The sequence below is a fragment of the Halococcus qingdaonensis genome, assembly GCF_024508235.1.
GTDB classification, from domain to species: Archaea; Halobacteriota; Halobacteria; order Halobacteriales; family Halococcaceae; genus Halococcus; species Halococcus qingdaonensis.
The window spans coordinates 1,395,476-1,507,895 of sequence record NZ_CP101943.1 but is presented as its reverse complement, the minus strand read 5'-3'; the positions used below and the strand labels follow the sequence as shown (position 1 = coordinate 1,507,895).

The 112,420-nt window shown below is 65.5% G+C and carries 114 protein-coding genes and 2 tRNA genes (2 of these 116 cut by a window edge); 63 read left to right on the top strand and 53 right to left on the bottom strand.

Going from position 1 to position 112,420, the window contains the following annotated elements; genetic code table 11:
- A protein-coding gene (ftsZ, locus tag NO363_RS07785) for a cell division protein FtsZ (RefSeq protein ID WP_256684163.1) crosses the window boundary here: on the top strand, positions 1-82 show its final stretch. The gene continues 1,046 nt to the left of window position 1, outside the view; only the last 82 of its 1,128 coding nucleotides appear in the window; its start codon lies beyond the left edge, outside the window; the stop codon is at positions 80-82.
- Between the two features lie 81 nt (positions 83-163).
- Here ftsZ and NO363_RS07780 read toward each other — a convergent pair whose 3' ends face one another.
- Complete coding sequence (locus NO363_RS07780) at positions 164-1,468, bottom strand: NosD domain-containing protein (RefSeq protein WP_256684161.1); 1,305 nt, start codon at positions 1,466-1,468, stop codon at positions 164-166.
- 136 nt (positions 1,469-1,604) lie between these two features.
- On the opposite strand from NO363_RS07780, the gene NO363_RS07775 reads away from it, so the two are divergent.
- Positions 1,605-1,778 (top strand): protein translocase SEC61 complex subunit gamma, encoded by a 174-nt coding sequence (locus NO363_RS07775; protein WP_256684159.1) that lies wholly within the window; start codon positions 1,605-1,607, stop codon positions 1,776-1,778.
- A gap of 1 nt (position 1,779) precedes the next feature.
- Complete coding sequence (locus NO363_RS07770; RefSeq protein WP_007741601.1) at positions 1,780-2,217, top strand: transcription elongation factor Spt5; 438 nt, start codon at positions 1,780-1,782, stop codon at positions 2,215-2,217.
- Between the two features lie 76 nt (positions 2,218-2,293).
- On the opposite strand, the gene NO363_RS07765 is transcribed toward NO363_RS07770, so the two are convergent.
- The gene (locus NO363_RS07765; protein WP_256684157.1) at positions 2,294-2,683 is read right to left on the bottom strand and encodes a PIN domain-containing protein; all 390 of its coding nucleotides are present in this window, start codon (positions 2,681-2,683) and stop codon (positions 2,294-2,296) included.
- Positions 2,664-2,900: an antitoxin VapB family protein gene (locus NO363_RS07760; protein ID WP_256684156.1), complete on the bottom strand. Its 237-nt coding sequence runs from the start codon at positions 2,898-2,900 to the stop codon at positions 2,664-2,666. Before NO363_RS07760 ends, NO363_RS07765 begins: the two co-directional genes overlap by 20 nt.
- 88 nt (positions 2,901-2,988) lie before the next feature.
- Between NO363_RS07760 and NO363_RS07755 the strand changes: the two genes are divergently transcribed.
- Positions 2,989-3,753 (top strand): PHP-associated domain-containing protein, encoded by a 765-nt coding sequence (locus NO363_RS07755; protein WP_256684155.1) that lies wholly within the window; start codon positions 2,989-2,991, stop codon positions 3,751-3,753.
- Here NO363_RS07755 and NO363_RS07750 read toward each other — a convergent pair.
- The 3 genes from NO363_RS07750 to NO363_RS07740 form a co-directional block, all read right to left on the bottom strand.
- Positions 3,747-4,757: a PGF-CTERM sorting domain-containing protein gene (locus NO363_RS07750; RefSeq protein WP_256684154.1), complete on the bottom strand. Its 1,011-nt coding sequence runs from the start codon at positions 4,755-4,757 to the stop codon at positions 3,747-3,749. The two genes, NO363_RS07755 and NO363_RS07750, sit on opposite strands and share 7 nt — an antisense overlap.
- Positions 4,758-4,823: 66 nt before the next feature.
- Positions 4,824-5,312 carry a metal-dependent hydrolase gene (locus NO363_RS07745; RefSeq protein ID WP_256684153.1) on the bottom strand — a complete coding sequence of 163 codons (489 nt, stop codon included), beginning with the start codon at positions 5,310-5,312 and terminating at the stop codon, positions 4,824-4,826.
- 27 nt (positions 5,313-5,339) lie between these two features.
- The gene (locus tag NO363_RS07740; protein ID WP_256684152.1) at positions 5,340-5,858 is read right to left on the bottom strand and encodes a CinA family protein; all 519 of its coding nucleotides are present in this window, start codon (positions 5,856-5,858) and stop codon (positions 5,340-5,342) included.
- 83 nt (positions 5,859-5,941) lie between these two features.
- Between NO363_RS07740 and NO363_RS07735 the strand changes: the two genes are divergently transcribed.
- Together NO363_RS07735 and NO363_RS07730 are read left to right on the top strand one after the other, a co-directional pair.
- Positions 5,942-7,042 (top strand): pyridoxal phosphate-dependent aminotransferase, encoded by a 1,101-nt coding sequence (locus NO363_RS07735; RefSeq protein ID WP_256684150.1) that lies wholly within the window; start codon positions 5,942-5,944, stop codon positions 7,040-7,042.
- 85 nt (positions 7,043-7,127) lie between these two features.
- Complete coding sequence (locus NO363_RS07730) at positions 7,128-7,721, top strand: DUF998 domain-containing protein (RefSeq protein ID WP_256684148.1); 594 nt, start codon at positions 7,128-7,130, stop codon at positions 7,719-7,721.
- A gap of 1 nt (position 7,722) precedes the next feature.
- On the opposite strand, the gene NO363_RS07725 is transcribed toward NO363_RS07730, so the two are convergent.
- Entirely contained in the window at positions 7,723-8,226 is a 504-nt protein-coding gene (locus NO363_RS07725) for a gamma carbonic anhydrase family protein (protein ID WP_256684146.1), read from the bottom strand.
- 79 nt (positions 8,227-8,305) lie between these two features.
- Here NO363_RS07725 and NO363_RS07720 point away from each other — a divergent pair, with 79 nt between their 5' ends.
- On the top strand, positions 8,306-9,274 hold the full coding sequence (locus tag NO363_RS07720; protein ID WP_256684144.1) for a fumarylacetoacetate hydrolase family protein: 969 nt from the start codon (positions 8,306-8,308) through the stop codon (positions 9,272-9,274).
- A 46-nt stretch (positions 9,275-9,320) separates the two neighbouring features.
- On the opposite strand, the gene NO363_RS07715 is transcribed toward NO363_RS07720, so the two are convergent.
- Positions 9,321-10,508, bottom strand: coding sequence for an acyl-CoA dehydrogenase family protein (locus tag NO363_RS07715; protein WP_256684142.1), 1,188 nt, complete (start codon positions 10,506-10,508; stop codon positions 9,321-9,323).
- Positions 10,509-10,656: 148 nt separating this feature from the next.
- On the opposite strand from NO363_RS07715, the gene NO363_RS07710 reads away from it, so the two are divergent.
- The 4 genes from NO363_RS07710 to NO363_RS07695 all read left to right on the top strand — a co-directional run bounded on the left by NO363_RS07710 (position 10,657) and on the right by NO363_RS07695 (position 13,496).
- Positions 10,657-11,823 carry an ISH3 family transposase gene (locus tag NO363_RS07710; protein WP_256684140.1) on the top strand — a complete coding sequence of 389 codons (1,167 nt, stop codon included), beginning with the start codon at positions 10,657-10,659 and terminating at the stop codon, positions 11,821-11,823.
- Between the two features lie 185 nt (positions 11,824-12,008).
- Positions 12,009-12,545 (top strand): GrpB family protein, encoded by a 537-nt coding sequence (locus tag NO363_RS07705; protein WP_256684138.1) that lies wholly within the window; start codon positions 12,009-12,011, stop codon positions 12,543-12,545.
- Between the two features lie 177 nt (positions 12,546-12,722).
- Positions 12,723-12,962: a DUF8593 domain-containing protein gene (locus NO363_RS07700; protein WP_256684136.1), complete on the top strand. Its 240-nt coding sequence runs from the start codon at positions 12,723-12,725 to the stop codon at positions 12,960-12,962.
- A 126-nt stretch (positions 12,963-13,088) separates the two neighbouring features.
- Positions 13,089-13,496 (top strand): hypothetical protein, encoded by a 408-nt coding sequence (locus tag NO363_RS07695; protein WP_256684135.1) that lies wholly within the window; start codon positions 13,089-13,091, stop codon positions 13,494-13,496.
- An 11-nt stretch (positions 13,497-13,507) separates the two neighbouring features.
- Here NO363_RS07695 and NO363_RS07690 read toward each other — a convergent pair whose 3' ends face one another.
- Together NO363_RS07690 and NO363_RS07685 are read right to left on the bottom strand one after the other, a co-directional pair.
- Positions 13,508-15,154: a class I adenylate-forming enzyme family protein gene (locus NO363_RS07690; RefSeq protein ID WP_256684133.1), complete on the bottom strand. Its 1,647-nt coding sequence runs from the start codon at positions 15,152-15,154 to the stop codon at positions 13,508-13,510.
- Positions 15,155-15,208: 54 nt separating this feature from the next.
- Positions 15,209-16,174 carry an MBL fold metallo-hydrolase gene (locus tag NO363_RS07685; RefSeq protein ID WP_256684131.1) on the bottom strand — a complete coding sequence of 322 codons (966 nt, stop codon included), beginning with the start codon at positions 16,172-16,174 and terminating at the stop codon, positions 15,209-15,211.
- A 108-nt stretch (positions 16,175-16,282) separates the two neighbouring features.
- On the opposite strand from NO363_RS07685, the gene NO363_RS07680 reads away from it, so the two are divergent.
- Entirely contained in the window at positions 16,283-17,983 is a 1,701-nt protein-coding gene (locus NO363_RS07680; protein ID WP_256684129.1) for an acyl-CoA carboxylase subunit beta, read from the top strand.
- Here NO363_RS07680 and NO363_RS07675 read toward each other — a convergent pair.
- From NO363_RS07675 to NO363_RS07655, 5 genes are all read right to left on the bottom strand, one after another.
- On the bottom strand, positions 17,980-18,393 hold the full coding sequence (locus tag NO363_RS07675) for a GIY-YIG nuclease family protein (RefSeq protein WP_256684128.1): 414 nt from the start codon (positions 18,391-18,393) through the stop codon (positions 17,980-17,982). The genes NO363_RS07680 and NO363_RS07675 overlap by 4 nt on opposite strands.
- A gap of 69 nt (positions 18,394-18,462) precedes the next feature.
- The gene (locus tag NO363_RS07670; RefSeq protein WP_256684126.1) at positions 18,463-19,269 is read right to left on the bottom strand and encodes an SDR family oxidoreductase; all 807 of its coding nucleotides are present in this window, start codon (positions 19,267-19,269) and stop codon (positions 18,463-18,465) included.
- Positions 19,269-20,150, bottom strand: coding sequence for a beta-keto acid cleavage family enzyme (locus NO363_RS07665; RefSeq protein ID WP_256684125.1), 882 nt, complete (start codon positions 20,148-20,150; stop codon positions 19,269-19,271). The genes NO363_RS07670 and NO363_RS07665 overlap by 1 nt, the downstream gene beginning before the upstream one ends.
- A gap of 11 nt (positions 20,151-20,161) precedes the next feature.
- Positions 20,162-20,968 carry an enoyl-CoA hydratase/isomerase family protein gene (locus NO363_RS07660; protein WP_256684124.1) on the bottom strand — a complete coding sequence of 269 codons (807 nt, stop codon included), beginning with the start codon at positions 20,966-20,968 and terminating at the stop codon, positions 20,162-20,164.
- A 119-nt stretch (positions 20,969-21,087) separates the two neighbouring features.
- The gene (locus NO363_RS07655) at positions 21,088-21,489 is read right to left on the bottom strand and encodes a CBS domain-containing protein (RefSeq protein WP_256684123.1); all 402 of its coding nucleotides are present in this window, start codon (positions 21,487-21,489) and stop codon (positions 21,088-21,090) included.
- Between the two features lie 125 nt (positions 21,490-21,614).
- Here NO363_RS07655 and NO363_RS07650 point away from each other — a divergent pair, with 125 nt between their 5' ends.
- Positions 21,615-21,989, top strand: a complete 375-nt coding sequence (locus NO363_RS07650; protein WP_256684122.1) for a VOC family protein — start codon at positions 21,615-21,617, stop codon at positions 21,987-21,989.
- 54 nt (positions 21,990-22,043) lie between these two features.
- Complete coding sequence (locus NO363_RS07645) at positions 22,044-23,870, top strand: DEAD/DEAH box helicase (RefSeq protein WP_256684121.1); 1,827 nt, start codon at positions 22,044-22,046, stop codon at positions 23,868-23,870.
- 29 nt (positions 23,871-23,899) lie between these two features.
- On the opposite strand, the gene NO363_RS07640 is transcribed toward NO363_RS07645, so the two are convergent.
- Together NO363_RS07640 and NO363_RS07635 are read right to left on the bottom strand one after the other, a co-directional pair.
- The gene (locus tag NO363_RS07640; protein ID WP_256684120.1) at positions 23,900-24,079 is read right to left on the bottom strand and encodes a hypothetical protein; all 180 of its coding nucleotides are present in this window, start codon (positions 24,077-24,079) and stop codon (positions 23,900-23,902) included.
- Complete coding sequence (locus NO363_RS07635) at positions 24,079-25,185, bottom strand: aminotransferase class V-fold PLP-dependent enzyme (protein WP_256684118.1); 1,107 nt, start codon at positions 25,183-25,185, stop codon at positions 24,079-24,081. The genes NO363_RS07640 and NO363_RS07635 overlap by 1 nt, the downstream gene beginning before the upstream one ends.
- An 87-nt stretch (positions 25,186-25,272) precedes the next feature.
- Between NO363_RS07635 and NO363_RS07630 the strand changes: the two genes are divergently transcribed.
- The 3 genes from NO363_RS07630 to polX are packed head-to-tail and all read left to right on the top strand — an operon-like array spanning position 25,273 to position 28,255.
- Positions 25,273-26,040, top strand: a complete 768-nt coding sequence (locus NO363_RS07630; RefSeq protein ID WP_256684117.1) for a creatininase family protein — start codon at positions 25,273-25,275, stop codon at positions 26,038-26,040.
- A 47-nt stretch (positions 26,041-26,087) separates the two neighbouring features.
- Complete coding sequence (locus tag NO363_RS07625; protein ID WP_256684115.1) at positions 26,088-26,519, top strand: DUF5788 family protein; 432 nt, start codon at positions 26,088-26,090, stop codon at positions 26,517-26,519.
- Positions 26,516-28,255, top strand: a complete 1,740-nt coding sequence (gene polX, locus NO363_RS07620; protein ID WP_256684113.1) for a DNA polymerase/3'-5' exonuclease PolX — start codon at positions 26,516-26,518, stop codon at positions 28,253-28,255. The genes NO363_RS07625 and polX overlap by 4 nt, the downstream gene beginning before the upstream one ends.
- Here the strand turns inward: polX and NO363_RS07615 are convergent, their stop codons facing one another.
- From NO363_RS07615 to NO363_RS07595, 5 genes are all read right to left on the bottom strand, one after another.
- Positions 28,256-28,660: a rhodanese-like domain-containing protein gene (locus tag NO363_RS07615; RefSeq protein WP_256684111.1), complete on the bottom strand. Its 405-nt coding sequence runs from the start codon at positions 28,658-28,660 to the stop codon at positions 28,256-28,258.
- Between the two features lie 40 nt (positions 28,661-28,700).
- Positions 28,701-29,243: an NUDIX hydrolase gene (locus tag NO363_RS07610; RefSeq protein WP_256684109.1), complete on the bottom strand. Its 543-nt coding sequence runs from the start codon at positions 29,241-29,243 to the stop codon at positions 28,701-28,703.
- Between the two features lie 65 nt (positions 29,244-29,308).
- The gene (locus tag NO363_RS07605) at positions 29,309-31,054 is read right to left on the bottom strand and encodes a Rieske (2Fe-2S) protein (RefSeq protein WP_256684107.1); all 1,746 of its coding nucleotides are present in this window, start codon (positions 31,052-31,054) and stop codon (positions 29,309-29,311) included.
- 362 nt (positions 31,055-31,416) lie between these two features.
- A complete protein-coding gene (locus NO363_RS07600; RefSeq protein WP_256684106.1) occupies positions 31,417-31,812 on the bottom strand; it encodes an OsmC family protein in 396 nt (131 codons plus the stop codon).
- 66 nt (positions 31,813-31,878) lie between these two features.
- Positions 31,879-32,589: a metal-dependent hydrolase gene (locus tag NO363_RS07595; RefSeq protein WP_256684105.1), complete on the bottom strand. Its 711-nt coding sequence runs from the start codon at positions 32,587-32,589 to the stop codon at positions 31,879-31,881.
- Positions 32,590-32,699: 110 nt separating this feature from the next.
- Between NO363_RS07595 and NO363_RS07590 the strand changes: the two genes are divergently transcribed.
- Positions 32,700-33,467, top strand: a complete 768-nt coding sequence (locus NO363_RS07590; protein WP_256684103.1) for a fumarylacetoacetate hydrolase family protein — start codon at positions 32,700-32,702, stop codon at positions 33,465-33,467.
- Here the strand turns inward: NO363_RS07590 and NO363_RS07585 are convergent.
- A complete protein-coding gene (locus NO363_RS07585; protein ID WP_256684101.1) occupies positions 33,454-33,921 on the bottom strand; it encodes a DUF7979 domain-containing protein in 468 nt (155 codons plus the stop codon). The two genes, NO363_RS07590 and NO363_RS07585, sit on opposite strands and share 14 nt — an antisense overlap.
- A 176-nt stretch (positions 33,922-34,097) precedes the next feature.
- Here NO363_RS07585 and hisC point away from each other — a divergent pair, with 176 nt between their 5' ends.
- From hisC to NO363_RS07555, 6 genes are all read left to right on the top strand, one after another.
- Positions 34,098-35,186: a histidinol-phosphate transaminase gene (gene hisC / locus NO363_RS07580; protein WP_256684100.1), complete on the top strand. Its 1,089-nt coding sequence runs from the start codon at positions 34,098-34,100 to the stop codon at positions 35,184-35,186.
- Between the two features lie 2 nt (positions 35,187-35,188).
- Positions 35,189-35,704, top strand: coding sequence for an adenylate kinase family protein (locus NO363_RS07575; RefSeq protein ID WP_256687939.1), 516 nt, complete (start codon positions 35,189-35,191; stop codon positions 35,702-35,704).
- Positions 35,705-35,714: 10 nt separating this feature from the next.
- The gene (locus NO363_RS07570; protein ID WP_256684099.1) at positions 35,715-36,332 is read left to right on the top strand and encodes a CDP-alcohol phosphatidyltransferase family protein; all 618 of its coding nucleotides are present in this window, start codon (positions 35,715-35,717) and stop codon (positions 36,330-36,332) included.
- Positions 36,333-36,375: 43 nt separating this feature from the next.
- Positions 36,376-36,897: a multiprotein bridging factor aMBF1 gene (locus NO363_RS07565; protein ID WP_256684098.1), complete on the top strand. Its 522-nt coding sequence runs from the start codon at positions 36,376-36,378 to the stop codon at positions 36,895-36,897.
- Between the two features lie 51 nt (positions 36,898-36,948).
- Positions 36,949-37,596 carry a triose-phosphate isomerase gene (tpiA, locus tag NO363_RS07560; RefSeq protein WP_256684097.1) on the top strand — a complete coding sequence of 216 codons (648 nt, stop codon included), beginning with the start codon at positions 36,949-36,951 and terminating at the stop codon, positions 37,594-37,596.
- An 85-nt stretch (positions 37,597-37,681) separates the two neighbouring features.
- Positions 37,682-39,352 (top strand): acetate--CoA ligase, encoded by a 1,671-nt coding sequence (locus NO363_RS07555; protein ID WP_256684096.1) that lies wholly within the window; start codon positions 37,682-37,684, stop codon positions 39,350-39,352.
- Positions 39,353-39,358: 6 nt separating this feature from the next.
- On the opposite strand, the gene NO363_RS07550 is transcribed toward NO363_RS07555, so the two are convergent.
- The 6 genes from NO363_RS07550 to NO363_RS07525 all read right to left on the bottom strand — a co-directional run bounded on the left by NO363_RS07550 (position 39,359) and on the right by NO363_RS07525 (position 43,661).
- Positions 39,359-39,982 carry a uracil-DNA glycosylase family protein gene (locus NO363_RS07550; protein WP_256684095.1) on the bottom strand — a complete coding sequence of 208 codons (624 nt, stop codon included), beginning with the start codon at positions 39,980-39,982 and terminating at the stop codon, positions 39,359-39,361.
- A gap of 65 nt (positions 39,983-40,047) precedes the next feature.
- Positions 40,048-40,605, bottom strand: a complete 558-nt coding sequence (locus NO363_RS07545; RefSeq protein ID WP_256684093.1) for a DUF420 domain-containing protein — start codon at positions 40,603-40,605, stop codon at positions 40,048-40,050.
- Positions 40,606-40,641: 36 nt separating this feature from the next.
- Positions 40,642-41,937 carry a DNA polymerase IV gene (gene dinB, locus NO363_RS07540; RefSeq protein ID WP_256684091.1) on the bottom strand — a complete coding sequence of 432 codons (1,296 nt, stop codon included), beginning with the start codon at positions 41,935-41,937 and terminating at the stop codon, positions 40,642-40,644.
- A gap of 413 nt (positions 41,938-42,350) precedes the next feature.
- A tRNA-Trp gene (locus NO363_RS07535) sits at positions 42,351-42,527 on the bottom strand.
- A 43-nt stretch (positions 42,528-42,570) separates the two neighbouring features.
- Positions 42,571-42,798, bottom strand: a complete 228-nt coding sequence (locus NO363_RS07530) for a DUF5795 family protein (protein ID WP_004053171.1) — start codon at positions 42,796-42,798, stop codon at positions 42,571-42,573.
- Positions 42,799-42,830: 32 nt separating this feature from the next.
- Entirely contained in the window at positions 42,831-43,661 is an 831-nt protein-coding gene (locus tag NO363_RS07525; protein ID WP_256684087.1) for a DUF5794 domain-containing protein, read from the bottom strand.
- 309 nt (positions 43,662-43,970) lie between these two features.
- On the opposite strand from NO363_RS07525, the gene guaB reads away from it, so the two are divergent.
- Positions 43,971-45,455, top strand: coding sequence for an IMP dehydrogenase (guaB, locus tag NO363_RS07520; protein ID WP_256684085.1), 1,485 nt, complete (start codon positions 43,971-43,973; stop codon positions 45,453-45,455).
- A 428-nt stretch (positions 45,456-45,883) separates the two neighbouring features.
- Here guaB and NO363_RS07515 read toward each other — a convergent pair whose 3' ends face one another.
- Complete coding sequence (locus tag NO363_RS07515; protein ID WP_256684083.1) at positions 45,884-46,582, bottom strand: DDE-type integrase/transposase/recombinase; 699 nt, start codon at positions 46,580-46,582, stop codon at positions 45,884-45,886.
- Between the two features lie 187 nt (positions 46,583-46,769).
- On the opposite strand from NO363_RS07515, the gene NO363_RS07510 reads away from it, so the two are divergent.
- Together NO363_RS07510 and trmB are read left to right on the top strand one after the other, a co-directional pair.
- Positions 46,770-47,432 (top strand): class I SAM-dependent methyltransferase, encoded by a 663-nt coding sequence (locus NO363_RS07510; RefSeq protein WP_256684081.1) that lies wholly within the window; start codon positions 46,770-46,772, stop codon positions 47,430-47,432.
- Positions 47,433-47,566: 134 nt separating this feature from the next.
- Positions 47,567-48,604: an HTH-type sugar sensing transcriptional regulator TrmB gene (gene trmB / locus NO363_RS07505; protein ID WP_256684079.1), complete on the top strand. Its 1,038-nt coding sequence runs from the start codon at positions 47,567-47,569 to the stop codon at positions 48,602-48,604.
- Positions 48,605-48,647: 43 nt separating this feature from the next.
- Here the strand turns inward: trmB and NO363_RS07500 are convergent, their stop codons facing one another.
- The 6 genes from NO363_RS07500 to NO363_RS07475 form a co-directional block, all read right to left on the bottom strand.
- Positions 48,648-50,078: an aldehyde dehydrogenase family protein gene (locus tag NO363_RS07500; RefSeq protein WP_256684077.1), complete on the bottom strand. Its 1,431-nt coding sequence runs from the start codon at positions 50,076-50,078 to the stop codon at positions 48,648-48,650.
- Positions 50,079-50,266: 188 nt separating this feature from the next.
- Positions 50,267-52,558, bottom strand: coding sequence for a hypothetical protein (locus NO363_RS07495; protein ID WP_256684076.1), 2,292 nt, complete (start codon positions 52,556-52,558; stop codon positions 50,267-50,269).
- A 634-nt stretch (positions 52,559-53,192) separates the two neighbouring features.
- A complete protein-coding gene (locus tag NO363_RS07490; protein ID WP_256684075.1) occupies positions 53,193-53,522 on the bottom strand; it encodes a helix-turn-helix domain-containing protein in 330 nt (109 codons plus the stop codon).
- 200 nt (positions 53,523-53,722) lie between these two features.
- The gene (locus NO363_RS07485; RefSeq protein WP_256684074.1) at positions 53,723-54,208 is read right to left on the bottom strand and encodes an Lrp/AsnC family transcriptional regulator; all 486 of its coding nucleotides are present in this window, start codon (positions 54,206-54,208) and stop codon (positions 53,723-53,725) included.
- A gap of 45 nt (positions 54,209-54,253) precedes the next feature.
- A complete protein-coding gene (locus tag NO363_RS07480; RefSeq protein WP_256684072.1) occupies positions 54,254-56,428 on the bottom strand; it encodes an amino acid permease in 2,175 nt (724 codons plus the stop codon).
- Complete coding sequence (locus tag NO363_RS07475) at positions 56,428-56,961, bottom strand: NAD-binding protein (protein WP_256684070.1); 534 nt, start codon at positions 56,959-56,961, stop codon at positions 56,428-56,430. The genes NO363_RS07480 and NO363_RS07475 overlap by 1 nt, the downstream gene beginning before the upstream one ends.
- A gap of 309 nt (positions 56,962-57,270) precedes the next feature.
- On the opposite strand from NO363_RS07475, the gene NO363_RS07470 reads away from it, so the two are divergent.
- From NO363_RS07470 to NO363_RS07435, 8 genes are all read left to right on the top strand, one after another.
- Positions 57,271-57,426: a hypothetical protein gene (locus NO363_RS07470; RefSeq protein WP_256684068.1), complete on the top strand. Its 156-nt coding sequence runs from the start codon at positions 57,271-57,273 to the stop codon at positions 57,424-57,426.
- 109 nt (positions 57,427-57,535) lie between these two features.
- The gene (locus NO363_RS07465; protein WP_256684066.1) at positions 57,536-58,231 is read left to right on the top strand and encodes a metal-dependent transcriptional regulator; all 696 of its coding nucleotides are present in this window, start codon (positions 57,536-57,538) and stop codon (positions 58,229-58,231) included.
- 667 nt (positions 58,232-58,898) lie between these two features.
- Complete coding sequence (locus tag NO363_RS07460; RefSeq protein WP_256684064.1) at positions 58,899-60,158, top strand: putative manganese transporter; 1,260 nt, start codon at positions 58,899-58,901, stop codon at positions 60,156-60,158.
- Positions 60,159-60,209: 51 nt separating this feature from the next.
- Positions 60,210-60,608 (top strand): universal stress protein, encoded by a 399-nt coding sequence (locus tag NO363_RS07455; RefSeq protein WP_256684062.1) that lies wholly within the window; start codon positions 60,210-60,212, stop codon positions 60,606-60,608.
- Positions 60,609-60,809: 201 nt separating this feature from the next.
- Positions 60,810-63,401, top strand: coding sequence for a heavy metal translocating P-type ATPase (locus NO363_RS07450; RefSeq protein ID WP_256684060.1), 2,592 nt, complete (start codon positions 60,810-60,812; stop codon positions 63,399-63,401).
- Between the two features lie 133 nt (positions 63,402-63,534).
- Complete coding sequence (locus NO363_RS07445; protein WP_256684058.1) at positions 63,535-64,962, top strand: APC family permease; 1,428 nt, start codon at positions 63,535-63,537, stop codon at positions 64,960-64,962.
- 40 nt (positions 64,963-65,002) lie between these two features.
- A complete protein-coding gene (gene kynU / locus NO363_RS07440; protein WP_256684056.1) occupies positions 65,003-66,271 on the top strand; it encodes a kynureninase in 1,269 nt (422 codons plus the stop codon).
- Between the two features lie 50 nt (positions 66,272-66,321).
- Complete coding sequence (locus tag NO363_RS07435; RefSeq protein WP_256684054.1) at positions 66,322-67,179, top strand: alpha/beta hydrolase; 858 nt, start codon at positions 66,322-66,324, stop codon at positions 67,177-67,179.
- A gap of 93 nt (positions 67,180-67,272) precedes the next feature.
- Here NO363_RS07435 and NO363_RS07430 read toward each other — a convergent pair.
- Positions 67,273-67,346: transfer RNA gene (locus NO363_RS07430), tRNA-Lys, on the bottom strand.
- 208 nt (positions 67,347-67,554) lie between these two features.
- Positions 67,555-69,780, bottom strand: a complete 2,226-nt coding sequence (locus NO363_RS07425) for a CDC48 family AAA ATPase (RefSeq protein WP_256684052.1) — start codon at positions 69,778-69,780, stop codon at positions 67,555-67,557.
- A gap of 117 nt (positions 69,781-69,897) precedes the next feature.
- Here NO363_RS07425 and larC point away from each other — a divergent pair, with 117 nt between their 5' ends.
- Positions 69,898-71,235: a nickel pincer cofactor biosynthesis protein LarC gene (larC, locus tag NO363_RS07420; RefSeq protein WP_256684050.1), complete on the top strand. Its 1,338-nt coding sequence runs from the start codon at positions 69,898-69,900 to the stop codon at positions 71,233-71,235.
- A gap of 47 nt (positions 71,236-71,282) precedes the next feature.
- A complete protein-coding gene (locus tag NO363_RS07415) occupies positions 71,283-71,495 on the top strand; it encodes a hypothetical protein (protein WP_256684048.1) in 213 nt (70 codons plus the stop codon).
- 53 nt (positions 71,496-71,548) lie between these two features.
- On the opposite strand, the gene NO363_RS07410 is transcribed toward NO363_RS07415, so the two are convergent.
- Positions 71,549-72,289: a hypothetical protein gene (locus NO363_RS07410; RefSeq protein WP_256684046.1), complete on the bottom strand. Its 741-nt coding sequence runs from the start codon at positions 72,287-72,289 to the stop codon at positions 71,549-71,551.
- Positions 72,290-72,372: 83 nt separating this feature from the next.
- Here NO363_RS07410 and radB point away from each other — a divergent pair, with 83 nt between their 5' ends.
- Positions 72,373-73,068 (top strand): DNA repair and recombination protein RadB, encoded by a 696-nt coding sequence (gene radB, locus NO363_RS07405; RefSeq protein ID WP_256684043.1) that lies wholly within the window; start codon positions 72,373-72,375, stop codon positions 73,066-73,068.
- Here radB and coxB read toward each other — a convergent pair.
- A complete protein-coding gene (gene coxB / locus NO363_RS07400) occupies positions 73,065-73,910 on the bottom strand; it encodes a cytochrome c oxidase subunit II (protein WP_256684041.1) in 846 nt (281 codons plus the stop codon). The genes radB and coxB overlap by 4 nt on opposite strands.
- Positions 73,911-74,022: 112 nt before the next feature.
- Between coxB and NO363_RS07395 the strand changes: the two genes are divergently transcribed.
- The 4 genes from NO363_RS07395 to NO363_RS07380 are packed head-to-tail and all read left to right on the top strand — an operon-like array spanning position 74,023 to position 77,452.
- On the top strand, positions 74,023-75,438 hold the full coding sequence (locus NO363_RS07395; protein ID WP_256684039.1) for a heme o synthase: 1,416 nt from the start codon (positions 74,023-74,025) through the stop codon (positions 75,436-75,438).
- 41 nt (positions 75,439-75,479) lie between these two features.
- Positions 75,480-75,710 (top strand): SelT/SelW/SelH family protein, encoded by a 231-nt coding sequence (locus NO363_RS07390; protein ID WP_256684037.1) that lies wholly within the window; start codon positions 75,480-75,482, stop codon positions 75,708-75,710.
- A gap of 48 nt (positions 75,711-75,758) precedes the next feature.
- A complete protein-coding gene (locus NO363_RS07385; protein ID WP_256684035.1) occupies positions 75,759-76,709 on the top strand; it encodes an ABC transporter ATP-binding protein in 951 nt (316 codons plus the stop codon).
- On the top strand, positions 76,706-77,452 hold the full coding sequence (locus NO363_RS07380) for an ABC transporter permease (protein ID WP_256684032.1): 747 nt from the start codon (positions 76,706-76,708) through the stop codon (positions 77,450-77,452). Before NO363_RS07385 ends, NO363_RS07380 begins: the two co-directional genes overlap by 4 nt.
- Positions 77,453-77,548: 96 nt before the next feature.
- Here the strand turns inward: NO363_RS07380 and NO363_RS07375 are convergent, their stop codons facing one another.
- Positions 77,549-78,157 (bottom strand): DUF420 domain-containing protein, encoded by a 609-nt coding sequence (locus NO363_RS07375; RefSeq protein ID WP_256684030.1) that lies wholly within the window; start codon positions 78,155-78,157, stop codon positions 77,549-77,551.
- Positions 78,158-78,244: 87 nt separating this feature from the next.
- Here NO363_RS07375 and NO363_RS07370 point away from each other — a divergent pair, with 87 nt between their 5' ends.
- The 4 genes from NO363_RS07370 (at position 78,245) to NO363_RS07355 (ending at position 80,542) form a co-directional block, all read left to right on the top strand.
- Entirely contained in the window at positions 78,245-78,700 is a 456-nt protein-coding gene (locus NO363_RS07370; RefSeq protein ID WP_256684028.1) for a hypothetical protein, read from the top strand.
- Positions 78,701-78,758: 58 nt separating this feature from the next.
- Positions 78,759-79,178 carry a cobalamin B12-binding domain-containing protein gene (locus tag NO363_RS07365; RefSeq protein ID WP_007741507.1) on the top strand — a complete coding sequence of 140 codons (420 nt, stop codon included), beginning with the start codon at positions 78,759-78,761 and terminating at the stop codon, positions 79,176-79,178.
- Positions 79,175-80,224, top strand: a complete 1,050-nt coding sequence (gene meaB, locus NO363_RS07360) for a methylmalonyl Co-A mutase-associated GTPase MeaB (protein ID WP_256684025.1) — start codon at positions 79,175-79,177, stop codon at positions 80,222-80,224. Before NO363_RS07365 ends, meaB begins: the two co-directional genes overlap by 4 nt.
- Positions 80,225-80,311: 87 nt before the next feature.
- The gene (locus NO363_RS07355) at positions 80,312-80,542 is read left to right on the top strand and encodes a hypothetical protein (RefSeq protein WP_256684024.1); all 231 of its coding nucleotides are present in this window, start codon (positions 80,312-80,314) and stop codon (positions 80,540-80,542) included.
- 4 nt (positions 80,543-80,546) lie between these two features.
- Here NO363_RS07355 and NO363_RS07350 read toward each other — a convergent pair whose 3' ends face one another.
- The 3 genes from NO363_RS07350 to NO363_RS07340 are packed head-to-tail and all read right to left on the bottom strand — an operon-like array spanning position 80,547 to position 85,598.
- On the bottom strand, positions 80,547-83,543 hold the full coding sequence (locus NO363_RS07350; protein WP_256684023.1) for an FAD-binding and (Fe-S)-binding domain-containing protein: 2,997 nt from the start codon (positions 83,541-83,543) through the stop codon (positions 80,547-80,549).
- Positions 83,544-83,598: 55 nt separating this feature from the next.
- Positions 83,599-84,561, bottom strand: coding sequence for an AEC family transporter (locus NO363_RS07345; RefSeq protein WP_256684022.1), 963 nt, complete (start codon positions 84,559-84,561; stop codon positions 83,599-83,601).
- Between the two features lie 53 nt (positions 84,562-84,614).
- Positions 84,615-85,598 (bottom strand): NADPH:quinone reductase, encoded by a 984-nt coding sequence (locus NO363_RS07340; RefSeq protein ID WP_256684021.1) that lies wholly within the window; start codon positions 85,596-85,598, stop codon positions 84,615-84,617.
- A 74-nt stretch (positions 85,599-85,672) separates the two neighbouring features.
- On the opposite strand from NO363_RS07340, the gene NO363_RS07335 reads away from it, so the two are divergent.
- The 5 genes from NO363_RS07335 (at position 85,673) to NO363_RS07315 (ending at position 90,389) form a co-directional block, all read left to right on the top strand.
- Positions 85,673-86,332: a glycerophosphodiester phosphodiesterase gene (locus tag NO363_RS07335; protein ID WP_256684019.1), complete on the top strand. Its 660-nt coding sequence runs from the start codon at positions 85,673-85,675 to the stop codon at positions 86,330-86,332.
- A gap of 140 nt (positions 86,333-86,472) precedes the next feature.
- Positions 86,473-87,615, top strand: coding sequence for an ADP-forming succinate--CoA ligase subunit beta (gene sucC, locus NO363_RS07330; protein WP_256684017.1), 1,143 nt, complete (start codon positions 86,473-86,475; stop codon positions 87,613-87,615).
- Positions 87,612-88,481, top strand: coding sequence for a succinate--CoA ligase subunit alpha (sucD, locus tag NO363_RS07325; RefSeq protein WP_256684015.1), 870 nt, complete (start codon positions 87,612-87,614; stop codon positions 88,479-88,481). Before sucC ends, sucD begins: the two co-directional genes overlap by 4 nt.
- Positions 88,482-88,885: 404 nt before the next feature.
- Positions 88,886-89,728, top strand: a complete 843-nt coding sequence (locus NO363_RS07320) for a ZIP family metal transporter (RefSeq protein WP_256684013.1) — start codon at positions 88,886-88,888, stop codon at positions 89,726-89,728.
- Between the two features lie 76 nt (positions 89,729-89,804).
- On the top strand, positions 89,805-90,389 hold the full coding sequence (locus tag NO363_RS07315; protein ID WP_256684012.1) for a DNA-3-methyladenine glycosylase family protein: 585 nt from the start codon (positions 89,805-89,807) through the stop codon (positions 90,387-90,389).
- 123 nt (positions 90,390-90,512) lie between these two features.
- Here the strand turns inward: NO363_RS07315 and NO363_RS07310 are convergent, their stop codons facing one another.
- The gene (locus NO363_RS07310; RefSeq protein ID WP_256684011.1) at positions 90,513-91,517 is read right to left on the bottom strand and encodes a cation diffusion facilitator family transporter; all 1,005 of its coding nucleotides are present in this window, start codon (positions 91,515-91,517) and stop codon (positions 90,513-90,515) included.
- A gap of 210 nt (positions 91,518-91,727) precedes the next feature.
- On the opposite strand from NO363_RS07310, the gene sdhC reads away from it, so the two are divergent.
- The 4 genes from sdhC to NO363_RS07290 all read left to right on the top strand — a co-directional run bounded on the left by sdhC (position 91,728) and on the right by NO363_RS07290 (position 95,423).
- On the top strand, positions 91,728-92,120 hold the full coding sequence (sdhC, locus tag NO363_RS07305; protein WP_004053050.1) for a succinate dehydrogenase, cytochrome b556 subunit: 393 nt from the start codon (positions 91,728-91,730) through the stop codon (positions 92,118-92,120).
- Entirely contained in the window at positions 92,121-92,486 is a 366-nt protein-coding gene (locus NO363_RS07300) for a succinate dehydrogenase hydrophobic membrane anchor subunit (RefSeq protein ID WP_007741491.1), read from the top strand.
- A 4-nt stretch (positions 92,487-92,490) separates the two neighbouring features.
- A complete protein-coding gene (locus tag NO363_RS07295) occupies positions 92,491-93,345 on the top strand; it encodes a succinate dehydrogenase/fumarate reductase iron-sulfur subunit (RefSeq protein WP_256684009.1) in 855 nt (284 codons plus the stop codon).
- A gap of 212 nt (positions 93,346-93,557) precedes the next feature.
- Positions 93,558-95,423, top strand: coding sequence for an FAD-binding protein (locus tag NO363_RS07290; protein ID WP_256684008.1), 1,866 nt, complete (start codon positions 93,558-93,560; stop codon positions 95,421-95,423).
- 540 nt (positions 95,424-95,963) lie between these two features.
- On the opposite strand, the gene phoU is transcribed toward NO363_RS07290, so the two are convergent.
- The gene (gene phoU, locus NO363_RS07285) at positions 95,964-96,632 is read right to left on the bottom strand and encodes a phosphate signaling complex protein PhoU (protein WP_256684007.1); all 669 of its coding nucleotides are present in this window, start codon (positions 96,630-96,632) and stop codon (positions 95,964-95,966) included.
- Between the two features lie 231 nt (positions 96,633-96,863).
- Here phoU and NO363_RS07280 point away from each other — a divergent pair, with 231 nt between their 5' ends.
- From NO363_RS07280 to ggt, 5 genes are all read left to right on the top strand, one after another.
- A complete protein-coding gene (locus NO363_RS07280; RefSeq protein ID WP_256684005.1) occupies positions 96,864-97,859 on the top strand; it encodes a phosphate uptake regulator PhoU in 996 nt (331 codons plus the stop codon).
- A 176-nt stretch (positions 97,860-98,035) separates the two neighbouring features.
- Positions 98,036-98,629 carry an AsnC family transcriptional regulator gene (locus NO363_RS07275; RefSeq protein WP_256684003.1) on the top strand — a complete coding sequence of 198 codons (594 nt, stop codon included), beginning with the start codon at positions 98,036-98,038 and terminating at the stop codon, positions 98,627-98,629.
- Between the two features lie 99 nt (positions 98,630-98,728).
- The gene (locus tag NO363_RS07270) at positions 98,729-101,368 is read left to right on the top strand and encodes a heavy metal translocating P-type ATPase (RefSeq protein ID WP_256684002.1); all 2,640 of its coding nucleotides are present in this window, start codon (positions 98,729-98,731) and stop codon (positions 101,366-101,368) included.
- A 206-nt stretch (positions 101,369-101,574) separates the two neighbouring features.
- The gene (locus tag NO363_RS07265; protein ID WP_256684001.1) at positions 101,575-103,428 is read left to right on the top strand and encodes an ABC transporter substrate-binding protein; all 1,854 of its coding nucleotides are present in this window, start codon (positions 101,575-101,577) and stop codon (positions 103,426-103,428) included.
- A gap of 34 nt (positions 103,429-103,462) precedes the next feature.
- Complete coding sequence (gene ggt / locus NO363_RS07260; RefSeq protein ID WP_256687938.1) at positions 103,463-105,142, top strand: gamma-glutamyltransferase; 1,680 nt, start codon at positions 103,463-103,465, stop codon at positions 105,140-105,142.
- A 21-nt stretch (positions 105,143-105,163) separates the two neighbouring features.
- On the opposite strand, the gene NO363_RS07255 is transcribed toward ggt, so the two are convergent.
- From NO363_RS07255 to NO363_RS07240, 4 genes are all read right to left on the bottom strand, one after another.
- Positions 105,164-106,423 carry an OFA family MFS transporter gene (locus NO363_RS07255; RefSeq protein WP_256683999.1) on the bottom strand — a complete coding sequence of 420 codons (1,260 nt, stop codon included), beginning with the start codon at positions 106,421-106,423 and terminating at the stop codon, positions 105,164-105,166.
- A 133-nt stretch (positions 106,424-106,556) separates the two neighbouring features.
- Positions 106,557-106,907 (bottom strand): nuclear transport factor 2 family protein, encoded by a 351-nt coding sequence (locus NO363_RS07250; protein ID WP_256683997.1) that lies wholly within the window; start codon positions 106,905-106,907, stop codon positions 106,557-106,559.
- Between the two features lie 60 nt (positions 106,908-106,967).
- Positions 106,968-108,158 carry an MFS transporter gene (locus tag NO363_RS07245; RefSeq protein WP_256683996.1) on the bottom strand — a complete coding sequence of 397 codons (1,191 nt, stop codon included), beginning with the start codon at positions 108,156-108,158 and terminating at the stop codon, positions 106,968-106,970.
- 66 nt (positions 108,159-108,224) lie between these two features.
- Positions 108,225-109,202 (bottom strand): aldo/keto reductase, encoded by a 978-nt coding sequence (locus NO363_RS07240; protein ID WP_256683994.1) that lies wholly within the window; start codon positions 109,200-109,202, stop codon positions 108,225-108,227.
- 102 nt (positions 109,203-109,304) lie between these two features.
- Here NO363_RS07240 and NO363_RS07235 point away from each other — a divergent pair, with 102 nt between their 5' ends.
- The gene (locus tag NO363_RS07235; protein ID WP_256683993.1) at positions 109,305-109,748 is read left to right on the top strand and encodes an SRPBCC family protein; all 444 of its coding nucleotides are present in this window, start codon (positions 109,305-109,307) and stop codon (positions 109,746-109,748) included.
- On the opposite strand, the gene NO363_RS07230 is transcribed toward NO363_RS07235, so the two are convergent.
- Positions 109,738-109,971 (bottom strand): transcriptional regulator, encoded by a 234-nt coding sequence (locus NO363_RS07230; RefSeq protein ID WP_244698323.1) that lies wholly within the window; start codon positions 109,969-109,971, stop codon positions 109,738-109,740. The two genes, NO363_RS07235 and NO363_RS07230, sit on opposite strands and share 11 nt — an antisense overlap.
- Before the next feature lie 111 nt (positions 109,972-110,082).
- Between NO363_RS07230 and NO363_RS07225 the strand changes: the two genes are divergently transcribed.
- Positions 110,083-110,562 carry an SRPBCC family protein gene (locus tag NO363_RS07225; RefSeq protein ID WP_256683991.1) on the top strand — a complete coding sequence of 160 codons (480 nt, stop codon included), beginning with the start codon at positions 110,083-110,085 and terminating at the stop codon, positions 110,560-110,562.
- A 123-nt stretch (positions 110,563-110,685) separates the two neighbouring features.
- Here NO363_RS07225 and NO363_RS07220 read toward each other — a convergent pair whose 3' ends face one another.
- Positions 110,686-111,381, bottom strand: a complete 696-nt coding sequence (locus tag NO363_RS07220; protein WP_256683989.1) for a DUF6338 family protein — start codon at positions 111,379-111,381, stop codon at positions 110,686-110,688.
- Between the two features lie 17 nt (positions 111,382-111,398).
- Positions 111,399-111,638, bottom strand: a complete 240-nt coding sequence (locus NO363_RS07215) for a hypothetical protein (protein ID WP_256683987.1) — start codon at positions 111,636-111,638, stop codon at positions 111,399-111,401.
- Positions 111,639-111,929: 291 nt separating this feature from the next.
- On the opposite strand from NO363_RS07215, the gene proS reads away from it, so the two are divergent.
- Positions 111,930-112,420, top strand: partial view of a proline--tRNA ligase gene (proS, locus tag NO363_RS07210; protein ID WP_256683986.1) — the start only. The gene runs 967 nt beyond the window's last position; the window shows 491 of its 1,458 coding nt (coding positions 1-491); it begins with the start codon at positions 111,930-111,932; the stop codon falls past the right edge of the window.

The window sequence follows — 112,420 nt, the reverse complement described above, 5'->3', positions numbered from 1 at the left end:
CTCGCCGCAGATCTACGGCCGCTCGGATCTCGCCAGCGAATCCGGCGGGCAGGTCGACTCCGAGATCGACTACGTCGAATAACTCGGTTCCGCACCGACCGAACCGGCTCTCGTTTCCTTTTCTCCGCGAAACACATCTCACACCACTGTCGATAGCGACCGGTCAGCGACGCCGCCCGAACCGAACGGCGAGCAAACCGGCCACACACAGCGCAAGCAGTCCACCAACGGGACCGAATCCCGGACCGGTGGTCGATGAGGTCGTCGTTCCGTTCGCGCTCGTCTCGCTGGCGTTCGCCACGGCCGTCGTAGCCGCGGCGATGGATGTCGCCTCGGGATCCGTCGTCGATGCCGTCCCTGGCGTTGCGGTTGCGGCGGTCGTTGTGGTCGACGTGGCCGTTGCAGTCGCGGTGGCTGCCGTCGTCGTGGTCGGCGTTGCCGTCGCCGTGGCGGTCTGCGGTGCGGCTGCTGTAGCGTTCGACGTTCCGTTCTCCGAGCGACCGAAGACTCCGATCGTCGCGGGATGGGGAACGCCGTCGGCCGAGACGGTGTTCGCCTCGGTGTTCACCGTCGAGCCGTCGAGCTTCGACCAGGAGTCGCCGTTGGGACTGCTCCAGAGTGCCAGCGAGGACTCGTCCACACCACTTGCGTCGTCGTAATGCAGCGAGAGTGAGAGGTTCGATCCCTCACCGTAATCGGTGGTTCTGACGGCTGTCCCGACGGCGGTTCGGCCGGACGGAGCGCTGTCGGGCTCGCCCTGTGCGTGTACGCCGACGTTCGTCCCCGAGAGATCGGCCGTCACCGCACCCATGTCGAGGTTTTTCACCGTGGTCTGTGAATCGGTTCCTGGATCGAAGCGATCGGAGTAAAAATCCCAAAGCGAGTTCCCCGTCGCCGTGTCGTTCACGAAGCGATTGCCGATGCTCGCGCGCTCGATGTGGAGGCCGTACTTGTTGTCGTTCGCGGTGTTGTCGGCGATCGTGTTGTCGCTCGCTTTTCGAAGTTCGATCCCGAGGGCGTTCTCCCGAACGGTGTTTTCCGTCACGGTGGTGTCGTCGGTCGAGAGCAGCGTGATCCCCTCGGTCGCGCCGATCGCGGTGCTGTCCGCGATCGTTCCGCTGTCGACGTTCCGAAAGAGGATGCCGCGGGTGAACCCCTCCGTGTGCATTCCCCGAACCGTGACGTCCGAGAGTCGTTCGGGGCCCGTGACCACGACGCCGACGCCGGAACTGCCGCCGTCGACCCCGTGACCGTTCCCGTCGAGGGTGACGTGACTCGCCGTGATCCGGAGGCAGTCGTCCGACTCCGTCGAGAGATTCGACGTGAGCGTGTACGATCCCGACGAGTCGATCGTCGTACACGAGTCGATGCCGGTGGTCGATTGCGCGCCGGCGATTCCGACCGACGCCGTGGCACTCCCGAGCGCCACGACGACGAGAATTGCGACTATCGCTCGTCTGTTCGACACGAAATCCCTCCGTCGTCCTGTGATGCGTTCATGGTCATCGATCGGGTTTCAACGGGTCCGTTATCTATCCCTCGCTCTCGTCACGCGGGGCGGCCGGTGTCACAAGATAGAAATTCGTCCGGGGAATACCGGCCGTATGGACATCAAATACGACCTTTCGAGCTACACGCGCGTGTTGAAGCTCGCCAGCACGCCATCGTGGGAGGAGTTCTCGCGCATCGCGCTGATCGCGGGTGCGGGCATCATCCTCATCGGCATCGTCGGCTTCCTGATCTTCACGGTGATGAGCTTCCTCCCGGGGGGTGTCTGAGATGGGGATGTACGCCGTCAAGACGACTGCGAGCCAGGAACGCACCGTCGCCGACATGATCATGGAGCGCGAGGCGGATGACATCCACGCCGCGCTCGCGCCCGATTCGCTGACGAGCTACGTGATGGTCGAGGCCGACGATCACGCGATCCTCGAACGCGTGCTCGACGAGATCCCCCACGCCCGCAACCTCGTCCCTGGCGAGTCCTCGATCGCCGAGGTCGAACACTTCCTCTCGCCGAAACCCGACGTCGAGGGGATCGCCGAGAGCGACATCGTCGAGCTCGTCGCCGGCCCGTTCAAGGGCGAGAAGGCGCAGGTCCAGCGCATCGACGAGGGCAAGGACCAGGTGACGGTCGAACTGTACGAGGCGACGGTCCCGATCCCCGTCACCGTTCGTGGCGACCAGATCCGCGTGCTGGACAGCGAGGAACGCTGAAACGGTTCTTCACGCAGTCAGCGCAGCTTCGCTGTACCGAATAGAGCGAGAAACGGTAGTTCGTCGGACGGTCGAATCAGCGAAACGTTTTCACCGAGAGATCATCGACCGTCGTGAAATCCGAATCGGCGGTCACGAGCGTCGCACCGGCCTGCCGTGTGGTGGCGGCGATGAGTACGTCAGCAGTGCCGAGCGATCGGCTCGTTTCGCGGAGTTCACGACGGATTCGGGCTGCCTCGCGAGCCACGGCATCGGTGAACGGGAGCGGTTCGAGCCAGTCGACCAGGCTGGCGATGCGCTCGACGGGAACGGTCCCATTGCCGGTCGGTCCGCAGTAGATCTCGAACAGCGCGATCGTCGGTGCGTAAAACGACTCGTCGTCGTGAGCGTCGAGGAAGTCCGCCGCCGGGCCGCCGCCGGCTTCGGTCAGGTAGTCGATGAGGAAGCTACTGTCCGTACAGAGCATCCTCTCTCCGGTCGAAGTCCTCGTTCAGTTCCTCGTGGACCGCGTCGACCACCTCGCGGAACCCCTCGACGTCGGCGAGTGCTCCATGGCCTTTCCAGACGTCGCGCTCGCCGTCCGTCAGTCGGAGTACCGTCTCCGTGAAGCTCTCGTCGTCGTGTTTGTGGGCCTTCAGCGACTCGTAGGCCTCTTCGGTGATGGTGAGCGTCTTCGTCGCCATACGTCTACACGTACGTGTACGTGTAGTTAACTCCATCGGCGAGGATCGAATCGGAAACCGCTATACGTCGGCGACCGATCTCGAATCAGTGACGCCGAACGAGTCGTTTCGCGTCGATCCGCACGTCAAGGTCCTCGACGAGCGGGTCGTCCGCCGAGCCAAACGGTACGGTCTCGACGCGCTGGTCTACGCGCCGCATTTCACCCAGCTGGCCGACGTCCGCGCGAAAGCACGCGAACACAGCGACGACGAGCTCCTGGTGATCCCGGGTCGCGAACTGTTCACGGGGTCGTGGCGCAACCGCCGGCACGTCCTCGCGTTCGGACTCGACGAGCCGATCCCCGATTTCCTCACGCTCGCGGGCACGATGGCCGAACTCCGCCGCCAGAACGCGGTCGTGCTGGTTCCTCATCCCGAATTCCTGAACGTGAGTCTCGATCGCGAAACCATCGACCGGTATCGCGAGCTCGTCGACGCCGTCGAGATCTACAACCCGAAACACTGGGCCCACCACAACCGCCGCGCGCGCTCGATCGCCGCCTCGCTCTCGCTCCCGACGTTCGGTTCCTCGTACGCCCACCGCGAGCGGACGGTCGGCGAGGTCTGGACCGCGTTCGAGCGGGCGATCGGCGGGGTGGACGACTTGTTGACGGCGTTTCGCGAGGGAATCGCCCGGCGCGTCGAACACCGATCGGGCGCGATCCATCGTCTGCGGAGCGCCGCTGAGTTCGCCCACCTGGGCTACGAAAACAGCGTGACGAAGTTCGATCGGCTTGTCCTCTCCGGCACCGAGCCAACCCACCCCGAACAGGACTACTACGAAGGGCGATTCGACGACGTGCGAGTCTACTGATCCCGGCGCAGGAGGACGAACGCGCTCGCGAGAACCGCGACGAGCGCGAGTCCGATCCCGAAGCCCGGTCCGTTGGAACTGCTCGTCGTGTTGGCGGCTGCCTCGGTCGCCGTGGCGGTCGGAGTCGGTGTCGGCGTCGGCGTCTGGACGTCGCCGACCGGGGCGAGCACGCTCGCGTTGTCGACGTTCTCCACCTCGGCGACGACGCGGTCCTGCTCGATGTTGACGAAGTTCACGCCGTCGGGCTGGCTCCAGTTGCCCTCGAAGCGCCACATCCGGAGGCTGTTCTCGGTCACGTTCGCGCGCGTCACGTTCGCCTCGTCGTAGCCGATGCCGAGCCGGAGCGAGCTGTTGTCGCCCGTGGCGACCGCGCCGAGGCGCTGGCCGACCGTCGAGCGGTTGTCGAGCCCGCCCGGCGGCGAGCCGACGCCCGTGAGCGCGACGTCGCTAGCGGTGAACGAGGCGTTGTCCGTCGAGCCCGTCGCGAAGCCAGTGCCGGTGACGGTCGTGTTGCCGACGGTGTAGAGGCTCCAGCGGCCGTTGTCGGTCGCGGTGACGTTCTCGACGCGTGCGTCGTTCGCGGCGCGCAGGCGGATGCCGTGGCGGTCGTTGCCGTTCGCGGTGACGTCCTCGATGCTGCCGTTCGCGACATCGAGATACTGGACGCCGGTCGTCCAGCCGGTCGTCGAGACGTTTCTGACGGTGACGTTCGAGAGGCTCGTCAGCGAGTTGTTCACCTTCACACCGACGCTATCGTTGGCGTTCGCGCCCCCGATCGTGTGGCCGCCACCGTCGAAGGTGACGTCGCTCGACAGGATCTGGATGCACGTCGACTGGGAGCTGTTCGCGATGTCGGCGGTGAGCACATACTCGCCGTCGTCGGCGATCGTCCGACACGAGTCGATCGGCGTCGGCGCGCTCTGTGCGCTCGCGGTGCCGGCGACGCCCGCCGCGAGCAGCGCGAAAACGACCACACAGACGCCGACGGTTCTGCCTGCAGTCATCGTTTCCTGTGATTCGCTCGCCGGTGATACCTGTTCTGCTCTCGGCTCAGGCGAACCTCATCACATTCAGGCGAGCCCGCTCGCGCGCAGGCCGCTCGCGACGAGTCGGCGTGGGAGATCGTACGCGAGCGCGGCAGCGACGGCGAGCTCGAACGCCGTGATGAGCACCATCAGCCCGCCGGCGTAGCGACTCCGTGCAGAAACGCCGACGGGAACGTCGAACTCGGCGCGATCGAGCGGGTAGAGCAGTGCGAGCCCGCGTTTCGACCCGAACAGATCGAGCACGTAGTGGGTGGCAACGCCGATCCAGACGAACTGGAGGTTGCCGAAGTAGAACGGATAGACGAAGAAGAGCAGCAGGACGGGGAGGTTGTGCAGCGTCTTGCGGTGGGTGCCGAAGGCGGTGTCGACGTCGGGGATGAGCGCGCCGAGGGTGACGGGCACGCCGATGGCGACGGCCGCCCGGACCGTCGCAGCGTCGAGCGACGGGTGGGCGAGACAGGCGAGCCCGACGCTCAGGACGATCGCGTTGAGCACGTGGCCGCGCTTGTTCATTCTCGATTCTTCCGACGCGGGTGTCCCCTAAGTCGCTTCCTGCTCGCGATCGTCGAGCGCCTTGAGCACCGCGGTGAGCGCACGTCGAGCGATCTTCTCTTTGACCTCCGTGCGCGTGCCGTCGAAGACGTGGTGTTCGACCCTGCTCGTCGACTCGCCGGTGCCCCACTCGCCGGCGTGGGCGACACCGATGTAGACCGTGCCGACCGGTTTCTCGTCGGTGCCGCCGTCGGGGCCCGCGATGCCGGTCGTGGCGAGCCCCCAGGTCGCGTCGGCAGTATCGCGCGCGCCACGGGCCATCTCGCGGGCGACCGGTTCGCTCACCGCGCCGTGGGCGTCGAGGCTCTCGCGACTGACGGCCAGCAGCGCGCGTTTGGCTCGCGAGGAGTAGGTGACGAGCGACCGATCGAAGTAATCGCTCGATCCAGGAACGTCGGTCAACAGCGAGCCCACGAGCCCGCCGGTACAGGATTCGGCGACCGCGATCGTCGCGTCGCTCTCCCGGAGCGCGTCGCCGAGCCGTCGTTCGATCGCGTCGGCGGTCATGGGTGAGCGCTTGCCCGCCGCGGGCAAAAACCCACCCCTCCCGGAGCGGAAAGACCGAATAGGCGGCGACCGTCAGGCGATCCATGGAGTATCAGACGCCGCAGTTCTTCCGGCTGATGCAGTACGCGGCGGCCGCCGAGCGGGACGTCGTCGAACTGGTCAGCGGCGGGCCCGACTGGAACGCACCCTCGGCGATCGGCGAGGGGCTCCACGAATTCGCCGATCTGGACGGCAACGACTATCAGTACCCGCCGAGCGCGGGGCTCGCGGAGCTCCGCGAGGAGATCGCCGCCCGACGCGGCGTCGCCATCGAGAACGTCGTCGTCACCAACGGGGCCGGCGAGGCGAACTCGCTCGCGCTGGCGGCGGCGCTCGACCGCGACGCGGGCACGGAGGTGCTGCTCACCGATCCGGTCTACCCCTACTACCCCGGCAAAACACAGCTGTTCGGCGGCGTTCCCCGCTACGTCCCGGTCGACGCCGACGGCTCGCTCGATCCCGCTGCCGTCCGCGAGCGCGCGAGCGACGAGACGGCCGCCATCGTCGTCAACACGCCGAACAACCCGACGGGCGCGGTCTACGGCGAGGAAACGATGGCCGAACTGGTCGAAATCGCCGCGGCGCACGACGCGATTCTCGTGAGCGACGAGGTGTACGACCACTTCGATTATACGGGGAAGTTCGCGAGCGCGCTCGCGGTCGATTCGTCACACCGGATCGTGACGAACGCCTTCTCGAAGTCGATGGCTATCACGGGCTTTCGTGTCGGCTACGGTGTCTTTCCGGACGAACTGGTTGATGGGGTGCGCAGTCGCCACATGCTCGTCAACGTCGCCGGGAGCCGACCCGCCCAGTACGCCGTTCTCCGCGCGCTCCGTGGAACTGGCCCCGAGTATTACGAGCGCAATCGCGAGCGCCTCGTGCGCCGCATCGACAGCTTCACCGCCGCGCTCGACGACGCCGGGGCGGAGTACACCACCCCCGACGGCGGGTTCTACGTGATGGCGCGCTTTCCGGGGTTTCCTGGAACGATGACGAACGCCGAGCGGCTCATCGACGAGGCCGGCGTCGCCGCCATGCCCGGCGAAACCTTCGGCGAGGCGCGCGCCGATTGGTTCCGGTTCGCGCTCGTCTCACCCGAGATCGAGACGGCGGGTCGCCGACTCGTCGACTTCTTCGGCTGACGGATCGACGCTGCGGATCGTCGAGTGTCGTGTGTCGAGCGCGACGGTAGGCTGAAGGGACGACCGGCCGCGGTTCTGAACGATAATGACGAATTCGCCCGACCCGACACCGTCCACACGAGCGAACAGGCTCGCCGCGGCGTTCGGCGTGTTCTCGATCGTCGTCGCGCTCGGGGCGATCACCGTCGCCATCTTGCTCTCGACGCGATTCACGTTTTCGACGAGCGCGCTGTCCGATCTCGGACGTGCGAGTTGGGCCTCGACGGCCGTGTTCAATTACGGACTACTCTTTTCGGGCGTGCTCGCGCTCCCGTTCGCCGTCGTCCTCGCTAAGAACGCCCGCACGCTGCTCCACGCTGCCGGCAGCCTCGCCTTCGCGCTGGCGGCGGTCTCCCTCTCATTGATCGGCGTCTTCGCGCTGCCGGCTCCCGAGCACGGGCTCGTGGCGGTCGGCTTCTTCCTCGCGTTCACCGTCGCGTTCGTTTTCGACGGCGTTGGCGACGTGCGTACTGGCACACGGGCTCGCGGTCTCGCGACGCTCGCGCTGGCGCTCGTCCACGTTCTCGGCTGGGCGGTGTGGTTCGGGGCAGGCACGCCGGGCGGGCTGGCGCTGCCGGAGCTCGTCGGCTCGGCCTGTCTCTCGGTCTGGGTGCTCGCCACGGCGGCGCGGCTGTGGTAAGTCAGTCGACGCGCTCGGACGAGCGGTCGTGGCGTTTCGCCAGCTCGACGTAGTGTTTGCCGGCATGGATCCACGGTGAATCTTCGACCTCTTTACGGATTTCGGCGGGCGTCCCGGCGACGAGCGTGTTCGGCGGGACGTCCATCCCTTCGGTGACGACGCTGCCCGCCGCGACGAGACTCTCCTCGCCGATGTGTGCGTCGCCGAGCACGGTCGCGCTCATCCCCACCATCGCGCGCTCGCCGACCGTGGCTGCGTGGACGATGGCCGTGTGGCCGACGGTCGCGCCGGGGCCGATCTCGCAGCCCTCGTGGCAGACCGCGTTGTCCTGGACGTTCGCGCCCTCGCGGAGGACGATCGCGCCCGAATCGCCACGGAGGGTGACGTTCGGCCAGACGCTCGCCTCGGCCTCGATCGTGACGTCGCCGATGACGACCGCCGATTCGTCGACGCGCGCCGACTCGTGGATGGTGGGTTCGGTGCCCTCGAACGAACGGATGACCATGCGATCCGCTGTCGCCGCGGGCGCATAAACCCACGCGGCCTGGGGGAACGTATAGGTGCGTGGGCACGAGCGTTCACGCATGCAACTCGCCACGTTCGCGGTCGACACGCAGCTCGGACCGAAACGACGTGTGGGGATCAACACCGAATCGGGACTCGTCGACGCGACGACTGGCTACGCCTGCGTGCTCGACGAGCGAGGCGAACCGACGCCCGTGGAACTCGCCGAATCCATCGCGCCACCCGAGATGATCGCCTTTCTCGAACGTGGCGAGCGTGCGATCGAGGCCGCCCGAGACGTCGTTTCGTTCGTGGAGCGCGACGGCCGCGAACGCGGCCCGAACGATGCATGCATCGTCTTCGATTCCGACGACGTGCAACTCCTGAGCCCACTTCCGCGCCCGAACTCGCTGCGCGACTGCATGGCCTTCGAGGAGCACGTCGCGAACACGATGGGCGAGGACGTTCCTGAAGTCTGGTACGAACAACCGATCTACTACAAAGGCAATCCCGATTCGATCCGCGGTACCGGCGAGACGGTCGTCTGGCCCGATTCCTCGGAGCTGATGGATTTCGAACTCGAACTCGCAGCGGTCATCGGCCGCGAGGGCCGCGACATTCCGGTCGAAGCGGCCGATTCGTACATCGCGGGCTATACCATCTTCAACGACTTCAGCGCGCGCGACGTGCAGGGTCGCGAGATGGAGGGAAACCTCGGGCCGGCGAAGGGCAAGGACTTCGCCAACGCGCTCGGGCCGTATCTCGTGACGGCCGACTCCTTCGACGTCGAAAGTGCGACGATGACGGCCGAAATCGACGGCGAGACGTGGTCATCTGGCACACCCGGCGCGATGGAACACACCTTCGCGGAGATCGTCGCCCACGTCTCGCGCGACGAACCCCTCCATCCCGGCGACGTCATCGGTAGCGGCACGGTCGGCGAGGGCTGTGGCCTCGAAATCGGGCGCTTCCTGGACGACGGCGACCGCATCGCGCTGTCAGTCGAGGGTATCGGGACGCTCGAAAACCGTGTGGTCACGTCGGAGTAAAACCCGGCACTGGTCGATCGCCTCTTCCCCCGAAATCTCATCGTGCTCAGTACGACCGAGGTAGGCCGAGATGGTGCTCAGCGATGAAGTTCTTCGCCATCTCGTTCGAGACGGGCGCGGTCTGGGTGAGCCGGGAGTTCTGCCAGAGGTCGTAGACCTCGTACTCGGGCGTGAACCCGTTGCCGCCGTGGGTCTGGATCGCCTGTGAGGCTGCCTCGGTGGCGAACTCGCTCGTCAGCAGTTTGGCCGCGTTGGCCTCCATGCCGCAGTCCTCGCCGTCGTCCCACTTGGCGGCGGCATCGTAGGTGAGCTGCTGGGCGGCGGTGAGTTTGGCGTAGTGCTCGGCCAGCGGGTGCTGGATGGCCTGATGGCTCCCGATCGGCTGGCCGAACACATCACGGTCGTTGGCGTACTCGACCGCGAGATCGATCGCGCGCAGTCCGCCTCCGAGAGCGCTCGCCGCGCCGCCGATGCGCTCGGTGTTAAGGGTATCGAACAGGAGGTAGAGCCCACCGTCCTCGGCCCCGAGGATACGGTCCTCGTGGACGCGCAGTCCGTCGATGTCGACCTGGTACTGGGTCTCGAACCACGGCACCGTGGTCTCCACGGGCGTCAGCGAGATCCCGTCCTGATCGGCCGGTTCCGGGACGAGGAACATCGTGACCCCGTGGGTGGGGTTCGAGGGATCGAGTTCGGACGTGCGCGCGACGAGTAGCATCTCGTCGGCGTTCTCGACGCCGCTGATGAACGTCTTCTGGCCCGAGAGCACGAACTCGTCGCCCGCGTGCCCGCCGGCACGATCAACGCGTTCGGCCTCGGTGTCGATGTTGAGCGTGTTCGTGCCTGCACGCGGTTCGGTCAGTCCCATGCAGAAGCGCATGTCGCCGTCCGCGATCTTCGGGAGATACTCCTCCTTCTGGGCCTCGGTACCGTGGCGTTCGATGCCGACGCCGCCGAACACGGGTGTGAGGACGAAAATAATCCCGCCCTGTCCGCCGCCGCGCGAGAGCTCCTCGATGACGATCGCCATTTCGAGCATCCCCATCCCTTCCCCACCGTACTCCTCGGGGATGGCGACGCCGAGCCAGCCGTTGTCCGCGAGGTCCTGCCAGTATTCCTCGGGAAACTGTTTCTCGTTGACGCACTCGCGCCAGTATTCGGCGTCGTACTCGGCGGCGATCTCCCGCGTCGCCTCCCGGATCATCTCGTGTACGTCGGTCTCGAAGGCAGCCATGGACATTGTGAGCGTCCACCACTCATAGTGGTTGTGCCGCTCATCGAAGGACGGCTCGGACGAGCGGCTTATTTCCGTTCTCGCGCTCTGGAACACATGATCAGTACCTCGCAAAGCCGGTTAGTGGCGACGTCTGCTTGCTGGAGATGTGACCACAAAACAGCAAGCAGACGACGAAATCCACGAGGACCAGCTCCTTAATTTCCTCGTCAACACTCTCACTGGCACGTTCTCCCTCACCCTCGGCGAGAACGCTGAAATCGACCCTGACGACATCTTCGAAGTCCTCGTCGGCGCGTGCGCCGACGGGACCTCCATCTCTTCGCTCTGCAAGCATAGCGAAGACGCTCCCTCTGGCACTAACGTCCTCCATCACCTCCGTACGAAGTTCAATCTCGACGGCGTCGCTTCCGTCGGTAATCTCCTGCTCCAACGCGACGTGCTCGAACTTCTTCCCGAGCAGGTGGAGGTCGTCGCTGACCTCCACCTGCGGCCCTACTACGGTGATGAAGACGAAACCGAGGGCCTCTATCACTCCGAAGCCAAACGTGGCACGACCGCGTTCCACGCCTACGCTACTCTCTACGCGCGCGTACGAAACAAACGCTACACGCTGGCGGTGCGCCGTCTCGAAGACGGCGACACCGCCAGCAGTGTCCTCGCGGAGTTCCTCGGTCTTCTCGAAGGCCTTGACCTCGAGGTCAAGGCTGTCTATCTCGATTCAGAGTTCTACGACGGCAAGTGTCTCACGCTGCTGCACGCGCACAACTACGCCTACGTCGTTCCGATCATCAAGTGGGGAGCGGCGATCAAGACGGAGCTTCGTCAGGGGTGGAGTCGGACCATCACTCACGACCTCGAAACGGGATTCGACGGTCACGAGTGGACCGTCGAATTTCCTGTCTACATCGACTGTACGTACCAGAACGGGCGATACGACGAGCACGGCGTGGCGCGTCACGGCTACGCCGTGGACGCGCCGTTCATCGAGACGCCCTCACAGGCGCGGACCTACTACAGCCGTCGGTTCGGCATCGAATCGAGCTACCGCCTCGCGGAGAAGACAACGATTTCGACGACAACGACTGATCCGACGCAACGGCTGCTGTTCGTCGTGATCAGTCTGCTCTTCCAGAACGCCTGGCGGTATTTGCACTGGGAGTACGTGGCGACGCCCCGCCGTGGCGGGCGTCGCCTATGGGAATGGTCGTTCGAGGAGTTCATCCGCATGGTGACGCGGGCAGCGTGGACGGCCCTCGACGTGCGTCGGGCCGTCCCCGCGAATAAGCCACCTGACGAGCGCTTCGAGCGCTGATCCACCGATCAGGACCGCCCGCTTGTCGAGTGGCAACGCTGTCGCGTCGGCGGCGTTCCGCCGCCGACTGCGACAGGCTCGATGCTCTCCATGCCGAATCGTCTTTCCCAGCAGTTGCTCGGCACCGATTTTCCATCGAACTCACATCTCAGAAGCAGTCAGCCGACGAGCTTTGCGAGGTACTGATGATTGGTCTGGAGCGCGGCAACGTCACGCTCGTTTCCCACCAACCGAAGTGGAAACGAGAGTACGAAACTAAAGTCGACCGACTCGAATCCAGCACCGGCGATCGACTCCACGGCTACGAACACGTCGGTAGCACCGCCATCGAGGGGATTGCCGCGAAACCCGTCATCGACCTGCTAGCTGTGCTCGACGATCTCTCCGCTGCCCGCGAGTCGCTCGTTCCGCTCCTCGAAGAGCACGGCTATGAGCATCGACCGGGCGATGTTCAAGGACGACTGTTCTTGGCGAAGGGGCCGCGCTCGAACCGCACGCATTACCTCTCGCTCACCGAGCGGGACAGCGATTTCTATGCCGAAACACTCGCGTTCCGAGACTCCCTCTGCGAGAATGCCGACATTGCGGCGGAGTACGAATCGCTGAAGCGGGAATTGGCGGAAAAACATCCGGACGACCGGGAGACGTACACCGAACGAAAAAATCCGTTCGTCGAGCGTGTCCTCGAAGACGCGATGAACGACCGAGGCGGAGCGGATTGAATCTCGATTAGCAGTGTGCTGCGGCCAGTTCTGGCGGTTTCACCGATCGGATGGACGACTGGCGTTCTTCGATCTCGTCATGCCATGCGAGCACCGACGAGCGATCGATAAATCGGTGTAATGCTTGCAAGTACCTGGCATGCGCACTTGCCGCTGGCTCTCAAGATGTCAAACGCGATGCCGAAGAACATCACAGCGGAGGACGAGGGGAAACCGGTCGTCGACGCCCGGGACGACCAGATCGGCGTCGTCGCCGAGGTCGAGGGCGACACGGCCTGGATCGAGTTCGATCCGGGCCTCACCGACGAGGTCAAAAGCCGCCTCGGTTTCGGCGATGCATCGGGCCAGGACACCGACCCGATAGACGAAGAGCAGATCGACGCCGTCGGCGACGACAAGGTGATCTTGAAGAACTGAGCGCCACTACGTTTCCACGCCGTTTCGAGCGGGCGGGCAGCGCACCATTTCCCGTCCGGCCCCAATCGGAATTTTGAGTGCGCACGAGCGAGTAGCGGCCAGTATGGCAGAGGGGAAAGAACCGACATGACTGAGGCTGACGCCGTTTTGAACGCCGAGACGCGGCGCGCACTCCGCAACTGGGGCCAGCGGCTCTTCGCGGTCGGCGCAGGCGTACTGACAGCTCTCGTGCTGCTCGTCCCGATCGCCGTGACGGCGGTGCGGCCGGCTGGCGTACTCTTCCATCTCGCCGTCACACTCGTCTTCAGCCTCGTTTTGCCGATCATCGCGGCGTATGTCGCCGTGAGGGCCTACGGACTCACCCACGACGAGGTGATCCGTGTCGGCAAGCGGCTGCTCGGCACGGCCGTCGCGGACATCTCGACGCTCAGCGATCACTCGGACGTACGCCGGTCGGAAACCGACCAGCAAGGCGACGACACGAGCGATCCGACGACACTCGTTACGAACTCCGACGACGAGGGCCAACGGTAGTTCGCCCGCGCTCAGAACTCCTCATCGGTCGATCGGAGGGGCTCGTTGAGTCGCTCCGTGGCGTCGGCTTCGAGCTTGTACCGCTGGACCTTGCGCGTCGCGCTCCGTGGGAGTTCGTCGACGAAGAACACCCGCCGAGGATGGGCGTAGCTCGCGACGTGATCGAGCGTGAACTCCCGAAGGGCGTCCTCGCCGAGCTCGGTTCCGTCTTCGGCGACGACGAACGCGACCGGGGCCTCGCCCTTCACCTCGTGAGGAGCGGCGACGACCGCGGCTTCAGCGATGTCGGGATGGTCGTAGAGTGCTTCTTCCACCTCGGCGGGATAGACGTTCTCGCCGCCGACGATCAGCATGTCGTCGGCACGATCGACCATCCAGAAGTAGCCATCGGCGTCGACGCGCGCGATATCGTCGGTGTAGAACCAGCCATCGTCGTCGAACACCTGCTCGGTTTTCTCCGGGCGTTCGTAGTAGCCCTCGAACACCTGCGGGCCGCGGACGGCGATCTCGCCGGTGACGCGCTCGTCGTCCTCGAAGTCGATCTCGGGATCGACGAACGGAGTGAGGTCGTCGGGGCCGACGAGCGTCTCGCGGGTCGCCGGATCGGCGATCTTGCACTCGATGTTCGGCACCGGCGGGCCGATGCAACCCGCGGCCTTGCGCACCCCGCGCGAGGGCTCGGTCGTGCCCGCGGGCGACGTCTCGGTCATCCCCCAACCCTCGGTCATCGGGACGTCCCAGGCCTCCTCGATCTCCCGGCGGGTCGCGTCCGCGAGCGGTGCGGCCGCGCAGGTGACGCTGTCGAGCGACGAGAGGTCGTACTCGTCGGGTTGCTGTCGGTACTCGCGATGCATCATCGTGTACATCGCCGGGACGCCCGCGAAGTGGGTGATGACGTGCTCACCGATGGCGTCGAGCATCGGCTGGGCCTCGGGCTGGGGCTGGAGCACCATCTTTGCGCCCGTGTAGAGAAACGTGCCCATGACCGCGTTCAGCGCGTAGATGTGGAACAGGGGGAGGACGAGCAACACCGAATCCTCGGCGTCGACGTTGAGACCGCCCGTATCGTACGATTCGATCGTCGAGAGGAGATTTTGGTGTGTCAGCAGCACACCCTTCGGCTTGCCGGTCGTCCCGGAGGTGTAGGGCTGGCAGGCCACGTCGTCGAACGATCGTTCCGGCCCCGCGAACTCGTCGCCCGCCGCATCGAGTTCGTGCGAGAGGTTGACGACGCCGTCCTCGGCAACACCGGGCAGAAACGTCGTTTCCAGTCCGGCGGCCGCCGCGAGGCCCGTCGCCTCCTCGGCGAGCAACGGCGAGGCGATCATCGCGTCGACGTTCGCATCGTCGAGGACGAACGCGAGCGTCTCGGGATCCATCCGTAGGTTGAGCGGGATCGGCACCGCGCCCGCACGGATCGTCCCGAAGTAGGCGCTCGGGAACTGGAGCGTGTTCGGGACGAACAGTCCGACGCGTTCGTCCGGTTCGACGCCGTGATCGGTGAGGACGTTGGCCACTCGGTTCGCCTCGTCGTCGAGTTCGTTGTAGGACTGTTCCTCGCCGAAGGCGACGAATGCCGTCTTCTCACCGTAGCGATGGGCCGCCATCGCCGGGAGGTCGCCCATCCGTCGAAGGGGGCCGCCGTCGTGATACTCCATGGTATGGTACGACACGTCTCGCGTGGCGTATTAAGTGTTCGTGCGTGAGCGACGTCAGCGGCTGTAGTAGCGAACGCCGTCGACGACCTCTGCTTCGATTCTCCCCCTTGCAGCGAGATGGGCGAGCACCGCGACCGTCTCGGGGAGGAGATTGGTGGGATCGTCGTCGTCCGTTCGTCGGGTGACGACGTCGGCAGCCGTCCGTGGCTCGTCGAGCGATTCGACCGTGTTGTCGAGCAGTCGATCGAGGCTCCGGCGGTCGCGCTCGATAGTGTGCTCGAAATCGGTGTGAACGGGGCCGTGACCGGGGTAGACGCGATCCGGATCGAGCGCCGCGAGGCGGTCGAGCGCGCCGTAAAACGCCGCGATAGCCTCGTCGACGCCACGATCGAGCCCCGTGTGGAGGGTGACGGGACGGAACGACTCGATGGCCATGTCGCCGGCGAGGAGCGCGCGCTCGCCGTCGAGTTCGACCGTGAAACAGCAGTGATCTGCCTGATGGCCGGGCGTGTGGAGCACGTCGACCGGGATGCCGCCGATGTCGTACGAGTTGCCGTCCTCGACCCAGACGTCGACCGCGGCCGGCGGGAGGAGATCACGATTGCGTTCGAGCGATTCGACGGCCATCCCGACCGCCCGTTCGTGGTCGTCACCCGTCAGACCGGCGCGCGTCGCGGTCTCCTCGACGACGGCGTCGAGATCGTCGCTGTCGCGCGCGAACCGCTCGCGGACCCCGACGGGCGCGTAGACGGTGGGGTCGGCCGCCGCGATCACGGCGTTGGTCTGGCCGATGTGGTCGATGTGGGGATGGGTGAGGACGAGCTGGTCGATCTCCGCGAGCTCGTAATCGACGGCCGCGAGCGCCTCGCGGAGCTGGCGTTCGCTGTCGTCGCCCGGCATGCCGGCATCGACGAGCGTCGGCCGCTCGCAGTCGACGAGATAGCTCGCGACGTGGCCGGGTGGCCAGTCGACATCGAACTCGATGCGGTGGACGGCCGTCGCCCGCTCGCGTTGGGCCATTGTCCCCGAGAGTCCCGTGGCGCGAATAAACGTGACGCCCAACTGTGCGGTACGGCAACCGCGGATACGGCGCAGTAGTTTGAAACCATGTGGGTGCGAGACATATGCATGGAGATCGACGTCGGCGAGGAAATCGACGGTGAAACCGCCCGCGCGCTCGCCACCGCGGTCTCGGAGCATCTCGGACGATCGGTCGAACTCGTCGCGGACGGCGAACGAGTCGCCGACGCCGGCGAGGGCGACTGGAACGAGGCCGGCACGGTGATGACCGACCGCGAACAGCGCCTCCGCGACGATATCGAGGGTGTCCTCACGGGCGGGCCGGAACGCGGCCACGGGAAGATCGCGGATCTCGGCAAACTGTTCGTTCGCGATCGCCTGGAGATGGTCTTCGATCGGATCGAGTACGAGGACGGTACGTTCGCGCGCCACAGCGACGATGACGACCTCGCGGCCGACGGACTGCTGACCGGGATTGGACTGATCGACGGCCGACGGGTGGCCTTTACCGCGAACGATTACACCGTAAAGGCCGGCTCGCTCGGACAGGACGGGGTCGAGAAGGTCATCCGCATCGAGGAGCGCGCGATGGAGCTCGACATCCCGATGCTCAGGCTGATCGACTCGACCGGCGCGCGCCTAGACGCCACCGAGCGCGACCCGGGCGACACCCACATGGGTCGCTATCACGGCGGGCGGATGTTCTACAACCAGTGTCGGCTCTCGGGACAGGTGCCCCAGATCGGCGTGCTCTACGGCCCCGACATTGCCGGCTCGGCGTACACACCGGTCTTCTGTGATTTCCTGATCATGGTCGAGGGGATCTCGGGGATGGCGATCGCCTCGCCGCGCATCGTCGCGGCGATGACCGGCGAGGAGGTCGACATGCAGTCGCTCGGCGGACCCGAGGTGCACGCGACCCGCAGCGGAAGCGCTGATCTCGTCGTTCCCGACGAGCAGGCCGCCGCCGAGACGGCCCGCGACCTCCTCTCGTATCTCCCGCAGAACTACACCGAGAAACCGCCCGAGAGCACGCCCGTTCCGCCGCTGAAGAACCCGAAGGGTCTCGACGGCGTGATTCCGGAAGCGCCGAACGAGGCCTACGACGTTCACGACTCCATCGATCGGCTCGTCGACAGGGAGTCGTTCTTCGAGCTCAAACCCCGGTTCGCGCCCGAACTCGTGACGGGGCTGGCGCGCATCGACGGCCGACCAGTCGGGATCGTGGCGAACCAGCCGAACCGCATCAGCGGGGCGATCTTCCCGGATTCGGCCGACAAGGGCGCGGGTTTCGTCTGGACCTGCGACGCCTTCAACATACCTCTCATTTATCTCTGCGACACGCCGGGGTTCATGATCGGCTCGCAGGTCGAGCGCGAAGGCGTACTCCGGAAGGGCCGGAAGTTCATCTACGCGACGGCGAACGCACAAGTACCCAAATTCTGCGTCATCACCAGGAAGGCCTACGGCGCGGGGATCTACGCGATGTGCGGACCGGCCTTCGGGGCCGACGCGACGCTCGCGCTCCCGTCCGCCGAGATCTCCGTGATGGGACCCGATGCGGCTGTCCACGCCCTCTTCGGCGAGCAGATCGCCGAGCTTGACGGGGAGGCGCGCGAGCAGTTCGTCGAGAGCGCGAAGGAGGAGTTCGAGAATTACGTCGACATCGAGGCCCAGGCCTCGAACATGGAGGTCGACGAACTGCTCCCCGCCGGCGATCTGCGCGACCAGTTGAGAGCCCGCCTCGCCACGTTCGCCACCAAGCGCCGCGACGAACGTCCGCGCCACCACGGCACCGTCCTGTTCTAAGGTGCGAACGCCCGGTGTGCGCCCTGTATCGCCCGCCACAGTCGCTCGCGGTCGGGGTCGAAGGCGAGGTGGGACTCACAGTCACAGTCCGAGGCACCGAACCCCGCCACCGGCTGGCCGGGAAGCACGTCGGCGACCGCGCATTCGACGTCCGCGTCGGCCGTCCGCGCGACCGTTGCAATGGTCGTTTTTGTGTGACCGAGCAGGTAGTCGATATGCCAATGACGGGTGTCGTTCTCGCCGTCGTCGACCGTACGGTGGCGTTCGATACGCGCGAACCCGCCCGTGCCGAACGCGCTGCCAGTGTAGGCGTACCAGCCAGGATTGAAGACGTGTTCGCCGAGCGCGCCGACGGTGATGGTCGTGCGCTCGGGCATCACGACGAGCAAGGTGTACGTTCCGCCGGGCATGATCGGTCGATGGCCGCCGATCGCCTAACGGTCACGGAACTCGCTCGTCGATCGCGGTTTCTGGATCGCTCAGAACGGCGTCGGCGCGAGCAGCTGGCCGCCGTCGACGGTGAAGTAGCCGCCGGTGACGTAGGCGGCCGCGGGACTGGCGAGGAAGAGTACAGGAGGAACGCAGTCGGCGGGCGTGCCGAACCGGTCGGCGGGCACGTCGTCCAGGAACGCGTCGGGCAGTTCGCCGCCGGCGGCCTCGGTCACGCCTTCGGTTTCGACGATCCCCGGCGCGACCGTGTTCGCCCGGATGCCGTGCTCGCTCCACTCGCTTGCCACGGTTTGCATCAGGTTGTGGACGCCGGCCTTGCCCGCGCCGGAGTGGGCGTGATACGGCGCACCCCTGACGGAGTTGGTCGCACCCATCGAGACGATCGCCCCGCCACCCTCGTCTATCATGTGCTCGCCCACGGCGAACGTGCAGTAGGCCGTCCCGTCCAGGATCGTGCCGACGACCGCGCGCCAGCCGCCCGGCGTGAGCGATTCGCTCGGTCCGAGGAAGTTCGCGCCCGCGTTGTTCACGAGAACATCGATGCCGCCGAACTCCTTGACCACCGTGTCGACCATCGTCTCGACCGCGTCGTACTCGCGGACGTCGACGGTGGTCGCGCACGCCTCGACCCCTCGCTCTTCGATCTCGTCGGCGACGGGTTCGAGGTGGTCCAGCTCGCGGCTGGCGATGGCCACGTCCGCACCGCAGTCGGCGAGCGCAAGCGCGATCGCCCGGCCGATGCCCGTCCCGCCGCCGGTCACGAGTGCGACCTCGGCCGCGAGAAGATCGTCGGCGAAGAGTTCCTCGACGGGCGGCGTTGGGCCGAGCCCCGCCATCAGTCCAACCCCATGATGGCACGTGCCTCGTCGGGCGTCGCCGGCTCGCGGCCCACCGAATCGGCGAGCGTGGCCGCGTGCGCGACGAGTTCGGCGTTGGTCGCCATCTCGCCGTCCGGCAGGTAGAAGTTGTCCTCCAGCCCGACGCGGACGTTGCCACCCATCGAGAGCGCCGCGGCGACGAGCGGCCACTGATCCCGACTGATGCCAATCACCTGCCAGTTCGCGCTCGCAGGGAGCTGGCGTACCTGATGAGCCAGGTTCTCGACGGTCGCCGGGATCCCGCCCAGGACACCCATGATGAGGCTGAACTGGAGCGGATGAGTGAGTTCGTCCTGCTCCAGAAGCGGTCGCGTGTTCCCGATATGGCCGGTGTCGAAACACTCCAACTCCGGGCGCACGCCCGCTTCCTCCATCGCGGTGACGAACCGACGGATCTCGTCGAAAGGGTTCTCGAACACCATGTCGAAGACGAATTCATCCCGACTGTCGGAGTATTTCGCGTAGTTCATCGACCCCATGTTGAGCGCGGCGATCTCCGGCCCGACCTCCTCAACGTACTCGATGCGCTCCTCCGGCGGCGCGTCGAGCGCACCTGTCGAGAAGTTGACGACGATGTCGGTGCGCTCGCGGATCTCGTCGTGGATCTCCCGATAGATGTCGGTGTCGAACGTCGGGCTTCCGTTCTCGGTGCGGGCGTGGATATGGGCGATCGCCGCCCCCGCCTCGCGCGCCGCGGCGGCGTCCTCAGCGATCTCCGCTGGCGTGTAGGGGATCTCTTCACACTGATCGCGGGTGGTGAGCGCGCCCGTGAGCGCTGCCGAGATGATCGTTCTATCGGGATCGTTGCCTTTGACGGATTCTTGCTCTCGTATCGTCATGGTTCCTCCATCTATCGGTCGCTCCAGTCGGGTTCCTCGTCCATCAGGAAGGCGTTGATCCCCTCCTCGGTGTCCTCGCTCATGGCGATCAGCGCGATGATCTCGCGCATGTAGGACAGGGCCTCGTCGAAGCCCATGTCGCGCTGTGTGTAGTAGGCCCGCTTGCCCATCTCGATCAGCACCGGCGAGGAGGCTGCGAGATCGTCCACCAGTTCGTCGAGTTCGCTCTCGAACTCGCTCTCCGAAACGATGTCGGTCGTCAGCCCCATCTCGTGGGCGCTCGCGGCGTCGATATGCTCGCCGGTGAACAGCAGTTTCAGCCCGCGCTTTTCCGTGACGGTGCGCATAATCGGGACGAGCGCCTGGGCGGGGAACAGGCCGATATCGACCTCCGGCGTGCCGAATGTGGCGTCCTCGCTCGCGAGCAGCATGTCACACGCCGCGGCGAGCCCCATCCCGCCCGCGAGACAGTAGCCCTCGACGGCTGCCACGGTCAGCGCGCGCGTCTCGACGAGCCGCCCCATCAGTCGCGATAGCCCCGTGAACCCCTCACGATAGGTCTGTGGCCCTTCGCCGAAGTTCGCGGCCATGCTCTTCAGATCGCCGCCCGAGCAGAAGGTTCCGCCCGCACCGCGGATGACGACTACCCGTGCCGGTCCCTCGTCGGCGATCGCGAGCACGTCGAGCAGCCCCTCGATCACCGCCTCGTTCAGCGCGTTGCGCTCGTCGGGCCGGTCGATCGTCGCCTGGATCACCAGACCATCGTCGCTCTCGTGTACGTCGAGCGTGTCGTTTCCCGCCGCCGTTCGCTCGGTCATCCCTTTTCACTCCGGTCACCACGTCGACTGTCGGTGCTCATCTCGCAATCCACCTGTCTGTGAACCACTCACACTGGTGGCTGTTAACTGTACGCCCTCGGATGAGTGGTGGGTCCGGCTCAGGCCGGGCTCGGCGTCTGGACATGCGAGAGGTACGCCGCGAGATCGCTGGAGGTGATCATCCCGATGAGGCCGTCCTCGTCGCTGACGACCGGCATGTGGTGGAAACCGTGCTCGGTCATCGCGTCCGCGACGTCGCGGATGGGGTCCTGAGCGCTCGTCGTGACGACGTCGGCGGTCATGTAGTCCGAGACCGGTGTCTCGGCTTTCGGACGGCTCTTGGCGACGATATCGACGAAATCCGTTCGCGTGAGGATGCCCCGCAGCTCGCCGTCCTCGACGACCACGACCGAGCCGACGCCGTTGTCGAGCATCAACTCCGCCGCGTCGGCGACGAGCGTCTCGGGAGCCACGGTGTGCAGATCGGTCGACATCAACCGCCCGACGAAGAGATCGTCCATAACGGTCGATCGTGTGGGTACGTGATAAACGTTCACACTGTGGTGAAATCCGCCGGGTGGCGGGAGGGATCGGGGGCGAAGCGAGCGACCAGCCGATTTATTCGCGGCGGGGCGCACGGAGTGCCATGGAGCTACTTCACCCCTGTCTCAACGTCGCAGACATGGATCGTGCGGTCGCGTTCTACACCGAGGAGCTCGATTTCACGGAGTCGTGGTCGTTCGAGACGCCCGACGGCGAGACCGAGAACCGCTATCTGGCCGCCGAGAACGGCGTCGAACTCCAGCTGTCGAAAACCGAAGGAGTGGACGAGCTCGAAGCGGGCACCGCCTGGGACCACCTCGCCGTGAGCGTCGAGAGCGTCGATCGGGTCTTCGAGGAGATCGACCACCACGGGGTCGTCAAGGAACCGACCGACGTACAGGCCGCCGGCACGCGGATCGCGTTCGTCCGCGATCCCGACGGCCACGTGATCGAGTTCGTCGAACCGCTCGACGACTGACTGAGGATCGGCGAGGCGGAAGTCGTTTGTCCACAGCGGCGCTGCTATCGAGTAGTGACGGACACGAACGCGAGCGAGCAGCCCGAGGACGGGACCGCCATCACCGCCGCCACGTTCCGCGCGGCGCTCGAAGAACTCGAAGAGCCCGTGGCGACCGCGAGCGCGGTGGCGCGCGTCCTCGACTGCAGCCAGACCGACGCGAGCGACGCGCTCGATCGGCTGGCCGAAGCTGGGCAACTCGACCGCCAGGACGTGGGCGACGACCCCGTCGTCTGGTATCCTCGCGAGTTCGCCGATTTCGTCGATCCCGAGCACGTCGTCGTCTTCCCCGAACGCCGCGAGCTCGTCGTCGAACGGCCCGAACAGTTCACCCGCGCGCAGCTCACGCAGTTCGCCCATCTCGTCGACTCGGCCGACGAGGCCTACATCTACGAGATCCGCGAGGAGGACGTCTGGTGGGCTCCCTACGACCACATCGACGGGCTCGTCGGGACGATGCGCGACGTGCTGGGCGAACCCGCACCGGAACTCGAAGAGTGGGTCGAGCGCCAGTGGACGCGCGCCCGGAAGTTCGCGCTGACGACCCACCAGGACGGCTACACGGTCCTCGAAGCCGAGAGCCCCGAACTGATGGGCAACGTCGCGCGCCAGAAACTCGACGCGGACCAGCTCCACGGGCCGATCTCCGACACCGAGAGCTGGGTCGTCGAGGGCAAGGAAGGTTCGATCAAGCGCACGCTCTACGACGCCGGCTATCCGGTCCAGGACCAGCGCGAACTCGAAGGCGGCGCGGAGCTCGACATCGACCTCGGCGTCGATCTGCGCGAGTATCAGGAGGACTGGCTCGACCGCTTCCTCGACACCGGTGCGGGCGTGCTTGTCGGCCCGCCGGGCAGCGGGAAGACGATCGCCGCCATCGGCGCGATGGCCGAGATCGGCGGCGAGACGCTGATCCTCGCGCCGGGTCGCGAGCTCGCCGGCCAGTGGCACGAACAGCTGCTCACCCACACCTCCCTCGATCCCGAGCAGATCGGCGAGTACCACGGCGGCGAGAAGGAGATCCGACCGGTGACGATCGCCACCTACCGCACCGCGGGGATGGACCGCCACCGCAAGCTGTTCGACGAACGACGGTGGGGACTCATCGTCTACGACGAGGTCCACCACGTGCCAGCGGCCATCTACCGCCGCAGCGCCGATCTCCAGGCTAAACATCGCCTCGGGCTGTCGGCGACCCCGATCAGGGAAGACGACAAGGAGGGCGAGATCTTCACGCTCATCGGCCCGCCGATCGGGACGGACTGGGCGAAACTGTTCGAGGCGGGCTTCGTCGCCGAGCCCGAGGTCGAACTCCGCTACGTCCCGTGGCGCTCGGAGGAGGATCGCACCGAGTACGCGAGCGTCGAGGGGTACGAGCGCCGGCAGGTCGCCGGTACGAACCCGGCGAAACTCGACGCGATACGCTCGCTGCTCGCCGATCACGCGGACGCGAAGACGCTGATCTTCGTCGAGTGGCTCGACCAGGGCCGGGAGTATTCGGATGCACTCGATATCCCCTTCATCAGCGGCGAGACGCACTATCCCGAGCGCGAGCGGCTGTTCGACGAGTTCCGGCGCGGCGAGCGAAGCAGACTGCTCGTCTCGCGGGTCGGCGACGAGGGTATCGATCTGCCGAACGCGGAGGTCGCCATCGTCGCCTCCGGGCTCGGCGGCTCGCGCCGGCAGGGCTCACAGCGTGCCGGCCGGACGATGCGCCCGTCGGGTAACTCGCAAATGTACGTGCTCGCCACCCGCGGCACTCGCGAGGAGGAGTTCGCCAGAAACCAGCTCCGCCATCTCGCCGGCAAAGGTGTCCGTCTGACCGAGACCGAGACGGACTGATTCCGGAGAAAAGTCGTGGCGTGGAGGGCTCAGAACGGGAGATAGCCGAGATACATCCCGCCGAAGAACAGTCCGAACACCACGACGAGCAGCAGCAAGATCCCCATCAGATACTGGTAGGCCCCGTCGACCGTCGTCAGCTGCGGAACGTTCATGCCTGTGTCGTTGCGGTCGAACCCTTTAGTGCTACCGTCCTCCGTCGACGACATCAGAGCACCTCGCAGAGCGCGTCGATGTCTTCGTCGGTGTTGTAGACGTGGACCGAGACGCGGACGGCCGCCGGCGACGGGATCGACCGGATCGTGACGTCCGCGTCGGCGAGGCGTGAAACGGTGGCCGCGGGATCGTCGGCGGCGATCGTCACCAGCCCGGATTCGTACTCGCGTGGGCTCAGTAGTCGATCGTCGTCGATCCCCTCCTTGAGTCGGTCGGTGAGTCGCTCGATGCGACCTTCGACCGTCTCGATCCCGATCGAGTCGATGGCGTCCATCGCCGCCTGGAGCCCGGCATACGGTGCTGGCGAGGTCGTGCCGATTTCGAGGCGTTTCGCGCCCGCCGAGAACTCGTAGCCGTCACCCTCGGGATCGGTCACGCTCCGGTAGCCGACCCGTTCGGGCACGAGCGCGTCTGTCGCCTCGTCAGCGACGTAGAGGAAGCCGGCACCCCACGGCCCGCAGAGCCACTTGTGGCCGGCACCGACGACGAAATCCGCGCCCCACTCGCCGACGTCGACATCGACCTGTCCCGGCGACTGGACGGCATCGACGAGCACGCGCGCGCCGGCATCGTGGGCGATCCCTGTGAGTTCGGCGACGGGCAAGCGAGTGCCGTAGTTCCAGGTGATCGAGCTCAGACAGAGCAGGTCTGCGTCCGAGAGCAGTTCCGTGGCCTGCTCGCGGTCGATGCGGCCTGCCTCCGTTTCGAGTACCCTGACCTCGATCCCCTGCGTGTCGCGGAGACGTTGCCACGGCAGCACGCCGGCCGAATGTTCGCAGTCGGTGCGCACCACCACGTCGCCCTCCTGCCAGGGGAGCGCCGTCGCGACGCGACTGATCCCATCGGCGGTGCTCTGGGTCAGCGCGATCTCGTCGGTGTCGGCTCCGAGGAATTCGGCGACGCGCGCACGGGTCTCCTCGAACGTCTCGAACAGCGCGGGATACGCGCCCTCGGCCGCGGGAGCGACGTGCTGCTGGCGTTCGATCTCGTCGGTCGCAGCGTCGACGACGCTCGTCGGTGCGGGGCTCGCCGCGCCCGTGTTCAGATAGGTGACCTCGTCGAGGACGGGGATCTCCTCGCGGAGGTCGAGCGGATCCATGTGTCGAAAAACACGGGCCCCATAGAAGGATGTTCCCGTTCGTTCCCGATTGAACACTGTTATCCCCTGGCCCGGCGGATTTTTCGTATGTACCTCGCGGATCGGACGTGGCCGGAACTCGACGATATCGACGAGCGATCGCTCGCGGTCGTGCCTGTGGGCTCGACCGAACAGCACGGCCCGCACCTCCCGCTCGCGACCGATCATCTCATCGCCGAATCGCTCGCTCACGAGGCGACCAGCCGGGCCGACGTGCTCTGCACGCCGACGGTGAACGTCGGCGTCAGCCCCCACCACCGCCAGTTCAACGGCACGATGTGGGTCGACCCGCCGGCGTTCAGGGACTACATGGAGAGCCTCGCGCGCAACCTCACCTATCACGGCATCGACCGGATCGTCTTCGTCAACGCGCACGGCGGCAACGTCAGCCACCTCAGAGAGGTCGGTCGCCGCCTGCGCGATGCGGGCGACGCCTACGCCATCGAGTGGATGTGGAACGATTCGATCCCCGAGCTCGTCGACGAACTGTTCGCGACGAACGGTCCCCACGGTGGTCCGAAGGAGACGGCCATGATCCAGCACATCGCGCCCGATCTCGTCCGCGAGGAGGAGTTCGAGACCGCCCGCGACGACGGGCTCGTCGACTTCGACGAAGGAGGCATGACGGTCCACGGCGCGCGGACGTTCTACGACTCGATCGATAACACCGACAGCGGCGTCCTCGGCGACCAGACCGACGCCACCGCGGAAAAGGGCGAGCAGCTGTTCGAGGCCGCTGCCGACCAGCTCGTCCAGCTGCTCGACTGGCTCGCCGACCAGCCCCGCGACGCGCTGATGGCGAAGCCACACGTCTGACATCGTCCCTCCGCAGGGTCGAAGTGGACTCGGCTCCGAGCGATGGCATGAAACCGTATGAGCGAAAACAGCTCCTCGCGCGCATCGATCGCGAGGGGGCGACCGTCGGAGCCGACATCCCCGAGGAGATCACGGTCCAGGGAGAGCGCCTCGCACTCGCCGAGTTCGTCTTCGAGACGCGCTCGCGGGAATCGGTGCCCGCCGGCGAGCGCGAAACCGTCGAGCAGGCCAAGCGAAATCTCCGGCGCGAGCGCATCGAACGCCGACAGCGAATCGAGGAGGACGATATCAGTCGCGAACGCGGCGAGGAGCTCGTCGAGAGCATCATCGGGATCGAGCGCGCGCTGCACGCGCTGTCCGATCTCGGGACGAGCGACGTCGAGCGCGAGGCGACGGCGAGCGAGACCGCCGACCGCAAACGCTGGATGAACTTCCTGAAGCAGGCACTCGGCCAGGACAGTTCGAGGGCGCGGCGATGAACGACAACGACGCCGTCGCCGACCGCTTCGAGGAGTTCGCCGATCGCCTCGAAGCCACAGGAGTGGAGTACAAACCCCAGTCCTATCGCCGGGCGGCCGAGAACGTCCGTGCCCATCCCGAGTCGGTCGAGTCGCTGGTCACCGACGGAACGGATGCTGTCGAGGGGATCGAGGGCGTCGGCGACGCGCTCGCCGCGAAGATCGTCGAGTACGTCGAGACGGACGAGATCGAGGAGCTGGAAGAGCTGCGCGACGAACTCCCCGTGGAGATGGCGGCGCTCACGCGCGTCGAGGGCGTCGGTCCGAAGACCGTCGGCACGCTCTACGAGGAGCTCGGCGTCGAGGACCTGGACGATCTCGAAGCGGTCGCGCGCGAGGAGCGCATCAGGGAGATCGACGGGTTCGGCGCGAAGACCGAGGAGAACATCCTGTCGGGGATCGACTTCGCCCGACAGGCCGGCGAGCGCTCGCTGCTCGGCGACGCGCGCCCGCTCGGCGAGGAACTGCTGCACTACGTGAGTGAGTCGGCGGCGGTCGCCGACTGCGAACTCGCGGGCTCGCTGCGGCGCTGGCGCGAAACCATCGGCGACGTCGATCTGCTCGTGGCGAGCGACGAACCCGAGTCCGTCGTCGAGCGGTTCACCGACTGGGACGATCGCGACGAGATCATCGAGGCCGGATCGAGCAAGGCGAGCATCCGCTCGGAGGGCATGCGCGTCGATCTCCGGGTCGTCGTCCCCGCGGAGTTCGGCAGCGCGCTCCAGTATTTCACCGGGAGTCGCGACCACAACATCGGTTTCCGCAATCGCGCCATCGAGCAGGATCTGAAGGTCAACGAGTACGGCGTTTTCGACATCGCCGATGTCGACGACATCGAAGCGGACCAGCGGGTCGGCGAGCACGTCGCGGGCGAGACGGAGGAGGAGATGTACGACGCCGTGGGGCTGCCCTGGATCCCGCCCGAGCTCCGCGAGGACGGCGGCGAACTCGCCGCCGCGGCCGACGGCGACCTGCCCGATCTCCTCGCCGAGGACGACGTTCGCGGCGATCTCCACGTGCACTCGGAGTGGTCGGACGGCGACAACACGATCGCGGAGATGGTCACGGCCGCGGCGGAGTTCGGCCACGAGTACCTCGCCATCACCGATCACGCGAGCGGACCGGGGATCGTCGCCGACATGGGCCTCGACGACGCGGCTCTCGAATCCCAACGCGAAGCGATCGAGTCGGCCGCGGAGAACGTCGATATCGAAGTGCTCGCAGGCGTCGAGGCGAACATCGAGGCCGACGGCGAGGTCTCTGTCGGGGAGAGTGTCCTGGAAGCGCTCGACGTGGTGATCGCCTCGCCACACAGCGGGCTCGACGGCGACGGCACCGAGCGCATCGTCGGCGCTATCGAGCAGCCCCACGTCGACATCATCGGCCATCCGACGGGGCGCTATCTCAACCGGCGAACGGGTCTGGAGCTCGATTTCGAGCGGATCGCCGAGGCGGCCGCGGAGTATGGGGTCGCGCTCGAAGTGAACGCGAACCCGCAACGGCTCGATCTCTCGGGTGGTGCGGTGCGGACGGCGATCGAGGCCGGCGCGACGATCGTCATCGACACCGACGCCCACCAGCCGGCGAGCTACGATCTGCTCCGATACGGCGTCCACACCGCCCGACGCGGCTGGGCCGAGACGGGCGACGTGCTCAACGCGCGCGATTACGACGGACTCCGGAAGTTCTTGGACTGATCAGAACGGTGCGTCGGTCTCGCTGCCGGATGGGACCGCACCGTCGGCGGCGTTGTCGTCGCTCGTACGATCGGCGGCAGCGCCGTGCTCGGCGGCATCGAGCGGGCCGTCCCACGCTTCGAGCCCGCCGTCGAGGCTCTCGACCCGGGCGTCGTCGACGGGTTCGGCCGAGCGCAGGAGCTGGAGGGCCTGGAGGCTGGCCTTGCCGTGCGGGCAGACCGTCACGATGTGCTCGGCGTCGGCGAACTGCTCGACGCGCTGGGGCAGTTCGCCGAACGGGACGTTCTCGCTGTCGGGGATGTGGCCGCGCTCGAAGGCGGCCGGCGACCGGATATCGACGACGCGCACCGGCTCCTCCTCGTCGAGCAGGCCGGCGAGTTCCTCGGGCGTGATTTCGTCGCTCACGGGAGCCCTACCGGTTTCGCGTGAATAAAACCGCCGTTCGTCAGAGCAGGCCCTCCTCGCGTGCGAGCAGCAGTCCCTCGATCGTGGCGTCGTTGGCCGGTTCTTCGCGCGCGGTGGTGAGCGCCTCGTTGATAGGTATCGTGGTTACGGTCAGGAACTCGTTGTCGTCGAGGTCGCGGTCAGCAGGCGAAAGTCCCTCGGCGAAGACGATGGCGCGGCGGTGGCGGAGCACGCCGGTGGCGACCCAGAAATTCTCAAGGAGCGAGACGCCCGCCGCCTCGAAACCCGTCTCCTCGCGGAGTTCGCGCGCACCCGCTGTGGTGGCCGATTCGCCGTCCTCGACGATGCCCGCCGGGAGTTCGAGACACTGCTCGCCGATCGCCGGTCGGTACTGATCGACGAACACCACGCTATCGCCGTCGCGGGCGACCACCACGACCGCCGCCGGCAGCTCCGCCCAGTAGTATTTCTTCTCGCTGCCGTCGGGCTGTTCGACGCGGTCGTAGCCACCGGTGTACCAGCCGGTCTCGTACTCGACTTCCGATTCGAGAACCGGCCAGTCGTGATCGGCCTGTTCGGTCATAGCTCTGCTGCGGGCGGCGCGCGCTAAACGGTGGCGTTCGACGGTGGGCTCGCCGGGGAGCGAAGCTACTCCACCTCGTGGAGGCGCTCGCCGCGGTGCAGCCGCGTCGCGATCGAGAAGGTCTGCTCGTTCGAGCGCCGCGTCGGAAAGTGGGCGGCCATGTAGCGCGCCGCCGCCATCAGTGCCGTCCGCTGCTCGCTCTTCTCGCCGACGTACTCGAAGCGCTCGATGGCCGCTGTCAGACTCTGTAACGTGTGGAAGTCGGCGTCCTCGCGGAGCAGCCCGCGGCCGAGCGTGCGTTTGAGATCGTCAGGATCGCCGTCGGCATCGAAGTGCTCGCTCACGAGCGTCGCCGTGCGATTCGTGTTGCCCTGTTCGTCGAACGCAGCGAGCAGGTCCTCGCGGACGTCCGTGGGTGCGCGGTCGGTCTCGCCGGGGTCGGGCACCGGTGCGCGTGGCGAGTTGAGGAACCGATCGAGATAGACGCTCATCGCGCCGTCGAAACACGCCCGATAGAGTTCGGTCGCGTCGGTCTTTTCGCTCGCGCGGTGGACCGCGTTGGCGTAGGTGAACGTGTGATGGACGGTGTTCCAGTCGGTGAACTCGTTGTTCGTGGCGAACCAGAGCACTCGGCGCGTGGCTGCGCGCGCGACCGCGTCCGCGAGCTGGGACGTCGTCGCACCCGCCCTGATGGCGTCGGTCAGCGCGTCGATGATCGCTTCGGCGTCGTCGGCGAGCAGCGTCTCGACGAATCCCTCGGGTCGCTCCCATTCCTTTCCTTCGCCGGCAGCCACGAGATCGGGCAGGAGATCGTTTGCATCGGCGCAGAGACCGGCGATATCGACGGGTTGACGCCACGAGGAGAGTTCCTCGCTTCGGGTGGCGTCGGTGATCTGGGCGACCGTCGAGGCGAGCGCGGCGTCGGCGTGCTCCTCCCAGCCGAGGTGCTGAGACGTCTCGAAAGCCGTGTTGATGAAATCGAGTGCGTGCCCGGCGTTCATGTAGCGGTGGTCGGTCGCGGCCGAAAAGACGATCTCCGCGACGTCGTCGGGCGGGAGCGAGTCGATGGCCGTGAGCAGACAGCGCTCCGCGCCGTCGGCATCGCGGACCTCGCAGGTGTCCCGGAACCAGGATTTGAGTCGTTCCTTCGAGAGATTCTGATTATCGAAGGCGTACTGCTGGAATCTGGGTGGTTCGCCGGCCGAGTTGTCGGCGACCTCGCGGACGCCCGTGAACATCGCGCGGCGCTTGTCCCGGCCGCCGACGTGATCGTAGAGGTTCGCCATGCAGCCGAGGGTGGTGAGGCCGCGCCCCCAGCCCATTTCCCGATATCGGGTCCCGAAGTTGACGGCGGTTTCGAGCGGTGTGTAGAACCCCTCGCCTTCCTCGTCGAGTCCGATAATCGATTTGGCCATCACGAGCGAGATGTCTTCTTCCAGTCCGTCGGCAAGCCGATTACGGAATCGTGTCGCCGGCGGGACGTCGGGTTCCGGATTGGGGTCGAGATACACCTTGCCGTCGTCGATTTCGGTCGGAAAGGTCTGGACGTCGTCGGCGAAGAGATCGAAGGTGTCGCCTGCTTCCAGTTCGAACCGCGCGTGGTGCCAGTGGCAGGTCAGGATGCCGTCCTCGACCGTGCCGCGAGTGAGTGGAAAGCCCATGTGTGGGCAGCGGTTGTCGACGGCGTAGACCTCGCCCTCGTGGTGGAAGAGTGCGATTGGCCGGCCGTCGCTGCTGACGACTTTTCGGCCCTCGTCTTCGAGATCCGACAGCGATGCGACCTGCACGTAGCCCGTGTCTTCGACCGCCATATCTGCGGGTTGGTGACACGCCCACAAAACGGTTCCCTGAAACGATGTTTTGTAATCCGATCGACTGTTTCGTGAGGATGTTCGACGAATCGTGACTGGATGTGTGGCGGCGCGGCCGCCGCGATGCGGTGGCGGTACGGCTGCTGTGCGGTCCCTGGTGGATGAAGGGCGAACGACCGCAGGGAGTGAGGGCTTCTGCGGTGCTGTGCGGTTACGGTGCGGTGGTGATGCGTCCGCGCGAACGTAGTGAGCGCGGTTCACCGCGAGCGCCGAAGGCGCGAGCGGGAGTTTTTGGTCCAGATTTTTGCGAGGGGTTGAGCGCGCCGCAGGCGCGCGATATCTCGAAGTAAAAAGGTGGGTGCTTAGAACGCGTCGCTTGTGACGGAGATGTCGGCGTGGAGCTCCTCGCGCAGCGCCGAGTGGACGTGACAGATCTCCTCGCCGCGCTCGGCGATCTCGTCTTCCTCGCCGTCGAGGTCGGCCTCGACGCTGATGTCGAAGCTGATCGATTCGAGGTCGTCGTCATCGTCGAGGTCGGCCGCAGCGTCGATCTCTACTGTGCCGAGGTCGTCGTGGTCGCGCTGCTGGGCACCGACGCGGAACGCCGGGATGTAACAGGAGGCGTAGTCGGCGACGAGCGTCTCGTTCGGGTCGGGACCCTCCTCGCCGGTGGCGTCGATCGTGAGCTCGAAATCGCCGAGCTGGCTGGTCGTGGCGAATCCTTCGTCGGACGTGCTCGTGACGGTGATATCTGCCATTGCATCGGCCATGCGAGCGCCGGACTCGTAAGTATCCCGGTCGTGCGGAGTGTTCTCGAACGACGATCAGTCGAGCGTGAACGAACCGTCGTCGTCCAAGACGTGGACCTCGCTGTCGGGGGCGTGCTCACCCACTGCGTCGACGAACTCCTCGGGATCGGCTTCGAGCGGCGGCATGGTGTCGTAGTGCATCGGGAAGACGTGCGGGGCCTCCAGCCAGTCGGCGGCGATGGCGGCCTGCCAGATGCCCATCGTGAAGTGGTCGCCGATCGGGAGCGCCACGGCGTCGGGCTGGAGATAGGGCGCGATGACGTCCTTCATCTCGCTCATGAGTCCGGTGTCGCCGGCGTGATAGAACGAGGTGCCCGTGCCGTCGGGGCCCGGCTGTTCGTCGCTGACGAGATAGCCGGCGGGGTTGCCGAGTTCGTACTCGTAGCCCATGTCGATGCCGCTCGTGTGGTCGGCGCGGTGCATCGTCACGTGGGCGTCGCCACACTCCACTGTGCCGCCGATGTTCATGCCGATCGTGTCGTCGGCACCCATCTCTTCTTCGACGTAGGCGGCGACCTCGACGGGGGCGACCACGGTCGCGTCGGTGAACTCGCCGGCGTGGGCGATGTGGTCCGCGTGACCGTGGGTGAGCAGGACGTAATCGGGCTGGTCGATCTCCGCCGGCTCCATCGAGGTATGCGGATTGTCGAAGAAGGGATCGATGAGCAGGCTCGTGTCGCCGACGGTGACGTACCAGGTCGAGTGGCCGTGCCAGGTGAGTTCCATTGCGCCCACCAGTAGTCGCGTCACGCACTTAATACTGTAGGCGAGCAGACAGCGCGCAGCATGCTGCCCGCTGTGTATGAGTTTATGGGGGCGGGCGACGAGGGGCCGACATGAACCGCGTCAGGTTTCGCGATCCGAACGGCGACGTCCGTACCGGCAGCTGGGACGCGGCCGAGAACCGCATCACCGCCAGCGCCGGCCCCGGCGGTCGTCTCTCCGTCTCGGACGACAGTTACACGCCCGCGGAGGTGGACGTGCTCGCCCCGACCGATCCCTCGAAGATCGTCTGCGTCGGGCTGAACTACCGGGGTCACGCCAAAGAACAGGACAAGGAGATCCCCGATCGGCCGCTACTCTTCCTCAAGGGCCCGAACACCGTGGCGAGCCACAACCAAACTGTCGAGCTGCTGCCCGACAAGGAACGCATCGACTACGAGGCGGAACTCGGCGTCGTCATCGATACGCAGTGTCGCAACGTCGCCGAAGCCGACGCGATGGATGTGGTTCGAGGGTTCACCTGCGTCGACGACATCTCGAACCGCGACGACCAGCGCACCGAGCAGAACTGGGTGCGCGGGAAGGCCTTCGACGACGCCGCGCCGATGGGACCGCTGCTCGCGAGCCCCGACGAGGTACCGGACGACGCGACGATCGAACTCCGGGTCAACGGCGAGCGCAGACAGCACTCCTCGCGCGAGGAATTCATCTTCTCGATCCCCGAGCTCGTCGCGGAGATCACGGCCTACATGACGCTCGAACCGGGCGACGTGATCTCGACGGGGACGCCGGCGGGCGTCGGCCCGCTCGCGGACGGCGATCGGGTCGCCGTCGAGATCGAGGGGATCGGCACGCTCTCGCACTCGGTCACGATCCCATGAGCGACTCGAACCAGCGCCGGAGCGTCGGGCTGACGTAGGCGATACCGCCCAGTGCGACCAGTGCCATCCCGAGCGGGAAGACGAGCGGATCGATCGAGACACACTCGTTCAGCGAGCCGATGGCCGCGTAGTAGCGATCACCTTGATAGCTGACGACCGTGCCCTCGCGCAGCGCGTCCGTCCGGATCGGCCCGTCGATCTCGCCGTCGTCCGCGGGACCGTTGACTGCCTCGTCGAGCGCGGCACGTTCAGGGTCCGAGAGATCACTCGCGGCGAGCGTGGGGCCGCTGGCCGGCGCGCTCGGCGAACTGACTTCGAGGAGCGGGTTGCCACACAGCCCCAGGTCCTCCTGGAACAGCGCGTAGCCGCCGACGACGGCCGCACCGATGCCGATGGCTAACAGCACCGCACCGAGAAAGCGCACCGTGAAGGCGATTGTATCCGTGCGATCCATTCGATACGGACTCCTCGCCCGGGTGGATTATGTGCTTTCGGATGCCAGCAATCGAACAGTTACGAACCGAGTCGGTCGAGACGCGGATAGTCGACGTGTGGCGGGGATCGAACCACGATCGTGTCGCTGCCGCGCTGGGTGAGTACGCTTAAACCCCGTCATCCATTCGTCCAACCATGCAGCCACGGGACCTCTCCGACCACGCCGTCTACGCGGCGGGCCGGGGGAGCGAGGAGGTCGCCCGCGAGCTGGGGCTCGATCCCGCCGAGCTGGTGACACTCTCCTCGAACGAGAACCCACACGGGCCGAGTCCGGCGGCGGCCGCCGCCATCCGCGACGGTGCCGCGACGGTCCACAGCTATCCGAAAAGCGCTCACACTGATCTTACCGAGCGCATCGCCGAGCGCTGGGCGGTCGACTCCGAGCAGGTCTGGCTCGCCAACGGTGGCGACGGCGCGCTCGACTATCTCTCTCGCGCGCTACTCGATCCGGGGGACTCGGTCCTCGTCTCCCGACCCGGGTTCGCCTACTACGCGATGAGCGCGCGCTATCACCACGGTCGCGTGAAGGCGTACGAACTGGCACAGTCCGAGAGATTCGAACAGACGCCCGAAACCGTGCTCGACGCTTACGACGGCGAGCGCATCGTCTATCTGACGAGCCCGCACAACCCGTCTGGGACGACTGCGAGTCTCGACACGATCGAGGCGATCGCCGAGAAGACCGACGACGAAACCCTCACCGTCGTCGACGAGGCCTACGGCGAGTTCGCAGACGTCCCGAGCGCGCTCGCGCTCGTCGAGGGTCAGGACGGGTGGGACGCTCGCGACGACGTCGCCGTGCTCCGGACGTTCTCGAAGGTGTACGGGCTGGCGGGCGTACGTCTCGGCTACGCCCTGATTCCGGAGGAATGGGCTGAGGCGTACGAGCGCGTGAACACCCCGTTCGCGGCCAGTGCGATCGCCTGCCGGGCCGGACTCGCCGCGCTCGACGATCACGAACACGTCGAGGAGACCGTCGAGAGCGTCCGCTGGGCACGTGAGTTCATGCACGACGAACTCGACGCCGTAACCTACCCGAGCGCGGGTAACTTCGTCCTCGTCGAGGTGGGTGACGCCACGGCGGTCGCGGAGGCAGCGAAACGACAGGGTGTCATCGTCCGAGACTGTTCGAGCTTCGGACTTCCCGACTGTATCCGGATCTCCTGCGGCACCGAGGCCGAAACGCGACGCGCGGTGGAAACGATCAACGAGGTGCTCGCGTGAGCATGCGGATCGCCGTCACTGGGACGCCCGGCACGGGCAAGACGACCGCGACCGAGCGCCTCGATCGCGAGGTAGTGCATCTGAACGATCGTATCCGCGCGGAGGGGCTCGATTCGGGCACCGACGAGCGCCGCGGCAGTCTCGTCGCCGATATGGACGCGGTCGCTGCTGCTCTCGATGACCGAGAGAGTCGTGAGATCGAACTCGTCGAGTCACATCTCGCCCACCGACTGCCGGCCGACCGGGTGGTCGTACTGCGCTGTCATCCCGACGAACTCGGCGAGCGCCTCGCTGCCCGCGACGAGTCAGAGGAAACGATCGCGGAGAACCGGGAGAGCGAGGCGCTCGACGTGATCCTCTCCGAAGCCGTCGAGGAGCACGGGATCGAGAACGTCTACGAGATCGACGCGACCGAGCGCGATCCCGCGGCGGTCGCGAGCGAGATCGAGCGCGTCGTCGCCGGCGAGCGCGAGCCGAGCGCCGGAACGGTGTCGTTTCTCGACACGGTGTCGCTATGAGTGACCGTCGATGACGCTCGACCAGTACCGCTCGCTCGCCGACCGACTGCTGGAACCGTTCGTCGGTCTGGCCGCTCGTGCGGGGCTGACGCCGAACGGGGTGAGCGCGCTCGCGTTCGTCCTCGCGGGCGCGGCGGGTGTGGCATACGCCCTCGCGGGCGGCGAGCCGCTGTGGTATCTCGTCGGTGCGGTGCTCGTGGGACTGAACGGCGCGCTCGATCTGCTCGACGGCGCGCTCGCCCGCCGGCTCGACACCGCCTCGCCGGCCGGCGATCTGCTCGATCACGTGCTCGATCGGTACGCCGACATCGTGCTGGTCGTGGGGCTCGCGATCGGTATCGAGCGAATGCTGTTGGGGATCGTCGCCGTGACCGGCGTGCTCATGACCTCCTATCTCGGCACGCAGGCGCAGGCGGTCGGTCTCGATCGGGTGTACGGAGGGTTGCTCGGTCGTGCGGATCGGCTCGCGCTGATCGGGATCGTGACGGCGATCGCGGCGTTCGTCGCTCCCTCGCTCTTCGACGTGGGACTGGTCGGCTGGCTGCTGGTCGTGCTGGCCGTCGTCGGCCATCTGACCGCACTCCAGCGCCTCTCGCACGCCTGGAGCGCGCTCTCGCCGAGGCGATGAGCACGGCGGACGTTTTATACGCGCGGGTGGCCTTCCCCTCGACATGGTTCAGTGTGAGATGTGCGGTGCGGAGACGTCTTCTCCGACGACGGTCGAGATCGAAGGTGCTGAACTCGACGTCTGCGACGACTGTGCGGACTTCGGCACCGAGGTCAAGCAGCAGTCGACCGGGAGTGCCTCGACGAAATACTCGACCGACTCCTCGGGCGGGTCGAGCGACTCATCGAGCGCCGGCGGGGCGAGCGGTTCGAGCAACACGCGTCGCCACGACATGTTCGACGACATGGAGGAGGTCGTCCAGGACTACGACGAGCGCATCCGGGACGCGCGCGAGGCGGCGGGACTGAGCCAGAAGGAACTGGCCCAGGAGCTCAACGAGAAGGCGAGCCTCATCCGCAAGCTCGAACGCGCCGCGAGCCTGCCGAGCGACAGCGTCCAGAGCAAGCTCGAACGCAAGCTCGACATCACGCTTACCGAGGGCGGCGTCTCGGACACCGAGTGGGAGGGTGGTGCCTCGACGGGCGAGTACACCCTCGGCGACGTCGTGCAGCGAAAGGACTCCTGAAACCGACACCGACCTCGCAACCTATTTGTCCGTCGCGGTGTCCCTCCAACCATGTTCGTTCTGGTCAATCTGAAGGCCTACGCGGCCGACGCGGTCGGAGTCGCCGCGGCGGCGCGCGAGGTCAGCGAGGAATCGGGCGTCCGGATCGCCGTCGCGCCCCAAGCCGCACGGCTCGCGGCGGTCGCCGACACGGGGGTCGAGACGTGGGCACAGCACGTCTCGCCCGTCGAGCACGGCAGTCACACGGGGAGCACGCTCGCCGAAGCGGCGGCGATGGCGGGTGCGGACGGTACCCTGATCAACCACTCCGAGCGCCGGTTCCGCCTCGCCGACATCGACGGGGCGCTCGACGCCGCCGAACGGGCGGAGCTTGAAACGATCGTCTGTGCGAACAACCCCGCGCAGGTGGGTGCGGCGGCGGCGCTCGGGCCGGACGCGGTGGCCGTCGAACCACCCGAACTCATCGGCGGCGACGTCTCGGTGAGTCAGGCCGATCCCGACATCGTCGAGGACGCGGTCGCGGCCGCCGAGGCGGTCGACGACTCGGTCGACGTGCTCTGCGGGGCGGGCATCTCGTCGGGTGAAGACCTCGACGCGGCGGGCGAACTGGGTGCTACAGGAGTGTTGCTCGCGAGCGGTGTGGCGAAAGCCGATGATCCGCGTGCGGCGCTCGCCGATCTGGTCGAGCCGCTCTCGTAACACCAGCGTCCATCGTTTCGCGCCCGCGTAGAGCTGTCAGTTCTGTATGAACATCATTGATGATGGGCGTGGCAGTAATCGGGGTATGGCAACGCACAACTTGCCGGAGTACGAGGCCGCCCGCGAGGAGTTCTCCTGGGACGATATCTACGCCGAGGCCGACTGGGACGCGCCCGAGACGTTCAACATCGGCCACGAGGTCTGTGATCGCCACGCCGACGGCTCCGGACGTGTCGCACTGGAGTATGTCGGCACCGCCGGCGAGCGCGAGACGCTGACGTTCGACGATCTCGCCGACCGATCGAGCCGGTTCGCGAACGTGCTCGAATCAGAGGGCATCGAGCGGGGCGACAGGGTGTTCACCTATCTCCCGCGGATCCCGGCCCACTACGTCTCCCTCGTCGGGACGCTGAAGCGCGGGGCGGTCTTCGGCGGCATCAACGAGCGGTTCGGTCCTGAGGGCATCGCCTATCGACTGGGCGACTGCGATGCCCGCGCGGTCGTGACGACCTCCGAGAACCGCGAGACGGTCGAACGCGCGCTCGAGGACGTTGCGAGCGTGGAGACGGTCATCACGGTCGATCGGGGTGATGGTGTCGCCGACGATGACGTGGATTTCGCCGCGGCGACGGCCGACGCGAGCGCAGAGTACGAGGCGGTCGAGACGGGCGGCGAGGACAACGCCCTGCTCTACTACACCAGCGGGACGACCGGGCTGGCGAAGGGCGTCCTACACAAACACCGCTGGGTCGCGGGCGTCGCGGCCACCCAGCGCTACGCGGTCGATCTGCAGGACGACGATCTCTACTGGTCGACGGCCGATCTCGGCTGGCTTACGGGACCGATCAACGCGCTCGGCGCGTGGTTCTGGGGAACGAGCCAGCTCGCCTACGAGGGTGAGTTCGACCCCGACGAGTGGGCCGACGTTCTCGACGAGTTCCCCGTCTCAGTTCTCTTCTCGGTGCCGACGGCCTACCGCATGCTCCGGACGAACGAAACCGTTCTCACCGACGTCGATCTCGATTTGCGCCACGCGCTCTCGATCGGCGAACCGCTCTCGGGCGGCGTCGTCGAGTGGGGTGAGGAGGCACTGGGTGTGACGATCCTCGACACCTACGGCCAGACCGAGACCGGGAACATGGTGATCAACAACTACCCGACGATGGAACTCCGGCCGGGGAGCATGGGCAAACCCCTGCCCGGCATCGAATCGGCGATCGTCGATCCTGCGACCGGCGAGATGCTCGACCCCGGCGAGACGGGTGAGATCGCCCATCGCGGTGATTTCCCCTCGTTCTTCGCCGAGTTCTGGGAGAATCCGGAAAATACTGCCGACAGTTTCGTCGACGGGCCCGACGGCGAGTGGTATCTCTCGGGTGATCTCGCCCATCTCGACGAGGACGGCTACTTCTGGTTCGAGGGGCGCGCCGACGACGTGATCCTCTCGTCGGGCTACCGGATCGGCCCCTTCGAGGTCGAGAGCTCCCTGGGCGAGCATCCGACGGTCGCCGAGGCCGCCGTCGTCCCGAAGCCCGACAGAGAACGAGGAAACATCGTCAAGGCCTACGTCGTGCTCACCGACGAGGGAAGCGATTCCGAGGAACTCGCTGACGAGCTACAAACCCACGTCCGCGAGGAGCTCTCGGCCCACGAGTACCCACGGGAAGTCGAGTTCGTCGACGAGCTGCCGAAGACGGTCACCGGGAAGATCCGGCGGACGGAGCTGCGCGACAGGACGGCCGATCCGACCGAATGAGCCCGATCAGCGGACGATATACGGCTCGTCGCCGGGCATGAACCGCCCGAGTTCGGCCTCGCGGCGGTAGTCGGTGGCCAGCAGCGTTTCGAGTGACTCGCGCAGCCGGTCGGCGTGGTCGTCGGTCCAGTCCCGTGGATCGACGATCGGGACGACGAGCCAGCCGCTGCCGCGGAGTTCGGTGGCGTGGAGGTCCTCCATCGCCAGCGGCTGCGGCGGGGTCCGGGCGGTGTAGGTCTGCAGGATCTGCTCGGTCGCGCGCTCGCCGACGGGAAGCAGGACGTGCGCGCCGATGGCGCGGAGCTCGGCGTCGAAGAAGCGCTCGCAGTCGGCGTACGACTCCGGCGTCGGCTCGCCGGCACAGAGGTGGAGATAGGAGAGATACAGATCGTCGAGGGTGGGGGCGTCGGCGTCGGGGTCGTCAATCAGCCCCACGTCGGCGAAGATCGAAAGCAGGCGACGGCCGGCGGCGTTCGTGAACGGAACCTCCGTGTCGAGCCCGCCGTGGACGCCGGGATGGTCGCCGACGAGATGGAGCGCCGCGTTCGCGTCGCCGTAGCCGGGCACGAACCGGTCGCAGGGCGGACGCATGCCGAAGGGGTTGCTCGTGCGATCGGTGACGTTTTGCACGGCGGGCGTCCGGCCGCTGCGAACAAATGCGTGCGGATTTCGATCGATAGCGGGAGCAAAAACCGTCAGTAGATGATGTACGACAGCAGATAGACGACGATGCCGAGCGCGAACGAGATCATCCAGAGCGAGGCGGCGACGCGACCGACACGCGGATGGTTCGTCTCCGGGAGCGCCGCGATCGGTCGGGTGAGCGCAAGCAGGAGGACGTAGTAGAGCAGCGGGATACAGACGATGGCGAGCGAGATGTGGATCGCGAGCACCGGCAGATAGACGAACCGATAGATCGTCTCGGGGCCGGGGAACGGTGCCGGCCCGAGCAGCGAGACGCGGTAGAGATAGAGCACCAGGAAGGTGACGAACAGCACGAGCGAGACGCCCATCAGTGCGCGGTGGCGGGCGACCGCGCCGCGTCTGATCGCCCGCCAGCCGGTCGCGATGGTGACGATAGCGAGCGCGCTGACGAGGGCGTTCACCGTGGGGATGGCGTCGAGCACCGCCGTCGGTGCCCGGGGGAGGGCTCCATCGAACAGCCCAAGGACGGCTCCGAAGACGAGCCCGAGCGAGATCAGCGAGAGCACTCCTGTCAGCGCTGGCACGTAATTGCGCGCGCGAAACTCCATGACTCGGGCTTGGATGGTGGCCGGTTTGTAGCTTGTTTATTCCTCCGCGAAGTCGTCGAAGTGCGCCTGGCCGTCGGTCGGTTCGGCGGGCGATTCCGACCGATCGGCTGGCTCGTCGCTACCCGTCTCCCTGGATCGTCCGGTGCCGCCGTCGGCTCGTTCGCGAGTCGCCGACTCGAAGCCGTCGAGGCTGGCCTGCTCGCCGGTCGCGAAGGCGAGGTTCGACACTCTGACGCCGACTTTCCTGACCGTGGCGTCGTCGAACTCATTCAGGAGATCGAGCGCGACCTCGGAGACGAGATCGGCGTCGGCCACCGGCCCGGGCAGCGAGCGCGCGCGGGTGTTGACGTCGAACGGCGGCGTGACGACCTTGATCCCGATGGTACGATAGAGCGCGTCCTCGCGGTCGGCGCGCTCGGCGACAGCGGTCGCGAGTGCCGCGACGCGTTCGCGGAGCGCACCCATATCGTCGGTGGCATCGGTGAACGCCGACTCGCTCGAGAGGCTCTTCGGGCGACCGACGGGCGTCACCTGGCGGGTATCGTCGCCGCGGGCGAACGAACGGATCTCGCGGCCGCGCTCGCCGAAGCGCTCGTCGAGTCTGCTCGGGTCGGCCGCCGCGAGATCGCCCGCCGTCTCGATACCCATCTCGCGAAGTTCGCGAGCGGTGACGGGACCGACGCCGTGGACGTCCTCGACGTCGAGTGGCGCGAAGAACTCGGCCACGTCGCCGGGTTCGACGGTCGTGAGTCCGTCGGGTTTCTCGCTGTCGGCGGCGACTTTCGCGGCGCTCATGTTCGGTGCGATGCCGATGCTCGCGACGACGCCTACTTCCTGGAGGATGCGCTCTTTGATGTGACGGGCGTAGCCCTCGGCGAGCGTTCGGCCGTCGACGCGCTGCCACGATGTCTGTTCGGTGACGTCGAGCGCCGCCTCGTCGATGCTCACCTCGCGGACGACGTCGGCGCAGTCGTGGAGGATGTCTCGCACTTCCTCGCCCACCGTCTCGTAGTAGTCGAGATCGACGGGGAGATAGTGGCCGGCGGGTTCGTCCGCGCTCGCATCCTCGACGCGGGGGAGGCGGTCGAGCGCCGTCGAGATGGCCTGTGCGCTCTCGATCCCGTGGGCGCGAGCCTCGTAGCTCGCGGTGGCGACCGCGCCGTGGCTCTCGCCGGCCTCGTAACCCATTCCGACGACGACGGGCTCGTCTTGGAGGCCGGGCTTGCGGCGGCGCTCGCAGGCGGCGTAGAAGCAGTCCATGTCCACGTGGAACACGATGCGGGGCGCGCCGTCGTCGACGCCTGGCAGACGCTGTCCGCCGTGTTCGACCATACGACAACCACTCGCGCGACGCCAATGAGGGTTGCCAAACGACCGATCGGATCCGTCGGATCGACACAAAGTTTATTACGGATACTGTGAAACAGTGACATGCGTCAGACGACATGACGACAATAAGACATCCCTTCCGGCGGCTCCGGCGTGCGCTCGCTCTCAGCTACACCGCAGAGGAGAGCAACACCGAACATCTCGACCCGTAACGGCGATCGGACGGTTTTTCTCCCACGATCACGAACGCGCAGCTCGACGATTCTGACGTTTTCTCAGACGGCAAAAGTGGGGTCGGAGGGATTGTGAACCACGCGAAGACGGACCTGCTCGCTTCGCTCGCAGGTTTCGACTTCTCTGCTTCAAACCCTCCACGTTCCATTGCTGCGGCTCGCGGAGTTGCTCGCCGCAGCAAGTGGGGTCGGAGGGATTTGAACCCCCGATCGACTGATATCTCCGGTCGCGCCTCGGTCCTCCAGAGGGTCGTCACGGCGGGCGATGATCAGTCGGCCGCTCTGTATATCAGTCTGGAGTGTCGTCCCGGGCGCGGTGCCTCTGGAGTCAGTCGCCATACCTGACTTGGCCACGACCCCGTGGCCCACCATAGAACGAAACCACCTAAACCCATTTCGGTTGCTACTCGCGATCGGTCGTGCTCCAGTCACAGTCCTGGCACTTCTGGCCGGTGACGAACTCGGTGATCGACGGCATGTAGCCGACTTCGAGCACGTCGCCGCCACACTCCGGACAGTCGCGGTCGGCGTCGGTTATCGGTTCGGCATCCATCACGTCGTCGCCCTCGATGAGTTCGGCGAGCGCTTCCGGCGTGACCATCCGTCCCTCGACGACGCGGTTGTCAGCCATGCGCGGCGTTTGTGGACGAGAACCCTAAACCCTTACAACCAGGGTGCGCGATCGGGACCGATGTCGGTCTCCTCGTCGGCCGTCGTGCTCGCCGCGGTCTCCTCGGCCGTTGCCTCGCCCGATTCTTCGTCGACCTCGCCGGGGTCGAACGCGAGCAGCGTCGTGACCCCGAGTACCGCCAGCGCGAGCGGTGCGTCGTCGGGAACGAGCCCGAGCACCGAGAGCCCGAGCACGCCGAGCGCGACCGCGCTACCGAAGCGGAATCGATCGATATCCACGGCATCGTGCAGCCACGGACTGGTGACGGCGACCGCGAGCGCGAAGGCCACGCCCGTTCCGGCGGCCGCCACGCCCCGGAGAACGAGGGTGGGGTCGGGCACCAGGACGAGCTGTGCGTTCGCGGGGTCGAGGCTCGCGACCATCCCCAATCCGACGATGACCGCCGGGCGCGGGAGATATTCGCCGACGCGCGCGCTCGCGGTCTTGGCGGCGATCGCGAGGATGACCAGCGCGGCGAACCGCTCGAACACGACGAGATCGAGCAGGCTCTCGATCGTCGGTGCGAGCGCCGCCTCGACGCCGGCGAGCACGAGGACGACCACGCCGACGGCGAGCGTCGTCTCGACGCGCTCGCGGCGGCTGCCGCTCATCTCGGCGAGGATCACCGCGACGGTCGCGCTGCCACCGAAGACCAGCAGCCCGACCTCGAGGATGCCGATCGGATCGGAGAGCGCGCCCGCGAGCACCATCGCGGGGAAGATACCGTCGACGAGCGGGAGCGCCATCACGGTCGCCAGCAGGCGGGCCGCGCCGCCGACGCGCTGCTCGAGGCGGAGCGCGACCGGGTGTTGGGAGTGACTCACGGCGAAGCGTGGCTCTTTCCCGGAGCCGACGGGTGGTGTGAGTCACGGTTCGGGGAACTGCGCCAGCCGTTCGTGACTCGCGTCGCCAGCGTGAGTTTGCATGCCGCTGTAAAAATCGAGGCGACCGCGGTATCGAGGGTCGTCGGGGCGGCGATGCGTGCGGTTGGCGGACTGGCGACGTCCATACACGAACAACTACTGTTACAATCATAAGCGTTCTGTGAGACGCGACCACACGAACCCCATGAACGATCGGCATAGTTCCGGGTCTCTCGGAACGTTTTTGATTCGGGGTCCCACACCGATTACATGGCGACTAATCGTTCGGAGCCGTTCTCCGAGAAACTCCGCGTGCCCGAAGCGCTCACGTTCGACGACGTCCTGCTCCGCCCGAAGGAGAGCCGTGTCGAACCCGACGACGCAGACACCGCGAGCCGCGTCTCGACGTCGGTCGAACTCTCCGTCCCCGTGCTTTCGGCCGCGATGGACACCGTCACCGAGAGCGAGCTGGCGATCGCGATGGCGCGTCGGGGCGGGCTCGGCGTGCTCCACCAGAACATGAACGTCGAGGAGACCGTCGCGGAAGTCGATCGCGTCAAGCGCGCCGACGAACTGGTCATCCGCGAGGTCGTGACCGCGAGCCCCGATCAAACCGTCCGAGAGGTCGACGCGATGATGGAAGAGGAGGGTGTCAGCGGCGCGCCCGTCGTGAGCGGCGACGACGAGGTTCTGGGGATCATCTCCGCGACCGACATCCGACCGTATCTGGAAGTCGGCGATCGTGACGAGGTGCGCGAAGCGATGACCGACGAGGTCATCACTGCCCCCGAGGACGTCGATGCCCGCAACGCGCTCGAACTCATGTACGAGCACAAGATCGAGCGCGTGCCGATCGTCGACGACGGCAACCACCTCACGGGACTGGTGACGATGCAGGGGATCCTCCAGCGCCGCGAGTACGATTCGGCCGCCCGCGACGACGCGGGGCGGCTGCGCGTCGGCGTCGCCGTCGGCCCGTTCGAGAGCGAGCGCGCCACCGCCGTCGACGCGGCCGGTGCCGACGTACTCTTCATCGATTGCGCGCACGCGCACAATCGCAACGTCATCGAGAGCGCCCGAGAGATCGAGGAGAGCGTCGAGGCCGACGTCGTGGTCGGCAACGTCGGGACGCGCGAGGCCGCCGAGGCGCTCGTCGGGTTCGCCGACGGGATCAAGGTCGGCATCGGGCCAGGCTCGATCTGTACGACGCGCGTGGTCACGGGCACGGGAATGCCCCAGATCACCGCCGTCGCGCAGGTCGCCGACGTCGCCAGCGAACACGACATCCCCGTGATCGCGGACGGTGGCATCCGCTACTCGGGTGACGCGATCAAGGCGATCGCGGCGGGTGCGGACGCCGTCATGCTCGGGTCGTACTTCGCCGGCACCGACGAGGCTCCGGGCCGCGTGGTGACGATGAACGGCAAGCGATACAAGCAGTACCGGGGGATGGGCTCGGTCGGTGCGATGCAGTCCGGCGGTGGCGAGCGCTATCTCAAGGACACCGACGAGGACGAGGACTACGTCCCCGAAGGTGTCGAGGCCGCGACACCGTACAAGGGCAGCGTCGAGAGCGAGCTCTTCCAGCTCGTCGGCGGGATGAAAAGCGGGATGGGCTACGTCGGGGCCGAAACGATCCCCGAGTTCAAGCGCCGCTCCGAGTTCGTCCGCGTCTCGGCGGCCGGCCAGACCGAGGGCCACGCCCACGACGTCGTTATCACCGACGAAGCGCCGAACTACAGTCCGGACAACTAGCAAAATCAGTTTCGGCTACTGGAATAGCGGTTGTTGATTTCGAACCACTCTTACCATAGTCTAACGTTCCTTCGAATCATGATTGGAAAAAGCGATTTACTCTATTCTCCAATTTGTCGCCGTTATAATACCAGCGTTTATTGTCCTAATAGAAATTGTTATTTCCAGAGATACAGGGGAGAAAATCGAGATGGGCTCATTCAGGATAAACGAAATCAGACTTCTCGAATACAGTTTAGTATTCATCATATTCGGAACCGGCTTGATACTTTATCGTCTGCTTTCATTCATTGAGAATCCACTCACCACATATGGGATCATATCTATATTTGGATCAATACCGCTCTCCATTGTAGCGCTATGGATCATGAGCAGCCGGCGAGAGTATGACAATTCAGACAACGAAGATATCTCAACGTTTGGCACTGCTAGATTGAACCCTTCAGTTCGAGTGCTTCGACCGGCGGCTGGTTCTCCAGCGCTTGGTGGCTCCGAGAGTGGTTGTAATAGGCGGTGTAGGCAGTCAGCCAAGCGCCGAGCGCTGGCTGACTGCCGTTCCACGTTTCGTGAAATCGCTCGACGCGCATGGTGTAGGTCTGGAACAGCTTCTCGACGATGTTACGGTCGGTGTAGTTGAGGTCGCCGAGAAGGTCGGTTTTGGCCAGCGCCGTCAGGTAGCCCATGCCGTCGACGAGGAACTCCGCATCTCCGACGCGGTGTTCCTCTTTGAGTTCGCGGAGAAACGTCGTTGCGGGCTCTGTCCCGCGATGCTGAGAAAGTCGTGCATGGAGCACGACTTTCGAATCGATGTCGATGGCTGCGTAGAGCCAGACGTTCTGCTCGTTTTCGAGCTGGATTTGTTTCTCATCGACGGCAACGCGATCCGGTGCGGCGGTGAAGTCCTGGTCGTAGTGCTCGGCGTAGGACTGGTACCAGTGGTGGATGGCGGCTCGGGTTCGGCTGACGCCGAACCACTCGTAGAGGTCGCGACACTCGGCCAACGACGCCGCAGCGGCGTGAGCAGCGCACGCCAGCCTGATTAGCCAGGCTGGCGTGCTCGTCCGATCCGCGTCCAAAAACGGTACATCTGGAGAGTTCGTGACCTCCACCTGGAGTTCTTCGAGCATCGTTCCAACCGCCTCGAAGGACTCCGTTCAGTTCAACCTCAATCTAGCAGTGCCTCTATTTATGATGTGTGGGTGAAATATTTGGAATGAATTGGATGAGACGAGCCCAAAATGCGCCGGGTTTTATTTCCCAACGGATACGATTCCCGTCCGTGCCTGAGACACGTCACCGAGGTATGATCGGCTCGTGAGCCGTCGCGGACAGGGACTCTACGACTGGTGGAGTCGTCATCGAAATCTGTTCGGTCGACTCTACGACATCGCCTTCCTGGGCCGCGAGTCCGAGCGCCGCGAGCGGGCGATGGAATCGCTCTCGCTCGATTCGGGCGAGCGAGTGCTCGAACTCGGCTGTGGACCGGGCAACTCCTTCGCAGCGCTCCGAACCCGCGTCGGGAGCGCGGGGCGCGTCGTCGGCCTCGACTACAGCCTCGGGATGGCTCGCCAGGCCCGTCGGCGAGCACGCGACAAGGGCTGGGCGAACGTCCACGTCCTCCGTGGCGATGCGGGCCGGCCCGGGATCGCCGACGGGGCGTTCGATGCGGTGTACGCCTCGATGTCGCTGAGTGCGATGCCGGAGTCGGAGCGGGCGATCGAGGCTGCCTACCGAGCGCTGCGCCCCGGCGGTCGGATCGTGGTGCTCGACGCGCAACCGTTCCAAACATTCCCGTGGACACTGCTCAACCCCGTGGTCGTTCCGCTTGCGAAGTGGGCCACGAACTGGTTTCCCGACACCGATATTCCGGCGCAACTCACCGATCGGTTCGCATCGACGAAGGTGGCCACCTTCGACGGCGGCGTGACGTTCATCGCCATTGCACGGAAATCGGAGCGGACGGACGATTTCGGGTAACATCGTCGGCTGGGTGCATCGACGGTCGGCCGTCGGTCGTGGGACGAGTGAGGACGAGATGCCGTGCAGCAGCGATCGATGACCATTGCGGGCGAATCACAGACCTCAATTGGGTCGTCTCTGTAGGAGGGGGCATGGCTTCCGAGGATCTCGGTGGGGAACTCGCGCGGATCAACGAGCGCTTCGACCTAAGCGAGTACGAGACGAGCGCTTACCTCGCCGTTCTCGATCACGGCCGTCTGACCGCCGCGGCGATCACCGAGCGGACCGACATCCCCCAGCCACGCGTCTACGACACCGTCCGGGACCTCGAAGAGCGTGGACTCGTCGAACTCAAGGAATCGCGCCCGATCGAGGTGCTCGCCATCGATCCCGAGGATGCGTTCGGCGACATCCACGCGTCGCTCGACACGCTCGTCGGCGATCTCGAAAGCCGATACACGACGCCGGCACGCGACGCCGAGGCGGCCTCGCTCGTCAAATCCCGCCCGACGATCCTCCGCTATCTCGAGACGGCGATCGAGAACGCCGAGTACGAGCTCAACCTCTCGCTGACGCCCGCGCTCGTTGAGCGCTTCGAGGACGCGCTGGCTACTCGCCGTGAGGACGGTGTGACGATCGAGCTGCTCCTCACGCCCGCCATCGACGTCCCTTCGCCCGACGACTACGACTACACGGCGATCGCGACTGCCGTCCGTGCCCGCCACGGCATCACCACCCCGATCCTCGCGGTCGCCGACGGCACCCACGCGGTCTACGCCACACAGGACGCGCTCGTCGCCGATCGCGAGCGCTACGGCGTCGTCTTCAACCGTTCAGAACTCGGTTTTCTGGTGTCTGGATTCTTCGACACACTCCTCTGGACGACTGCCGACGTGCTGCTCGATCGCGGCGATGGGCGCTCGTTCCCGCGGCGCTACGCCTCGATACGACGGTGTGTGGCCGATCTCGTCGAAAGCGACGGCGAGTTCGACGCCCACGTCGAGGGGCGGGACGTCGAGACCGGCGAGCGCCGATCGGTCGCCGGCCCGGTCGTCGATATCGAGAGCAACACGACGAACCTGACGGCGCGTCTCACCGTCGAAACGGATGCGGGCACGATCTCGGTCGGCGGACAGGCCGCCACCTACGAGGACATCGAGGCGCACGAACTCCGTATCGAACGCCGGTGAGCACGGCGCGGTCGCTTATCGACGGATACAGCTGTTTTCCCGATCAGAGAACGATCGACTTCCGCCGGACGAACTGCTCGATGCTCACGTCGATCCCCTCGCGATTGATGCCCGACCGCTTGTTGCCGCCGAAGGGGATGTCGCCGAGACCGTGTGACGGCGCGCCGTTGATCCGGACCGCGCCGGCGTCGATCCGTTCTGCAATGTCCATCGCGCGGTCGTGATCGGCGGTGAACACCGCCGCATCGAGCGCGAGGTCGCTCGCGTTCGCCACCGAAACGGCGTCGTCTTCGTTTTCGATCTTGGTCACGGGGATCACCGGCCCGAACTGCTCCTCGCGAACGATGCGCGCGTCGCGCGGGACGTCGGCGAGCAGTGTCGGCTCGACGAATCGGCCGTCGCGTTCGCCGCCGCGGACGAGGCGCGCGCCCTTCCCGCGGGCGTCCTGGATGAGTTCCTCGACCCAGTCGGCCTGCTCCGCGGAGATCAGCGGGCCGAGGGCCGTCTCCTCGTCGAAGAGGTCGCCGGCGGGCCACTCGTCCATCGCGTCGTCGATCGCTTCGACGAGGTCGTCGTGGATCTCTTCGTGAGCGAGCACGCGGCTGACCGCCGAGCAGCGCTGGCCGGCGTACTTGAGCGCACCCTTCGCACAGTCCCCAGCGGTCGCGTCGAGATCGGCGTCGGGGAACACCACGGCGGGCGCGTTGCCGCCGAGCTCCATGTGGAGGTTGACGATCCTGCTCTCGCGCGCGACGTGCTCGCCCGCGGCCGACGAACCGGTCATCGCGATCGCGTTCACGGCCGACGAACCGGAAAGCACGTCGCCGATCTCGCTCGCGTGGCCCGGAACGAAGTTGAACCCGCCCTCGGGGATATCGGTCGCACTGATGATCTCCGTCAGGATCGCGGCGCTCACGGGTGTCTTGCTTGCGGGTTTCAGGACGACGCTGTTGCCGGCGGCGAGCGCGGGCGCGACCTGGAGCGCAGTCGTCGAGAGCGGGTAGTTGTACGGCGTGATGCACAACACTGTGCCGATCGGTTCGGGTGTGGTGATCGCCTGCCAGCCCTCGTGGCCCGCGGTAGTTCCCTCCCGATACTCACCGGTGAGATCGCGTGCCTCGCCGACGGCGCGCTCGAAGCGCTCGGCGGCCGATTCGACCTCGCCGCGCGCGCTGGCGATTGGTTTGCCCGCTTCGCGGACGATGATTTCCGCCAGTTCGGCCTTCCGTTCGCGCAGTTCCGCCGCGATCGTTTCGAGCCACGCGACGCGCTCGGGCACCGTCGTCGCGGCGAGCGCGGACTGTGCGTCTTCGGCGGCCGCGAGTGCGCTTTCGGCCTGACTCTGGTCCGCTGCACTCACCCGGGCGAACACGCCGCCATCGGCGAGATCGGTCACGTCGATGACCGCGTCGCCACCTTGCCACTCCCCGTCGATGAACGGCTCTCGATCGTTTGCGGCCGATGCGGTAGCCATATGCATGGATCGAGCGCCGTGGGTAAAACGTTTACTACGTATCGAGTTAATGAGGGAATCGGAGTGGAGCGGGACGATCGCGTCCGTTTTCGTCGAACCGATCTCGGACGGCCGTGGCTGATTCGGTGTGGGAATCGAGCAATCACGACGATCGTTCGTCGCTGTAGAGCCGCCTCGGCCGCTACCGATCAGAGCTGTTCGGGCGTTTCGAGCACCGTCTCGTTGCGATAGACGGTGGCATCGCCGTCGATGTCGATATTGGTGATCTCGCCGGGGTAGGCGTAGCTGTCGCGTCCACCCTTGCCGACCTGTCCAGCGGCGGTCCGACCGTTGATGCTGTCGTTCGGATCCGCTGGCCCGATGATCGCGCTCTTGACGATGCCGTCACTGGTGGTGATCTCGTAGGTCGCGCTCGACTGGCTCTCGATCGTCACCGTGTTCGGGAGGTAGTCGGCCGGATCGATCGGCTTGCCGTCGTAGTAGAGGTTCGCACCGCCGTCGAGAACGAGGCGTGTGATTTCGCTCGTGAACGCATAGCTGTCGCGGCCGCCACCACCGACCTGTCCCGTCGCACGCTGCCCCGAGACACTGTCGTTCGGATCGACCGTCGCGTTGGCCGCCGTGGTCCGCTTTAGCGATTCGTTCGCCTCGATCTCGTAATCGGCTCCGGGTGCCCCCTCGATCGTGAGCGTCCCGCCGACGCCGAACTCGTTGGGGTCGATCTCGTCGCCGTTGTGATAGACGGTAGCGTCGCCATCGATATCGATACTGATGACCTCGCCGGGGTAGGCGTAGCTGTCGCGTCCACCCTTGCCGACCTGTCCAGTCGCGGTTCGCCCGCCGATGCTGTCGTTCGGGTCGGCCGCACCCATCGCTTCGCTCTTGGCGATACCGTCGCTGGTGGTGATCTCGTAGGTCGCGCTCGACTGACTCTCGATCGTCACCGTGTTGGGCAGATAGTCGGCTGGATCGACCGGCCGTCCATCGTGATAGAGGTTGACGCCACCGTGCAGCAGGAGCTTCGTTATCGTTCCCGTGTAGGTGTAGCTGTCGCGACCGCCACCGCCGACCTGTCCGGACGCACTCGATCCCGTGAGCTCGTCGTTGGGATCGTCGGTTGCGCCGAACGACGCGTTCGACTCCAGCGTCCCGCTGACCGCGAGTTCGTAGTCGGCTCCCGGGGCCGCCTCGATGGTGAGCGTGTTCTCGAACGAATCCGGTGATGCGGTCGCGTCGTTGGGCATCGGACATCCTCCACCGTTGGCGATCGCAGCGGTATCGATCGTGGCGTTCTCGGTCACGACCGGTTGGCCCGCCACGTTGAGCGTCGAGTTCCGGACGACCGCGCCATCGGAATCGACGATCTCGACGCCATCACCGTCGGTCTGCACACAGCAGCCATCGATAATGGATTCGGGGCGCTTGCGGAGTTCGATCGCCGCGGTATCACCGACGGCCCCCGTGACGCTGACGTTCCGGAGCGTGCCGTCGTACGGTGGATCCGTCGTGTAGCTCCCGCCGGTCGGGTCCTTCGCCAGCACGCCCCGGACGCCGGCAGGGCCGACGTTGATCCGCGTGTCGAGCGCCGCGAAGGAGCCGATGTCGCCCGATGCGACCACCCCGCCACCGGAATGGGGAACGTCGGCGATGGTGATGTCGCAGTTTCTGACCTCCGGGCCGGCCGTATCGAGCGAGCCGACTTCGAGGCGCACGCCGCGACCGTTGAGCATGTCGTTCGGATTGGGGCTGGCGCTCGCTCCGGCGTCGACCGTCAGCGTTCCACCGTCGACGTAGCTTCCCTCGCTGCCGATGCGAACCTGCGAGATGTCGTTGTTGCTGAATTCGCCGCCCTCGATCCGGACGACACCGTTCGTCCGGCTACAGTAGAGCCCGTTGTTGGGAAATCCCTCGAACCGGCAGTTCTTGAGTGTGATCGTCCCTTGTGTGGTAACACCGATCCAGACGCCGACGCGGCCGTCACCGGCATTGTACGCACCCATCAGTCCGTCGTTTTTCGCGACGACGTTGCTGACGTTGCCCGTACCGTCGGGCGATCTGACGATCGGTGTGAACGCGTTGGTGACGTCGGGATTGCCGTTGCCCCCATCTCGGGGATCGCTGTCCGGGTGGATCCCCTGGCCGACGAACTCGACGTCGTGCACTTCGAGATCGCTGTCGGCCCCGAAATGGAGCCCCGGCGTCGCACCGTCGGCAGTCAGATCGAGATCGATGTTCTCGAAGAGCAGCCCCGTGCCGTTGTCGACGACGAGCACTTTCTCGTTGAACCCTCCCGGCACCGTGAACCGGACGTCGCCCTCGCCGAGGAATCCGAGATTCGTCTTCCCGAGAACGACGTTCTGTTCGGTCAGTTTGTACGTTCCCTCGGGAAATTTCAACAGTGTGTTGTCCGCGGCGGCCGCTCGGAGCGCTTCGTCACACGGTGTGCCGCCCGTCGGATCACAATCGGCGTCCTCGACCACGTCGACGACCCGATCGAACCGTATTCCCCGCCGTTCCGTGGCGGCACTGGCCTCCCGAGCGGCCACCCCGCCCAGGCCGACCGCAGCCCCTGCGGCGACCAGATACGATCGTCGATCGATCGGAAATGCGCTTTGCTGTCCGTTCTCCCTTCGTCCGTTTCCGCTGTCGTTGCGTGGCATCTGTGTGGTGGTGTGATGGTCGACTGCTCACTTCTCGAAAGACGGACTCCCGTCTAGAGAGCGCTGGCTCGGCGCGTCAGCCGTCGATCGATCGGTGAACCCCGTCACGCGATCGCCAGCTCGTCACCGTTGCTGGAGCCCGTGATCTCGCGATCCGTCGCCGCACCTCACGCCGCCGGACTGCGTGGCATGCTCTCTTCACGTCCATCCTTCGGTAGAAGGCGACAGAGCCGAATCATATAAATCATTCTTTGCTAATCCTTACCGCTCAGCGACGGAATAGAAACTGCCGATCGCTGCTACTGTCGGAGAGAACCCATCGAGAACCGGTCGTGCGCCATCCTCTCTCCTCCTATCGCCCGTTACAGTGGATTTTCACAATCCGATCGTCCATCGTACTGGATCGCGACCGCCGGTTTCGACGAACGAATTGCACCAAACAGATATTGCCGCGTTACTTCTCGAGGTTCACTGCTGCCTTCTCGCCCCGTGGCAGCACGCCGAAAATCGATCCGTCGGAGCCGTCCTTGGGAACGAGCACCTCGACGATATCGCGTTTTTCCAGATCGCTCAGCGCTTGTGAGGCCTGTCCGGTGGAGAGGGACGTGCCATCACCGATCGCCCGAGCGGACGTCGGACCCTCGATCAGTTCGAACAGTACCACCGCACGGGCCGAGCGTCCCGTCGATTCGGTGGACGCTATCGATGCCCCCGACGACCCTCGAACGAAGTCGGCATCCGCCGTGATTTGCTCGTTTTCGACCGTGATCGTTTCGTCGGGCATGTCCGGTCACACGAACTGTAGTATCCTAAACGTATCGGCGGGTTGTCTGCTATATCGCGAACGATGGGATGTTCTCCCGATCGCCGATCGGTGTGCAGCGGGACGGTTCGTATCGGTGATGGATACAAAAGCGCCGCATAGCCGTCTCCTTCGCCAGCATCGAGGTCTGCACGCTCACCGAGCGCGGATACTGCGGTATATCATTCGTTCGTTTCCGGTTCGTCGTCCTTATCGAACCACTGGAGCGGGCCGGTGTACTCGTTGTGGATGAGTTCCTCGTCGACGATCTCGAGGCCGAGCGCGGCGAGATCACGGTTGATGCGGCTGAGATCGTCGCCGTCGCGGCCGACGGCACCGATCTGGATGTTCTCCTCACCGGTCATCAGCTCACGGGCCGAGACGACGCCGGAGATCGTCAGCGCCTCGCGGGCGAGCGCTTCGCGCTCGGGGATCGGTGCGGTACAGAAGATGCTGGTGAACAGCTGGTAGCCCGCGCGTTCGTAATCGATATCGAGATGTGCGCCACGGATGATCTCCTCGTCCTCGAGACGGGCGATGCGTTTGCGGACCGTGCTCGGCGAGACGCCGTAGTCCTCGGCGATCTCGGCCGCCGACGTTCCGTGACTGTCCGCCTGGAGTCGGAAGACGACGTACTCGTCCAGCTCGTCGAGTTCGCGCGGTGGCATACTCCGAGAAGGTATCGCCGCTCGGGAAAGCGTTTGCCGTTCGACCTACAGTAGCCGCCCTTCGAGCGCGCGCCCGATCCGCCCCGGCATACTCTCCTCGCGCGGACGCACGACGAGGACGGGTCCGTCGGTGCCATCGGCGAGCGACTGGGCGTCCGTCCCGACGACCAGCACGTCGGCGTCGTCGCTTTCAAGATCCCCCGAACCACCGTCGGGGCTGACGAGCGCCGTCCTGACGGGCACCGAACAGAGTGCCGCGATCTCCTCGTGGTAGTCGGCGATCGTTCGGCGCTGTTCGTCGGAAACGGACGCGTCGCGGGCGTATTCCAGGACGATCGCCGCGTCGTGTGCCGCCGCCACCGCGTCGGCGACGGCAATCTTCGCCGGATCGTGAGGGCCGTCGTCGGTCAGCACGGTCACGGTTTCGATCTCGGGGTTCGCCGCGGCGTTGTCGACGACGACGGCATCACAGCCAGTGTGGGCGAGCACCCACTCGTCGTCCGCATCGAACAGCCGTTCGCGCCGGCGTGACGGCTGGCGCTCGATCACGAGCGTGTCCACGTCGTGCTCGTCGACGTAGTTCGCCAGCGCGTGGCGGGTGTCGTGGCTGACGATCTCGCCGACGTGCACCGGCACGTCGAGCTCGGCCGCGAGCGCGTCCGTCCGCTCCTCGAACTCGATGTCGGCACCCGACCGTTCGGTGGCGGCTTCGAGCGGCACCTGGTCGGCTACCTCGTCGAACCGGACGACCGATACCGCGCCGTACTGGGGTGCTGCGAGATCCGCCGCGACGCCGACGAGTGTCTCCTCGTGTGAAGGGGCCGTTCCCTCCGGCACCGCGACGAGCGCCTCGTAGCCCTCCGTCGGGGCGATCGCGTCCCGTGTCCGTTCGACGGCCTGCCGTCCGACCTCGCGGCGGACCGCGTCGACGGCCGCGCCCTCGCGTTCGACGCGATCGCGGGCGTACCAGAGATACCACGCGACGCTGCCGGCCGTGATGAGGACGGCCCCGGCGAGCGGGATGGTTCCCATCTGCGTGAGCAAAACGAGCCCGCCGACGACGCCGAACGCTTGCATCCAGGGGTAGAACGGCGATTCGAACGTCGGTTCGTAGGTCATCGTGCCGCGGCGGAACGCGATCAGCGCGACGTTGACGAGGACGAACACGAGGATCTGGAACGCGCTCGCGAGTTTGGCGATGCTCTCGAGCGGGACGAACGCGATGAGGACGAGCAACACGACGCCGGTGAGCGTGATCGACGTGCTCGGCGTGCCGAAACGCTCGCTGATCTCGCCGAGCGAGGGGGGCACCAATCCGTCGCGGCTCATCGCGAACGGGTAGCGCGATGAGGAGAGGATACCGGCGTTGGCGGTGCTCACGAGCGCGAGCAGCGCCGCCATCACGACGACGAGAACGCCCGCCGGACCGAGTGCGGCCTCCGCGGCGACCGCCATCGGTGCCTCGGAGGCGGCGATCGCCGCCGTGTCGGTGACGCCGAGCATGACGATCACGATGAGCGCGTACAGCAGCGTGGTGAACCCGAGCGAGCCGAGAATGCCCAGCGGGATGTTCCGGCCGGGGTTCTCGATCTCCTCGGCGACGCTCGCGACCTTCGTCACGCCCGCGTACGAGACGAACACGAGCCCGGTGGCCGCGAGGATCCCGCCGGCGCTGGTCTCGAAGACGCCCGCGTAGTTCGCCGGCCGTACCGACGGCACCCCGCCGACGACGAACCAGCCGAGCGCCGCGAGCATGATCGCGACGATGATCACCTGGATGCGACCGGTCTGTTTCGCGCCGAACAGGTTGACGAGGACGAGAATCACGGCGAGGGTGAGCGCCAGCGGCGTCGTGATCGACGGCGGGACGTCGAACAGGTAGAGGAGATACGGCACCCCACCCACCAGCGCCAGCCCACCCTTAAACGACAGCGAGAACCAGGTACCGATGCCGGCGACCGTCCCCAGCAACGGCCCCATGCCGCGCTCGATGAACAGATAGGTGCCGCCGGATTCGGGCATCGCCGTCGCCATCTCCGACTTCGAGAGCGCCGCGGGGAGGACGACCAGCCCGGCCAGGACGTAGGCGATCACGACCGCCGGTCCCGCGTACTCGACGGCTACCGCGGGGAGGATGAAGATCCCGCTGCCGATCATCGCGCCGATGCTGATGGCGAGCACCGAGAACAGCCCGAGATCGCGTTCGAGGCTCTTTGGCACTAGCGATCACCACCCGTTCCGTCCGATCGGAGCCGTTCGCACTCCGATCCGTCGGCCGACCCTTTCGGGGATTGCCCGGTCGACGACTCCCCCGTCGCCTGTTCTGACTGCCGCTCGATCTCGGGACGCTTGCCGTCATGGTGCTGTCTGGCGAGTGCGGAGGCCAGCGTGGTCGCGGCACACACCGGCTCGATCCCGGCCGCGGCGAACGCGTCGACGTTCCGCGGGTCGTTGACGAGTGCGATGATGCGCTCGGTCCGGCGGCATCCCAGCAGCTGTGCGATCAGCAGGTTCCGTCTGTCCGTCCGCGAGGCGACGATGGCGGTGCCCATCGACTCGATCGCCTCGCGGTCGAGCGTGGCCGTCTCGCTCGGATCGGCCAGACAGGCGTCGACACCCGCCGCCGTCGCGCGTTCGACGGCGTGTTCGTCCTCCCCGAGAAATAGCACGACGGCCGAACCGTGTGCGAGTCGGCGAGCGAGTGTCTCCCCCACCGACCCGTCACCACCAATCACCAGTGTTTCGTTGATCATAACGAATCGTTCCTTGTATCGCGTTTAGAAGCTGGTTCGTGATAAAAATACGGATTTCGAGCGGTTTTCGTGATTATAATTCCTATCGTTCACCGATACTGACTGTTTCCATTGTTCCCGACATCGTTCGTTTCATCCGGATCCCACCGCAAGCGATAGCTGACGAGCCGACATACCGGACGACGGACCTCGTATTCTCTCCCTCAGCGAATCGATGTACGACTACTGACCCATCATTGTTAGTCATAGCTAATCAAATATTTTGGGGGGAACAATTATAGGATTCGTCTGTAAACACAGTTATGACGCATGAGGCTCGTCACGTCGGCACGTCTACCGATCGATGCAGAACCAGCCCTCACGGTCCCTGAGGTCACGTTCCAGATGTTCATGCTCACGGTCTTCTTCACGATCGTGATGCTGTACGTGTTGGCCGTGCTGTATCACTCGTCTCGCTGGGCGTGAGTCGGAGCCGGTCGCTCCCTTTCACCACCGACCATCCGCGTTCTCCTCTTTCGCCACGTTTAGATGCTTCACAACAACGATTTAGTATCTCGACAACCAAGGGAACGATATGCCAAGCGCGACATCCGAGGACTATCTCAAAGCGATCTACCAGCTCCATGAGGGCGACGAGCCCGTCTCCACGTCGGCGATCGCCGATTCGCTCGGCGTCACGCCTCCAACGGTGACGGCGACGACCAAGCGCCTCGAAGACGCTGACCTCGCCGAGCGCGAGGAGTACAAAGGCGTCCAGCTGACCGCCGAGGGCGAACTGGTCGCGCTCGAAACGATCCGCCATCATCGACTGCTCGAACTGTTTCTGACAGAGCAACTGGGCTACGACTGGGCGGAGGTCCACGAGGAGGCCGATCGGCTCGAACACCACATCAGCGAGCGCCTCGAAACCAAGCTCGCGGCCGCTCTCGGCGACCCCAGCGCCGACCCCCACGGCGCGCCGATCCCGACCGAGGATCTCGAACCGACCGCGGACGACGATGCAACGCTCGCCGACTGCAGTGAGGGCGAGACGGTCGTCGTCACACAGGTCGCCGACAGCGATTCGGAGGTGCTTTCCTATCTCGCCGATGCCGGTATCACGCCCGGGACACAGCTCGCAATCACCGAGATCGCTCCCTTTGGACTGATGACTGTCGCGCCGAGCGATGGCGGTGAGACGGTCTCGCTCCCCGACGAGATCACCACCAGCATGTACGTCCGCGAACTCGACACTGCCCCGTCGGACAACGAGATGTCGTTGGTCGGCTAGCATGGACGGGGTCGTCTGCCCGTCGTGTCGGACCATTCCTGCGATCGAGCTATCATGACAGTTGCCAGCAGCCACACCACTGCGGCCGCTAATGGATCGTTCGTCGGAATCAGATGTCGGCCACTCACAGTATCGTATCGGTTCGATCGCGGTCGCTGGAGGACGAGTATCGAGAACGAAACGCTAGGGAATGCAGAATTTCACTCATTTCGGTAGAGGCACACTGGTGTAGACAGATGTGTCAACACACGAGTGTTCGAGCCGTTCTATGTGGCGTGTCCAACGATCGTGTTTCACCTCCTGCCCGATTATTAGGATATACTAATTTATTTCTTTTGCTCTTCTAGAATAGCACCCATGGATGGGTCTCGACGATCTCGGCAATTATCGCTCTACCCCGCAAATCCTCGGAAGAACCGTCATCACTCGGTAGTTCACTCGACGCCAGAAGTCCGTTTTCGTATTATCCAGGCTGTGTTGAGAAACCGCCGACGGTTTTGAGAGACTCCCTATCGCTATTAGTGACTACTAATACACGATTTAGATACAAATCTTTATTGCCTTCGCTCATTCACAGTCGCCTGCGAATGAACGACAACTCTCGATCGAGCGAGTGTATCGCTTCCCGACTCGACCGTCGCACCCGATCCGAGGGGTCCCCTGGCTGATGATCCTGCTTCAACTCGGCCTGCCGGAGGTTTTCGAGATCCTCGTCGGCTCGTGGCGCGAAGGTTTCGTGCAGGTCTCGGGATTCGTCGGTGCGACGATCCTGCTGTTCAGCCTCGTCCAGTATCGCTTCGATGGCCGCCTCACCACGTGGCTTCAGGAAAACGAGCGCGCCCAGCCGCTCACCGGCGCGCTGCTCGGGCTCACGCCGGGCTGTGGCGGCGCGATCATCGCCATGCCACTCTACATCCGCGGGACGGTCAGTTTCGGTACCGTCGTCGCGGCGCTCGCGGCGACCGCCGGTGACTCGGCGTTCATCATCCTCGCGCTCGCACCCGAGGCGGCGCTGTACGCCTACGGGATGGCGTTCGTCGCGGCGGTGCTGTTCGGCTACGCGATCGATATCTTCGGGCTCGGCGTCGGCTACGTCGACAACGCGGTCGAGCGCATCGGCCGTCCGATGACTGACGGCGGGTTCGCGACGACGAGCGTCGCCGACGGCGGTCCGAGCATCGCCGACTACGACGGCCCGGACGGTCACGATCACGACCACGATCACGGCGGCGATCTCCCGAGCTACCTGTCCCAGTCCCGGCTGCTCGAACGCGTCAGCCACGCGATCCACGTTCTCTGGTGGGTCGTTCTCGCGGGCGCGCTCGTCGCCGGCGTGCTGTATCTCGCGAAGGGTGCACAGGAGCCCGCGTGGGAGGTCGCGGCCACCTACGACGGTCTGTTCACGATCACCGGGCTCGTCGGCACCACGCTGTCGTTCTACCTCTACTTCGTCGGTCGCCACTACATCGGCGAGGGTGAGACCGGTCGCGTTCGCGACTCGTTCGAGAGCCTCTACAACACCTTCCAGCACGCCGCGATGGAGACAGCGATGGTCACGGTCTGGGTCATCGCTGGCTACCTGCTCTACGAGTACGGTCTCCTGCTCACCGGCGTCGAGATCCAGGCGCTCGCGGCGGCCGCAGGCATCTTCGCACCGATCGCGGGCGCGGTGCTCGGACTGATCCCCGGCTGTGCGGCACACATCGTGTTCGCGCAGCTGTACGCCCTCGAAGAGGCGATCCCGTTCTCGGCGCTCGTGGCGAACGCCATCAGTCAGGACGGCGACGCGCTGTTCCCGCTGCTGGCGATCGATCTGAAGGCCGCGATCATCGCCACGATCTACACGACGATTCCCGGCGTCCTCGTCGGGATTCTCGTCTACTACTTCTGGCCGTACGCGCAGTTCGGCTTCGGGGTGCTCGGATGACGGGCGTCGACGGCCGACGATCGATCGGACGGATCGGAGGCCGCAACTGACATGTACGATCGCATCCTCGTCCCGACCGACGGCAGCGAGCCCGCAGCCGCTGCGGTCCGGCACGCGCTCGATCTCGCCGATCGGTACGACGCGACGCTCCACGCGCTGTTCGTCGTCGACACCGACAAGAGCTGGATGACGGTCTCGAAGGTCGAGGTCCACGACGCGCTCTGGGAGGTCGGCCGCGAGACCGCGACACGAGTCCTCGCGGAGGTCGAAGCCGTGACAGCGGATGTCGGCGTCGAACTCGTCACAGAGATCCTCGAAGGAGCGCCCGATCGACGGATCCCCGAGTACGCCGCCGAGAACGGGATCGATCTCGTCGTGATGGGAACGCACGGCCGCACCGGGCTCCAGCATCGGCTCCTCGGCAGCGTTCACGGGAGCTGGCTCCCGTGAGCCAATCAGAACCCGAAGGTTCTGATGACGTCACCGAACGAGTCATCCGCGAGACAAACGTTCCCGTGATGGCAGTCAACGCCGAAGAATCGGGCTGAACGGCGGGTTGTTACTCCGTTCCGCTTTCGTTCATAATCACTATTATTAGCGGCCGCTATTTTAGCAGTTAGGTTAATAAAAAGGCATCCCGTAGCGTCGGTAATGGACGCATCCGATCGGTCGGAGGACGGGATCGGCCCGCCATCCGACGGGCACGACGATCCCGACCGCGAAGCCAGTGTTCAGGACGACCCGCCGATTTCGACTTCGATAGACGAGGAAAGCGTCGTTCAGCTCTCGGTTCCCGACATGGACTGTCCCTCGTGTGCAGGGAAGGTCGAACGCAGCGTCCGGAAACTCGACGGGATCGACGGCGTCGACCCGCAAGTGACGACCGGCACGCTCACCGTCGCCTTCGACGACCGAACGAGCCGCGATGCGATCACCGACCGAATCGAGAAGGCCGGTTACACCGTCGAGGAATCGGGTACGACGACCACGACGCTCTCGGTCCCGGACATAGACTGTCCTTCCTGTGCGGGCAAGGTCGAGAACGCGCTCGATCGGATTACCGGTATCTCCTCGTACGAGACCCAGTCGACGACTGGGAACGTAGCCGTCACCTACGACGCGGCGACAACAGGCGAGAGCGAACTCGTCGAGGCCATCGAGAGCGCCGGCTACACCGTCACCGACGCCGCAAGCGAGGGATCGAGCGACGGGAGCGATACGAACGACAGCATCTGGACGAGCACGCGCGCGATCAAGACCTGGATCAGCGGTGGCTTCCTCGGGCTCGGACTGCTCTTCGAGTTCGTTCTCGGGGCGCAGAACGCCGCCGTCGTGACGGTTCTCGGAAGCGAGCTGTTCGTCGCGGACATCCTCTTCCTGATCGGGGTCGTGTTCGGCGGCCAGGAGATCCTCCGGAACGGCTACTACTCGGTGCGAAATCTCAATCTCGACATCGACTTCCTGATGTCGGTCGCCATCCTCGGCGCGCTGGTCGCAAGCCTCGCGTTCGGCGAAGCGCTCTACTTCGAGGCCGCGACGCTCGCGTTCCTGTTCAGTATCGCCGAACTGCTCGAACGCTCCTCGATGGATCAGGCCCGCAACTCGCTTCAGGAGCTGATGGATCTCTCGCCGGACGAGGCGACCGTCAAGCGGGACGATGGCGACGAGGAAACGATCCCGGTCGACGAGGTATCGGTCGGCGAGGTCGTAGTGGTGCGCCCGGGCGAGAAGATCCCGATGGACGGCGACGTCGTCGAGGGCGAGAGCGCGGTCAATCAGGCCCCGATCACCGGCGAGAGCGTCCCGGTCGACAAGACGACTGGCGACGAGGTGTACGCGGGGACGATCAACGAGGAGGGCTATCTCGAAGTGCAGGTCACCTCCGGGGCCGCGGACAACACCCTCTCACGGATCGTGGAGATGGTCGAGGACGCCCAGTCGAACAAGACCGAGCGCGAGCAGTTCGTCGAGCGATTTTCGGCGTGGTACACGCCCGTCGTCGTCGCGTTTGCCGTCCTCGTCACGCTCGGCAGTCCGTTCGTCCTCGGAACGACGTGGTCGACGGCCGTCGTCCACGGTCTCACCCTGCTGGTGCTCGCGTGCCCGTGCGCGTTCGTCATCTCGACGCCCGTCTCCGTGGTGTCGGGCATCACGAGCGCCGCGGACAACGGCGTGCTCATCAAGGGTGGCAACCACCTCGAAGCGATGGGCGCGGTCGACGTGGTGGCGTTCGATAAAACTGGGACGCTCACGAAGGGCGAACTCACCGTCACCGACGTCGTTTCGCTCAACGGCAACACCGAGGAGGACGTTCTCCGATGTGCGCGCGGGCTCGAAAAGCGCAGCGAGCACCCGATCGGCGAGGCCATCGTCGCCGAGGCCGGGGGCGCGGGCGTCGCCGAGCGCGAGATCGACGATTTCGAATCGATCACCGGGAAGGGCGTACGGGCGGAACTCGACGGCACGCCACACTTCGCCGGCAAACCTGGCCTGTTCGACGATCTCGGCTTTGATCTCTCACACGTCCACGCGACGACCGACGGAGGTGTCGTCACGGAGACGACGCGCCAGCTCTGCGAGCGCAACGACTGTCTCGATCTGCTGGAAGAGACGGTGCCAGAACTCCAATCCGAGGGTAAGACCGTCGTGCTCGTCGGTACGGAAGACGAACTGGAGGGTGTCGTCGCGGTCGCCGACGAAGTGCGCGACGAGGCGAAGCGGACGGTCGCCCGTCTCCAGGAACTCGGTGTCGAGCACACGGTGATGCTCACGGGCGACAACGATCGTACCGCGCGTGCGATCGCCGAGGAAGTCGGTGTCGACGAACATCGGGCGGAACTGCTGCCCGACGAGAAGGTCGAAGCGATCGACGAGCTGGTCGACGACTACGATGGAGTGGCGATGATCGGCGACGGGATCAACGACGCGCCGGCGCTCGCGACCGCGACGGTTGGGGTCGCGATGGGGGCCGCCGGCACGGACACGGCACTCGAAACCGCCGACATCGCGCTGATGGGCGACGATCTCGCGAAACTGCCCTATCTCTACGAGCTCGCGAACGACGCCAACGGCGTCATCCGCCAGAACATCGTCGGCAGCCTCCTCTTTAAGGCCGGGCTCGCAGTTGCGGTCCCGTTCGGCTACGTCCCGATCTGGCTGGCGGTGCTCGCCGGCGACGCCGGCATGACCGTCGGCGTGACCGGCAACGCGATGCGGCTCTCGCGCATCCGGCCCGACGAGTGACGCCCGCTCCGCCGACTGGTGGACGAGAAACCGATCCAAGACGGGGATGGTTTCGATATCTCTGATCGAGTCGGCGACCCATCCGGAACGGAAGACAAAGATGATCGGTGGCCGTTTCGTTGCTTCCGCATCGATGGGTACAGCAGGACGTCTCAGTCGGAACCTCTCGTGGATACACAGCGTCGCGGTCATCGTCGGGACGATGGTCGGTGCGGGGATCTTCGTCGTCACGGGGACGGCGGCGGAGCTCATGGGTCCGGCCGTCCCGCTCGGCTTCCTCGCCGGACTGCCGGTCGTGTTCTCGACCGCGCTCGTCTACGCGGTCTTCATGAGCGGTCCGCTCGGCGAGCATCCCGGCGGGGCGTACATGCACATCTCGCGGACGTGGAACTCGACGCTCGCGGGCTACGTCTTCATCTGGCTGAAAGTCGTCGCCTTCATCGGCGCGCAGGCGGTCTTCGCGATCGGCTTCGGCAACGCGATCCGCTACTGGCCCGTCTTCCGATTTCTCCCCGCCGAGTGGTGGGCGATCGCCTTTCTTACCGTCCTGTTCGTCCTCCACCTCGTCGGCGTCGACGTCTTCGGCCGGGCACAGGCGATTCTGACCGGTCTCCTCGTCGCCGTCCTCCTGCTGCTCGGCCTCCCCGGCCTGTTCCAGATCGATCCGGGAAACTTCTCGCCGCTGTTTCCCGGCCAGTTGTACGCCGACGGGCTCGTCGAACCGTTCGTCGCCGGGACGAGCGCGCTCTTCTTCTCGTACATCGGTTTCGAATCGCTCGCCCAGACTGCCGGCGAGACCGAAAACCCCCGGAAGACGCTGCCGCGCGTGTTCGCCGGCAGTGTGCTCTTCATCGGACTGCTCTACTTGCTCGTGAGCGTCGTCGTCCTCGGCATCCTGCCGTGGGAGCAGGTCGCGGGAAGCGAGACGCCGCTCACCGACGCCGCAGCGACGTACTTCCCGGTCGGGACGGCCGGCATCGTCGCCGTCGGGAGCCTGCTCGCGTACGCGACGACCGCCAACGCCGGCTATATGTCCCCGAGCCGGATTCTCTACGCGCTCGGTCGGGATCGACTGCTGCCCGACGCGCTCACGCACGTCAACGACCGGTTCGGTACGCCCGACGTCGGTCTCACGCTCACGTGGGGAATCGCCGTCGCGTTCGTCCTCACCTCGACGTTCTCGTACGCGCTGAGCATCTCGCTGGCCGCGCTCCTGTTCATGTACATCGCGCACGCGCTCTCGCTCGTCGCTCTGCCGCACGTCAACCCGACACTGTACGAGCGCAGCGGGTTGCGATTCGGACCGGTGACGGTCGCGGTCATCGGGCTGTTCAGCGCCGGCTCGATGCTCGTCTTCCTCTCACAGACGATCTCGCTGGCGGATCTCGGCCCGGCCATCCAGCAGTTGCTCGCCGGCAATGTCGGTGAGGCACTCCTCTCCAGCAGCCTTCTTCTACTGGGGATCTGGCTCGCCGTCGGCCTCCTAGTCTACGCGGGCTACCGGCTCTCGATCGACGACGAGTTCCCCGCGCGGCTACCGTTCGCCTTCCTCGAAGAGTAGTGAGCGAAAGGATACTGTACGCGCGGCGCTTCCGTTCGGTATGACCGCCTTCGACGCCAGCCACGAGGGTGCGATCGCTCGTGACGAGGCCGATCCGCTCGCCGGGTTCGCCGACCGCTTTCACCGCTCGGACGAGCTCTATCTCGACGGCAACTCGCTCGGCTCGCTCTCGACGGACGCACACCGTACACTTGAACGCGTCATCGACGAGTGGCGAGAGCTCGGCATCCGCGGCTGGACCGACGGCGATCCGCCCTGGTTCCGGTACGGAGAGTATCTCGGCGACCGTCTCGCGCCGCTGCTCGGCGTCGACGGGGACGAGGTCGTCGCGGCCAACGCTACGACGGTGAACATACACACGCTCGTCGGAACGTTTCTCGACACGATCGACGGACGGCCAACCGTCTTGATCGACGAACTCAATTTCCCAACCGACGGCTACGCCGTCCGCGCCCAGCTCCGCCAGCGCGGGTTCGATCCCGACGATCGGCTCGTGACCGTCGAGAGCGACGACGGGCGAACGATCGACGAGGACGACGTCGTCGCAGCACTGGAAACGAACGACGTCGATCTCCTCCTGCTCCCGTCGGTGCTCTATCGCAGCGGCCAGCTGCTCGACATCGAGCGTATCGCGACCGCCGCAGCCGACGAAGGAACGATCTGCGGGTTCGACCTCGCGCACTCGATCGGTGTCGTTCCCCACGACCTCTCCAACGTCGACTTCGCCGTCTGGTGTAGCTACAAGTATCTCAACGCCGGTCCTGGAGCCATCGCCGGGCTCTACGTGAACGAACGCCACTTCGGCACCCAGCCCGCACTCGCCGGCTGGTGGGGTCACGAGAAGGACACCCAGTTCGCGATGCGCCCGACGTACACGCCGGCCAACACTGCGGCCGCGTGGCAGATCGGCACCATCCCGATGCTGAGTGCCGCACCACTGGAGGGGGCACTCGACATCGTCACCGAGGCCGGCATCGACGCGATCCGGGAGAAATCACTCGATCTGACGGCGTACCTGATCGCGCTCGTCGACGAGCAGCTCGACGATTCGTTCACGATCGGAACGCCCCGCGAGCGCGCCCGACGGGGTGGGCACGTCGCCATCGAGCATCCCCACGCGGAGCGACTCGCCGCGGCACTCGCTGCCCGCGACGCCGTGGTCGACTTCCGCCCACCGAACGTCGTCCGGGTCTGTCCGGCACCGCTGTACACGAGCTACGCCGACGTCCGGGAGTTCGTCGTGACGCTGGCCGAGATCGCCGAATCGGGCGCGTACGAACGGTTCGATCCCGACGGTACTGTCACGTGATCCGCCTGCGAGTGACGAACGGCTAAGTGCCGACCGCCGGAATCCCACGCATGCTCTATCGTGAGTTCGAAACTCAGGCGGAGCTCGACGCGCAGTACAACGTGAGCCAGGCCGTCGACGATGCCTCCGAGTACGCGGAGTTCTACACCGAAAAGAGTCAGGAGGTTCGTGCGGAACTCGATCATCACCGTGACGTCTCGTTCGGTCCAACGGTGGCCGAACGGCTCGACGTCTTCCCCGCCGACCGCGAGAACGCCCCGATCCTCCTCTTCATCCACGGTGGCTACTGGCACAGCCGTACCAGCGACGAGTTCGATTTCGTCGCCCGTGGTCCCGTCTCGGCGGGCGTGACGACCGTCGTGATGAACTACGCGCTCTGTCCGGCAGTCTCGATCGACGAGATCGTCCGCCAGACCCGTGCTGCGGTCGTCTGGCTCGCCGATCACGCCGACGAGTTCGACAGCGATGGCGATTCCATCCACGTCGCCGGCCACTCGGCGGGTGGCCATCTGGCCGCAATGTTGCTGACGACCGACTGGACGAGTGAATACGACCGGTCGCCCGATATCGTCGAGAGCGCCTGTACGATCAGCGGACTGTTCGATCTCGCACCGTTTCCCTACACCTGGCTCCAGCCGAAACTGCAACTCACCTGGGACGAGGTCCGGCGCAACAGCCCGATCCGGCACGTCCCGTCAGAGGCACCACCGCTGCTGGTCAGTTACGGTGCGGACGAGCCCGCGGAGCTGTGCCGCCAATCGGAGGAGTTCCTGACTGCGTGGCAGCAGGCTGGCCTCGACGGCACCGGGCTGGCACAGCCGGAAACCAACCACTACACCGCCATCGAGGGGTTTCTCGATGCGGACAGTCGACTCTGTTCGGCCATTCTGGATCGAATCGAAAACTGACCTGTTCTTCGAACGCGATCAAAAAATGCGTGGAAGTACATCATTCATATACACCTTCCGTGATGTACTCATCCCTCGAAAACGTTGTAGAAGCGGGCCGGGAGGGATTTGAACCCCCGACTGTCTGATTAAGAGTCAGATGCTCTGCCTAACTGAGCTACCGGCCCTGACGATTCGGAGTTACCCGGCCCCAGTCAAATACGTTTTCCTTCACCGATCACGAGCGGGGCGATACTCTGCGACTGCGGTGTCGTGATCCTCACGCGAACGGGGCGGGATTCGACCGACGAGAAACCCTGGAGACGAACGGCGAGCGTCGTCCGGCGCGGGCAGAGAGTGATGGCCGAGCAGGGCTACCCGGTGCAGTAAAAACTACTACTGGAACCCGATGCGCCCGCCGCTGCGGCCGCGAGCGGGGTCCGCCGCACCGCCCTTGAACTCTTCGGCCATGCGATCGTAGTAGTCGAGGATGTCCTCGGTGATCGTCGGACGCACAGTTTCAAGCGCGGACCGGAAGTGGCGCATCTCGACGACGTCGGCGTCGGGATCGTCTCGGAGTGCCTGGATCGCAGCCTCGCGGGCGATGGATTCGAGATCGCTCCCGACGTAGCCGTCGGTGATCTCGGCGATCTCGCGCAGGCTCACGTCGGCCGCCAGCGGCGTGTCATCGGTGTGGATCGAGAGGATGCGCTCGCGACCCTCGACGCTCGGCTGACCGACCATCACGAGCCGATCGAACCGCCCCGATCTGATGAGCGCCGGATCGATCATGTCCGGTCGATTGGTCGCGGCGACGACCATCACGTTCTTCATGTCCTCCAGCCCGTCGAGCTCCGTGAGGAGCTGGTTGACGACTCGTTCCGAAACGTTCGAACCCACGTCGCCACCGCGGCTCGGGGCGAGGCTGTCGAGTTCGTCGAAGAAAATGACTGTGGGCGAGACCTGCCGGGCCTTCTTGAACGTCTGCCGGATCGCCTTCTCTGACTCGCCGACCCACTTCGAGAGCAGCTGTGGCCCGCGCACCGAGATGAAGTTGGCGTTGGTCTCGTTGGCGACGGCCTTGGCCATCAGCGTCTTGCCGGTGCCGGGCGGTCCGTAGAGTAGCACCCCCGCCGGTGGCTCGATCCCGAGTCGCGAGAAGCGCTCGGGGCTCGACAGCGGCCACTCGACGGCCTCCTTGAGCTCGCCCTTGGCATCTTCGAGCCCGCCGACGTCCTCCCACGTGATCTTCGGGAGCTCGACGAGTACCTCACGCATCGCGCTCGGCTCGACTTCGTTGAGCGCGCCGTCGAAGTCCTCGCGCTTGATGATCATCCGGTCGATGAGGCTCGGCGGGACGTCCTCCTCGTCGAGATCGATCTCGGGCAGGTAGCGCCGGAGCGCCTTCATCGCCGACTCTTTGGTGAGACTCTCGATGTCGGCACCGACGAACCCGTGGGTCTCGTCGGCGAGCCCCGAGAGGTTCACGTCGTCGCTCAGCGGCATCCCGCGGGTGTGGATCTGGAGGATCTCCTCGCGCCCGCGCTCATCGGGTACGCCGATCTCGATTTCGCGGTCGAATCGACCCGGTCTGCGCAGCGCGGGGTCGACCGAGTCGACGCGGTTGGTCGCGCCGATGACGATGACCTGGCCTCTGCTTTCCAGCCCGTCCATCATCGTCAGTAACTGGGCGACGACGCGGCGCTCGACCTCGCCCGTCACGTCCTCGCGCTTCGGCGCGATGGAGTCGAGTTCGTCGATGAAGATGATGGCCGGCGATTCTTCAGTAGCGTCCTCGAATATCTCGCGGAGCTGCTGTTCGCTCTCGCCGTAATACTTGGAGATGATTTCGGGCCCTGCGATCGAGAAGAAACTGGCGCTGGTCTCGTTGGCGACCGCCTTCGCCAGCAGGGTCTTGCCCGTGCCGGGCGGCCCGTGCAGCAGCACCCCCTGGGGCGGCTCGATGCCGAGCTTCTGGAATATTTGGGGGTGTTTCATCGGCAGCTCGACCATCTCGCGGACGCGCTGGATCTCGCTCTGGAGACCGCCGATGTCCTCGTAGGTGATACCACCTCCAGTTTTCTCGAAGCCCGAGATCGGCTCCTCGCGGAGTTCGACGTCGGTGTCCTCGGTAATGAGCGCCACTCCGTCAGGCTCGGTGTCGACGGCGATGAGCGGGATCGCCTGGCCCGGCGAGCGCATGAACGGATGGTTGGTCGAGCTCATCACGGGCACGATGTCGCGCTCGACGACGGGGCGCTTCAGGATCTGGCGTTTGACCATGCCGGCCGCGTCGCTGCCGAACTGGACGGAGGCCTCCTCGGGCGGGGCGAGCACGAGCCGGTCGGCCGTCCCGGGATCGGCCTTACGGATCTCGACGCGTTCGCCGATGCCAATATCGGCGTTCTGTCGGGTGAACCCGTCGATCCGAACCGTATCGGTGTTCCAGTCCTGTCGATCGGCGCGCCAGACCTTCGCGGCGGTCGTGTCGCCGCCCTCGATCTCGATGATGTCGCCCGGCGAGAGCTTGAGATGCAACAGGGTATCCGGATCGAGGCGGGCGATGCCGCGGCCCGAGTCGTTCGGGTATGCCTTCGCCACCTCCAGTTGGACTTCGTTCATGGCTGGCTGATGTCCGATACTCCGTCGCTGGCGGGGTTATGCCTTTTGCCTGTCCGCCCATGTCGAACCACTACCACGATCGGACGGCTTTTCGCCACGCCAACCCCCACCTCGACCATGCGAACACTGGCGTTCGACGGCCGTATGGGTGCGAGCGGCGACATGCTCTGCGGCGCGCTGCTCGCCGCCGGCGCGGATCCCGACGTGTTGACACCGGTCGAGAGGGCGCTTGACGTCCGATACGCGATCGATACGACGACGAAGAACGGTGTCGACGCGACGACCGTCACCGTTCTTCTGGACGACGAATCCACCGACGGCCACGGCCACAGTGAAGTCGACGACGATCGATCGCACGATCACACCCATTCTCACGACGACAACGATCACGAGCACACCCACGAGGGGCATGACCACCACGGCGATCACGACCATTCCCACGATCACACGCATGCCGAGGGTGCTGGCCCGACCCGATCGTACATCGAGGTCATCGAACTCGTCGAGTCGATAGGGCTCCCCGAGGAAGTCGAAAAGGACGCGACGGCGATCTTCGAGATCCTGGGCGAGGCGGAGGCGGCGGTCCACGGCACCGATCTCGATGCAACCCACTTCCACGAGGTCGGCGCTGACGATGCCATCGCGGACGTCGTCGGGGCGACGCTGCTGCTCGATTCGCTGGACGTCGAGCGCGTCGTGACGACCCCGATCGCGGGTGGCGGCGGCACGGTCGCGATGAGCCACGGCACCTATCCCGTGCCGGCACCCGCGGTGGTCGAGGTCGTCGAACGCGCCGACTGGGCGCTCCACGGTGGGCCGGTCGACGGCGAACTCCTGACTCCCACGGGCGCGGCGATCCTCGCACACCTCGCCGACGGCGTCGAGCGACTGCCCGCGCTCGATCTCGACGCGTCGGGCTACGGCGCTGGCGATCACGGTTTCCCCGAGCACCCGAACGTGCTCCGGGCGCTGGTCGGTACCAGTAGCGAGGGCCTCACGCGCGAGGGAATTCGCGTGCTCGAAACGAACCTCGACGACGCCCCGCCGGAGGTGCTCGGCGGGCTGCACGACAGCCTTAAACAGGCCGGCGCGCGTGACGTCTCGATCCTCCCGACGACGATGAAGAAATCCCGTCCGGGCCATCTCGTGAAGGTCATTGTCAAGTCCGAGGACGCAGAACGGGTCGCCCGCCGGCTCGCCGTCGAAACGGGAACCCTCGGCGTGCGCGAGACCGGCGCGCGCCACCGCTGGGTCGCCGAGCGCGTCTTCGAGACCGCGACGATCGCCGTCGAGAGCGAGGAGTACGAGGTCGCGGTGAAGATCGCCAGCGATTCTGAGGGAACGGTCTACGACGTGAGCGCCGAATACGACGACGCGAGCGTGATCGCCGCCGAAACCGACGTGCCGATCCGAGAGGTCATGCGGCGGGCCGAGAATACTGTTCGCAACAGTTGAGTACCACCGCCGGAAAGCATATCTATACGTGAATTGACGTGTAAACCATGAACATCCCTCTCTCGATCAGAGTCGTCGTAGTCGTCGTAGCAGTCCTCCTTGTCGATATTGCCGTCGCAGCTATCACCGAATCGCATGCAGCCGCTATCGTAGGCTGGTGGCTGGTCTACCTGCTCAGCGTGCTCGGAGCGATCGCAATCCTTGATGTCGTCGCTCGGGTCGGACGTATCGTACTGAGATGCCGGGGTTGCTCTTTCTGAGTCGACAACGCGCTTTGGCGACACGGCGCATTCTGTGAGTTTCTCGCTGTCCTTCATTGCTCGCGGTGCTCCGCAAGCGCTTCCTGGATACTCAGTTCGCCGGCGGCGACACGGCGGGCGAGCGTCTCGTCGATCTCGCGATTGGTATCCGACTGCTCGCGCGAGCGCGCCTTGATCACGTCGAGCTCGCCGACGGTGGGCTCGACGGTGCGCTCGCGGACCTGCTCGCCCGAGCGCCGGGCGATGTTGACGGCGGCGAGCACGTCGCCCATCCCGCGTGCACCGGTGCCGAGCGAAGGCGTCGTGCCGGTCTCGTCGACCAGCTCCACGGGAACGTCGAGTTCGTCGATGAGGGACGCGCCCGTGAGTCGCGCGCCGTCGCCGACACGGACGATCGGGTCCGCCGTATCGGCGATCTCGTCGGTAATGACGCCGCCGGCGTCGGCGAGCGGGACGTGAAACGCCGCGACCACCACGTCGCCCGAGAGCACGGCGATACCCGGACGATCGCCGGGATCGACGCCGACGATCGTCCGGCCACCGTCGCGCAGCGACGAGAGCGCGCTCTCGACCGCCCGCCGTGGCTCCGCTGGATCGGCACGGACGATCTCGATCTCTTCGTCGGATGTATCGTTCCTGTCGGGCACGTCGTCCCCGTCGCCGACGATGAGAACGTGCGTCCGCTCGGGAAGTTCGTCGCCGGGCTCCACCGTCGTGAACTCGACGCCGCGCTCGCGGAGCTCGGTGACGACGCCGTGATAGAGCTCGAAGTCGGCGGTGGCGACGACGATCACGTTCACACTCGATCGCCGGCACAAATAAACGCTCACCACGCGGCGACAGGACGACTTTTGGTCGGCGGGCAGCAACGGCCGCCGTGAGCGAACCGCTTTCGACCGGCTGTGGGGTGCTCGACGACCTCCTCGGTGGCGGGCTCCCGCGCGGAGCCGTCACGCAGGTCTACGGCCCGCCGGCCGCCGGCAAGACGAATCTCGCGCTGTCGGCGGCCGTCGAGACGGCCGTCGACGGCGATGCGAGCTACTACATCGACACCGAGGGGCTCTCCGTGGCGCGCTTCGAGCAGCTCGCGCAGGCACGCAGCGCCGATCTCGACGATCTCACCTCGCGCATCGTCGTCGCCGAGGCGCTCGATTTCGACGAACAGGAGGAGGCCGTCCGCGATGCCGAACAGCTCGCCGAGCGCACCTCGTTGATCGTGCTCGACAGCGCGACGGGTTTCTATCGCCTGGAGCGGACGAACCGGGAGGACGGCGAGGCGCTCCGACAGATCGGTCGTCAGGTGACGCATCTGCTGTCGCTCGCGCGCAAACACGATCTCGCCGTGTTGCTCACCAATCAGGTGTTCGCCGATCCCGAGAGCGAGTCGGGGCGGGCGCGGGCGCTCGGCGGCCACACGCTCTCACATCTGACGGGCACGATCCTCAGACTCGAACGGTTCCGAGCGGGCAACCGCCGAGCGACGCTCGAAAAACACGGCTCGAAAGCCGCCGGCGAGACCTGCCGGTTCGCGATCACGAACGACGGTCTCGAAGCGGTCGAAGAAGGGGTTTAGGCCGGGTTCGCGGCGACGGGGGCCAGCGACGAACTGTTCGCCGAGCCGCCAGCGCTCTCGTTCGAACCGCTACCGGATTTCTGCTCGTCGAGCCACGACTGGTACTCGCCCTGCGGCATGACCGTCATGTTGGCGAGCATCTTCGAGTGGCCGGAGCCACAGAACTCGGCGCAGTAGAGCTGGTAGGTGCCGGGTTCGGTGGCGTTGGTCATGATCGTGTTGTACTGGCCGGGGATGGCGTCCTGTTTGAGGCCGAGCGCCGGCACGTGGACCGCGTGGATGACGTCACGGGAGGTGATGTGGAGATAAACCGACTTGTTCGCCGGTATCGCGAGTTCGGTCGAGGAGTTGACGCCCGCGTCCGGATAGATGAACTCCCAGCCCCACTGGAAGGCGTCGATCTCGATCTCGACGGCCTGTTTGCTATCCGGGGCGGTCGCCCCTGAGCGGTTCGGATGCGTGACCGACGGTTGGAGCTGCTGTTGGGCCTGTGGCTGTGCCTGATTCCCGTCGGCGGTCAGCGCGATCGCCGGGTTGCCAATCACCGTGTAGGAGGCGACGCCGACGAACAGGAGGATGATCGCGGTGGCGATCGTCCACGTGATTTCGAGCCGTCGGTTCTCGCGGGTCGGCTGCGGATCGTCGTTGTTCCGAAATTTCCAGACTGCGTAGACCAGAATGACCTGGACGAGCAGCGTTATCGGGATCGCGACGTAGAGCAGCTTCGCGTTCAGTCCGTAGATGAGGTCCGCGTTGACCGACTGTGCCAACACCGGTTCCGTCGCAGCGAGAACGGCCCCGACCACCAGCAGGGCATACCGCCCGAGACGCGTTTTGGTCATCTGTCCGCGCTTCGGTAGTGGAGCATAAATACCTGCTGACTCCCCTGTCGATGGCCGAAAACGCGGGGCCTAAGTACGCCGATTGCGAAGATCGAAATCGAGTCACAACACCGTGACAGCCAACACAGCCACCGAGCGCAGACGGGTGACGACGCTGCTTGCGGCCGCGGCCATCGGCGTCTATCTCCTCATCGTCGTCGGAGCGACGACGGCGCTGACCGAGGCGACGCAAGCCTGCTCGACCTGGCCGCTCTGTGGCACCGATCTCTCCGATCCGCGCGTGCTCATCGCGTGGGGCCACCGCCTCGCGGCGCTCGTCGTCGGCGTCGTCGTCCTCGCGGCGCTCGTCACGACCTGGCGCTCGTCCACGTCGCGACGCGCGAAGGCTGCCCTGCTCGTCCCGTTCGTTCTCTACCCCGTCCAGATCGGGTTGGGCGCGCTCGCCGCGACCGCCTCGGCCGACTGGCTCTCGACGCTCCACCTGCTCTCCGGGATGGCGATCTTCGTCGGGCTCGTCCTCGCGCTCGCGTGGACACTCGAACTCGGCACCGACGACACGGCACCGGTCACGGATCCGGATCCACTCACGGCCACACCGACCGACACCGACACTGGCGAAAATCCGTCACTGCAAACCCCGTCACCGCCATCCGGCCCGCTCGCCAGCGCGAGGCGGATCGGCGCGGCGTATTTCAGACTGATGAAGCCACGTCTGATGTGGCTGCTCTGTCTCGTGGCGGCCGCCGGGATGGCGCTCGCGGCCGGGCCGTCGCTCGATGCCGGGATCGTCGTCAGAGTGCTCGGTGGCGGCGTGCTCGCGATCGGTGCGAGCGGCACGTTCAACCACGTACTCGAACGCAAGAAGGATCGGAAGATGCAGCGGACGAACGACCGCCCGATCGCCACCGATCAGGTGGGCGTGACGAACGCGCTCGCCTTCGGCGTCCTGCTCGCGGCCGCCTCGCTCGCGCTGTTCCTCTCGGTCAACCTGCTGGCGGCCGCGCTCGGCCTCTGTGCCATCCTCTTTTACAGCGTGATCTACACGCTCGTGCTCAAACCGAACACCGTACAGAACACCGTTCTGGGTGGCGCTGCGGGCGCGCTCCCCGCGCTCATCGGCTGGGTCGGGGTGACGGGAACGGTGGGCGTGCCGGGACTCGCGCTCGCGGGCGTCATCTTCCTCTGGACGCCGGCGCACTTCTACAACCTCGCGCTCGCGTACAAGGACGACTACGCCCGCGGCGGCTTTCCGATGCTGCCCGTGGTCCGTGGCGAACGCGTCACCCGTCGGCACATCGTCTGGTATCTCGCGGCCACGCTGCTCGGCGCGAGCGTGTTGTCGGCAGTCACGTCGCTCGGCTGGCTCTACGCCGGCGCAACGGTCGCGTTCGGCGCACTGTTCCTCTGGACGGTCGTCAGACTCCACCGCGAGCGCAGCGAACAGGCCGCCTTCCGTGCGTTCCACGCCTCGAACGCCTATCTCGGCGCGCTGCTGTTCGCCATCGTTATCGACGCCATCCTACTTTGAGCCGGCGATAGGCGTAAATCGGCCGAGACGCAATCCCGTCCATGGCGACAGTCGAGATCGAATACTGCGTTCCTTGTGGCTTCCTCGAACGTGCCGAAGACGTCCAGCACGCGCTGCTCACGAACTTCGGTGCCGAACTCGACCGCGTGGCGCTCGTCACCGGCGATCACGGCGTCCTCGAAGTGCGTGTCGACGGCGAGACGGTCTTCGAGAAGGGCGAGGACGAGTACGACGTCGACGGCATCACCCGCGAGGTACGCGGTCGGCTCTGACGCTCGTCGAATCGAACCCCTTAGAACGGCCGCGGCCGTCGATCCAGCATGGATGCGGTACTGCGTGCTGAGGACGTTCGCCGGGAGTACGGCGAGACGGTGGCGCTCGACGGCGTCTCGCTGTCGGTCGCCGCCGGCGAGGTGTTCGCGCTGGTCGGCCCGAACGGCGCGGGCAAGACGACGCTCGTGCGTGCGCTGACCGGTACCACCGCGATCGACGGCTCGGTGTCGCTGTTTGGCTCGCCACCCGACGCGGTCGAGAACGCACGCCTCGGCGTGCTTCCCCAATCGTTTTCGCCGCCGGCACGGCTGAGCGCACGCGAACTGCTCGACTACTACGCCGGTCTGTACGACGATCCACGTGACATCGAGAGCGTTCTGGACGACGTCGGGATAACCGGCAGCGCCGATACACGGTACGAAGACCTCTCGGGCGGCCAGCAGCGCCGGACCTGTGTCGGCGCGACGCTCGTCAACGATCCCGACCTGCTGGTGCTCGACGAGCCGACGACGGGGATCGATCCGGCCGGCCGACGCGCGCTCTGGCGTCTTCTGGAGGGGCTCGCGGCCGGTGGCACGACGATCCTCCTCACCACCCACTACATGGCCGAGGCCGAACGGCTCGCCGATCGGGTGGGGCTGCTCGCCGACGGCCAGCTGGCCGCCGTCGGCACGCCCGGCGATCTCGTCGCTGAATACGGCGGCCGGTCCAGACTCGAAATCGAGACCGACGCCGACACGACGGCGCTCGGCGGACTTGACCACACGATCGACTCCCACCCGACGGGCATCGTCGTGGGCGACGTTTCGGCGACCGAGATCGGGACGGTGGTGGATGCGCTCGAACGGAACGCTATCGAATACGGCGAGCTCGCGTGGCGACAGCCCGACCTGGAGGACGTCTATCTCACGGTGACCGACGAGAGCCGTTCGCGCGACGGCATCGACGACGACCGTTCGCTTGCGGATACGGGACAGGAAGCGGAGATGGTACAGTGACCGCGACCGGACGGGTCGGTGCAGCGACCAGCGCGGCGTGGCGCTCGTTCCTGCGCCGGCGGACGGCCGTCTTCTTCACCTTCTTTTTCCCCGTGATCCTCATCCTCATCTTCGGCGTGCTGGTCGGCACGCGCCCGACCGGCGGCGGACTCTTTACGGAGTCACCGGCGTACTACGTGCCGGGCTATCTGGCCGTCGTCGTGCTCTTCACGCCGCTCTCGCGCGTCGGTAGCACGGTCGCACGCCACCGCGATGGCAATCGCTTCGAGAAACTCGCCAGTACGCCGCTCACCCGCCCGGAGTGGCTGCTCGCCCAGACGCTGGTCAACGTACTGATCATCGGGTTCGCGGGCCTGCTCATCCTCGGACTCGTCGTCCTCCTCACGGGTGCGGACGTGACGCTCTCGGTCGTCGTCGTCCCGTTCGTCGTCGTCTCGGTCGCGCTGTTCTGTGGCGTGGGCGCGCTTCTCGGCAGCCTCGCCGACTCTCAGGACGGGGTCATCGCGGCGAGCAACTCGCTGGCGCTCCCGCTGCTCTTCCTGTCCGATACGTTCGTGCCGCCCGATCTGCTTCCCGAGTGGTTCCAGCCGGTGATGAACGTCTCGCCGCTGACGTACTTCGCCCGCGGCGTGCGCACGGTCGTCACCGGCGGGAGCGGCTGGGAGCTCGATCTCGTGGTTCTCTGCGTGCTCGCGGTCGTCTTTTTCGCGCTCGGGGCGTACGCCCTGCCGCGCACGGACTGATCGGGAAGTTGCGACTCGGTTTTCATTCTGGAACGGAATCGTCGTACAGGGATCGCCGCGAGTCGCCGGATCGAGGGTGCTCTCGGTTCGACGGTGCTACCGCGGCATCCAGCTGTAGAGATGGTTCAGCAGGAAGTAGGTCACGACGCCCAAAAACAGGCTGAGCGACCACGAGGCGACCGCGATGCGGCCGATGCGTGCGTGGGCGGTCTCCTTGAGCTCGGCGGGTGTGTGGGTCAGCCCGAGCACGACCGGGTAGATGACGACGGGAACCGCGATCGCCGACAGTAGGATGTGGATCGCGAGCATCATCAGATAGAGCGGTCTGATGAGACCGGCGTAGCCGGCGAGGAACTGGCCCTGTTCGATGACGATCTCCTTCTCGAACCCGCCGCCGACCTTCCAGAGGTAGAGCACGAGGAAGACCATGATGAGTCCGAAGGCGGTGAGCATCGCCGCGCGGTGGCGACGGACGTCGTCGTGACGGATGAAGTAGAAGCCGACGAGCAGCGCCGTCAGCGCGAGACTGTTGACGACGGCGATGGCGTCCGAGAGCAGGAGCACCGTCCCGTCGTCGATCGGCGGAAAGATATCGAGGACGCCGGCGAACGTCCCGATGACGAGCACGTAGCCGATCACCGAGAGGACGGCGGTCGCCGCGAGCGGATGCTCCTTGACGGGGCCGTGCGTGCTGGCTGTTGCCATTCCCGGCCGTTGGCACGTTCGAACTATCGGTCTTCTGGTTCGGCGCGGCGGGGGAAGATATTTATTGGCGGTTTCGACAGTAAATGTATGGTCCGATCGCTCCTTCGGAGCACGCTGCTCACGCGATACTCGTCGCTCCGATTCCTCCTGATGCTCCTCGGTGTCTGCGTGCTGCTCGCCAGCGGGCCGATCTGGCTCGGGACGGCCGATTTCGATTACCAGTTCGGCTACGACGGCCAGGTCGGCGAGCCGAGCTTCCAACAGCAAGCGCAGACGACGCCGTACCGACAGCTCGACGCCGAGACGAAACGCATCGTCGACAACGCCATCGACGGACAGAGCTATAGTTTCGAGGACGACGGCCTGAGCCTGCCGAAATACGTCTCGCGTGACGGGACGTTCTACGGGTTCACGTCCAGGAGAGCGGTCGACTGGACGAACCCGGGTTCGTTTGTCCCGATTCTGACCGCACTGGCCGGGTTCTGGCTGGTCTTCGAGGCGGTCCAGCACGAGCGCCGGCAGCTCGGACCGCACGGCTACTGACGATCGTGCATCGTTTTTCACCGATAAACACAAATCGGCGGCGACTGAATGGGCGTGCATGAGTGCAGAGCAGACACAGCGCCCCATCCGCTGTCTCGTCGCCAAGGTCGGACTCGACGGCCACGACCGCGGCGCGCACGTCATCGCGCGCGCCTTCCGCGATGCGGGCTTCGAGGTCGTCTATTCCGGCCTCCACCGCTCGCCGGACGAGGTCGTTCAGGCCGCCGTCCAGGAGGACGTCGACGTCCTCGGGATCTCCATTCTCTCGGGGGCACACAACACGCTCGTCCCCAAAATCCTCGACGGACTCGACGAGTACGGTGCGCTCGACGACACGCTCGTCATCGTCGGCGGGATCGTCCCCGACAAGGACGAGGACGAGCTCAGAGAACGGGGCGTCTCGGCCATCTTCGGCCCCGGCGCGTCGATGGAGGACACCATCGAGTTCGTTCGCGAGAACGCCCCCGAGCGCGAATGAGCGAGCTGCTCGACCGCCTGCTCGACGGCGATCATCGCGCGCTGGCGCGGGCGATCACGAAGATCGAAAACCGCATGCCGGGCCACCGTGAACTGGTCTCCTCGCTCTACGATCACACCGGCAACGCCGAGGTGATCGGCATCACGGGCAGCCCGGGCGCGGGCAAATCCACCCTCGTCGACAAGGTCGCCGAACACTACCGGAGCCAGGGCCTCACCGTCGGCGTCATCGCCATCGACCCCTCTTCACCCTTCACCGGCGGCGCGGTGCTCGGCGACCGCATCCGGATGGCGTCCAACGTGGGTGACATGGACGTGTTCTTCCGCTCGATGAGCGCGCGCGGGAGCCTCGGCGGTGTCTCCATCGCCACCGCCGACGCGGTGAAGGCGCTCGACGCCTTCGGCAAGGATCGGATCATCGTCGAGACCGTCGGTGCAGGGCAAAACGAGATCGACATCGTGAAAACCGCCGACACGGTGACGGTGCTCGTCCAGCCCGGCAGCGGCGACGACGTACAGATGCTCAAGGCCGGCATCCTGGAGATCGCCGACGTGTTCGTCGTGAACAAGGCCGATCTCGACGGGGCCGATAGGACGGTCCAGGAGCTACAGGAGATGCTCCAGCTGCGCGATGACGACCGCGGGCGCTCCTCGACCGACCACCACGCGGGCCATCACGCCGAGTCGGCCGAGGCGGTCGCACTCCAGCGTACGGAGGCCGAAAACGGCTGGATGCCGCCGATCGTCGAGGCGGTCGCCACCCATGGCGAGGGCGTCGAGGAGTACGTCAGCGCGCTCGACGACCATCGCGCACATCTCGAAGCGACGGGCGAACTCGACGCGAAGGCGCGCGCCCGCTACGCCGAGGAGATCCGAACCCTTCTGCGCGAGGACACCGCCGACCTCCTCACCGAGGAGATCGCCGCCCGTGGCGGTATCGAGGAACTCGTCGCGGGCGTCACGGCCGGCGAGACCGACCCCTACGAGATCGCGGATAGCGTGCTCGACCCCATTACCGACTGCGCCCGCCAGCGGCGCGATTCCTGAACCGAACGGTTCGAGAAAACGGATGATACCGTGGCGCGCGGTAGGCCACCGCAACCGGTATAGGCGAGCGCGAGATACCATCGATCCATGAAACCGCTTCCCGTAGCGGTCGGACTGGTGGCCGTCAGCGTTGCCGTCGCCGTCGTGTTCGGTAGCCCCGACGCAGCAGCCCTTCCCGTCGAACTGTCAGGCGGCGCAGCAGTCGTGCTCCAGCTCGAAGGGGTACAGGATCTCATCGAGCGCATCGACGCGATCCTCGAATCGGTCGTCGACCTACTGCGGACGATCGGTCAGCTGTTCGGCGAGTCGGGCGGCTGAGGCGTCAGCGCGTGATCGCCAGCGCGACCTTCTCGATCGGATGACGCGGCGGGGTTTCGCCGGGTCGATCGCCGAGTTGGGTCCGACAGGAGGTGCCGGGAGCGACCACTTCCTCGCCGCCGCTCTCGTCGACCTGCTCGAAGAGGATGTTGCCGATCGCTTGCGAGAGGTCGTAGTGTTCTTCCTCGTAGCCAAAGGAGCCGGCCATGCCACAGCAGCCCGAATCGAGCGGGTCCACGGCGTAGCCGGCCCGTCTGAGAACGCCGACCGCGTGGTGGTCCTTGTTGAGCGCCTTCTGGTTGCAGTGGCCATGGTAGGTGAGCGACTCGTTCTGTCCCTCGAAGTCGATTTCATCATCGAGCCGCAGCACGTCGATGTATTCGAGAACGCCGTAGGCGTTGCCGGAAACACGCTCGGTCGCGCCGTCCTGGGGAAGGAGATCGAGATACTCGTCCTGGAACATCACGGCGTCCGAGGGTTCGGTGAAGACGATCGACCAGCCGTCCCGAACGTAGGGATCGAGCACCGCGACGTTCGTCTCTGCACGCCCGCGAGCCTCGTCGAGAAAACCCTTCGAGTAGGCCGGTCGACCGCTCGACACCACGTCGTCGGGGATCTCGACATGGACACCCGCCGCTTCGAGCGTCAAGATTGCGGCCTTCCCCGGCGTGGTGTTGCTGTAGTTCGTGTAGGTGTCGGGAAAGAGAAGCGCCTTCTCGTTGGCGTCGGCGAGCGGGACCTGAGAGCCGCCGCGGGCGGTGAACCACTCCTCCAGACTCTCGCGCTCGAAGTGGGGGAGTTCGCGCTCCGCGGCGATGCCGGCGATCCGTTCCATCGCGGTTCGCGCGCCCGGTAGTTTCGTCCCCCAGTTCGACAGCGGCGCAAATCGGCTGCCGAGCGCGGCAAGGCTATCGATGTTGGCGAAGAGGCGCTCGCGGAGGCCCGCTCCCTCGCGCTCGTGGTACTCGTGTTTGACCTCCGTCTTGATTTTCGCCATGTCGACACCCGTCGGACAGTCGCTCTTGCAGCCCTTACAGCCCACACAGAGGTCGAGCACTTCCTCCTGGAACCGCTCGGAGAACATCTCTTCTTCTGATATCTCGCCGGAGATCCCCGCCCGGAGCATGTTCGCCCGCCCGCGCGTCGTCTGGATCTCCTCCTTCGAGGCACGGTAGGTCGGACACATCGTGTTCGAATCGGTCTGGCGGCAGGTGCCACAGCCGTTGCAGAGTTCGATGGCGTGCGAAAAGCCGCCCTCGCGCTCGAAGTCCATCTCGGTCTGCGGTTCGAGTGAGGAGTAGTCCGCCCCGTACCGGAGGTTCTCGCGCATGTCGGCTGGATCGTCCTCCCAGTAGACGACCTTCCCGGGGTTCATCCGCCGGTCGGGATCGGCGGCGAGTTTGAGCTCCTGGAACGCGCTCCAGAGCGCCTCGCCGTACATCTTCGGGTTGAACTCCGTGCGCGCGAGGCCGTCGCCGTGCTCGCCCGAAAAGGAGCCGTCGTGCTCCAGCACGAGCGAGGTGACGTCCTCGGAGATCGAGTGCATCGTCTCGATCCCCTCGCCGTCTTTGAGATTCAAGATCGGCCGTATGTGGAGCGTCCCCGACCCGGCGTGCGCGAAGTACGCCGCCGACGTGTCGTGGGCTTCGAGAACCTCCTCGAACTCCCCGACGTACTCGGCAAGCTCTTCGGGCGGCACGGTCGCGTCCTCGATGAACGGGTAGGGTTTCGGATCGCCCTCCAAGCTCATTAGGAGCGGGATCGCGGCCTTGCGGAGTTTCCAGAGCTTCAACTGATCTTCCTCGGTGTAGGCCTCCAGTACCTCGAAGGCGCTTCCCTCGTCGACGAAGTGGGCGTTCGTCTCGCCGATCGCGTCCTCGAAATCGTCCCGGAGCTCCGAGTCGTATTCGAGCATCAGCGCCGCGGCCGTCCCCTCGGGGATCGGTTCGGCGTACTGCGCGAACTCCGTCGATTCGCTCGCCAGCCGGAACACCTCGTCGTCCATCAGCTCGACGGCGCTCACGTCGAAGTCGAGCGCCTCGGGGACGGCCTCCATCGCGTCGCCCAGACTCTCGAAACAGTAGAGCGCCAGCGCGGTCTCGTCCGGTTTGCTCACGAGTTCGAGCGTTGCCTCGACGATCGTCCCCAGAGTCCCCTCCGCGCCGACGAACAGCTTCGTGAGGTTGATCACCTCCTCGCCGGCCTCGTTCTTGTCAATGACTTTGTGGAGGTTGTAGCCCGACACCGACCGTTTCAGGGTCGGATAGCGCTCGGCGATCTCCGCCTCGTTCCCCTCGACCAGTTTCCGTACCGTGCGATAGAGTTCGGCCTCGCGGTCCTCTTTCCCTACTATGCCATCCCACTCGGGGCTGTCGAGGACCACCTCGCGGGTGTGGATCAGCGAGCCGTCGGCGAGCACGACCCGCAGCTCCGCGGTGTAGGCGTCGGTGATGCCGTAGCGCACCGAGTGCGCGCCGGTACTGTTGTTGCCGATGCCGCCGCCGATCGTGGCTCGGTTCGAGGAGGCGGGATCGGGCGCGAACTTGAGATCCCACCGATCGAGGTAATCGTCGAGATGGTCCTGGACGACGCCGGGCTGGACGGTTGTAGTTTTCCCGTCGGGATCGACATCCAGGATCGAGTCCATGTGGCGGGTCGTGTCGAGCACGACACAGCCCGGTCCCACGGCTTGCCCGGCCAGCGACGAACCGGTGCCGCGCGGGAGCACCGGCGTGTCATGGTCGGCGGCGACACGGATCGCCGCCCGCACGTCCTCGGTGTCGCGCGGGCAGACCACGCCGGCGGGCCGAGCCTGATAGATACTGCCGTCGGTCGCGTAGAGGATCTGTGAGTATTCGTCGAAGCGCACTTCGCCACGGACCTGCTCGCGGAGATCGTCGGCGAGTGCCCGATACTCGGCGACGTCGGCGTGGTCGTGATCGAGCGAATCGGCCGAAGTCTGGATGTCCGGTGGGTCGTAGAACTCGTCGTCGACGGCCATACACTCAGTGGGCACGAAGCGCTGTTAAGAGCTATGATAACGGATACCAACTCCGTTACAACAGCGACTCGACGAGGCCGGATTTGAGGAGCGTTATCAACAGCGTCAGTACGGGCACACTCAGGAGCGTCGTCGTGAGGACGGCCGCACTGACGTACTCCGGGCCGCTGACACCCGTCGGGGACTCACCGCCCAGCTCGATGAGCAGGATGAGCGACGTTATCGCCGCCGGCGCGGCACATTCGAGGACGAACACGCGCGCGACGGTCGTGTTCCCGAAGTCGAGCACGCTCGCGATGGCGAGCCCGACGACCGGCGCGACGAGGAGTTTGAAGACGTTCGCCGGGCCCACGCGCGACAGCGCCGCCCCGTAGTTCGCGCTCGCCAGCTGGATCCCGACGAGAATGAGCATCAGCGGGATCGACGCGTCGCCGACGAGCTGGATCGTCGTCATCGTCGCGCCGTCGGCCGGTGGGACGAGCCCGAGCGCGCGCACGACGAGTGCGAGCACGACCGCGTAGACCAGCGGCAGTCTGAACACTTTCGTGAGCGCGCCGAGACCGCGCGCGCCGCCGGCCCGCGAGGCGAGATACACGCCGACGGTGTAGATGACGACGCTCTGAGCGACCAGATAGAGGACCGCCGTCGCCCGCCCGGTCTCGCCGAAGGCGAACTCCGAGAGGGGGATCCCGTAGTTGCCCGAGTTCGAGAAGGCGCTCACCAACACGAACGCGCTCTGTATCGGTTCGCTCTCGCCGAGGACGCGGCCGACGCCTTCAGCGAGCCCGACCATGGCCAGGATGAAGACGACGACACCGACGAACACCTTCGCCAGCGTCGCGCCGCCGACCGTGGTCGTCGTGAGGCTGTGGAAGACCAGTGCCGGCACGAGCACGTAGACGGTGACGGTGTTGAGCGGGCCGACATCGATCTCGCGGACACGCCCGAGGACGAAGCCGACCGCCGCGATCGTGACGATGGGGAGGATGGCCGTGGCGAAGACCGAGAGCAGCGACATGGCCCGCCCTACTCAACACCGGGTTACGAACGTTGCGAGACGATCCGGGCCGATCACTGCCCCGGAACGAGCACGAGTTTTCCGAGGAAACTCTCCTCCAGAACGGCGCGCTGGGCGTCGCCCGCCCCGTCGAGTCCGTACTCGCGGGCGATGTCGATCGTGAGATCACTCGTATCCATCAACTGGGCCAGCCGGGCGAGCAGCACGCGGAACTCGGGCGTGTTGAACATACTCATGAACTGGTAGGAGACGTCCTTACTTCGGGCGACGCCGTCGTTCTCCAGCCCGACCGCCGGATCGCTCTCGCCGATGCCGACCACCCGCGCGCCGGTCGCGGCCACGTCAGCATCGAACTGGAGGTAGTCGTCGAGACGGTGGTCGAGGATCACGTCGACGCCATCGGTGCCTGGACCCGCGCTCGCGATTTCCTGCACCGCGTCGGCGAGATCGTCCCGCGAGTAATCGAAGACCGTGTCGGCACCCAGTTCGGCGAGTCGATCGTGGTAGTCCGGGCTGGCGGTCGTCAGCACCCGTGCGCCGGCCGCGGCGGCGAGCTGGACCGCGACGTGGCCGACCCCGCCGGAGCCACCGTGGACCAGACAGGTTTCGCCGGGTTCGAGCGCCGCGTGATCGACGAGCGCGCGCCAGGCCGTCACGCCGGCGACGCCCGCCGCACCCGCCGCAGTCGTATCCACGCTGTCGGGCAGCGTGACGAGTCGATCCGTGGGGACGGCAACGCGCTCGGCGTAGCCACCGTAGTGGTCGCGGCCGATGCCCGTCCCGTAGACGCGATCGCCGGCCGCGAACCCTTCGACCGCGGAGCCGGTCTCGTGGACTTCGCCGGCGACATCGGTCCCCGGGATCATCGGGAGCGCGAACGGTTCGTATCCTCCTTCTCGGAAGTAGGTATCGACGGGGTTGACGCCGGCGGCGTGGACGTCGACGAGCACTTCATCGTCGCCAGGTGTCGGGTCGTCGATCTCCTCTGTTTTGAGCACGTCCGGACCGCCGTGATCGTGGTATCTGACGGCGCGCATGACGGTGACTCGTCGACCGGCGAGAAAAAGCTACCTCCGAGAAGGATTTGTACGTCGGCGGCCAAACGGCCCTGATGCGGCTGATCGCCCACCGCGCTTTCGCCGACCGCTATCCCGCGAACACGCTTGTCGCCATCGAGAACGCGATCGCCGACGCGGACATGATCGAACTCGACGTTCGACGGTGTGGCTCGGGCGAGCTCGTCGTCTTCCACGACGAGGTGGTCGACCGGGCGACCGACGATTCCGGGCGCGTCGACGAGCTCCCACTCTCTCGGCTCGAAGCGCTCGACGTACACGACACGAATACTGGAATTGTGTCGCTTACGGAGGCTGCCGACGCGATCCCAGATGGAACGGGGATCAATCTCGAACTGAAGGAGCGCGGGATCGCGAACGAGGCGGTCGCCGCTGCTTCGACGGTCGACAATGAGGTCATCGTCTCCTCGTTCGACGGCGAGGCGCTCGATCAGCTCGACACCGACGACCCCACGGTGGAGCTGGCCTACCTCTTCGGGCTGAACACCGACGAAGACTTCGAGAACGCACTCGCGCTCGACTGCGAGTATATCCACGTCCACTGGAGCCACTGGCTGCTGACCGACGCGATCGAGCGCGCCCACGACGCCGGCATGGCGGTGAACGTCTGGACGATCGACAGTTCGATCGCGACCGATCTGCTCGCTCGTGCGGGCGTCGACGGCGTCATCGCCGATTCGCCGGACGTGCTCTGAGTGAGAAGGGGCGGCGAACAGCGATCGGGGGCTGCAAGCGGCGACATGTCCACGATCTGTCCGACGAGAGCCCGTTCACCGGAACGAGCGACGTCGTGAATCGCGGGGATTTATGCGCTCGCCACTCCGTTCACGAGGTGATGCGACTCCACGAATATCAGGCAAAAGAGGTCTTCGCCGAGGCCGGCATGCCGACGCCCGAGTCAGCGCTGGCCGAAAGCACCGACGAGGTGCTCGACGCGGCCGAATCGATCGGCTATCCGGTCGCGGTGAAGGCACAGGTCCACGTCGGCGGACGGGGGAAGGCCGGCGGGATCGAACTCGCCGAGAACGACGACGAGGCCCGCGAGGCCGCCGACTCGATTCTCGGGATGGATCTCAAGGGCTACACCGTCGAGCGCGTGCTCGTCGAACAGGCCGTGGATTTCGTCGACGAACTCTACGTCGGCGTGACGATGGACCGCGGCGCGGGCGAGCCCGTGGCGATGGTCTCCTCGGAGGGTGGCGTCGACATCGAATCGGTCGCCGAGGAGAGCCCGGAGGCCATCGCGCGCGAACACGTCGATCCCGCCTTCGGCATGCACCACTACCAGGCTAACCGCGCGGTCTACGATGCGGGCGTCGATCGCGAGGTCGCCTCCGACGTCGCGAGCGTGCTCACGACGCTGTTCGACCTCTGGGAGAACCGCGACGCGAGCGAGGCCGAGATCAACCCGCTGATGATCACGGGCGACGACGAGGTCGTCGCTGCCGACGCGGTGATGAACATCGATGACGACGCTCTCTTCCGCCAGCCAGACCTCGCCGAAATGGAGGAGGCCGCGGCGGGCGACGATCTCGAAGCGAAGGCCAACGAGTACGGGTTCGACTACGTCCGCCTCGACGGCAACGTGGGCATCATCGGCAACGGTGCGGGGCTCGTCATGACGACGCTCGATCTCGTCGACTACTACGGCGGCGAACCGGCGAACTTCCTGGATATCGGTGGCGGCGCGAAGGCCGAACGCGTGGCGAACGCGCTCGACATGGTTTTCTCGGACGACAACGTCGATAGCGTCGTCTTCAACCTCTTCGGGGGCATCACCCGCGGCGACGAGGTGGCACGCGGCATCAACAGCGCCATCGAGGAGTTCGACGAGCTCCCGAAACCCGTCGTCGTCAGGCTGGCTGGGACGAACGCCGAGGAGGGCATGGAGATCTTGAACGCCGACGCGCTCGACGTCGAGCAGACGCTCGAAGGCGCGGTCCAGCGAGCCGTCGAGCAGGCCGGGGGTGCGCAATGAGCGTGCTCGTCGACGAGGACACGCGCGTGGTGGTTCAAGGAATCACTGGCGGCGAGGGCGAGTTCCACGCCGGTCAGATGATGGAGTACGGGACGAACGTCGTCGCCGGCGCAGTCCCGGGACGTGGCGGCGAGGAAGTTCATGGCGTTCCAGTCTACGACACGGTCGCCGGCGCTGCCGAGGCCGAGAACGCCGACGCGTCCGTTGTCCTCGTCCCGCCGGCCTTTGCGGCCGACGCGATCTTCGAGGCGCTCGATTCGCCCGTCGATCTGGTGGTGGCGATCACCGAGGGCATCCCGACCCAGGACATGAGCCGCGTCAAGAAGCGCCTCGGCGAGACCGACAAACATCTCGTCGGACCGAACTGTCCCGGCGTGATCACACCCGGCGAAGCCAAGTTGGGAATCCTGCCGGGTAACATCTTCTCGTCGGGCAACGTGGGACTCGTCTCGCGCTCGGGCACCCTGACCTACCAGGTCGTCGACAACCTCACCGATCGCGGGCTGGGTCAGACGACGGCGATCGGCATCGGCGGCGACCCGATCATCGGGACGGACTTCGTCGACGCGCTCTCGCTGTTCGAAAGGGACCCGGCAACCGAGGCGGTCGTGATGTGCGGCGAGATCGGCGGCAGCGACGAGGAGGAGGCCGCCCGATACATCGACGCGAACATGGACACGCCCGTGGCGGGCTTCATCGCGGGCCGAACCGCGCCCGCCGGCAAGCGGATGGGTCACGCCGGCGCGATCGTGAGCGGTTCCGGTGCCGGCACCGCCGAGAGCAAGATCGAAGCGCTCGGCGACGCCGGCGTCCCCGTCGGCGACACGCCCGAGGAAGTCGCTGACAACGTCGAAGAGCTGCTGTAACCCGACGATTTCCCGTTTTCGATCGTCTCCGAGATCAGTCCTGCGTTCCGATCGGCCCTGAATCGGCGACCACCAGCAGGGCGTGGCAATTGGTAACAACATTTAAGAAACTGGCTGTGCAACCGTGGGATGCAGACACACGAGGTCTGCGCTACGCTCGGCCGACACGGGGCCGCCGAGTGTGGGAGCATACGCGAACCACGGGCCGGGGGCCAAACCGGCCGGCCCGTTTTTCGCTCGCGATCACGAACGGTAGCACCGACGACAACGAACTGTTTCGGAGACGAAACACATATCCTTTCATCCGACTAAACGAGTCGTTGGATGCAGCACAGGAGCCGTTTATCGGCTACGACGAACGATACGATGCCCCCCGAAGATCACCACCGTCGGACGGCGGACCCATGTTAGAGGAGTTGTTCGTCCGGCTAGCCGGCACGGACCCGATCTGGCAGGCGCTCGTCGGCGGGCTGGTGATCGCCGGGCTCAACGCCGTCGGCGCGCTGTCGGTGATCGTCTGGCGCGATCCGAGCGAGCGCGCGCTCGACGGCGCGCTCGGCTTCGCCGGCGGCGTCATGCTCGCAGCGAGTTTCACGAGCCTCATCATCCCCGGCATCGAGGAGTACGCCAACGGGAGCCTCTTCCCGGTCGTCGTCGGCGTCCTGCTCGGCGCGATCGTCCTCGACCGCGGTGAGAAATGGGTTCCCTACGTCCAGCGTCTCGTCACCGGTCGCAGCAAGGAGGAGCTCTCAGCCGACGGGGGCGAGGCAGTTGCAGCCCACCGCGCTGCCAGCGAGCGTCGCATCACCCCACTCATCATCTTCATCGTCGCGATCACGCTGCACAACATGCCCGAGGCACTCGCGGTCGGTGTCGGCTTCGGCTCGGGTAACCTGAGCAACGCCATCGCGCTGATGCTCGCCATCGGCATCCAGAACATCCCGGAGGGGCTCGCGGTCGCGGTCGCCGCCCGCAACGCCGGGCTCGGCTCGCTGTTCTACGCCGGCATCACGGGGATCCGCTCGGGGCTCGTCGAGCTCCCGATCGCCGTCTTCGGCGCGGTTGCGGTTTCGTTCGCCGCTCCCCTCCTGCCCTACGCGATGGGCTTTGCCGCTGGCGGCATGCTCTACGTCATCATCGACGAGATCGTCCCCCAGACCCACGAGCGCGGCCACGAGCGGGTGGCGACGCTCGGCACGATCGTCGGACTGGTCGTGATGCTCTCGCTCGACGTCGCGCTCGGCTGAGATCGATTCGGATGCGTCGCTGGCGAGCGATCGCCGCGACCACAACCGATATCGCCGTCACACACCCATTCGAGACGTGTCCGACGCCCACGAGACGCTCCGCGAGGATCCCGTACTGCGCGCGCTCGTCGAGGAGTTCGGTGAACTCGAGATCGACACCGCTGAAGACCCCTTCGAGCGACTGGTCGTCTCGATCATCAACCAGTCGGTCTCGACGGCCTCGGCGAACGCCGTCCGCGAACGTGTCTTCGAGCGCTTCAACGAGATCACGCCAGCGGCAGTGCTCGCGGCCGACGCCGACGAACTCAGCGATGCGGGTCTCGGGGAGACGAAAACCGAGTACGTCAGAAACGCCGCCCGCGCGTTCCGCGAGCGCGATCTCGGTCGCGAGGGGCTCGCCGACGCGTCCGACGAGGAAGTCATCGACGAGCTCGGCGAGATCCATGGCGTCGGCGAGTGGACCGCGCGGATGTATCTCATCTTCGCGCTCGGTCGTGAGGACGTCCTCCCGCTGGGTGATCTCGCGGTGCGCCGCGGCATCGAATCGCTGTACGGTGATGGCGAGGAGTTGACGCGTGCGGAGATGCGTGAGATCGCCGAACGCTGGCGACCCTACCGCAGCCTCGCCACGCTCTACATCTGGCACCACTACGAGTCGTAGCCCTCGCGACGATCGGTGCGCACGCCATACCGGCCGGTTCGATCCTTTCCTTCCCCCTCGATTGTCCGTCGATACGACCCGTTCTCGTGGCGGGTATGGTCGAGCGGGTCCGGCGTCTGTCGGTCAGCGGTGATCGTGGGCAGTGAGGTGAGCGTGATCGTCCTCGCTGGATGGACAGAGTTCGACGGTCGCGTGATCGACGTCGTTCGTGGCGAGCACGTCGTGTACGCGTCGGGTGAGCGCGTTGTCGTCGGCGGCGGTGTCGGCTTCGACGTGTGCGGTGGCGATGATGATCTCGCTGCAGATCTGCCACGCGTGGAGGTCGGCGACCCGCTCGACACCGTCGGTCTCCTCGATCGTCGCGCGCACTGCCGCGACGTCGAACGGCGTGCGGTGGAGGAAGATCCGGCCGCTCCCGCGCAGGAGCTTGCCCGCGCTCCAGACGATCACGAGCGCGATGAGCCCCGCCGTGATCGGGTCGACGATCCGGACTCCCGTGTATTCGACCGCGAGCACGGAGACGATGACCGCGATCGACCCGCCGGCATCGCCGAGGAGATGGTAGAACGCGCCGCGCTCGTTGAGGCTCATCTCGCCGCCCTCGATGACGTAGACCGACAGCAGATTTATCACGAGACCGCCGACGGCGATGGCGAGCGTCGGCCCGGTGGCGATGGCGACGGGGTCGACGAAGCGCTGGTACGCCTCGTAGAGGATGAAGCCGACCATCGGGAGCAGGAGTGCGCCGTTGACGAACGCCGAGAGCGGTTCGAGCCGGTGGAGGCCGAACGAGTAGCGATCGTCGGTGCCGTAGCGAGCGGCGACGTAGGAGGCAGCGAACGCCATCACGTACGCGAGCGCGTCGAACAGCATGTGGATCGCGTCGCTCAACAGGGCGACCGAGCCGAACAGCAGGCCACCGGCGAGCTCGGCGAGGAAGCCGAGCAGGTTGATCACCGCGACGAGCGCGAGGTTGCGGGTGCTCGTGTCGCCGTGGCTGCCTGTGTGGCTGTGACCGTCCACACGATCGTGACCGGTCGCGTGATCGTGGTCGTGGCCCGTCTCGTCTCCGTGGCTGCCGACTCCACCACCCTCTTGCTCACCAGTGTGCACTGGCGTATCGCTCATTACCAACTATCGGTTCTCCGACTGTATTAACTCTACTGTCAAAATGACTCCGGTTGCTGGCCATGATTAGCAATTTATTTGCTATGAGTTATTATCGATATGCCCGCCGTCCATTGCCGGTATCGGCCGTGGATCGGGAGCCGTCGTGCGGTCTGTGGCGCTATCCGGTGACGTAACGCCTTTATCATGCGGGTTCGACCGTTAACGTGCATGAGTCAGTCGCATAATCGGGGTCTCATCGAGGACTTCGGGCGGTGGCGGGAGTTCGCGCCCGGCATGTGGGCGTGGATATTTCACAAGTTCACCGGCTGGGTGCTCATCGGCTACCTGTTCACCCACGTCGCCGTGCTGAGCACCGCGATCTCCGGCCCGCAGTTGTACACGACGACGCTGCGCTCGCTCGAAAGTCTGCTGTTGGTTCGCGTTCTCGAAGTGGGGCTGCTCGCCGTGGCGACCTTCCACATCATGAACGGGATCCGGCTGCTGTTCATCGATCTCGGCGTGGGTCTCGAATCGCAGGACAAGAGCTTCTACGCATCGCTCGTGCTGACGGGTGCGATCGCCGTCGCGAGCGTGCCGACCTTCCTCTCGGGGGCCTTCTGAATGGCCGAACGCTACTCCTCGTTCGATCGGCGCGGCTGGGCGTGGTTCCTCCAGCGACTGACCGCGGCGTTCCTCGTCATCGTGCTCGCCTTCCACTTCATGCTGCTGCACTTCGTCAACCACGCCTACGAGATCACTTTCCTGGGCTCGCAGGCGCGGATGAGCCAGGTAGGCTACTTCGTCACGATGGTGCTCTTCCTCGTGACGGCGACGTTCCACGGCGTCAACGGCGTGTTCAACGCGCTGGTGAACCAGGGTCTGAAGGGCACCCAGAAGAAGGTCGTTCTTGGCGTGCTGGCAATCGCCGGCGTTGGACTCGTCGTGCAGGGGATCCGACTCGCACTCGCGATGACGGGACTGGTGTAAACACATGAGTACACAGCTACAACGAAGCGAACAGGAAACGGACGAATCGCCACAAGAGCAGCGCCTCGAACGCAAGAGCCTCACCGAGGGCGAACGCGAAGCCCAGCGCACCGAAGAGGAATCGACCGGCGACGAGACGCCGCGCGCACACCTCAAGGTGTTCCGCTACGATCCGGAGGTCGAAGCCAAACGCGAGCCGCGCTTCGACGACTTTCACGTGCCCGCACCGCAGGGGACGACCGTGCTCGATGCACTGATGTACGCCCGCGACGAGTTCGACTCGACGCTCACCTTCCGGCACTCCTGCCGGCAGGCGGTCTGTGGCTCGGACGCGCTGTTCATCAACGGTTCACAACGGCTGGGCTGCCAGACGCAGATCCAGGATCTGGACCAGCGGCCCGTGCGCGTCGAACCGCTCCCCCACCAGGAGGTCGAGAAGGACCTCGTGGTCGACATGGAGCATTTCTACGACCAGATGGAGGCCGTCGAGCCGTACTTCCAGGGCGAGACGCCCGACGAGGAGGAGCAGCTCCAGAGCCGCGAGAACCGCGAGAAAGTGAAGATGAGCACGCGCTGTATCTGGTGTGGAGCCTGCCAGTCCTCGTGTAACATCGCCGCCGGCGACAACGAGTATCTCGGCCCCGCCGCGATCAACAAGGCCTACCGGTTCGCGATGGACGAGCGCGAGGACGACGACATCAAGCAACACCGGATGAACATCCTCGAACAGGAACACGGCGTCTGGCGCTGTCAGACCCAGTTCTCCTGTACCGAGGTCTGCCCGAAGGACATCCCGCTCACCGAGCACATTCAGGAGATGAAGCGCGAGGCAGTGAAGGACAATCTGAAGTTCTGGTAACGTAATAGAGTTATCTAGCACGGAGGCGAAGCACGTGAAAATGGCGAGGACTTTTGCGGACTTCCTGGGTTTCGAGGGCAAATACGAAGCGATAGACATCGATCGCGCAGGTCTCGAACCAGCCGGGGAGTACGACGTTTCTTGAGAAAACCCGGAACTCGACGCCGGGCATGAACAACCTCAAGTCCGGGTAGCCCTCATCACGAACAAGGATGCACGAACACGACGTCATCGTGGTCGGCGCGGGCGGGGCCGGCCTTCGGGCGGCGGTCGCGGCGAACGAGGAGGGCGCGGACGTCGCCCTCGTCTCGAAACTCCATCCCGTGCGAAGCCACACGGGGGCCGCCGAGGGCGGGATCAACGCCGTGCTCCGGGACGGCGACTCCTTCGAGAGCCACGCCGAGGACACGATGAAGGGCTCGGACTATCTGGGCGATGCACCCGCCATCGAGACGCTCTGCCATCAGAGCCCCAAAGAGACCGTCCAGCTCGAACACTGGGGGATGGCCTTCTCCCGGGACGACGATGGCCGGATGAGCCAGCGACCCTTCGGCGGGCTCTCCTTCCCCCGGACGACCTACGCCGGCGCGGAGACCGGCCATCATCTACTCCATACGATGTACGAGCAGGTCGTCAAACGAGGAATTACCGTGTACGACGAGTGGTACGTCTCCCGCCTCGCCGTCACGGACCACGCGGAGCCCGAGGACCGCGAGTGCCACGGCGTCGTCGCCTACGACGTCCAGACCGGGGAGGTCGACGCGTTCAAAGCCCGCAACGGCGTGATCCTCGCGACGGGTGGGCCGGGCCAGGTCTACGATCACACCACGAACGCCGTCGCCAACACCGGTGACGGTCCCGCGATGGCCTACCGGGCGGGCGTTCCCCTGGAGGACATGGAGTTCATCCAGTTCCACCCGACGACGCTGCCCTCCACGGGAGTGCTCATCACCGAGGGCGTCCGTGGCGAGGGTGGCATCCTCTACAACGCCGAGGGCGAGCGCTTCATGTTCGAGGGTGGCTACGCCAAAAACGTCGGCGAGCTCGCCTCTCGCGACGTCGTGGCGCGAGCGGAACTCACCGAGATCAACGCGGGCCGGGGCTTCGAGGACGACTACGTCCACCTCGACATGCGCCACCTCGGCGAGGAGCGCATCACCGATCGGCTCGAGAACATCATCCACCTCTCCGAGGATTTCGAGGGCGTCAACCCCCTGGAGGACCCGATGCGCGTCAAGCCCGGCCAGCACTACGCGATGGGCGGCATCGAGGTCTCGGAGAACGGCGAGACCTGTATCAACGGACTGTACGCCGCCGGCGAGTGTGCCTGCGTCTCGGTCCACGGCTCGAATCGGCTGGGCGGGAACGCACTGCCCGAACTCATCGTCTTCGGCGCACGCGCAGGTCGTCACGCCGCCGGCAAGGAGATGGAGACCGCCGAGATCGAGACGGGCCCCTCCGCGAGCATCGGTTCCGGCGACGTCGACACTCCCGTCTCGCCGGGCGCGATCGACACCTCCGAGGACGGTGTGGCCGCCGACGGCGGGCGGGCCGGCGACGACCCTGCAACCGATGGTGGCGCAGTGGTCGGCATGGACGAAACCGTCGAGCGCGCGCTCGACGAGGAACAGGCGCGCATCGAGCATCTCTTGGAGAAAGACGACGGCGTCCAACACGCCGACATCCGTTCGAAGCTCCAGGAGTCGATGACCGAGAACGTGAACGTCTTCCGCAACGAGGAGGGGCTGAAGCAGGCGCTACGCGACATCCGTGAGGCCCGCGAGGCCTATCAGGATGTCTACGTCAACGACCCTTCGCGCACGTTCAACACCGATCTCCAGCACACGATCGAAACCAGGAATCTCATCGATCTCGCCGAGGCGATCACGCTCTCGGCGCTCGCCCGCACCGAGTTCCGAGGTGCACACTGGCGCGAGGAGCATCAGGACCGCGACGACGAGAACTGGATCAAACACACGATGCTCGCGTGGAACGAGGGCTCGCCCGATCTCTACTACGCGCCGGTCATCCTCGACGGTGAGGACAAGAGCTACGAGCCGAAGGAACGACACTACTAACGCCACGTTTTCTGGTCGACTTCGTGCTTCGGCGCTCGCCTTCCATCCATTAGGATGGATCGAGATCACGCCTCGATCGAAATGATCGAGTTACCGGCTGGGGAACGTTGCATCGCAAGTCGGTCGAAAGCTGTCCACGTCTCTGCGAACGTTTCGTCGATCTCCGTTCTCTGCCGTCGAATCGCTTATCATGCTGTCCCTGGCGGATGAAGGGCGAGCGCGACCGCCGGAGCACGCTTCGCGCGCTCCGAGCACCCGTTCGCCTGTGGCTCACAGGAACGCCGGGAGCGCGAGGGCTTCGGCGGGGCGGTGCTGTGCGGTTTGCGGGCGGTCGCGGAGAGTGGGATAGTGTCCGCGCGAGCGAAGCGAGGTTCGACCGGAGGGAGAACCTCGGTAGCGAACGGTGAACGGAGTGAACCGTGAGCAGTGAGCGCGGTTCACTGCGAGCGCCGTCAGGCGCGAGCAGGGAGTTTTTAGCGTAGCTTTTTGCGAGGAGTGGTGGCCGACCGCAGGGAGGCCACCCGACGAAGTAAAAAGGTACTAGTAGATGAGTTCGTCGTCGTTGTCGACCATGTAGAGGGTGCGTGCGGAGATGTTGACGGCGTGGTCGCCGACGCGTTCGAGGTCGCGGATCGTGAGCAGCAGGCGGGAGACGTCGGCCATGAGCTGGTCGGTGTCGGCCGGATCGAGCTCCGATTCGATGAGATCGCGGACGACGATCTCCGAGGCGCGTTCACAGAGATCGTCGAGCTCGTTGTCGCGCTCGTCGATGGCGTAGCAGGCGTCGATGTCGTTCTCGTCGTAGGCCGTCATCGCCGCTTCGATCATCTCCTGGGTGATGCCCCCGATACCCTGGATATCGACCTCGGGGAAGACGTCGCGTTCGGCCTGGAGGGTGTACTCGCCGAGATTGGTGGCGAGATCGGCGACCCGTTCGAGATCGGTGATGATCTTGAACGAGGAGGCGATGAAGCGGAGATCGCCGGCGACGGGCTGCTGGAGGGCGAAGAGATCGATGCAACTCCGTTCGAGATCGAGATACATCCGATTGATCTCGTCGTCACCTTCGATGATTTCGTGTGCGAGGCGCTCGTCCTTCGTCGAGAGCGCTTCGAGCCCCATTCGGAGGCGTTCGAGCACGATCTCGCTCATGTAGAGGACGTCCTCGCGGAGACTGTCGAGCTGCTCCTGATAGCTTTCGCGGGGCATGTCGCCCCGTCGGACCCTCCACCTAATGTACCCTTCGCCGAAATCACCGTCTACACGCCGATCGACGACCGATTTCGGATGAATAACGATTTCAATATCGAACTATGTACCGCTACAGATCCGAAGCGTTGGATTTGCGGCAACCAATAGATGTCTTCCACCCATTTACCAAATCGTCGATTTACTATATAGAATAAACGGATTTATTGTGTCGGCGTGACGATCAGAAGCATGGAGACGCGCAAGGTGCAGGTCACCGGGGGCTCGACGTACACCGTCTCGTTGCCGAAGGGGTGGGCGACCGCCCACGGCGTCGAGGCCGGCGGCGAGATCGAGTTCTACCCCGAGGAGGGATCGCTGTTGCTCGCCCCACGCACCGAGACCGAGAACGCCGAGGGGACGCTCGACGTGACGGGATTGAACGACGGCGAACTCACCCGTGCGGTCGTGACGATGTACGTCAGCGGGTTCGACGTTATCACGCTCGAAACGGCGAGCGTCGACGCCGCTCAGCGCCGGACCATCCGGGAGACCGCCCAGGGGCTGGTAGGGCTCGAAATCATCGAGGAGACGGCCGAGCACGTGTGTTTGCAGGATCTTCTCGACTCAGCCGAACTGTCGATCCACAACGCCGTCACACGGATGCGACTGGTCGCGCTCACCATGCTCGACGACGCCGTGACGGCGCTGCGGACCGGTGACGAGGACCTGGCGGCCGACGTCATCGAGCGCGACGACGACGTCGATCGGCTCTGGTATATGACCTCGCGCGTCTTCCGGGGTGCGCTCCGTCATCCGAGCGCGGCGTCCGACATCGGCCTGCCGCGCGAGACGTGTTTCGACTACCATACGAGTGCGCGCCAGCTCGAACGCGTCGCCGATCACGCGACCAAGATCGCCGATCTCGCGGGTGCGCTCGACGGCGTCCCCGACGACGCGGGCGAAGCGCTCGGGACGCTCCACAGCGACGCCGCAGCGGTCGTCGAGACGGCGATGGACGCGCTGCTCTCGGAGGATTCCGACGAGGCCGTCGAACTGGCCAACGAGGCGATGGCGGGCATCGAGACGGTCGACGAACGTGCCCGCGAAGTGGACGACCTGCTCCGAACGCTCGATCCCCAGCGCGTCAAACGGCTCGGTCTCGTCGCGGACTCGCTGTCGCGCAGTGCCGACTACGGCGGCAACATCGCCGAAACGGCGCTCCAGAAGGCCGCGCCGCGACCGTAGACCGCGATAGACTCGAAAGCACTGCGACCCAGATCTCGTACCGGTTCGACCCCTCCGTGCTCACCCTTCTCGTCTTTCGGTATTGACTGCGAATCGATCGTTGCTCGACCGATGAACCGTCGATTCCAAACCGATCGGTCGGAAGGACCTTTGGCCGTCGCTCCCGTCAATCTGGCATGCGCGATCTCGACGAAACCGATCTCGAACTGCTCGAACTGTTGCTGAGCGACGCGCGCCGACCCTGGAGCGAGCTCGCCGAGGTCGTCGGCCTCTCGGCACCGGCGGTCGCCGACCGCGTCGAACGGCTCCAGGAACGTGGCGTTCTCCGTCGATTCACGGTCGACATCGACCGCTCGCAGCTCGGCGGTGGCGTTCCGGTGTTGCTCACGCTGTCGGTGCCCCCGGAGAGATTCGAAGATGTTCGCGAGACGCTGCTCAACGCCGAAGCCGTCGAATACGTGTTCACGACCGCCGAGGGCGACCTCCTCTGTTATGCACGTATCGCGGACGGCGACGTTCCGTTCTGGCTTTCGCGGACGATCGAGACCGATCACGTTGCCGACTACGAGGTCGAACTGCTCACGGACGCCGAGTGGCGACCCTCGACCGGCGGCACGGAGTTCGCGCTCACGTGTGCGGAGTGTGGCAATACGGTGACGAGCGAGGGTGTCGCGACCCGGATCGACGGCGATCTCTATCAGTTCTGCTGTCCCTCCTGCGAGGCGCGCTTCGAGGAGCAGTACGAGCGATTCGAGGAAGGCGCTGCGTGATCGGTCTCGATCGGGTTTGGAATCGAAAATCCTGCTGCCGAGAATCTTCGATGATCGTAACGGAAACCAGGTTAAACGTGGGGCCCGTAGTTACAACCGATGAGTAACCGAACCGCTCGACTCGACGTTCGGGGCATGAGCTGTGCGACGTGCGCCCAGTCGATAACGGAAGCAGTGGAGGGGCTTGCGGGGGTGAGCGAGGCGACCGTCAACTACGCGACCGACGAGGGAACCGTCGAGTACGATCCCGACGCCGTGTCGCTTTCCGAGATCTACGATGCGGTCGACGACGCCGGCTACGAGGCGGTGAGCAGCTCGACGTCGATCGCCATCACGGACATGTCGTGTGCGAACTGCGCCGAGACCAACCAGGAGGCGCTCGAAGCCGTTCCGGGTGTTCTCTCTGCGGAGGTCAACTACGCGACCGACGAGGCGACCGTCGAATACAACCCCGCGGACACCGACCGCGAGGATCTCTACGCGGCGATCGAGGACGCCGGCTACTCGCCCGTGCGCGACGACGGCAGCGGCGAGTCGGAACGGGATCAGCGCGACGCCGCCCGCGAGGGTGAGATCCGCCGCCAGTTCCGACTCACCCTGTTCGGCGCGGCGCTGTCGCTCCCGCTGATCGCGTTCATGGTCGAGAAGCTGCTTCTGGGTGGTGGCGCGCTCCCCGAGACGATCTTCGGCGTCGACTTCGGCTGGATCGAGTTCCTGCTCGCGACGCCCGTCCAGCTCGTGCTCGGGCGGCCGTTCTACGAGAACGCGTACAACGCGCTCGTCAAGAATCGGACGGCGAACATGGACGTGCTGATCGCGCTCGGTTCGTCGACGGCCTACGTCTACTCGGTCGTCGTCCTGCTGGGGCTGCTCGCGGGGAGTCTCTACTTCGACACCGCCGCGCTGATCCTCGTGTTCATCACGTTCGGCAACTATCTCGAAGCGCGCTCGAAGGGCCAGGCCGGCGCGGCGCTCCAGCAGCTCCTGGAGATGGAGGCCGATACGGCGACTATCGTCGACGAGGACGGTAACGAGGAGGAGATCCCCCTCGACGAGGTCGATGTCGGCGACCGGATGAAGGTCCGACCCGGCGAGAAGATCCCCACGGATGGGACCGTCGTCTCGGGCCAGTCGGCGGTCGACGAGTCGATGGTCACCGGCGAGTCGGTGCCCGTCGAGAAGGGCGAGGGCGACGAGGTAGTCGGCTCGACGATCAACGAGAACGGCCTGCTGATCGTCGAGGCGACGAAGGTCGGTGCGGACACGGCGCTCCAGCAGATCGTCCAGACCGTGAAGGAAGCCCAGTCGCGCCAGCCCGACATCCAGAACCTCGCCGACCGCATTTCGTCGTACTTCGTCCCGATCGTGATCGCGAACGCGCTGCTGTGGGGCGTCGTCTGGTATCTGTTCCCCGAAGCGTTCGCCGGGTTCGTCGACTGGCTCCCGCTGTGGGGACTGGTCGCCGGCGGACCAGCGATCGCCGGCGGCACGGTCTCGGTCTTCGAGTTCGCGGTGGTCGTGTTCGCCTCCGCCGTGTTGATCGCCTGTCCTTGCGCACTCGGATTGGCGACCCCAGCGGCGACGATGGTCGGCACCTCGATCGGCGCGAAAAACGGCGTGCTGTTCAAGGGTGGCGACGTCCTGGAACGCGCCAAAGACGTCGACACCGTGGTGTTCGACAAGACCGGAACGCTCACCGAGGGCGAGATGGAACTGACCGACGTCGTCCCGCTCGACGACCGCTCCGCCACCGACGGCGGCACCGAGACGGCGGCCGACGGTGGTACGCAAGCGATCGGCGGCGACGCGGAACCCGCCACCGAAACGATCGACGAGGAGACCGTGCTCCGGGCCGCCGCGAGCGCCGAATCCGGCAGCGAGCATCCGCTCGCGCGGGCGATCGTCGACGGGGCCGAGGAGCGCGGCATCGATCTCGCCGACTCCGAGGGGTTCGAGAACGTACCCGGACAGGGCGTGCGTGCAATGGTCGACGGCGAGAAGGTGCTCGTCGGCAATCGGACGTTACTGCGCGAGGCCGGCATCGATCCCGAACCCGCCGTCGAGGAACTCGAACGGCTCGAAGGCGAGGGGAAGACCGCGATGCTGGTCGCACGCGTGCCCGCCGACACGAGCGACGGCCGTCTCCTGGGTGTCGTGGCCGATGCCGACACGGTCAAAGAGAGCGCGAAAGAGGCGGTGGCGGCGCTGCAGGAGCGCGACGTGACGGTCCGGATGATCACCGGCGACAACGAGCGGACGGCCGAAGCGGTCGCCGAGGCGGTCGGCATCAGTCCGGAAAACGTCCGTTCGGAGGTCCTGCCCGAGGACAAGTCCGACGCGCTCGACGACATCCAGTCCGACGGGAAGAAGGCGATGATGGTCGGCGACGGCGTCAACGACGCGCCGGCGCTCGCGACCGCCTACGTCGGCACGGCGATCGGTTCGGGGACTGACGTCGCGATCGAGGCCGCCGACGTCACGCTGATGCGCGACGACCCGCTCGACGTCGTGAAAGCTATTCGCATCTCCGACGGCACGCTCCAGAAGATCAAGCAGAACCTCTTCTGGGCGCTCGGCTACAACACGGCGATGATCCCGCTGGCCTCGCTGGGGCTGCTCCAACCGGCACTCGCCGCCGCGGCGATGGCGTTCTCGTCGGTGTCGGTGCTGTCGAACAGCCTGCTGTTCCGGCGGTACTCCCCCGATCACGACTACGAACTGCTCGGATTCCTCCGCTGATCCCCCGTCCGTCACTGTGTAACGGCTCCGCTTCTGACGGATCCGCTCGGCCGTTTCGATCGTTCGACATCGATACCTGTCTCCTGTCTTTTGGCAGCGAGATCTGTGGGTGACGTTCGTGTCTGCAATCGATGCAAAGCGCACGACAGCACGCGATCTCCAACAAAAGACTCTAATGGATACCTCCCCGTGTGAGGAGTGGTACAATGTCAACTGATACAGTGGCACATGAAGGCACACGAACGCGCCGTCGGTTCCTCAAAACGACGGGCGCGATCGCGGGCGGTGCGGCGCTCGCGGGCTGCACTGGTGACGGCGACGGGCAGGGTACGAACGACTCGGGCACGAACGGCACGGCGGGGAACGGCTCCGAGGCACAGAACGGTAGCGGCGGAGGTGGTGGCGGAAAGATCGGGAACGATCGCCTCGATCTGGTCAACTCGACAGTCTCGTCGTTCGACCCGATCGCGGCGTCGGACACCGCCTCGGGCGCGGTCACGACGCAGCTGTTCGACGGGCTGATGACGTATCCGAACGGCGAAGTGCCGGTCACGGCGCTCATCGCCTCGGGATACGAGGTCTCGGACGATTACACGACCTACACCTTCTCGCTCAAGGAAGGGGTGAAATTTCACAACGGCGACGAGGTGACGGCGAACGACTTCGTCTACAGCTACGAGCGGTTGGCGGGCTCGCCGAACTCGCAGGCGGTCGCGGACATCCTCGACTCGGTCGGCATTGCCCACGAGACGGACGGCGACGACGCTTACAAGCCGAACACGCTGGCCACGGAGGCAGTCGACGAGTACACGTTCCGGTTCGAGATCGAACAGCCGTTCCACGCCGCGCTGCAGGTGCTCTCGAACAACCAGTTCGCGGCGGTTCCCGAGGGGATCGTCGGCGACATCCAGGGCTATCAGGGCCGGATGGAACAGGGGAAGTTCGCCAACGACCCGATCGGGGCCGGGCCGTTTCGATTCGGCAACTACCAGTCGGGCACCAGCGTCAGCGTCGAGCGCTTCGACGACTACCACGGAACGGGCCCGAAGATCGCCGGCGTGCGTTGGCAGCTCATCGAGGACACGAGCGCCATTTACAACTTCGTGATGGAGCGCAACGCGGACGTCTTCAACATCCCGACCGCACAGTACAAACAGGAGCGGGCGGCCATCGAGCGCACGGACGACAAAGGACGCCGGTTCGGGACGTACGGTCCGCTGCGAAACGGCGCGACCGTGAACTATCTCGAAGTGCCGTCGCTGTCGGTCTTCTACATCGGGTTCAACGTCCCGAACGTGCCCACGCCCGTTCGGAAGGCGACCGCGTACGCGCTCAACCAGGGCACCGTCGTCGATCAGGTGTTCAAAGGGCGCGGGCTGCCGGCCTACCACTACACGATCCCGAGCATCTATCCGGGCGGGCCGGATGCCTACGAGAAACACGCGAAGCAGGAGTATCCCTACGGCTACAACGAATCCCAGCTCGACCGGGCGCGACAGGTGATGGAGGACGCGGGCTACGGACCGAACAACACGTTCTCGCTCGGCATGACGATCTATCAGTCGAAGACGTGGCTCGAAACCGCGAAGCTGCTGCGTGATCAGCTCGCGAGCGCCCACATCGAGATGCAGATCCAGCAGACGCAGTTCTCCTCGCTGCTCGAACAGGTCCAGAAGGGCAGCGTCGACGCGTTCACGCTCGGCTGGATCGTCCCGTGGGCCGCACCGGACGCGTTCGTCAAGCATCTCAACCCTGCAACCTCCGACACGAGCACGCCGTCGCCGGAGTCGTACACCAATCGCCCGACCGATACCCAGTCCGCCCAGCGCGCCATCGACGCATGGGGGACGGTCCAGAACAACACCGCACCGACGAAACAGGCCAAGCGGGCCCGCAACGAGGCGTACATCACGATGGAGGAGGCCAACTGGGAGGCGATGGCCAGCCTGCCGGTCTACCACGAGGTCACGCCCCGGTTCTGGTACGATTCGGTCGACATCTCGCCGTTCGGCATCGCCGGCGACTACAAACAGAAGTTCAACGAGGTCACGCTCGGATAGCCATCTTTAGGAGGGTCGGGTGGTGAGCAACCACATGCCCAACCCCGATCTGGATCGGTTCACGTCACGCCGTTCGACCGTCTACGCGAACGAGGGGATCGTCGCCACGAGCCAGCCGCTCGCCGCCGAGGCCGGTCTCGAACTCCTCCGCGAGGGCGGCAACGCCTTCGACGCCGCCGTCGCCACCGCGGCCGCGCTCAACGTCGTCGAGCCGACGAGCACGGGCCTCGGCGGCGACGCGTTCGCGCTCTATCGCACCGCCGACGGCGAGGTCGGCGCGATGCGCGCCTGTGGTGGTGCGCCTGCCGACGCGACGATCGAGAACGTCCGTCAGTCGGTGCGCGACCACGAGGACTCGGCCTCGTGGTATCCGGCGGATCGCGGCTACGCGGTCGACGGCAGCGACGACTCCGACGAACTCGGCATGCCGTTTCTCGGACCACACGCCGTCACGGTGCCCGGCAGCGCGCGCGGCTGGGAGGCGACCGTCGAGCGCTACGGGCGGCGCTCACTCGGCGACGCGCTCCAGCCCGCGATCCGCTACGCGACCGACGGCTACCCCGTCTCCGAGGTCATCGCCCACCACTGGCAGGCCGGCGAGGAGCTGTTCACCGACGCCCACGCAGCCGAAGCTTACCTCGACGACGGTGCCGCCCCCGCGGCCGGCGAGCGGATCAGCCTGCCGCGACTCGGCGAGAGCCTCGCGACGATCGCCGAGCAGGGTGCGGACGCGTTCTACGAGGGCGAGATCGCCGAGTCGATCGTCGACGAGATCCAGGGGAAGGGCGGCTTCCTCTCGCACGCGGACCTCGCGGAGTTCGAAGTCGAGTTCCCTGAACCGGTCTCGACGCGCTATCACGGCGCGGACGTGTACGAACTCCCGCCCAATAACCAGGGGCTCGTCGCGCTCGAAGCGCTCAACATCGCCGAGGAGATCGACGCCGGCGCACACCCCCTGGAGTCGCCCGAGCGCGTCCACTACTTCTCCGAGGCGATGAAACGCGCCTTCCACGACGGCCATCGCTACATCACCGATCCGAACCACGAGGACGTGCCGCCGCTCGCCTCACGCGAGTGGGCCGAGCAGCGCGCCACCGATATCGGTGCGGTCGCGAGCGACGTGAGCTTCGGGGTGCCCGACAGCCACGCCGAGGACGCCGACACCGTGCTGCTCTGCGTCGCCGACGGCGAGGGGAACGTCGTCTCATTCATCAACTCGCGGTTCGCCGGCTTCGGGAGCGGGCTCGTCGCCGGCGACACTGGCATCGCCCTCCAGAACCGGGGCGCGTCGTTCTCGCTCGATCCCGAGCACCCGAACAGCCTCGCACCGGGCAAGCGCCCGTTCCACACGCTCATCCCCGGCGTCGTCGATCTCGCACCCGACGGGGATCGTGAGGATTGGGCGGCCTTCGGCGTCATGGGAGGGTTCATGCAGCCACAGGGGCACGTGCAGGTGCTCTCCAACCTCGTCGATTACGATCTGCCCCTCCAGGCGGCGCTCGATCGCCCCCGATGGCGCTACCGCGAGGACGGCTCGCTCGCCGTCGAAGGTCGTATCGGCGGCCATCTCGCGACGAAACTCGCCCGGATGGGCCACGAGGTGCGCGTCGACACGCCGACGCAGTTCGGCGGCGCACAGATCGCGCGAAACAACGAGGGTACCCTTTCGGGCGCGACCGAACCCCGGAAGGACGGCACGGTCGCCGGCTACTGACGTACTCTCGACGTATTTTTATCAGGATCGGCTGGGCGGTCTGAGCGCGAACGCGCCGATGCCAGCCAGCAGCGAGAGACCGCCGCCGATGAGGAACGTCGTCGACCAGCCGACGATGGTGATGAGGAAGCCGGCGACGACGCCGCCGAGGGTACCGCCGGCGACCTTTCCCATGTAGACCAGCGCGTAGTTGCTCGACGAGTTCGCCTGCCCGTAGTAGTCGCCGACGATGCTCGGGAAGAGTGCGAACTGCGGGCTCCAGAAGAACGTGGTGACGATCACGGCGGCGACGAAGCCGATGCCGGAGCCGAGTCGAGCGAACCAGACGAGCGCAAACAGGCCGACACCGGTGAGGATCGCCGACGCGAGGATGGTGCGCCGGCGAGAGAGCCGATCCGAGACGCCGCCGACGACGACGCGGCTGAGGCCGCCGACGAGCGCGAGGATCGTCGCCGAGGCGGTGGCGACCGTCGCCGCGAGACCGAACTGCTGGGCGAACGAGACGACCTTCGCCGTCAGCATCAGCCCGGCCGTGTTGACGAACGCGAACATGACGAGCAGATCCCAGAACTGCCAGGTGCGCAGCATCTCGCGCCAGGTGTAGTCGTTTCCCGAGTGCGCGGCTGCCGTCGCCTGCCCGCCGTCGGTTCGCCCTGGAAGCCAGTCCGTCGGCGGGTCGCGGAGCACGACCGCGCCGACGAGGACGCCGATACCGATGAGCAGTCCCATGTTGCGGAGCACGTCGGAATAGCCCCCGACGGTTGCGTTCGCGCGGACGTAGGGGATGAACGCTGCGCTGCCGGCGGCGAACGCCATCGTGCCGATGCCCGTGGTGAGCCCGCGCCGGTCGGGGAACCACTTGAGCGCGGTGTTGATGGCGACGGTGTAGACGATGCCGACGCCGATCGCGCCGAGCGAATAGAGCACGTAGACTTGCCAGAGTTCGGTCGCGTAGGCGAGACCGAGATAGCCGCCGCCGGCGAGCACGCCGGCGAGCAGGCTGATGCGGCGCGGGCCGTGGCTGTCACGCCACGTCCCGACGGGAAACTGTGAGATCGATTGGAAGGCGACGAACAGGGTGAAGACGAGGCCGAGCGCCGACAGCTGGAGGTCGAGATCGGCCGCCAGCGGCCCTTCGATCGACGACCAGACGTACTGGTAGGGACTGATGAGTGCCATCATCACCGCCGCGGCGGCGATCTGCCACCAGCGCGAGTAGCCGAGTGCTTCGCGTGCGCGGGCGCTATAGTCGACGTCGCCTGATTCGGCCGCGGACGCCATCAGTTCGCCGGCCACCCAGCGGCCGAACGATCGAACGGGGCGCTACTGACCGTGTGAAAACGATGCATAGGGTCGTTCGGCCTCGATTCCGAATAAATCTGCTGAAACGGGATTTCACGTCAAGAACGACGCCTCAGACCTCGTCGCGGTCGGTAAAGGTGTATCGCCGCGCGATCGTCTCGCCCTCGAACTCGTGGATATCGGCGAAGTCGAACCCGACGCGCTCACCGTTTTGCCGACCGGAGAACGAGCCCCGAACGGCGACCGTATCGCCGTCGACGAGCACGTCGTGGACCTCGTGTGAGCCGTCGTCGAGCGGGCGACCCTCCTCGTAGAACGTTCGCAGCGCGTCGCGACCCTCGATGGCGTCCTGGCCGGGGCGTTCGTAGCTGACATCGTCGGCGAACAGCGCGACGAGGTCGTCGTAGTTCTCGGCGTCGACGAGTTCGTAGTACCGCCGGACCACGGATTCGGGATCGGCCATGCGTCGGCTATCGCTTCCAGCGGGAAACGTTCTCGGGACGGACGGCCGATTGTCGGGCTCTCAGGCGGAGTCGTGATCACCGAGCAACACGCTCCGGGGAACGTCAAGGCGGACGAGCAGCGGGAGCGTCACGATCACGACGCCGGCTTCGAGCGCCGCGGCGGCGAGAAAGGCCGCGCCGAAGCCGAAACTGTCGGCGATCGCGCCGCCGCCCACTGTCCCGACGAGGAAGCCGAGGCTGCCGAAGACGTTGAACCCGCCCATCGCCGTGCCGCGGTCGGTCGCGAGATCGGTGACGAGCGCCATCGTCGCCGGGGCGACGAGCGCGCCGGCGATTCCTAAGAGCACCATCGTCGCGCTGGCGATCTCGATCGTGGGTGCGAGATAGACCGCGAGCACTGCGCTGCCGTAGAGTACCGACCCGGCGACGACGGGGAGTAGGCGGCCGATCCGGTCCGAGAGTCGCCCCATCGGGTACTGGCCGAGCGCGAACGGCGCGAAGAACAATCCGAGCACGAGCCCCGCCGTGCCGGCATCGAGGCCGAAGGTTTGCCTGAAGTAGAGCGTGCCGACGAGCGCGAAGAACCCTGCGGTGAAGCGATCGGCGAAGCCGAACAGGTAGGGTAATCCGAGCGCCGGCCGGTCGGCGAGCCCCGAGAGCGCCGCCCCGATGCCGCCCCGCCGGCTCTCGACTGTGCGTTCCGACAGTCGCACCGCGAGCAGCGCGACGAGACAGAGTAGGCCGGCGGCGACGACCAGCGGGACGAGCGGGCCGACGGCCGAGAGCTGACCGCCGAGCGGCGCGCCGAGCGCCGTCCCCGAGCCGATGGCGATGCCCGCCGCACCCATGTTGCGGCCGTGCCCGCCCTCCATATCCATCAGCATCGTTATCGACAGCGAGAACGCCCCGATGGTGAAACTTCCCTCGACGAAGCGGACGAGAAGCATCGTCGTGAAGCCGAGCTCGGTGAACCACGCGAGCCCGACCAGGAGCGCGTAGCTCGCCACGCCGCCGAGCGCGCCGGCGACGATGAACCGGGAACGGCGGCCGCCGGCATCGCTCAGTGCACCCCAGACGCCGGCGAAGAGGACGAATCCCGCGTATTCGGCCGCGAGAAACCACGTGCTTGCGTCGAGCGTCGTTTGCGCATCGAGCGCAGCGACGAGCTCCGGCACGCCAGGATAGAGTGCCACCTGCCCGAACATGACGGCGAAGATCATCGCCGCAAGCGTGGCACGGTCGGTATTCACGGCGAATCATAGGGTCGAGACGCGGATAAAGCGACTGGAACGCTATCGCACGACAGGCCGCGCGGCTCAGTCGTGACCCGAAACGGGCACCGGCTCGTAGGGCTCTTCGAGGTACTCCTGGTCGCTCTCGGACAGCGAGATGTCGAGCGCTTCGACGGCCTGTTCCAAGTGTTCGACGCTCGTCGTGCCGACGATCGGTGCGTCGACCCACTCCTTGTGTAGCAGCCACGCGAGCGAGATCTGTGCCATCGTGACGCCCTTTTCGTCGGCGAGTTCCTGGACGCGCTCGTTGATCTCCCGCCCGCCGCCCGCGCGGTATGGATGCTCGTAGAGGTGTTCCTCGCTCGCACCGCGGTCGGTCGCGCCGATATCCTCGTGTGGGCGGGTGAGGTAGCCGCGCGCGAGCGGGCTCCACGGCATGACGCCGATGCCTTCCTTGTCGGTGAGCGGGAGCATCTCGCGCTCCTCCTCGCGATAGACGAGATTGTAGTGGTTCTGCATCGTCACGAACCGTTCGAGGTTCTCCATTTCGCTCGTGTGCAGCGCGTCGGCGAACTGGTGAGCCCACATCGACGAGCCGCCGATATATCTGGCCTTCCCGCGGCGCACCGCGTCGTCGAGCGCGCCGAGCGTCTCGTCGATCGGCGTGTTCCCGTCCCAGCGGTGGGTCTGGTAGAGGTCGATCGTGTCCATTCCGAGCCTATCGAGACTGTTGTCGAGTTCCTGCTCGATGGCCTTCCGGGAGAGTCCGCCGGCGTTCGGGTTGTCCTCGTCCATCGGGTGGTAGACTTTCGTGGCGACGACCGGCCAGTCGCGATCGTAGCCCGCGAGTGCGTTGCCGAGCACGCGTTCGGACTCACCGAGCGAGTACATGTTCGCCGTATCGAAGAAGTTGATGCCGAGGTCGATCGCGCGCTCGATGATCTCGCGACTCTCCTCCTCTTCGAGCACCCAGTCGCGCCAGTCCGAACTGCCGAAGCTCATGCAGCCGAGACAGAGCCGACTGACCTCCATGCCCGTGTCACCGAGAGTCGTGTATTCCATAGCATGTCATCGGCGGCCGCCGGGAAAAGTCGTAGCATCGGCCCGAGATCGGTCGTCGCCATCGACCGACGGTATATGCCGCCCGAGAGCGGAAGACGTGTCGTGAACACGTCCATCGAGCGCACACCCGACGGCCGTCGGCTGCTGATCTCGCGGTCGATCGACGCGCCCGCCGAGATCGTCTGGTCGATCCTGACCGATACCGAGCGCTGGCCCGAGTGGGGACCGTCGATCGCGGCCGTCGACTGTCCCGACCGGTTCATTCAGGACGGATCGCGCGGCCACGTCGAAACCGTGGGTCCGGGCGCGCTGTTCTCGGGCCTGCCGGACGGCGGGCTGCGGGTTCCGTTTCGTGTCACGAGTTGTGCCGATCGTCGGTGGACGTGGCGCATCGCCGGCGTTCCGGCGACCGGTCATCGGGTCGAGTCCTGGGGCGAGAACTGTCGGGCGGCGTTCGAGATCCCGTTGCCTGCGGCGGCGTACGCACCGATCTGTCGGCGGGCGCTGGTCGCGATCGAACGACTCGCCGGCGACGCTACTGGCTGACGAGGACGTCGCTGACGGGTCGGAGGTCCTCTTTCAGTCCTGTGCCGTCGCAGTCGTCGTTTGGACAGTCGTATCGCCAGCCGTCCGTCGTCGCGTACCGCTCGGCGAAGCGCTCGCCACATACCTCACACACCAACTGGGCGTCCGAACAGACGTCGCGGTGGAGTTCGAGTTCGAGTTCGCTGCCGAAGGTGCGCTTGCAGTTCCTGCAGGTCTGGGTCATACTTGCCGATTCTCAGCCACGAGATATATGTGTGCCGCTTTTTTCGCCGTTGCCCGTTCGCCGCCGTTGCCCGTCCGCGGGAGTTTTGCCCGCGCGGGGCGAGGGTGGACTATGGCCACCTACGAGCGCGAGACGTACCTGCGCGCGCCCTTCGAGGACGTCTGGGAGTTCCACTCGGCGATCACCGGGCTGACGGCGGTCACGCCCCGACTCATGAACCTCCGGGTGGAGGCCTCGCGCGGCCCGGACGGCGAACCCGATCCCGATATCCTGGAGGAGGGGTCCGAGATCGACCTCTCGATGCGCCCGTTCGGTGTCGGCCCGCGACAGGGCTGGACCTCCCGGATCGTCGAGCGGCGGCGCGACGGACAGGCAGGACTGTTCCGCGACACGATGCACGACGGTCCGTTCGAGCACTGGGTCCACACCCACAGTTTCTACGCCGATGCCGGCGGGACGATCCTCCGCGATCGCGTGGAGTGTCGCCTCCCGTTCGGCGAGCTCGGCCGTCTCGCCGAATCCTTCAGCGATATCGGCTTCGAGCCGATGTTCCGCTATCGCCACCGCGAGACCAAACGCCGACTGGAATAGATCAGTCGTAACCAAATCCAGTTCCCGACTTAATTCACTCAACAACATATAGGAGATGGACATACTATGGTTATCGATCCGATTTGTGCCGATGTCAGATGATAGAACGGCTAATATTTGTTTTTAGTAAAATATACTTATAGCAGCCACAACGACCAGAAACAAAATGATGACACAGCTGAATATCTTGGTACGCCGATTGAGCCCTGATTGACTCTCAATAGACTGGATTGATACAGTATCGATTTCATCTTCGAAAAGGAGTATTTTCATCCGATTTGGCTCGTCTTCAAAATCAAATTGTGGGGAGTGAAGCATTATTTGCCTCTCTTTCCCAACCCGACTGTATTCTCCAAGACGTCCCACAACATCATATCCTGTCGAGAGATTTATCTGTACTACATCAGCGTCTTTTAGTGTTCCTTCCCAGGGTTGCCACGGATTTCGACGACGAGAAGTGAAGTGTCCGAGTAGTGCACGAGATTTATCAGGGATGTCGAAATGTAAACCGATAGAATATATAACACCAACAAAAATGGCTATAGCAAAAAGACCAACGGCAGCGATGACCTGGAATCCTGATTCGGTAAAGAATATGTTTTCAAGTGCATCTCTTCCTGTTACATCTTTCCCAGAGACCTGAACAATCCAAACAAAGACAACGTCAATAAGGATGCTAGATACAAAAGCTGTCCCGTATAGTTGGTATTGCGTCACCTCTCGTTCTACAACACCAAGAGTAATTGCAATAAGAACTGCAATAAGTCCCGGCGCGATCAACAGAGATGCCAATACAAGTGCTTGCGCTGTAATTGGCATGGTAGGTTTGGAGTTAGTTAGTTGTCTGAATCTTCGCCGTTTGTATCGTCATTCTCATCATCACTATTACGATCTGGATTATTCTGCGAAGGAGCCATCGTATATCCTTCTTCGGGAGCATCTCGAACATCAGTTACTTCTTGACCCCCTTCGACTTCTCCGGAAAGATCATCTACATCAACGCTTCGAGATTTTTTAATATGGGGTTGTTCACTTTCTTCATTGCTCTCATTTTCGTCTGGTTCATCATCAGTCATGCGACTGTGTTACATATAGTACGATTTAAATGCTGTGCTAACAGTGGCTCTTGTATGATTTGACACTTATTCTCTTCTGGTTCATTCGAAATATCGACATTCAATCGAAAATACCTTCCAGATTTCAACTACGATTATTGTACTATGTATTCATTAACAGATGTACCCCCGATATGGCGGTTTGGTATTTGGACTAGTCAACCGCTTTCGCCGATCGACTGCAGAGCTGCTCTTCATCATCTCACACGAGCGAATCGTACCGTGTTTAACCCAGCGGACGGATCGGTATCTATGAGCGACCCACAGCAGGACCTCGGGATCACCGAATCGAAGGAGCACAGCCCCGGCGAGTGGTACGCCGAACTCGTCCAGAAGGCGGGGCTCGCCGACTACGCGCCGATGGGCGGGTTCATCGTCACCCGCCCCCGTGGCTACGCCCTCTGGGAGGGGATCCAGGATCATCTGGATGGCTGGTTCAAGGACACGGGCGTCCAGAACAGCTACTTCCCGATGTTCATCCCCGAGAGCTACCTCGAACGCGAGAAAGAGATCGTCGAGGGGTTCGATCCGGAGGTCGCGTGGGTGACGGAGGCGGGCAACGACGAGCTCGACGAGCGCCTCGCGGTCCGCCCGACCAGCGAGTCGATCATCACGCCGTTCATGAGCCAGTGGATCCGGAGCCACCGCGATCTCCCGATGCGCCTCAACCAGTGGTGTTCGGTGGTCCGCTGGGAGGCGACGGATACGAAACCGTTCTTCCGCACCAAGGAGTTCCTCTGGCA

Bases quoted from the DNA above. Each gene is read 5' to 3' on its own strand.
- NO363_RS07775 (WP_256684159.1), top strand. From the start codon at position 1,605: ATGGACATCAAATACGACCTTTCGAGCTACACGCGCGTGTTGAAGCTC.
- NO363_RS07770 (WP_007741601.1), top strand. From the start codon at position 1,780: ATGGGGATGTACGCCGTCAAGACGACTGCGAGCCAGGAACGCACCGTC.
- NO363_RS07765 (WP_256684157.1), bottom strand. From the start codon at position 2,683: ATGCTCTGTACGGACAGTAGCTTCCTCATCGACTACCTGACCGAAGCC.
- NO363_RS07760 (WP_256684156.1), bottom strand. From the start codon at position 2,900: ATGGCGACGAAGACGCTCACCATCACCGAAGAGGCCTACGAGTCGCTG.
- NO363_RS07750 (WP_256684154.1), bottom strand. From the start codon at position 4,757: ATGACTGCAGGCAGAACCGTCGGCGTCTGTGTGGTCGTTTTCGCGCTG.
- NO363_RS07745 (WP_256684153.1), bottom strand. From the start codon at position 5,312: ATGAACAAGCGCGGCCACGTGCTCAACGCGATCGTCCTGAGCGTCGGG.
- NO363_RS07740 (WP_256684152.1), bottom strand. From the start codon at position 5,858: ATGACCGCCGACGCGATCGAACGACGGCTCGGCGACGCGCTCCGGGAG.
- NO363_RS07735 (WP_256684150.1), top strand. From the start codon at position 5,942: ATGGAGTATCAGACGCCGCAGTTCTTCCGGCTGATGCAGTACGCGGCG.
- NO363_RS07730 (WP_256684148.1), top strand. From the start codon at position 7,128: ATGACGAATTCGCCCGACCCGACACCGTCCACACGAGCGAACAGGCTC.
- NO363_RS07725 (WP_256684146.1), bottom strand. From the start codon at position 8,226: ATGGTCATCCGTTCGTTCGAGGGCACCGAACCCACCATCCACGAGTCG.
- NO363_RS07720 (WP_256684144.1), top strand. From the start codon at position 8,306: ATGCAACTCGCCACGTTCGCGGTCGACACGCAGCTCGGACCGAAACGA.
- NO363_RS07715 (WP_256684142.1), bottom strand. From the start codon at position 10,508: ATGGCTGCCTTCGAGACCGACGTACACGAGATGATCCGGGAGGCGACG.
- NO363_RS07705 (WP_256684138.1), top strand. From the start codon at position 12,009: ATGATTGGTCTGGAGCGCGGCAACGTCACGCTCGTTTCCCACCAACCG.
- NO363_RS07700 (WP_256684136.1), top strand. From the start codon at position 12,723: ATGCCGAAGAACATCACAGCGGAGGACGAGGGGAAACCGGTCGTCGAC.
- NO363_RS07695 (WP_256684135.1), top strand. From the start codon at position 13,089: ATGACTGAGGCTGACGCCGTTTTGAACGCCGAGACGCGGCGCGCACTC.
- NO363_RS07690 (WP_256684133.1), bottom strand. From the start codon at position 15,154: ATGGAGTATCACGACGGCGGCCCCCTTCGACGGATGGGCGACCTCCCG.
- NO363_RS07685 (WP_256684131.1), bottom strand. From the start codon at position 16,174: ATGGCCCAACGCGAGCGGGCGACGGCCGTCCACCGCATCGAGTTCGAT.
- NO363_RS07680 (WP_256684129.1), top strand. From the start codon at position 16,283: ATGGAGATCGACGTCGGCGAGGAAATCGACGGTGAAACCGCCCGCGCG.
- NO363_RS07675 (WP_256684128.1), bottom strand. From the start codon at position 18,393: ATGCCCGGCGGAACGTACACCTTGCTCGTCGTGATGCCCGAGCGCACG.
- NO363_RS07670 (WP_256684126.1), bottom strand. From the start codon at position 19,269: ATGGCGGGGCTCGGCCCAACGCCGCCCGTCGAGGAACTCTTCGCCGAC.
- NO363_RS07665 (WP_256684125.1), bottom strand. From the start codon at position 20,150: ATGACGATACGAGAGCAAGAATCCGTCAAAGGCAACGATCCCGATAGA.
- NO363_RS07660 (WP_256684124.1), bottom strand. From the start codon at position 20,968: ATGACCGAGCGAACGGCGGCGGGAAACGACACGCTCGACGTACACGAG.
- NO363_RS07655 (WP_256684123.1), bottom strand. From the start codon at position 21,489: ATGGACGATCTCTTCGTCGGGCGGTTGATGTCGACCGATCTGCACACC.
- NO363_RS07650 (WP_256684122.1), top strand. From the start codon at position 21,615: ATGGAGCTACTTCACCCCTGTCTCAACGTCGCAGACATGGATCGTGCG.
- NO363_RS07640 (WP_256684120.1), bottom strand. From the start codon at position 24,079: ATGTCGTCGACGGAGGACGGTAGCACTAAAGGGTTCGACCGCAACGAC.
- NO363_RS07635 (WP_256684118.1), bottom strand. From the start codon at position 25,185: ATGGATCCGCTCGACCTCCGCGAGGAGATCCCCGTCCTCGACGAGGTC.
- NO363_RS07630 (WP_256684117.1), top strand. From the start codon at position 25,273: ATGTACCTCGCGGATCGGACGTGGCCGGAACTCGACGATATCGACGAG.
- NO363_RS07625 (WP_256684115.1), top strand. From the start codon at position 26,088: ATGAAACCGTATGAGCGAAAACAGCTCCTCGCGCGCATCGATCGCGAG.
- polX (WP_256684113.1), top strand. From the start codon at position 26,516: ATGAACGACAACGACGCCGTCGCCGACCGCTTCGAGGAGTTCGCCGAT.
- NO363_RS07610 (WP_256684109.1), bottom strand. From the start codon at position 29,243: ATGACCGAACAGGCCGATCACGACTGGCCGGTTCTCGAATCGGAAGTC.
- NO363_RS07605 (WP_256684107.1), bottom strand. From the start codon at position 31,054: ATGGCGGTCGAAGACACGGGCTACGTGCAGGTCGCATCGCTGTCGGAT.
- NO363_RS07600 (WP_256684106.1), bottom strand. From the start codon at position 31,812: ATGGCAGATATCACCGTCACGAGCACGTCCGACGAAGGATTCGCCACG.
- NO363_RS07595 (WP_256684105.1), bottom strand. From the start codon at position 32,589: ATGGAACTCACCTGGCACGGCCACTCGACCTGGTACGTCACCGTCGGC.
- NO363_RS07590 (WP_256684103.1), top strand. From the start codon at position 32,700: ATGAACCGCGTCAGGTTTCGCGATCCGAACGGCGACGTCCGTACCGGC.
- NO363_RS07585 (WP_256684101.1), bottom strand. From the start codon at position 33,921: ATGGATCGCACGGATACAATCGCCTTCACGGTGCGCTTTCTCGGTGCG.
- hisC (WP_256684100.1), top strand. From the start codon at position 34,098: ATGCAGCCACGGGACCTCTCCGACCACGCCGTCTACGCGGCGGGCCGG.
- NO363_RS07575 (WP_256687939.1), top strand. From the start codon at position 35,189: ATGCGGATCGCCGTCACTGGGACGCCCGGCACGGGCAAGACGACCGCG.
- NO363_RS07570 (WP_256684099.1), top strand. From the start codon at position 35,715: ATGACGCTCGACCAGTACCGCTCGCTCGCCGACCGACTGCTGGAACCG.
- NO363_RS07565 (WP_256684098.1), top strand. From the start codon at position 36,376: ATGGTTCAGTGTGAGATGTGCGGTGCGGAGACGTCTTCTCCGACGACG.
- tpiA (WP_256684097.1), top strand. From the start codon at position 36,949: ATGTTCGTTCTGGTCAATCTGAAGGCCTACGCGGCCGACGCGGTCGGA.
- NO363_RS07555 (WP_256684096.1), top strand. From the start codon at position 37,682: ATGGCAACGCACAACTTGCCGGAGTACGAGGCCGCCCGCGAGGAGTTC.
- NO363_RS07545 (WP_256684093.1), bottom strand. From the start codon at position 40,605: ATGGAGTTTCGCGCGCGCAATTACGTGCCAGCGCTGACAGGAGTGCTC.
- dinB (WP_256684091.1), bottom strand. From the start codon at position 41,937: ATGGTCGAACACGGCGGACAGCGTCTGCCAGGCGTCGACGACGGCGCG.
- NO363_RS07530 (WP_004053171.1), bottom strand. From the start codon at position 42,798: ATGGCTGACAACCGCGTCGTCGAGGGACGGATGGTCACGCCGGAAGCG.
- guaB (WP_256684085.1), top strand. From the start codon at position 43,971: ATGGCGACTAATCGTTCGGAGCCGTTCTCCGAGAAACTCCGCGTGCCC.
- NO363_RS07515 (WP_256684083.1), bottom strand. From the start codon at position 46,582: ATGCTCGAAGAACTCCAGGTGGAGGTCACGAACTCTCCAGATGTACCG.
- trmB (WP_256684079.1), top strand. From the start codon at position 47,567: ATGGCTTCCGAGGATCTCGGTGGGGAACTCGCGCGGATCAACGAGCGC.
- NO363_RS07500 (WP_256684077.1), bottom strand. From the start codon at position 50,078: ATGGCTACCGCATCGGCCGCAAACGATCGAGAGCCGTTCATCGACGGG.
- NO363_RS07490 (WP_256684075.1), bottom strand. From the start codon at position 53,522: ATGCCCGACGAAACGATCACGGTCGAAAACGAGCAAATCACGGCGGAT.
- NO363_RS07485 (WP_256684074.1), bottom strand. From the start codon at position 54,208: ATGCCACCGCGCGAACTCGACGAGCTGGACGAGTACGTCGTCTTCCGA.
- NO363_RS07475 (WP_256684070.1), bottom strand. From the start codon at position 56,961: ATGATCAACGAAACACTGGTGATTGGTGGTGACGGGTCGGTGGGGGAG.
- NO363_RS07470 (WP_256684068.1), top strand. From the start codon at position 57,271: ATGAGGCTCGTCACGTCGGCACGTCTACCGATCGATGCAGAACCAGCC.
- NO363_RS07465 (WP_256684066.1), top strand. From the start codon at position 57,536: ATGCCAAGCGCGACATCCGAGGACTATCTCAAAGCGATCTACCAGCTC.
- NO363_RS07460 (WP_256684064.1), top strand. From the start codon at position 58,899: ATGATCCTGCTTCAACTCGGCCTGCCGGAGGTTTTCGAGATCCTCGTC.
- NO363_RS07455 (WP_256684062.1), top strand. From the start codon at position 60,210: ATGTACGATCGCATCCTCGTCCCGACCGACGGCAGCGAGCCCGCAGCC.
- NO363_RS07450 (WP_256684060.1), top strand. From the start codon at position 60,810: ATGGACGCATCCGATCGGTCGGAGGACGGGATCGGCCCGCCATCCGAC.
- NO363_RS07445 (WP_256684058.1), top strand. From the start codon at position 63,535: ATGGGTACAGCAGGACGTCTCAGTCGGAACCTCTCGTGGATACACAGC.
- kynU (WP_256684056.1), top strand. From the start codon at position 65,003: ATGACCGCCTTCGACGCCAGCCACGAGGGTGCGATCGCTCGTGACGAG.
- NO363_RS07435 (WP_256684054.1), top strand. From the start codon at position 66,322: ATGCTCTATCGTGAGTTCGAAACTCAGGCGGAGCTCGACGCGCAGTAC.
- NO363_RS07425 (WP_256684052.1), bottom strand. From the start codon at position 69,780: ATGAACGAAGTCCAACTGGAGGTGGCGAAGGCATACCCGAACGACTCG.
- larC (WP_256684050.1), top strand. From the start codon at position 69,898: ATGCGAACACTGGCGTTCGACGGCCGTATGGGTGCGAGCGGCGACATG.
- NO363_RS07415 (WP_256684048.1), top strand. From the start codon at position 71,283: ATGAACATCCCTCTCTCGATCAGAGTCGTCGTAGTCGTCGTAGCAGTC.
- coxB (WP_256684041.1), bottom strand. From the start codon at position 73,910: ATGACCAAAACGCGTCTCGGGCGGTATGCCCTGCTGGTGGTCGGGGCC.
- NO363_RS07390 (WP_256684037.1), top strand. From the start codon at position 75,480: ATGGCGACAGTCGAGATCGAATACTGCGTTCCTTGTGGCTTCCTCGAA.
- NO363_RS07385 (WP_256684035.1), top strand. From the start codon at position 75,759: ATGGATGCGGTACTGCGTGCTGAGGACGTTCGCCGGGAGTACGGCGAG.
- NO363_RS07375 (WP_256684030.1), bottom strand. From the start codon at position 78,157: ATGGCAACAGCCAGCACGCACGGCCCCGTCAAGGAGCATCCGCTCGCG.
- NO363_RS07370 (WP_256684028.1), top strand. From the start codon at position 78,245: ATGGTCCGATCGCTCCTTCGGAGCACGCTGCTCACGCGATACTCGTCG.
- NO363_RS07365 (WP_007741507.1), top strand. From the start codon at position 78,759: ATGAGTGCAGAGCAGACACAGCGCCCCATCCGCTGTCTCGTCGCCAAG.
- meaB (WP_256684025.1), top strand. From the start codon at position 79,175: ATGAGCGAGCTGCTCGACCGCCTGCTCGACGGCGATCATCGCGCGCTG.
- NO363_RS07355 (WP_256684024.1), top strand. From the start codon at position 80,312: ATGAAACCGCTTCCCGTAGCGGTCGGACTGGTGGCCGTCAGCGTTGCC.
- NO363_RS07350 (WP_256684023.1), bottom strand. From the start codon at position 83,543: ATGGCCGTCGACGACGAGTTCTACGACCCACCGGACATCCAGACTTCG.
- NO363_RS07345 (WP_256684022.1), bottom strand. From the start codon at position 84,561: ATGTCGCTGCTCTCGGTCTTCGCCACGGCCATCCTCCCCATCGTCACG.
- NO363_RS07340 (WP_256684021.1), bottom strand. From the start codon at position 85,598: ATGCGCGCCGTCAGATACCACGATCACGGCGGTCCGGACGTGCTCAAA.
- NO363_RS07335 (WP_256684019.1), top strand. From the start codon at position 85,673: ATGCGGCTGATCGCCCACCGCGCTTTCGCCGACCGCTATCCCGCGAAC.
- sucC (WP_256684017.1), top strand. From the start codon at position 86,473: ATGCGACTCCACGAATATCAGGCAAAAGAGGTCTTCGCCGAGGCCGGC.
- sucD (WP_256684015.1), top strand. From the start codon at position 87,612: ATGAGCGTGCTCGTCGACGAGGACACGCGCGTGGTGGTTCAAGGAATC.
- NO363_RS07320 (WP_256684013.1), top strand. From the start codon at position 88,886: ATGTTAGAGGAGTTGTTCGTCCGGCTAGCCGGCACGGACCCGATCTGG.
- NO363_RS07310 (WP_256684011.1), bottom strand. From the start codon at position 91,517: ATGAGCGATACGCCAGTGCACACTGGTGAGCAAGAGGGTGGTGGAGTC.
- sdhC (WP_004053050.1), top strand. From the start codon at position 91,728: ATGAGTCAGTCGCATAATCGGGGTCTCATCGAGGACTTCGGGCGGTGG.
- NO363_RS07300 (WP_007741491.1), top strand. From the start codon at position 92,121: ATGGCCGAACGCTACTCCTCGTTCGATCGGCGCGGCTGGGCGTGGTTC.
- NO363_RS07295 (WP_256684009.1), top strand. From the start codon at position 92,491: ATGAGTACACAGCTACAACGAAGCGAACAGGAAACGGACGAATCGCCA.
- NO363_RS07290 (WP_256684008.1), top strand. From the start codon at position 93,558: ATGCACGAACACGACGTCATCGTGGTCGGCGCGGGCGGGGCCGGCCTT.
- phoU (WP_256684007.1), bottom strand. From the start codon at position 96,632: ATGCCCCGCGAAAGCTATCAGGAGCAGCTCGACAGTCTCCGCGAGGAC.
- NO363_RS07280 (WP_256684005.1), top strand. From the start codon at position 96,864: ATGGAGACGCGCAAGGTGCAGGTCACCGGGGGCTCGACGTACACCGTC.
- NO363_RS07275 (WP_256684003.1), top strand. From the start codon at position 98,036: ATGCGCGATCTCGACGAAACCGATCTCGAACTGCTCGAACTGTTGCTG.
- NO363_RS07270 (WP_256684002.1), top strand. From the start codon at position 98,729: ATGAGTAACCGAACCGCTCGACTCGACGTTCGGGGCATGAGCTGTGCG.
- NO363_RS07265 (WP_256684001.1), top strand. From the start codon at position 101,575: ATGTCAACTGATACAGTGGCACATGAAGGCACACGAACGCGCCGTCGG.
- ggt (WP_256687938.1), top strand. From the start codon at position 103,463: ATGCCCAACCCCGATCTGGATCGGTTCACGTCACGCCGTTCGACCGTC.
- NO363_RS07255 (WP_256683999.1), bottom strand. From the start codon at position 106,423: ATGGCGTCCGCGGCCGAATCAGGCGACGTCGACTATAGCGCCCGCGCA.
- NO363_RS07250 (WP_256683997.1), bottom strand. From the start codon at position 106,907: ATGGCCGATCCCGAATCCGTGGTCCGGCGGTACTACGAACTCGTCGAC.
- NO363_RS07240 (WP_256683994.1), bottom strand. From the start codon at position 109,202: ATGGAATACACGACTCTCGGTGACACGGGCATGGAGGTCAGTCGGCTC.
- NO363_RS07230 (WP_244698323.1), bottom strand. From the start codon at position 109,971: ATGACCCAGACCTGCAGGAACTGCAAGCGCACCTTCGGCAGCGAACTC.
- NO363_RS07225 (WP_256683991.1), top strand. From the start codon at position 110,083: ATGGCCACCTACGAGCGCGAGACGTACCTGCGCGCGCCCTTCGAGGAC.
- NO363_RS07220 (WP_256683989.1), bottom strand. From the start codon at position 111,381: ATGCCAATTACAGCGCAAGCACTTGTATTGGCATCTCTGTTGATCGCG.
- NO363_RS07215 (WP_256683987.1), bottom strand. From the start codon at position 111,638: ATGACTGATGATGAACCAGACGAAAATGAGAGCAATGAAGAAAGTGAA.